Here is a 99709-nt window from a genome sequence, read left to right as displayed (position 1 = left end):
CCCTCCCCCCCCCCCCCCCCCCCCCCCCCCCCCGGCGGGGGGGGGGGGGCCCCCCCCCCCCCCCCCCCCCCCCCCCCCCCCCCCCCCCGCCCCTACGCCCCCAGCCCCCGCACCCCCGCCTCCACCAGGAACGGGCTGGGCTCACCCGACCAGGAGACGTACAGGCTGTCCCGCGCCCTGGTGCAGGCGACGAAGAGCAGGCAGCGCTCCGCCATCAGGTCCGTGTCGTGCTGCTTGGCGTTCACCTCCGGCGGGGTGACCGCCTTGGGGAACGGGAGGACGCCGTCGCCGGCGCCGATCACCGCGACGCAGCGGAACTCCAGGCCCTTGGCAGCTCCGCGGCCTCCGCGCAGGTCCGCAGCCAGGTGCGGACCCCGTCCGCGGCGAGGCCGGCGGTGAACCGCTCGACGGTCTCCCACACCAGGGGCGCTCGGACGCGGCCGGCCGGCTGCCGCGGCCCCGCCGGTCCGGCGGGCATCCGGCCGGGCGGCTCTCCGCGCACGCCGGCGGTGGTGTCGCCGCGGGAGGCCCGGCCCGGCTGATCCCACGGCACGGCGCCCGGGAAGTCCGCGGCGTGGCCTGAGCCGGGGGCCCGCCGGCTGTCACCGGCCGTCACCCGCCCTCGGGCGCGGTCCCGGGGTCACGCCGGTGGTGTGAACTCGGGCAGCGTGAGGGCGGAATGGGCCGGCCGTCCCCCGGCCCGGCCTGCCTCCGGAGGCGCGGCGGCGAGCCGGCGCAGCTGGGCGTCGCGCCGCCGCAGGCCCTGCGCGGTGGCCGGGAAGAGCGTGGCGCCGCCCTCGCCGATCAGGTCCTGGTTCACGGTGACGAACGGCCGGGTGCCGTGTTCGTAGGCGGCGAAGCCGGCCGTGTGGTCCCGGCCGTCCAGAGAGACGGCGAGCATGTACGCGCCGGCGAGTGCGAGGCTGGAGCCCTGCCCGGTGAGGAACGAGGGCGCGTGGGCGGCGTCGCCGGCCAGCGCGACCCTGCCGCGGGACCAGCGGTCCATGCGGATCTGGCCGACTCCGTCGAAGAACAGGTCGTCCGCGTCGCGCAGGGCGGCCAGCAGGCCCGGCACCTCCCACCCCGCGCCGGCGAAGACCTGGGTGACCAGTTCGCGCTGGGCCGCCGGGTCCCGCAGCGCGCGGGGCGGCGGTTCCGGGTGGGCGAAGACCAGCAGGGCGTGCACGTCGTCGCGTTCGTCGCCCACGGCGTAGAGGGCCGCGGCCCTGCCCGGAGCGTTCCACAGCACCGTTTCGCGGAGGAGCCCGAAGGTGTTGGGCAGGGTGAACCCGGCGAAGCAGAGGCCGAGGTGCCGGTGGAACCGTGCTGCGGGGCCGAAGACGAGCCCGCGGGTACGGGAGTGCAGGCCGTCCGCGCCGAACACCAGGTCGAAGGTGCGTGCGGTGCCCCCGCGGAAGGTGACGTCGACCCCGTGGCCGGACTGGTCGAGGGTGTCGATGGAGTCGTCGAACAGGAACTCGACGTCGTCCCGGACCGCCATGTGCAGGGCGCCGGTCAGGTCTCCCCGCCGCACCTCCAGGTCCTGCCCCGCGGCACCGCCGGTGAGGGCCCGCGGGTCGACCGAGGCCACCTCGCCGCCGTCCGTGTCGAGGAACGTCAGCCGGCGCAGGTCGATGTGCGCCTCCCGCAGCCGCGGCAGGATCCCCATGCGCCGGACGACATCGAGTGCGGTGCCGCGCACGTCGACGGGGTAGCCACCGTCCCGGGGCGCGCCCGCCTTCTCGACGACCGTGACCGCGAATCCGCGGCGGTTCAGCCAGAACGCGAGGGCGGGCCCCGCGACGCTCGCCCCGGAGATCAGGGCCGTGCGCCCCGGCCTGGTGCGGCTCGCCCTCTGCTTCAACGGACCGGTGTGGCTCATGCCTTGGCTCCCTTGGCCATGGTGCGGACGACGAGCAGGGACAGCGCCGTCACGGCGGCGGCCGTGACGAAGCCGGTGACGAAGGCCGGTTCGGCCGGGACGTCCGACCCGGCCGGTGTCCCGGCGGTGAGGACGGCGCCACTGACCTGCACCCCCACGGCGAACCCGACCACGCGGGTGACCAGGACCAGGCCGGTGGCGATGCCGGTGTCCCGGCGGTCGACGGAGGTGGCGGTGGCGGCCACCAGGGCCGTGACGCACAGGCCGTTGGCGAGCGAGATCATCACCTTGCCGACGACGAGGTGCCACACCTCGAAGTGCGCGGCCGACAGGGCGAACAGGGCGGTGACCATGAGGGCGATCCCGGTGGCGACCACGGCACGGGAGCCGAGACGCCGTGCCCCGAGCCCGCTGAGCGGCCCGGCCAGCGACGCGGCCACGGCGCCGGGCAGCAGGAAGAAGCCGATCTCGGTGGCGCCGGCGCCGAAGCCGTAACCGTCCCCGGACGCCGCGAGCAGCTGCGGGATGAGATGGACCGCCATCGCGGTGCCGGCGCACACCACGAACGTCAGCACGCACGCCTTCCACACCTCGGGCCGCGCGAGCATCCGCAGATCGACCATCGGTGCCGCCGCGCGCCGTTCCACCGCTGCCCAGCCGGTCACGAAGACCCCCAGCAGCACGAGGAGGGCGCCGAGTGCGAGGGGCTGTGAGCCGAGGCCGGGAGCCATGGCGAGCACGACCATGAGCGTGACCAGCGACCCGCTCAGCAGCAGGAGGCCGGGCCAGTCGGTCCCGGCGCCGTCCGCGGACCGGCCGGGCGGGTCCTGCGGCATCAGCCGGTTCACCAGCAGGGTGGCCCCGGTGACGGCGATCGTCGGCAGCGCGAACATCCAGTGCCGGGACAGCCCTTCGGCCACGGGCCCGGCCGCGACCGTTCCCGCCATCCCGCCCGCCACGAAGAGCCCGCTGACCACCCCGATGGCCACCTTCGCCTCTCCCGCGGGGAGATGCTCGCGCACCAGGATGAAGGACAGGGGCAGCGCGCCCACCATCGCTCCCTGGAGCACCTGGCCGAGCAGCAGCACCGGCAGGCTCGGCGCCACGGCGGACACCAGGCCACCGGCGCAGACCACCGCCATCAGCCGGACCAGGACCTGTTTCCCGCCGTAGCGGTCGCCCAGCTTGCCGGCGACGGGGGTGACGAGCGCGCCGGTGACGAGGAGCGTGACGCTGAGCAGCGCCCCCTCGGCGGGGGTCATGCCCAGTTCGCGCTGGAGGAGCGGGAGCGTCGGCGTCACCACCGACTCCAGGGCGCCGGTGGCGACCGCCAGCGCGCCGAGGGCGCCCACGGCGGCTCCTCCGATGCGTAAGGGCGGAGCGAGGGATGTGGTGGTCATGGAGATCCTCCCGGTCGTCGATGGGTGGGAAGCGGCCCGGCCTCTTCCGTGCGCCGCCGCCTCACGGGTCCCGCGCGCAGGGGTGGCCCGTCCGCGGGGCGCGGTGTGTTCGGTGCTGGGTGTGTGCCGGCCGTCCGGACCCGCGGGCATCCGGCCCGCCCGGCGGAGCGGCGGACGAGGCGAGGGCACGCGCGGTCCCACCGCGCCGGAGCGGAGGCACGGAGCCTGTGCTGTGCGCCGACGCGGAACTAAACTACACCGTGCAGTGTAGAAACGCTACGATGGGCCCATGCCGACCACGAAGCTCCTGCGTGAGGGGTCCGCGCGGAAGCGGGCCGCCATCCTCTCGGCGGCCCGCGAGCTGTTCCTCGCCGACGGTTTCGACCGGACCAGCGTCGACGCGGTCGCCGCGCGGGCCGGGGTGTCCAAGCGGACGGTCTACGACTACTTCGGCGACAAGCAGACGCTGCTGCGAGCCACCCTCGACGCCGTGGGCCAGGCGATGATCACCACGATCCGGCGGACCCTCGACGACACCCTCACCGACCGCGTCGAGGCCGGCGGCCTGGAGGACGCCCTGGTCACGTTCTCGATGCGCATCGCGACCGACATGCTCGGCTCGGCGGAGTACGCGACGCTGCAACGCCTGGTCCGGGCGGACCCCGGTCATCTGCCGCACCGGGGATACAACTCCATGGCCGACACGCCCGACGAGGCGCTCGCCGAGCGGTTCGCCGCGCTCGCCGCGGCCGGGCTGCTCCACGTCCCCGACCCGCGCCTCGCGGCGGACCAGTTCATCGCGCTGACCTTCGGCGTCGCGCTGGACCGGCTCGGGTCCGCGAACGCCGCGGAGGACGCCCGCGTCCGGCCGCTCCTCGTCGAGGGGGTGCGGACCTTCCTCCGGGCATACCGGACCGGGTAGGGGCGGGCGCCGGGCGCCGCCGGTTCGCCGCGAGAGCCACGCGCCGGAGGAACGGATGAACGCATGCGGATGACCTCACCCACCGGTGCCGCGGGCCGTTCGCCGCTAACGGTCAGCGGCGGCACGCGGCCGGCCGGTGGGCGCGGGCCCGCGGCGGACGTCATACGGGGCCGCCTCCCGGTGGCGGCGGGATGACGCCTGCCCTCAGCGGCTTCCGGCAGGGAGCGGGTTCTCCTGCAGCCCGGCGACGGGGAACGTCACCCCGGTGAGCTCTTCGGAGACGGCCCACAGCCGCTGCTGGACGGCGATGTCGTAGGAATCCGGGCTGGAGGTGACCAGCAGGGGGTGGCCCTTGACCCCGCGCCGTCCGCCCGGGCCGTAGTACTGACCGCCGAGCGTGGCGGGGTCGGTGGCGGCGCGCAGGGTCGGCAGCGCGCCCATCGCCGGCGTCTGGGCGATCAGCGGCGCGAGCCGGGTGAGCGGAAGGCGGAGGGCCGCGGGGGTGTTGCGGGCGAGCTCGGTGCTGGACACGCCGGGGTGTGCGGCCACCGCGACGGTCGTGCCGTGCGAGGCGAGCCGGCGCTGCAGCTCGTAGGTGAACATCAGATTGGCCAGCTTGGACTGGCCGTAGGCGCCGACCCGGCTGTACGCGCGCTCCCACTGCAGGTCGTCGAAGTGGATCGCGGCGCGGATGCGGTGACCGGTGCTGCTGACCGTCACCACGCGGGAGCCGGGCACCGGCAGCATCAGGTCCAGCAGCAGCCCGGTGAGCGCGAAGTGGCCGAGGTGGTTGGTGCCGAACTGCAGCTCGAAGCCGTCGGCGGTGGTCTGCTGCGGGGTGTACATCACGCCGGCGTTGTTGATCAGCAGGTCGATCCGGTCGAACCGGGACCGCAGTTCCGCCGCCGCGGTCCGGACGGAGGCGAGCGAGGTCAGGTCCAGTGCCTGCACGGTCGCGTCGCCGGTCATGCGGGCCGCGGCCCGCTCGCCTTTCTCGACGTCGCGCACGGCGAGCACCACGGAGGCCCCGCGCTCGGCGAGTGCGGCGGCGGTCTCGTACCCCAGCCCGGTGTTGGCCCCGGTCACCACGGCCACCCGCCCGCGCTGGTCCGGAATGTCCGCCGTCGTCCACTTCTCGCTCATGCCAGGCTCCCGCCTATGTAACGTACCGCTGGTCTCTTGCGCCTCCGACGTTAAAGTACTCCCGGTACGTTGTCAACGTACCGCCAGTACTTAAGTTAGGCTGGTGGATCATGACGTTCCAGCGGGCGCGAACCGAAGAGCAGCGGGAGATCCGCCGGCGGGCGATCCTCGACGTGGCGTCGGCGATGCTCGACGAGATGCCCGTCGCCGCGGTCACCCTGAACGAGCTCAGCCGCCGGGTGGGCCTGGCGAAGCCGAACGTGCTGCGCTACTTCGAGTCGCGCGAGGCGGTGTTGCTGGAACTGCTGGACCGCTACCTGCGGGAGTGGCTGACGGAACTGGCGGACGAGCTGGCCGCCGGTGTCGACGGGGAACAGCCCATGGCCGAGCGGGCGGCGGCGGTGGCCGAGATCCTCAGCCGCTCACTCTCCGGCCGCGTGGTGTTGTGTGAGCTCTTCGGCGCGCAGGGCGGCGTCCTGGAGCACAACGTCTCCGTCGAGGTCGTCGCCCGCTACAAGCGCGCCTCCCTGGACCGCCTGAACACCATGACCGCTCTGATCCACGAGCACCTGCCGGAACTGGGCGAGAACGCCGTCCTGTTCAGCCTGCAGACCATGGTCATGGCGGGTGCGTTGTCGGCGTACAGCAAACCCCCACCCAGTCTGGAGGCTGCCTACCAGGCCGAACCCGAACTGGCCCGCTTCCACCTGGAGCTGAAGGACTCCTTGGGGCTGGCCCTCACCGCGACCCTCCTGGGCGTGCTGCCCCGCGGTTGACGTGCGTCCTGGGCAGGTGAACACCTTGCCCCTTCTCGGCCTGGACGTGTCCGAGGGCGGCGGCGAGGGCGGCGAGTGAGCCGCCCCAGGCTTACCGCCCGCCCCGAACTCCTCACCCGGCCCGGGTGGGTGGCGCGCTCATCGCAGCCGTCAGGAACGTGATCGCCCAGCGCCGGGCCTCCTCGCCTTCCGTCGCCGTCGGGCAGGCAGGGGAGGGCCCGTTGTAGACATCGACGCGGTCCACGGCCGTCACGGCGAAGATCCCCCGCATCCGGAACAACAGCTCCTGTGGGGCAAGGCCGGGCAGTGCGCGCGCGAAAGCCGTCAGGTAGCGCTCGCCGACCGCGTTCTCGTCCGGGCCGGTCCAGCTGCGCGCCTCCTCGGCCGGGTCGCTGAGGATCGTCACGATCAGCCGGGAGGTCCGGGCGCCGCCCTCATCGCCGGCGGGCATCTTGTCGAAGAGCGGCCCTGCGAAGGCTTCCACCAGTTCGGCGACCGTCGGGTCCGCGGTCCGGGCGAGCAGTTCGTCGAGCCCGGCGCTCTGGGCGGCGATGATGGGCTCGGTCACGCGGCGGGCGACCGCGGCCAGGAGTTCCGCCTTCGAGCCGAAGTGATAGCCGACGGCGGCCAGGTTCGCTCCGGCGAGGTCGGTGATCGCACGCACCGAGGTGCCGCGGTAGCCGTGCTCGGCGAAGAGGCGTTCGGCCGCGTCGAGGATCTTGGTCCGGGTATCGGGTGGCGCCATGTACCGTACTTTACAGACGTTCGATTGAAACGAACGTTTGACTCACGTGGGAGAGGTTGCCATGAAACTGCTCGTGTACGGCGCCGGGGTCTGCGGCAGCCTGTTCGCCGCCCGCTTGTACGAGGCCGGGCTCGACGTCTCGCTCCTCGCCCGGGGTGAGCGGCTGGCCTCCCTGCGCCGGCACGGCGTGCGCCTCGCCGAGGAAGGCAGCCCCGCCGTCAGGCGGGTCCCCGTACCGGTGGTCGAGCACCCGGCCGGCGGGTACGACCTGACCGCCGTCCTCGTCCGCACCCATCACGTCGACGCGGTGCTGGAATCACTCGCCGGCCTCGAAGGCGACGTGCTGTTCCTGCACAACTGGGCGGCCGGCGCGGAGCCGCTGGGCGCGGCGATCGGCCGTGAGCGCGTACTGCTCGGCTTCCCGGTGTGGGGCGGCACGATGGACGGCGACGTGGTCCGTCACCGCGCGGCCAACTTCATGACCAGCCGGGTCCCCATGCCGATCGGCGAACCCGACGGCCGGACCACCCCGCGACTGGAACGGATCGTCGGGGAGTTCCGCACCGCCGGGATCAGAGCCAAGGCCGAGCCGCGGATGGATGCCTGGCTCAAGACGCACGCCGCGGTCGACGTACTTCTCGGGCAGGCGGTGCACGCGGCGGGCGGCCCGGTGGCACTGGCCGGCGACCCCGACGCGGTCCGCGGCATGCTCCACCTCATGCGGCAGCACCTGGCCGCCATGCCGACCCCGCCGGTCCCCCGCGCGCTCGCCGCGCTGCGGACCCTGCCGGAAGGGATGCTCGTGGCCCTGGTGCGGCGCTTCCTGCGCAGCCCGACGGCCGTCTACAGCGGGCTCAGCGACGCCTCCCCCGCGACGGTGGCCGAACTGGAGCGGCTGGCGGAACAGATGCGTGACCACGGGAAGATCCGGTAGCGGTCGGCGGCAGTGGCTTCTTGTCGGCGTGCGTGGGCGGGCCTGCGGCGGATGTCATGCGGGGGTGCCTCCCGGTGGCGGCGGGACGGTCTTGGCTGAGCAACCTTCCGGCGCGGCATGGCGACGGCCCTTCGTCCAGCTGGTCGCTGGGCGAGGGGCCGCGGGGGCGCGTTTCGACGGGGGCAGCGTGCGGGTCAGCCGTCCAGCGTGCCGCGCTTCACGGCGGCTATGAACGACGACCACCCGTCGGCCGGGAACACGATCACCGGGCCGTGCGGATTCTTGCTGTCGCGCACCGGTACCGAAGGGGCGAAGTCGTCGGAGACTTCGATGCATTCGCCTCCGTCCTGGTTGCTGTAACTGCTCTTCCGCCACGTGGCAATGGTCAGGTCGAGGGATCGCACGGTGTCTCCTCCAAGATGCGCCGGACGAACTTCCGCGACTCGGCGGGGGGCAGGGCCAAGTCGCGCACTGCATCGTACGCACGCTGCAAACGGTCAACAGGGCAGTTTTCTTCGATCAGTTCGCCCCGGTAGCCGTTCTCCGTGTATGCCACAGTACGTCCGTCGAGCAAACGCAGGAACATGACCGTGGCGTTCATCAAGCCATGCGGCCCGACACGCAGCGGCAGCACCTGGAGCGCCACGTCCGGCCGATCTCCCATGGCCAGCAGATGCTCAAGCTGGCTGCACCATGCGGCAGCGTCACGCAGTGGGGCGCGGAGTACGGCCTCGGAAAGGATCGACCGGAACGGCGGTGGCTCGTCGCCCTCCAGCAGTTCTCTCCGCGCCATGCGGGCCTCGATCTGCCGCTCCAGCTCGTCTCCCCGGAGCCCGCCCGCCGCCAGGAGCGCCCGTGCGTAGTCCGGCGTCTGCAAGAGTCCCGGCAGCACGCTCACCGCGAAGTGCCACAGGCTCGTGGCCTCCGCCTCCAGTTCCATGTAGCGGCGGTACTGCTCGCGGAACTGCGTGCGGTCGGCCCGTGCCAGCTCCCACAGGACGAGCAGCAGCCCGGGTGTCTCGTAGTACGTGTCCAGGGCCTGGACGACCTCCGGGCCGCCCAGCGTCTCGCCCTTCTCCATCTTCCCGAACAGGGACCAGTCCCAGCCCACGCGTTCGCCGAGCTGCCGCAGGGTCACGCCCTTGGCGGCCCGTAACTGACGCAGCTCCTCCGCGAATCGCTGACGCGGTTCCCGGCTGCGTCCCGTGACCAGACGTCGCTGCGGCAAGGTAACTCCCCTCCAGTGCCCCCGGAGCGGCCGTTCCCGACTGCTCCGGACGCTCCCTCGTTCCCGCACTCGGCCGTGACCGGCACCTGAACCCGTACGTCGCCACCTGCCGAGCCGTGGCGTCGCCGGACATGGCCGACGTGTAGTTGATCGAATGCATACGGTAATGATGGTGGCGGGGGCGTGACGGCCGAATCGCGAAATCCGTTGAGGATCGGGGAGGCGTGGTGGGCGCGGCGGGTGGGTCAGGCGCCCTGTGCTCCGCGCTTCACGGCGACCTTGAACGACGACCACCCGTCGGCCGGGAACACGACGCGCCTCGCGGCGTGGTACGTGAGGAAGCCCCGCCCGAGCGCACGACGCTCAGGCGGGGCAGCCCTCACGTGGCGCCCATTCCATTCAATAACCGGCACCGTGTGGCACAGGGTCCGCGACGCCGCGGTGGCCGGCCCATGTCTCGGCCGCCTCGGCCATGGCCCCGAGCCATTCCGCCTCGGGAAACCGCTCAGCTTGCCGTTTGTTCATGCGCAAGGTGGCCATGGCGAACGCGTCGATCGCCGAGGCGTCCGCGTCCACCCACCCTTTACACCGGGCGGCCCACTCCTCCGCCTGCTCAGCGGAATGCCCGGCTGCGAGGAGCTGCACGACGAGGCAGGCAGGGTCGATGAACCCCGCCCCACGCGTGGGCATGGACCAGTCCACGATCCAGCTCCGGCGCTCACCGATCACGAAGTTGTCGGGGTTCACGTCGGTGAAGAGCAGCGTGTCACCTCTGAAGAACTCGGTAGTTCCTTCGGGTGCGAAACGGTCCCAGCGAGTCTCCTGCCAGTCGCCGGCCTCGATCGGCAGGGGAACTCCTCGAAGGCCATCGAGCAGCCCAACCACTGCCCCGAGGTCACCCGAGTTCGGCCCGAAGTCCGACGAGCGGCCCTCAACCACCTCGAATCCGAGCGCGATCCACTCGTCACTTTCAGCGTGCCACCGTAGTTCCGGAGAGAAGGCGTGCACGGAGGGGTTGATCAGGCGTTCTCTGGCCATGGAGGCTCGACGGCCTCCGGGCCGGTTACGGCAGGCTTTGACGAAGACAGGCCCACGCTCACATTCGACGAGGGCCGTAACGTCAGAACCATGACCGCGGGAGGCGGGCCGTACCGAGACTTGCTCACCGGTGTGCGGGCGCACGAGCGCCCACAGGGACTCAGTGGCGGGTGACATGTTGACCATCAGTTCCTCGGGCTGCACGAGCTGCTGGGGAAGCCAGGGGAGCACTCCCCGTCTCCTACCGGGTCGCAGTCGCCGTTGCCGCTCCCACTGCCGCCATCGTCGTCACCGCCCCCGCGTGCGACGACCACGATCCTTCCCGAGTAAGGGGACGTGGGACCCGTCCCGGCAACCCACCGCGGGTGACATCCATGGGTTCGGCAAGCGACCGGAACGGGGGGATGGAAACCCGCCCGGGCTGCGGCTGTCCGTTCAACGCAGCCCATGAAGCGGTCCGGCTCAAGTGCACCGGAAGGGGCGGTCCGCCTCCGATGCCGTCGTGGGTCCCGTTCCCGCGCGGCGGCCGGGTGGTTCGTGGTCGCCGTGGTGGGCGAGCCAGTGCTGGAGTTCGAGGTGGCGGAACTGGTAGGCGATACCGGACAGCCGGAGGAGGCCCGCGCGGTGGGCCCAGTCGAGGAAGGGCCCGGGGCGGCGGGGAAGCTTTCCCCGCCGGGCCGCGAGCGCCACGGCGATCGCGTACCGGGTCCACGCGGTCGAGCCGAAGGCGAGCCCGAAGACGATCGCCTCGGCGAAGCCGAGGACGACGGAGATGGTGATCGAGAGGAAGCCGTCCCCGCCGTGCAGGTAGAGGAAGTGGGCCGGTGCCCCGCCGGCGAATCCGTGGGTCCATCCGTACACCGCGTACTGCTCGGCCACCCCTCCCACGCCCGGCTGGTGGGCGAAGTCCGTGAAGCCGAAACCGCGGGCCAGGGAGTCCATGAAGGTGTAGACGGGCCAGAAGGCCACGCCGTAGCCGATCCAGTACACGAGCCCCAGCGCCAGGCCGAATTGCAGGTCGGTGCGTAAGGGGTCGCGCGGTGCGAGGGCGTCGGGAAGTCTCCTGCCGGTTCCCAGGGCGAGGCCCAGGGCCGGGGCGAGCAGCAGTCCCAGGGTGAATCCCTGCGCGGCCGTGTAGAGGAGTTCGACCCCGGACTCCCCGGTGGCCAGGAGGCTCGCCAGGGCGAACAGCGTGCCGACGCCTGCCGCGACGGGGAGCCCGAGCAGCAGCCCGAACGCCGCCTCCTTCGCCCCGCTCCGCGTCGCCAACTTCCCGATCTGGAACTTCTTCGGCCTGACCTCGCGCCGGACGCCGGTCCGGAGCAGGACCGCCAGCACGATCCCGGCGTAGATGAGGACCGTCGCGTCCAGGGTGCCGACGGCGAAGTCGGCGAACGCGAGGGCGCCGCACAGGAGGAAGACGGCGTGCAGGCACCGCACCCGGGTGGCTCCCGCGATCGGCCAGAGCCGGTGCAGCACGATGTCCACACCGTGCGCGGATCCCCGCGCGTGGCCGGGGCCCGGTGGCCGCCGCTCCTCCGCCCGCCGGCCGGCGGACTCGTCCCGCTGGAGGTGGCGGGCGAGTGCCGTGAGCCAGGCGCGGACCTGGGCGGCGGGGTAGGTGTCCCCAGGTGGAGCGGACGGTGTCGGGTCCGGGGTCGCGGCGCCGGGCAGGAAGCGGCTCAGCAGGTGGTCCCCGACCGCCTTCGGCGTGTCCAGCTCCGGGGCGAGCAGGGCCCGTGGATCGCGCCGGTGGCGGCCGTCGGGACCGCGTTCCTCGTAGACGGTCACGGCCAGGGTGAGCCGCCACGGGGTGGACAGTCCGGCGGCCAGCGGCCCGTGGGGGTCGCGCGTCAGTGCCTCCAGGACCGGACGCCACCGGGGGGTCGCGCCGAACCGTTCGGTGAGGAACCGCCGGGCCGCGTCCGCCGGGACCGGTTCGATCTTCACGTGCGCGGCGTCCTGTAACCACACCTCCTGTTCCGCCAGGGTCTCGTAGGGCTTGCTGCGGCAGGTGAGCAACAACGCCGCCTTGCTCGTGCCCAGCTGGTACCGGTTGAGGGCACGCAGCGCCTCGCCGGCGGGGGACCTGTAGCCGGGGGAGTCGTCCATCTCGTCCAGGCCGTCGAGCACCGGCAGGATCGTGCGCGACTCGACCAGACGCCGGGCGGACCGGGCGGGCACGTTGTAGGTGTCGGTCAGGTGGCGGGAGATCCACTGGTCCACCGTCTGGTTGCGGGTGTCCCACGAGGCCAGGCTCAGCCGCACCGGCACCGGGTCCCCCTCGGCGGGCTTCTCCAGGAGGCGGACCATCAACTCCACGGCCAGCACCGTCTTGCCCGCCCCCGCCTCCCCGGTGATCACCATCCGCCGTGGCCGCAGGCGCCGGTAGTACTCCACCACGTCTCTCAGATGGCCCTCGGCGCCGGCCCGCCGGGCGTTGCGCGCGTCGACGGGCAGGAAGGTGAAGGAGACGTCGATGGTCTTGTCGTCGCCACCCAGCAGTTGCACTCGGGCGTCGCGTTCGGCGCCCAGCACCTTCGCCGCCAGTTCCCGTGCCGCCTCCGCCGACGCGATCTCCCGCGCGTCGGCCGCCGAGCGTCTGGAGAGCCACACGAGCACCCCGCTGGACGCCAGGGACACCAGGCCCGCCATCGCGCCGGTGGGGTCGACCTCCCCCACGTCCGCCCTGAGCAGCGTCCACACGCCGATCGCCACGGCCGTCACCGTCATCAGCGCGGCCACCGCTCCGTAGGCGAACGCCTCTCCTCGCTTCCCCATCACAGCGGGCCATCCTCGCCGCAGGGGACGCCTCGTGACGAGACCTCTACACTCTGTTTTCGCCATATCCCCCGCGGCGGGTGAGGCTCGATGACACGGATGGGACGAAGGTGCCCTCCTGGGGCCCCATCCGGGGCACTGCGCTCCCGGCCGCCGGCCCCCGGCCCCCGGAAGGCACCTGATCCGCGTCTCTCCCGGCGAAGATGGAGGCCGGCGCCACCACACGGAGGAAGCACCTTGCCCTGGAGTACGCGGGAACTCGCGGAACTGGCGAGTACCACGGTGAACACCGTCCGGCACTACCACCGGCTCGGGCTGCTCGACGAGCCCGAACGCCGGGCCAACGGCTACAAGCAGTACGGGGTACGGCACCTCGTCCGTCTGCTGCGGATACGGCGCCTGACCGAACTGGGCGTCCCGCTGTCGCGGATCGGCGAGGTCGGTACCGGCGACCGTGACACCACCGCGGACGCGCTGCGCGCGCTCGACGCGGAACTCGGCGCGACCATCGAACGTCTCCAGCGCGCCCGGTCCGGCATCGCCGCGATCCTGCGGGACGGCGCACCCGCCGACATCCCCGCGGGTTTCGAGCCGATGGCCTCCCGGCTCAGCGAGGCCGACCGTTCGCTCATCCTCGTGTCCACGCAGCTCTACGACGAGGGGGCGATGGCGGACCTGCGGCAGATGGTGGAGAACGACGACATCGCCGTGAACGACGCGTTCAACGCGCTGCCGCCCGACGCCGACGAGGCGGCACGGCAGAGCCTCGCCGAGCGCATCGCCCCCGACATCGAGCGCAACCTCGCCAGGTACCCGTGGCTGAACGATCCGGCCGGGCGTCTGGCGAAGGGGGAGCGGGTCGCCCGGGAGGCCTTCGTCGAAGCGGTGACCGAGTTGTACACCCCGGCCCAGTGCGACGTCCTCGCCCGGGCGGCCACCCTGGCGCAGGAACGCCTGCGCGACGCGCGCGGAGCGGACGGCGAGCCGGGCTGAGCGCTCTGCTCCGGCCGAGCCGGGCGGGGCGCCGCGGCCCGGGTACGGCGCGCCGCGCCGCGCCACCGGCCGCCCCGCCCACGGCAGGAGCCGCCTCGTGTGCGGGTGCACGGCGCGGCGGGCGCCGCCGACGCGCACGGTCCCGGCAGCGCCCCGTGACGCGCGTCCACGGCCGGGCGCGGATTTGACCTTGTTCCGGGAACACCGTCTGGAGTGGTGGCCGGAGCGGAACAAACGGCGGCCCCCCACGGAGCGCACGACGAGGAGCGGTCCGGTCCCACACCCCCGTACCGAGAACGCGAAAGGCCCGAACCGTGACCCAGCAGTCCGACGCCCCCTCCGCCGCCGGCCGGTCCGGCGCGCCCACCGGGACGCCCGGCCCCGACGCCCCGACGCTGGCGGAAGACCTCCTGCTTCTGCTCTTCCAGCCCGACTCCGGGACCATCGCGGGCGAGACCACCCTCTACTACGCCCTCGGGGGTGCGGTCCTCGCCGATCTCGCCCTCGGCGAGCGCGTCAGGACCACCAAGGGGAGGCTCGGGGGAGTCCGGGTGGAAGCGGTTCCGGAGCGCCGCCCGTCCGACGAGATCCTCGGTTCCGGGTGGGACTACCTCTCGGGCAAGCCCCGGGACGTGCAGACCGCGCTCGCGGCGATCGGTCCCGGGCTGCGCGAGCCGGTGCTGGGGCGGCTCGCCGAGCGCGGCGAGATCCACCGGGAGAAGCGCAAGATGCTCGGCCTGTTTCCCACGACCGCCCTGCGGGACGGCGGGACCGGACGCCGGGCGCGGCTCCTGGCGCAGGTCCGGGACGTCCTCGTGGACGGTGTGGAGCCAGGGGAGCGCGTCGCCGCGCTCACGGCGCTCCTCGCGGCGAGCAAGACGCTCCCGCAGTTCGACCCGGAGATCCCCTGGACCTCCCCCGTGATCAGCCGGGCCGAGGAGATCCGGCGCGGCAACTGGGGAGCGGGAGCCGCCGCGGAAGCCGTGACGCGCACGGTGACGGCGACCGTCGTCAACAGCGTCGTCGTCGCCCTGGTGGCGAGTTCCGAGGGGTCCGGCGCATGACGCGTGACGGGGGAGCGGGGGTGCTGATCGCGGGGGGACCGGCAGGGAACTGACGGACGGGACGGCTGCCCCGCGGCCCGCGGGCCGGCCGGTCTCCGGCGCCGGTGTCCCGGCTGCGGTGGCTGCGGTGACGGTGGTGGCGGCGGTGGCGGTTCGGTGACCCGGCCGGGGCCGTGGGACAGGGGCCGCCCGGTGAGGCGCTGCCCGGTGTCTCCATCCGGCGAAAGCGGCCCCCGAACCGCCGGGGCTGACTACGATGCCGGAGTGACCGGCCCGAGGGGACCGGCCGGGAGGGACGCGTCGTGGTCGAACCGTGGGACACCCGAGCCCCCAAGGTGGTCACCCTCCCCTCGGGGCGCCGGATCCGGGGGCGCGGCCTGAGATATGAGCTTCCCGAAGGCCAGAGGCCCACGTTCGGCGTGCAGTTGACCGAGCACGAGCCCGCCGGGGTGCCCTGGGACTCCGTGTGGATTCCGTGGCGTGATTTCTGGCTTCCCGCGGACCCCGTGGACGCGATGGGCAAGCTCCGCGCCGCGTACGACCGCGCCGTGGAGGAGCGGGTGGAGATCTGCTGCGGAGGCGGCGTGGGGCGGACCGGCACGGCTCTCTCCGCGCTCTGCGTGTTCGAGGGGATGCGGCCCCGGGACGCGGTCCGGTGGGTGCGCCGCACCTACCACCCGCGTGCGGTCGAGGTGCCGTGGCAGCGGCGTTTCATCCGCCAGGTCTTCGACGCCGGAACGGCCGGCTCGCGGCGGCCGTAACCGCCGGACCGGCAGGACCCGCAAGGCCGGCAGGGCCCTCCGGGCCGCCTGGGCCGGGGGTGGCGGCGGTGGCCGACGCCTCCCCGTCGATGCCGTTCCCCCGTGACCGACCGCTTCCCGGACCCCCGGGGCCCCGGGGTGGCCCCGCCGTCCGGACCGGTCCGCCCCGCGCTGTCCGACCGGCGGTCCTTACGGCCGCACGCTTACCGCCACACCGTCCGACCGGCGGCCCCTGCGCCCGTGCCCGAGCATCTCTCCGCACGCCCCGCCGCGCCGCCCGCCCGCGTTTCCTCCTTGCGTCCCCTCCTCGCGCTCTTTCCTCCCGCTCCCTTCCCGGGCCGCCGGATCTGGCTGTTTCTACAGGCGTGTAGAGTCCGCCTGTGCGGACGGGCGACGGGTGCCCGTGTGCGGTGAGCGGCCGGTGTGGTCGATGGGGAGGTGGCGCCGGTGAGCGGGACGGGCAGGCGACGGCGTACTCCGGGCGGCGACAGAGCGGCCGGCGAGGCTACCGGCAGGGCCGCGGCGCGTGAAGCGGCGAGGGGAACGGGCAGGACGCGGCTGACGCGGCGGGGCCGGATCGCGGCCTGGGCCGCGGGGGTGCTCGGGGTGCTGATCCTCGCCGTCGCCGGGGTGGGCGTCTGGGTGTACCAGGAGCTCGACGGCAACATCCAGGCCGCCGACATCGACGGCAGGCTGGGCGGGGACCGTCCCGAGAACCTGAGCCCCGGCTCGAAGAACATCCTGGTCGTCGGCTCGGACAGCCGGGACGGCGACAACGCCTCGTTCGGGGGCGCCGGTCTCACCACGATGCAGTCGGACACGCTGATGGTGCTGCACATCCCGGCGGACCGGAAGTGGGCCACGGTGGTGTCCTTCCCGCGTGACTCATGGGTGGAGATACCCGCCTGCGACAAGGGCGACGGCACGGAGTCCGGCCGCCACCACGCGAAGATCAACGAGGCGTTCGCGCTCGGAGGGCTCGGCGGTGAGGTGGCGGGCGCCGCCGCCTGCACCATCAAGACGGTGGAGGCGAACACCGGCCTGCGCATCGACCACTTCGTCTCTCTCGACTTCCAGGGTTTCACCGGCATGGTCGACGCGCTGGACGGGATAGAGGTCTGCCCCGAGGAGGCCATCGACGACGACAAGGCCCATCTCCAGCTGGACGCCGGCTGCCAGACCGTCAAGGGCAAGCAGGCCCTGGGCTACGTCCGCGCGCGCTACAGCGTCGGCGACGGCTCCGACATCGGGCGCATCGGCCGCCAGCAGGAGTTCATGGAGGCCCTCGCCGACAAGGCGCGGTCGAAGCTGACCAGCCCGAGCGCGCTGTACGGCTTCCTGAAGTCGGCCACCGGGTCCCTCTCCACGGACGAGAAACTCGCCGGCGTCGAACCGCTGTACGGGCTCGCCTCCGAGCTCCAGGGCATCCCGGGTGACCGGCTGACCTTCCTGACCGTCCCGAACTACCCGCGCGAGGCGGACGTGGCCACCGACAAGGCCAATGTCGTCTGGCAGTATCCGCAGGCCGCCGACCTGTTCACCTCCCTGGCCAAGGACCGGGAGGTCGACAAGGGGAAGATCGAGGCCGGCTCCGAGGACCCGCTGTACGCCTCCTCGGTGCGGGTCCGGGTCCTCAACGGCACCGGCGTCGCCGGGCGGGCCGCCGTCGTGGCGGGGAAGCTGGGCGAGGCGGGCTTCACCGTCGTCGACACGGGCAACGCCCCGCAGGACAGCGGCACCACCACGGTCACCCACCCGCCGGATCAGAAGGCGCCGGCCGCCGTGCTCGCCTCCCGGCTGCCCGGCGTCCGGGCCGCCGCGGACCCGGACGCCACCGCCGGCGTGGTCACCCTCCTCGTCGGCAAGGATTTGGACCCCGACGACCTGAGATGACCCCGGCCCGGCCCGAACCGCAGGGGCCCCGGAGGGGACGGGGTACGGGCCGGCCGACCATTCGGTACGCGTGATCACGGCCCGGTAACCCGGGCGGACCTCGGGGGTGTCAAGGGGTGTGGGGCCCCGGTGCTTCGGGTGCACCGGAGGTCACATGGCGTTGATCGCCGCCGGTGCCCGCTCCGCCCGGGACAGCGCCCTCAGCAGGGCGGTCCGGCCGTGGCGCCGGGCGGCGAGCCGGGTCAGCAGCGCCACCACCGGGTCGAACGCGCTCGCCGGGAGCTCCGGGGTGGGCAGGCCCGCGCTGACCGCGAGGTCGTCCTGGTGCACGGCGAGTTCCAGCATCCGCGTGACCAGGAAGTCGTCGAGACGGAGCGCCCAGCCCCGCTCCGGGAGGAACGCCACCTCCTCGCCCGAGTACCCGGCGAGCGTGGTCCGCTGCCCGGCCAGGGTGGTGCGGGCGAGTTCCGTCAGGCGCGGCGCACCCTGGGCCGCGATCTCCTCGCCCTTCGCCCGGATGCCGACGTTGACCTCCGCGTCCGGCGGCGCGCCGATCCAGGTGGCCCGGGTGTAGTGGTCGAGGAGGGGGATCGGCGTCTCCCGGGACTGCCGCGACCCGGGATCGCCGCACGTCCGCAGCGCGGCGTCGACACTGAAGAGCTGGTGCGCCAGGTGGCCGGAGAGAGCGCCGACCGACATCTCGGGCAGGGCGCTGGGCCGTTCCCAGGCCGCGGCGACCTCCGGGCTCTCCAGCAGGGCCACGGCCCGTTCCGCCGCGCTCAGATAACCGTCGACGATGCTCATCAAGCCCTCCCCGGGAGACGGACCAGCGACCCTATCGCCTCGGGGACACGGCGTGGTGGCGTTTTCCGCCCGGTGGCGCGACGCAGCAGGGGGCGCCGCGGGCTCTCGTCAGACGGCGAACACCTTGCCGGGGTTGAGGATCCCGGCCGGGTCCCACACCTGCTTGATGCCGCGGTGGAGGTCCAGCACGGCCGGGCCGAGTTCCCTGGCCAGGCCCCGCATCTTCAGCAGGCCCACCCCGTGTTCGCCGGTCACCGTGCCGCCCAGGGCGAGGGCCTGGTCGACGACCTCCTCGAACACCTCCCGGCCCCGGGCCAGCGCCCGCTCGTCCCCCCGCTCCACGACCAGCATCGGGTGCAGGTTGCCGTCCCCGGCGTGGGCCAGGCCCGCGATCCGCACGCCGTTCCGCCCGGCGATGCGCTCCAGCGCGGCGAGCATGTCGGGGACGAGGACGCGCGGGACGCAGATGTCCTCGCTGAGCACCGCGCCCAGCCGGTCGAGCGCCGGGTGGACCAGGCGGCGGGCGGCGAACAGGGCGTCCGCCTCGGCCGGGTCGCCGGAGCGGGCGCTCCACGACGCGCCCGCGGCCCGGAAGCACTCCAGCACCGTGCCGGCCTCCTCCTCGCCCGCGGTGCCCGGCGCGTCGCACCGCGCGAGCAGCAGGACGTTGCCGCCGTCGGTGAGCCCCATGTTCTTCCACTCGTCGACGGCGCGCAGGCAGGCCCGGTCGACGAGTTCCAGGGCGCTGGGGACGACACCGGAGGCCACCACCCCGGCCACGGCCCGCCCGGCGGCCGGCAGGTCGTCGAAGTAGCCGACGACCGTGTGCTCCCTGGCGCGTTCGCCGCGCAGCCGCAGGGTGACCTCGGTGACCAGGCCGAGCGTGCCCTCGGACCCCACCAGCAGCCCGGCCAGCGCGTAGCCCGCCGAGCTCTTGGCGGTCCGGCGGCCGAGGCGGACCACCTCCCCGCGGCCGGTGACGGCCTCCAGGCCCAGCACGTAGTCGCGGGTCACGCCGTACTTCACGCAGCACACACCGCCCGCGTTGGTGGCGACGTTCCCGCCGATGGTGGACCACGGGGCGCTGGCCGGGTCGGGCGGGTACCACAGGCCCTCGGCCGCGCACGCCGCGCGGAGGTCCTCGTTCACGACCCCGGGCTGCACGACGGCCAGCCGCTCGTCCCGGTCGATGCGCAGGACGCGGTTCATCGCGGCGAAGGAGACGACCACGCAGCCGGCGGTGGCGTTGGCCCCGCCCGAGAGCCCCGTCCCGGCACCGCGCGCCACCACGGGCACGCCGCGTTCGGCGCAGCGCGCCACGACGGCCGCGACCTCCGCCGTGTCGCGGGGCAGCACCACGGCCGCCGGGAGCGCCCAGGGTGCGCCGGCGCCCTCGTCGTGGGCGTGGGACGCCAGCCGGCCGGGGTCGACCGTGATCCGTCCGTCCGGCAGGAGTTCCGCGAGATCCGCAGGTGTCGTGGCCATCGACGTGAGGATGGCAAGCGGGACGGGGGCGGGCAATTGGCCCTTGGTACACGCCCCGTGCCAGGTGTACCAAGGGCCAATTGCCCGCCCGGACGGCCGTCGGCAAGCCTGGTGCCGACGCCGGACCAGGCCGTGACCGACGGCCGCGAGGAGGGGGAGCCGATGGCGGCCGTGCTCAGGGGAATCGGGGGTTTCCTCCCGCCCACGACGGTGACGAACGACGACCTCTCGCGCGGACTGGACACCTCGGACGAGTGGATCCGGACCCGAACGGGGATCCGGGAGCGGCGGGTCGTCTCCCGCGACCTGTCGACCGGGACGCTGGCCGTGGAGGCCGGTGCCCGCGCCCTGCGGTCGGCCGGGATCACCGGTGCGGACGCGGTGATCGTGGCGACCACCTCGCCCGAGCGGCTCTGCCCCGCGGTGGCGCCCGAGGTCGCGACCCGGCTGGGCCTGGGCACGGTGGCCGCCTTCGACCTGACCTCGGCGTGCAGCGGGTTCCTCTACGGACTCGCCACCGCCGAGGGGCTGATCGCCACCGGCACCGCCGACACCGTGCTGTTCATCGGGTCGGAGGCGTTCACCACGCTGGTCAACCCGCGGGACCGCGCCACCGCGCCGATCTTCGGCGACGGCGCGGGCGCGGTGGTCCTGCGCCGCGGCGCGCCGGACGAGCCCGGCGCGCTGGGCCCGTTCGACCTCGGGAGCGACGGCGCCCTCGCCGACCTGCTCGCCGTCCCGGCGGGCGGTTCACGGCAGCGCGCCGCCGACGGCGGACTCGGGCACGCCACCGTGCCCGCGGACGACTGGTACCTGCGGATGGCGGGCCGCCCGCTGTACACCCAGGCCGTCGATCGGATGAGCCAGTCCGCGCGGTCCGCGCTCAAGAAGGCCGACTGGGCGGTGGCGGACGTCGACTGGTTCGCCGGCCACCAGGCCAACCTCCGGATCGTCCGGGCGGTCGCGGAGGAACTGGAGGTCCCCGGGGAGCGGGTCGCGGTGAACATCGACCGGGTGGGCAACACCCTGGCCGCGTCCGTGCCCCTCCTGCTGAACGACCTCGCCGCCCGCGGCGACCTCCGGGCGGGGCAGCGCGTGCTGCTCTCCGCCTTCGGCGCCGGTCTCTCCTGGGGCTCGGCGACGCTGGTCTGGCCCGGGCTCCGCGCCGAACCCGTCGACTGAGCCGCCCGGCCCCGCCCCACCGCTCCGCGCCGGCACCTCTTTCCGCCCCGTTTTCTTCCCCGTCCGCTCTGCCCCGTCCGCTCTTCTCGTTCCCGCTGGAGGTACTCCGATGAGCTCCGCCTACGACTCCGTGCTCGACGTGCTCGTCACCCGCTTCGGTCTCGACCCCGGGACGGTGTCGGCCGACGCCACCTTCGACGACCTCGGCCTGGACTCGCTGTCCCAGATCGAGCTGGCCACGGCCCTGAAGAAGCGCCTGAACATCGTGATCAGCGACGAGGAACTGGCGGAGGTCTCCGTCGTCGCCGATGTCGTCGCCCTGGTCGAGCAGAAGGAGGCCGCGGTCCGATGACCGGATTCGCCGCCGCGATCACCGGCATCGGGCTGGTGACCCCCGCCGGCGCCGGGGCCAAGGAGAGCTGGGAGCGCGTCGTCGAGGGCGGGCCCGCGGCGGCTCACCACACCGACCTGGCGGATCTGCCGGTGTCGATGGCCTGCCGGGTGCCCGGGTTCGACCCGGCCGCCCTCGGCGCGCGCGACGCCTGGCAGTGGGACCGCTACTCCCAGTTCGCCATCGCCGCGGCGCGCGAGGCCCTGGAACAGGCCGGGCTCGCCCCCGGCGGGTGGGCGGACAGCTCGCGGGTCGCCGTGATCCTCGGCTCGGGTGCCGGCGGCACCGCGACGCTGGAGGAGCAGCACCGGGCGCTGATCGAGGAGGGGCCCTCGGAGGTCTCCCCGCTGACGCTGCCGATGGGGCTGCTGAACATGGCGGCCGGCCAGGTGGCCATCGACATCGGCGCCAACGGGCCCTGCCTGGCGCCCTGCACGGCGTGCGCCGCCGGCGCGAGCGCCATCGGCCTGGGACGGGAACTGCTCCGGTCGGGAACGGCCGACATCGTCGTGGCCGGCGGAGCCGAGGCACCGATCACCCCGCTGTACGTCTCCGCCTTCGCCCGGATGCGGGCGCTGTCCCGGCGGCTGGACGATCCACGGACCGCGTCCCGGCCGTTCGACGCGGGCCGGGACGGGTTCGTCCTCGGCGAGGGCGCCGGGGTCATGGTCCTGGAGTCCGAGGAGCACGCGCGGGCGCGGGGGGCGCGGCCCGTCGCCCGGGTGATCGGGTACGGGGCCTCGGCGGACGCGCACCACGTGACATCGCCGCACCCCGAGGGCAAGGGGGCCGAGCTGGCGATCCGGGCCGCGCTGGCGGACGCCGGAATCACCGGCCGGGACATCGGCCACGTCAACGCCCACGGCACCTCGACCCCGCGGGGCGATGTCGTGGAGGCCGGGGTGATCCTCCGGATGGTCGGGACGGACACGCAGGTCAGCTCCACCAAAGGGGTCACCGGGCACCCGCTGGGCGCGGCCGGCTCCATCGAGGCCGCGTTCGCGGCGCTCGCCGTGCACCACGGGATCGTCCCGCCCACGGCGGGCACCACGGAGGTCGATCCGAAGGTCGGGGTGGACGTCGTCACCGGCGCGGCACGCCGCCGCCGCGTGGACGTGGCGCTGAGCAACTCCTTCGGCTTCGGCGGTCAGAACGCCGCCCTGCTGATCGCGTCCGCGTGACCGCGGCGGCCCCGCCCGCCCGTCCCGGTCCGCGCCCGCAGCGCGCTGGCCCTCCCCGCTCCGCGCACCGTCCGCACCGTCCGCACCGCCCCGCAGGAAAGGACGCCCAGATGACCTCCCCGGCCCGCGCCGACCTGTCGCGGCTGCTCTTCGACGGCAGGTACGAGCAGACCCACCAGGACCTCCACGAGCTGCTGCTCGACCCGCTGTTCGACCCCCGCGAGGGGCTGACCCTGAACGAGGCGGGGAAACTGGCCTACGAGCGCTCGCGGGCCGTGCACGGCCGCCTGGAACGCCCGCGGGAGATCCTGGCCGACCCCTGGCGGCTGTTCGCGCTGGCGGAGTGGCCGTCGCTGGTGGACGTCTCCACCTTCTCGCTGCTGATGGTCCACTACAACCTCGCCTTCGGCACGGTGGTGGAGCACGGCGACCGGGACGACCTGAAGGACCTCGCCGACGAACTCGACCGGCTGGACTCCTTCAGCCCGTACATGGCCACCGAACTGGGGTACGGCAACAACGTGGCCGCCCTGCGGACGGAGGCCGTCCACGACCCCGCGACCGGCACGTTCGTCCTGAACACCCCGGACGCCCTGGCGCAGAAGTACATGTCGTACAGCGGTTTCCCGGACATCCCGAAGCTGGCCGTGGTGATGGCCCGGCTGAAGGCGGACGGGAGGGACCACGGCGTCTTCCCCTTCCTGGTCCGGATCAGCGACCGGAACGGGCTGTGCGAGGGCGTCCACGCGGCACCGTGCCCGGAGAAGCCGGTGCAGGGCCTGGACAACGGCCTCACCTGGTTCGACCACGTGCGTGTCCCGGACCGTCAGCTCCTCCACGGCGACCTGGGGCGGTTCGGCGAGGACGGCGTGTTCCGCCCGGCGTCCGGCAACGCGCGGAAGCGGTTCCTGCGCGCGATGAGCCGGATCCTGCCCGGACGGCTGTGCGTCGCGAGCGCGGCGACCGGCGCGGGCCGGGCGAGTGTGTACATCGCCCTGCGGTACGCCGCGCGGCGGCTCACCAACGCGCCCGGCCGCAACGACCTGCCGGTCATCGAGTACCGCAGCCATCAGCTCGCGCTGTTCACCGCGCTGGCCAAGACCTACGCGATGACCCTGCTGCTCAACCACGCCAAGCGGGAGTACACCCGGGCGCCGGGGCAGCCCGCGCCGGCCGGGCTCGGCGACCTCGTGTCGATCACCAAGGCGCTCGCCACCTGGGAGATGACCGAGGTCGTCGCCGTCTGCCGGGAGCGCTGCGGAGCGCAGGGCATCTTCGGCGTCAACCGGATCGCGGACTACGGCTCGCTGTTGCAGGGCCTGGTCACCGCGGAGGGCGACAACCAGGTCCTGCTGGCCACCACGGCGGGGCAGATCGTGGCACGGGGCGAGGATTACGGGGACGCCGAGGGCGCCGAGGGCGGTGAGCCGGCCGGCGCCCCGGCCCCGCCGGAGGACCCACGGGCGCCCGCGTTCCTGGTGGCGGCCGCGCGCCACCGGGAACGCGAACTGCTCCGGGCGGCCCGGGCGGCCATGACCGACGACTCCGCGGACCGGACGTACTTCGAGGCGTGGAACGCCACCCTCAACCCCGCCCTGGAGATGGCCCGGGCCCGTGGGGTACGGATCGCGCTGGAGTGCCTCACGGCCGCGGTCGGCGCCGCGCGGGACGAGACGGCACGGGCGGCACTCACCCTGCTGACCTCCCTCTACGGGCTGACGGAGCTACGGCGGGACAGCGGCTGGTTCCTGGCCCGCGGGCTGCTGACGGCGGCGCAGGTGGAGCGGCTGCCGCTGGAGGCCGACGCCCTCTGCGCCGAACTCCTGCCGTACGCCGACCCACTGATCGGCGGGTTCAACCTCTCCCCGGAGCTCCTGCGCGCCCCGATCGCCGCCGACGACTACGTGGCCGCCTTCCAGCGGCACACCGGGGCCCTCGGCCCGGCAGCCGCCCGGACCGCGGCCCCGGCGCCCGCGGCCGAGGGGAGCTGAGCGGCATGGCGCGCCACAGCTACCTCTGCCCGATCCGCTGGTCCGACATGGACGTCTACGGGATCGTCAACAACGTCGCCTTCCTCCGCTACCTGGAGGAGGCGCGGGTCGACTTCATCTTCCGGATGGCGCCGACCGAGGGCGACGCCTTCTTCCGCGACGGCTCGGTCGTGGTGGAGCACCGGATCCGCTACCGGCGGCAGCTGGTGCACCGGCACGAGCCGGTGGAGATCGAGATGTGGGTCTCCGCCCTGGAGTCGGCGACGGTGGCCATCGACTACGTGGTCCGGGACGGCGCCACCGTGTACGCCACCGCGTCGACCGTCATGGCGCCCTTCGACTACCGGCTCGGCCGCCCCCGGCGGCTGACCGACGCGGAGACCCGCTTCTTCGGGAAGTACCGCGAAGACTCCTCCCCGGCGGCCGGCTGACATGCGGCTGCTGCGGATCGGGCCGCCCGGCGGCGAGCGACCTTGCGCCGTGGGGCCCGGCGGAACCGTCCGGGACCTGTCGGCCTGGGTGCCGGACTGGACCGGCGCGGCCCTGGACCCCGACGCGCTGCGCGAACTGGCGGCACGGCTGGCCCGGGAGGGGGCCGGGCTGCCGGCCGTCGACCCGGCCGCCGAGCGGATCGGGCCGCCCGTCCGGCCGGGCGGGCACCTGCTGTCGATCGGGCTCAACTACCGCGCGCACGCCGCCGAGGCGAACCTGGCGCTGCCCCGGGAGCCGGTGGTCTCCAGCAAGGCGCCGTCCACCCTGGTCGGCCCGTACGACGATCTGCTGCTGCCGCCGGGCGGGGAGAAGACCGACTGGGAGGTCGAGCTGGCCGTGGTGATCGGGCGGCGCGCCCGGTACCTGCCGGACCACGCCGCCGCGCGTACCCGTGTCGCGGGGTTCGCCACCGCCGACGACGTGTCCGAGCGGAGCTGGCTGCTGGAGCGCGGCGGCCAGTGGGTGAAAGGCAAGTCCTTCGAGTCCTTCAGCCCGCTGGGACCCCACCTGGTGACCCCGGACGAGGCCGGCGACCCGCAGCGGCTGCGGCTGACCTGCCGGGTCAACGGCCGGCCGATGCAGGACGCGACGACCGCCGACATGGTGTTCGGCGTCGACCATCTGGTCTGGTACCTCAGCCAGTTCATGGTGCTGCACCCCGGTGACGTGATCCTGACCGGGACGCCCGGCGGGGTGGCCCTGGGCCGCCCGGACCAGCCGTACCTGCGCGCCGGTGACGTGGTGGAGGCGGAGGTGGCCGGGCTGGGCGCGCACCGCCAGCGGTGCCGCCCGGCGGTGCCGGCGGAGGCCGGGCGGTGACCGGGGGCCGGCCCGCCGGGGCCCAGGCACCCCGGCCGCCCGGGGCGCCCCGGGCCCCTGGTCGCGCCGGGCGACCGCCGTGCCGGGTCCCCGGCCGCCGGCCGTCCGCCCGTTCCGCCCCCGCCACCGGCCGGTTGCGTCACCCCGGCCGTCCCCGGTGCCCCGCCCGTCCCCCGCGCCCCTGCCGTCCCCGGCACCCCCGCCGCACCCGGAAGGAGAGCGATCGCCCATGACCGTCCAGCAGGAACGCGCCCCGGCCCCGCGGGTGGCCGCCGACACGGTGGCCCGGGTGGCCGAGCTGCACGTGACCAAGGAACTGGCCCGCGTCGGCCCGAGCGAACGGGCGACCCGGGCCCAGCACGCCAAGGGCAAGCTGACCGCCCGGGAGCGGATCGACCTGCTGCTGGACGAGGGGTCCTTCGCCGAGGTCGAGCAGTTGCGCCGGCACCGGGCGGTCGGCTTCGGGCTGGAGGACCGCAAACCGCACACGGACGGTGTGATCACCGGCTGGGGCACCGTCGAGGGCCGCACCGTATTCGTCTACGCCCACGACTTCCGGATCTTCGGCGGGGCGCTGGGGGAGGCCCACGCCGAGAAGATCCACAAGATCATGGACATGGCCGTCGCGGCGGGCGCGCCGCTGGTCTCGCTCAACGACGGGGCCGGGGCGCGGATCCAGGAAGGGGTCTCCGCCCTCGCCGGTTACGGCGGGATCTTCCGGCGCCATGTGCGGGCCTCCGGGGTGATCCCGCAGATCTCGGTGATCCTGGGGCCGTGCGCGGGCGGCGCGGCCTACTCTCCCGCGCTGACCGACTTCGTGTTCATGGTGCGCGGCACCTCGCAGATGTTCATCACCGGCCCGGAAGTGGTGCGCTCCGTCACCGGTGAGGAGGTCACCCAGGAACGGCTCGGCGGCGCGGACGTGCACGCGGAGCGGTCGGGGGTGGCGCACTTCGTGTACGAGGACGAGCGGACGTGCCTGAGCGAGGTCCGCTACCTGCTGTCCCTGCTGCCCGCCAACAACCGGCAGCCCCCGCCGCCCGCGCCGTGCGCCGACCCGGCCGGCCGGCGCAGCGAGGCACTGACCCACCTGGTCCCGGCCGAGGGCAGGCTGCCGTACGACATGCGCCGGGTGATCGAGGAAGTGGTCGACCACGGCGACTTCCTGGAGGTCCAGGAGCGGTGGGCCCCCAACATCCTGTGCGGGCTGGCCCGGCTGGGCGGCCAGGTGGTCGGTGTCGTCGCCAACCAGCCGATCACCCTCGCCGGGGTGCTGGACATCAAGGCCAGCGAGAAGGCCGCCCGTTTCGTGCGGATGTGCGACGCCTTCAGTATTCCGCTGCTGTCCCTGGTGGACGTGCCCGGCTTCCTGCCGGGGGTGGACCAGGAACACGGCGGCGTGATCCGGCACGGGGCGAAACTGCTCTACGCCTACTGCGAGGCCACGGTGGCACGCGTCCAGCTCATCCTGCGCAAGGCCTACGGCGGGGCGTACATCGTGATGGACTCCCGTTCCGTCGGGGCCGATCTGTCCTACGCCTGGCCGACCAACGAGATCGCCGTGATGGGCGCCGAGGGCGCCTCGAACGTCATCTTCCGCAAACAGATCGCGGAGGCCGACGACCCGGAGACCGTACGGGCCCGGAAGGTCGCGGAGTACCGGGCGGAGCTGATGCACCCCTATCACGCGGCCGAACGCGGCCTCGTCGACGACGTCATCGATCCCGCGGAGACCCGGCCGGTGCTGATCCGCGCCTTCCGGATGCTGCGTACCAAGCACGCGGAGCAGCCGTCCCGCAAACACGCGAACACCCCGCTGTGAGCCGGATGCCGGACTACCTTTCCCGGAGTCCCGCCGGAGTCCTGCCGGAATTCCGCCGGAGCCCCGCCGGAGCTGCCGCCGGGCCCGCCGGAGCCCTCGCGGAAGAGCCCCGGCCGAAGGTCTCCCGTCGCCGAAGTCCCCGAACCCCTGCCCCGGAGAGCGCCCATGACCCTCACCTTCACCACCGAGCCGGCCGTCCCGCGGCCCGCCGCGGAGCGGTCGGCTCTGCTGCGGTCGCCCGCCTTCGGGGAGGTGTTCACCGACCACATGATCAGCATCGACTGGCAGCGGGAGCGGGGCTGGCACGACGCCCGGCTGCACCCGTACGGTCCGCTGGTGCTCGACCCGTCGGCCCAGGTGTTCCACTACGGGCAGGAGGTATTCGAGGGGATGAAGGCGTACCGGCGTCCGGACGGCACGGTGGTGACCTTCCGCCCGTACGCCAACGCGGCCCGGTTCAACCGGTCCGCCGCGCGGATGGCCATGCCGGCGCTGCCGGAGGACACCTTCGTGGCGGCGCTGGAACTGCTGGTCTCGGCCGACCGGGCGTGGGTCCCGGACCGGCCCGGGCACAGTCTGTATCTGCGGCCCTTCATGATCGCCACGCAGTACACGATCGGCTTCTACGGGCCGTCGGCCGCCTACCGGTTCATGGTGATCGCCTCACCGGCCGCCTCCTACTTCACGGCCGGGGCGAAGCCGCTCACGGTGTGGCTCTCCCAGGACTACGCGCGGGCGGCCCCCGGCGGCACCGGTGAGGCCAAGTGCGGCGGCAACTACGCGGGCACCCTGGTGGCGCAGGCGCAGGCCCGGGAGAAGGGGTGCGACCAGGTGGTGTGGCTGGACCCGGTGGAGCGCCGCTTCGTGGACGAGATGGGCACCAGCAACCTGTTCTTCGTCTACGGCCGGACGCTGGTCACCCCGGAGCTGTCGGGCACGCTGCTGGCGGGCGTCACCCGGGACTCGGTGCTGGCGCTGGCGGCCGAACTCGGCTACCGGGCCGAGGAGGGGAAGGTCGGGGTGGAGGAGTGGCGGGCCGACGCCGAGTCGGGCGCGCTGACCGAGGTGTTCTCCTGCGGCACCTCATCGATGATCACGCCGGTCGGCTCGGTCCGGAGCGCGGACGGCGACTGGACGGTTGGCGGCGGGGTGCCCGGCCCGGTCACCTCGCGGCTGCGCGAGGAGCTGACGGGCATCCAGTCCGGAACGCGGCCGGACCCGTTCGGCTGGGTCCACAAGATCGCCTGACCGGGACGGCCGGACCGGGTGCGGACACCCGGCGGAGAAGGGAAGCGTGACAGAGATGAGCCGTTCGGTCCTGGTGACAGGGGGGAACCGGGGCATCGGCCTCGCCGTCGCCCGGGAGTTCGCGGAGGCCGGGGACAGGGTCGCGCTGACGTACCGGACGGGCGAGCCGCCCCCCGCGGCGACGCGGCTCGGTTGCGCCGCCGTGACCTGTGACGTCACCGACGCCGCTCAGGTGGAGCGCGCGTACAAGGAGGTGGAGGCCGCGCACGGCCCGGTGGAGGTCCTGGTGGCCAACGCCGGGATCACCCGGGACCGGCTGCTGCTGCGGATGACCGAGCGGGACTTCGCGGACGTGCTGGACACCAATCTGACCGGGGTCTTCCGGGTGGTCAGGCGGGCCGCCGAGGAGATGGTGCAGGCGCGGCGCGGGCGGATCGTGCTGATCTCCTCCGCGGTCGCCCTGCTCGGCGCGGCGGGGCAGAGCAACTACGCCGCCGCCAAGGCCGGCCTGGTCGGCTTCGCGCGGTCGGTGGCCCGGGAGTTCGGCTCCCGGGGGATCACCTGCAACGTGGTGGCGCCGGGGTTCGTCGAGACCGCCATGACCGGGGCGCTGACCGAGCGGCAGCGGGCCGCGGTGCTGGACAAGGTCCCCGCGGGGCGCGGTGCCCGGCCGGCGGAGGTGGCGGCGGCGGTGCGGTTCCTCGCCTCCGGGGACGCCGCCTACATCACCGGGGCGGTCCTGCCGGTGGACGGCGGCCTGGGCATGGGGCACTGAGCCCGCCCCCGTCCCGGGCGCCGCGGCGGGGCCGGGCCCTCAGCGGTGTTCCGAGACGAGCACCGCGCGGGTGCCGGGCTCCAGCGCCTGGAAGACGTGCGGGATGTCGGCCGGATAGCAGACGTAGTCGCCCGGGCGGACCTCCACCGGCTCGTCGGCGGTGCCCACCCGGGCCCGGCCCGCGCTGATCACGACGTGCTCCACCACTCCGGGCAGGTGCGGGGCGGAGGAGCGCTGCGGGCCCGGCTCGGCGGCGATGCTGTAGACGTCCCGCCGGACCCCGGGGGGCGAGGCGGAGAGGAGGGTCGCCCGGTAGTCGCTCTGGGCGGCGCCGACGGCCGGCCCCTCTCCCGCGCGGATCACCTGGACCTGCGGCCGGGGCGTGGCCAGCAGCCGCGAGAACGGGATCTCCAGGGCCACGCAGAGCGCCCACAGCGTCTCCAGGCTCGGATTCCCGGCACCCGACTCCAGGTGGGACAGGGTGGACTTGGCCAGCCCGGCCCGGCGGGCGACCTCGGTGAGGGAGAGCCCCGCCCGCGCGCGTTCGGCCCGCAGGGAGGCGGCGATCAGGTCGAGGGGCGCCTTGAAAGCGGGGTCGGCGTCGGGCACGGGGTGTTCGCTCCAGCGGTCGGGGCGTTCGGCTTGACGAACGCCGGGCGTCCGTTCAGTATAAACGCCATGCGTTCGTTGTGGAAAACGCTGGGGGGAGACCTGCTGCGCGACATCGCGCTCGTCTGCCTGGCGGTCGGGGTCATCGGTGTCTCGTACGGCGCCATCGCGGTCACCTCAGGGTTTCCGTGGTGGTTCCCCGTGGTGATGGGGGCGCTCGTCCTCGCCGCCTCGTCGGAATTCCTCTTCGTCGGGATCATCGCGGCCGGCGGCAGCCCGATCGCCGCGCTGCTGGCGGGGCTGCTGGTCAACGCCCGTCATCTGCCGTTCGGGCTGGCGGTTCCGGATGTGCTCGGCCGGGGCTGGCGCAGACTCCTCGGCACCCACCTCATGAACGACGAGACGGTCGTCTTCGCGATCGCCCAGGAGGGCGCGGGGCGGAAGCGGGCGGCCTACTGGGCCTGTGGCCTGGGCATCCTGGCCTGCTGGCCCATCGGGGCGGCGCTCGGCGCGCTGCTCGGCGGTGTCGTCGAGGACACCGGGGCCCTCGGCCTGGACGCCATGTTCCCGGCGGTGATCCTGGCGCTGATCCTGCCCGCCCTGAAGGAGCGGGCCGTGCGGCGGACCGTGCTGGCCGGGGCCGCGCTGGCGCTGGCCGTCACCCCGTTCCTCCCGGCGGGGCTGCCGGTGCTGGTCGCCCTGGCCGCGCTGCCGCTGTTCACCGTCAAGACGCCGGAAGGAGCCCGGCGTTGAGCGGGGTGCCGGTGGTGCCGGCGCTGGTGGCGATGGCGGCCCTGGTGGCCGGGACCTTCCTCCTCCGGTTCGCGGGGCCGGCCCTGCGGGCCAGGGTCACGTTCCCGGAACGGGCCGAGAAGCTGCTGGAGGTCTCGGCGGTGGTCCTGCTCGCCGCGCTGACGGTGACGGCGGCGCTCGCGGAGGGGAACGGTTTCGCCGGGCCCGCCCGGCCGGCCGGCGTCCTGGTCGGTGGCGTGCTGGCCTGGCGCAGGGCGCCGTTCCTCGTCGTCGTCCTCGCGGCGGCCGGTACGGCGGCCCTGCTGCGGCTCGCCGGGGTCCCCTGACCGTCCGCCCGCGCGCCGTCCCCCGCGCCTCCCCCGCACCGCCGGCGTCCGGAGATTCCCCTGCCGGGTGTTTCCCCGCCGGGGGGCCGCTTTTCCGGGTTCCCGGGGGTCCGCGAACTCTTTATGTTTCTTCTCCGTATTCCCGGTGTTGCGGGCCGGTGCGGGGGAGCCGCGGTGGCGCGTTTTCGCCGTACGGACCTCTCAGATGCCGGAGCCGGTGTTGCCCGTCACGGAATGGGTCGAGTAGCTTTCGGGTGAAGTGATGGACGGAATTGCAGCTCCGATGCGCGTGTTGCCGTCGGTGGCCGGCTCCGTCTTGCGGGGGCTCGTCACGCAGGTCGCCCTCGCTGCCGCGCCCTGCCTCGTGGGGACGGTGGCGGGAGGGGACAGGCCGGCGGGGACCCGGTCCCGGGAGCGCCGCTCCGGGCGGGGGACGGCCCCGCGCGGGCACCGATGGGGGCCAGGTCGTTCTCCCGGAGCCGGGCCCGGCGTGGATTTCGGATCTCCGTGGAATACCGGCCGGTCTCCGCCCGGCCGCCCGCGCATGGAAGTGCCGCCGGTTTCTGTAAGCGATCTGAACGGATGTGCTCACAGGAAAATGCTGCCAGCCGACCGGAAGAATCTTGACGCGCGCATTCCCCTGATATTCCGGGACGGGCCGTGGAGCGGTCCGTCGCGGCTCCACGCGACCGCCGGTGGCGGTCCACCGGGCCGGTGACGAACGCCGTCCGCCGCCGTACGCCCGGCCGCACGCCGGCCCGCACACCGTGACCGCAGCGGCCCTCCCGCGCCGGGGAGTTCCGCGACGGTGTCCCCTTCCTTCCCACGGCCGGACGCGACGGCCCCGACGGGGACGGCGCGACCGCGCCACCGGAGGACGGGCCGCCTGCGGACGCTCGATCTCCCGTGCCCCGCCACGCCGGAAGGGCTCCCCCGCCGGAGCCGCCGTCGCGGCAGCACCCCGGACCAGCCGAAGGAGCCCAGGAACGGTATGAGCACCGCAGAGACGGAGACCTTGAACCCGCGCGCCGGCCTCGCCACCGAATGGGAGCCGGCCCCCTTCCACGACGAGGGCTGGGAGGTGGCGATGGCGCGCGTGCGGCTGCTGTCCGAACGGGAACTCGACGTCCTCCAGTTACTGGGGAGAGGCGCGTCCAACCGGACCATCGCGACCCAGCTCGGGATCACCGAGCGCACGGCCAAGGCCCATGTGGCCCAGATCCTGACCAAGCTGGACGTGGAGTCACGTCTCCAGGCCGGGATCACCGGCTTCGCCTGGAGGAACTTCGCGCGCGGGACCGCGGCCCGGGGCGCCGGCCGGCTCCCCTGACCCTCCGGATCCCCTGACCCTCTGACCCTCCGGATCCCCTGACCCTCCGGCCCGTCCCGGGGAGGGCGGCGGCGCGCCCCGCCGGGTGCGGCGGTTCTCCCCGGCGGCGGATCCGGGCACCTGGGCGGGGCGCGCCCGGCGAAGTGGCCGGGCGTGTCCCGCCCAAGGCCCGCCGGGTGACGCGGGCCCGGGGCGGCGGCCGCCCTACGCCGTGACGAAGGTGGTCACGCTGCGCGCCGGGAGCTGCGCGGTGAACGTGCGGTTCGACACCGGGATCCTCGCCTGGGAGGCCAGGGTCCGGCCCGCGTCCGTCACCCAGGAGGACATGCCGGACGCGTTGCTGTTCTCCAGGGTGAACGACTGACTCACCGTGGACGCCCGCTTGTTGACGGCGACGATGACCACCTGGGAACCGCCCGTGTACGCCGAGACGTAGAGGTCCGACTGGGGGTTCGCGGGCGTGTCGATCCGTACGTGTCCCGGGCGGACGTACTTCGAGAAGTGCGCCATGCAGGCACCGCGCTTGCTGATGCGCCCGTCCTCCCGCATGGGGCCGTAACCGCGCCGGATGTACCACCACACGTAGGCCTGGAACCCGCCGTCCACCAGGGCGCGGTGCATGTGCTCCCCGACGTCGAGCGCCTGCGGCCACAGGTCCGCCGAGTCGGAGCTGTTGGGGTGGTAGACCTCGGTCATCCACAGCTCCTTGCCGCCGCCCCGCTGCTGGAAGAGGGGGTAGGGGAGGTTCTGCGGCGGTGTGCCGTAGAGGTGGGCCCCGAGGATGTCCACGTTGGCGAGCGCCTGGGAGTCGTTGAGGATCGGGTCCGAGAAGCTCTTCACGTACTGGAAGGACTCCGGGGCGATGACCCGGGTGCTGAGCGAACCGGCGTTCTCCCGGAGGAAGCGGACCATCTCGCCGGAGGTCCACCACGTCCAGTCGTGCGCGTAGTCGGGCTCGTTCTGCACCGAGATCGCGTAGAGGCTGACGCCGTTGTTGCCCAGGTGGCGGGTGAAGTCGTTCAGGTGCTGGGCGTACGCGCCGTAGCTGTCGTACCGCAGACGTTTCGCGTTGGTCTGGCTGCCCCGGACGAAGGTCTCGGTCATGTGCGCGGGCGGGTTCCACGGGGAGGCGATGACGGTCGCCCCGAGCTCGATCGCGCGCCGCGCCGTCGCCACGTCCCGGTTCCAGTCCGCCTGGTTCTCGGGGACGGGGATGCGCAGCACGGAGAATCCCAGTTGCCCCTCGCCGTTGCCGAACGCGGTGTCCCGCTGGGCGGCCGTCAGGTCACCGATCCAGGCCGCGTGGGTCATGCCGCCGAAGCCGCGGATCGTCTGGCGCGCGGCGAGCGGGTTCACGGTCACCGCGGCGGCGGCCTCCGCGGTCCCCGCCGCGGACTCCGCCCGGCCCGCCGCCGCGGCCGGGGGCGCCGCCGCGAGGACGGGTAACGCGCCCATGGCCGCCAGCACGGACCTCCGGCGGGGAGATCCGGGGCCCGGGAGCGGGGAGGTGTTCCGGTGAGAGGTCATGGGTCTTCCTTCGGTGTGGGGGCGTGCGCGGTGGCCGTCCCGGGCCTCCTCGTCCCCCGGCCGGTGGTGGTCGTCGCGTCCGGCGGGGTGACGGCGTGGGAGGGAGGCCCGTGGCGGTGGTGCGGGGCGGTGGTGCCCGCGGCGAGCTGTGCTCCGGGGCTGCGCCCCGGGCGGGGCGGGTGTGGTGCGGGGTGGGGCGGTGCGGGGCATGCGGAAGCGCTCGCGCGGAGGCGTCACCGGAAGGGCGGTTCCGGTGCCGGGCGGCGGGCGCCGTTTCCGCCTCGGCCCCGCGCGGCGCGGGGAGGTCCGTGGACCGCTCGGGGTGGGCGGCGGCCGGGGCGGGAGCGTCGTGGGGAGCTGTACGCCGGTTCGGTACCGCGAGGGTTCGGCACCGCGGTGGTTCGATACTGCGGTGGTTCGATACTGCGAACAGTGCACGAGATGTCGGATCACTGGCACGGTAACGGCGCCCCCCGGCACCGTCAACCCGTCGGCGGAACCGGGCTGTTGTGGGTGCTGACGGGGCATCAGGCGGTACCAGGGTGACGGCGGCCGGCCGGTGCCGTACGCGTGCGTGGGCAGGGGACGGCGGACCGCCACCCCCTGCCCGCCCTTGGGCGCGCGGACGTCTCAGAGGTCCCGCGCCGCCGCCGTGAGCGCCTCGTCGAGGACGGCGACGCCGCGGTCGATCTCCTCGTCGCTCGCGGTCAGCGGCGGCGCGATACGGAAGATCCCTCCCATGCCGGGGAGCTGGACGATGTTCATGTGCAGTCCGCCCTCGAAGCAGCGGCGGGTGACCTCGGCGCCCAGCCGGTCCGCGCCGCCCGCGCCGAGCACCTGGTCCCCGGCCAGCTCCATGCCCAGCAGCAGCCCCCGGCCGCGGACGTCCCCGACCACCTCGTGACGGCCGGCGAGCCGGTCGAGCCCGTCGCGCAGCGCGCCGCCGAGCCGGCGGGAGCGCTCCTCCAGCCGGTCGCGGACCAGGACGTCGAGGACGGTGTTGCCCACCGCCGCGGGCAGTGGGTCGTTGACATGGGTGGTGAAGAACAGGAACCCGCGCTCGTACGCCCGCTGCTCGATCTCGGCGCTGGTCACCACGGCGGCCAGCGGCAGCCCCGCGCCGAGCGTCTTGGACAGCGTGAGGATGTCGGGGACGACGCCGTCGTGCTGGAAGGCGTACCAGTCCCCGGTGCGGCACAGCCCCGTCTGGGCCTCGTCGAGGATCAGCAGCATGCCGCGCTCCCGGCACTTGGCCGCCAGCGCGGCGAGGTAACCCGGCGGGAGTTCGACGACGCCGCCGGAGCTGAGGATCGGCTCGACCAGGCAGGCGGCGAGGCTGCCGACCGACTGGGCGTCGATCAGCTCGAAGCCCAGGTCGAGCTGGGTGCGCCAGTCGAGTTCGCCCTCGGCGTCGACGACGGTGGGCCGGTAGCGGTCCGGCACCGGCAGCGCGAAGTTGCCCGGCGCGGGCGGGCCGTAGCCCTTGCGGCCGGCGATGTAGGTGGCGTTCGCGGCGCCCTGGGTCATGCCGTGCCAGGACCGGGCGAAGGAGACGATCTCGTGGCGGCCGGTGACGAGCTTCGCCATCCGCACCGCGGCCTCGTTCGCCTCCGCCCCGGTGGTCAGGAGCATCGCCTTGTCCAGCGGGTCGGGCAGGGTGCCCGCGAGCCGGCGCGTCAGCTCGACGACCGGCGGGCTGAGCATGCCGCTGTGCAGGTGGTCGAGGTGGGCGATCTGCTCGCGCACCGTCGAGACGATCGCGGGGTGGGAGTGGCCGAGGATGGCGCTCATCTGGCCGGAGGTGAAGTCGAGCAGCTCACGGCCGCTCTCGGTGAACACCGAGGTGCCCTCGGCGCGGACGACGACCTCCGGCGAGAAGGGCGCGTGGCCGGAGTAGCGGATGAGGTGGCGGTCCCGGTCGGCGCCGGAGTTCTCGGAAACCATGCGCTCGACGGTAGGGAGGCACCGCTGTGCGCGTCCATCACGCTCTTCCGCCGCCGCTGTACGGCAGCGCCGTACACTCGTTCCCGTGCTCCACTCGGGACGGCTGCGGCTGCTCAGCCTGCTGGACACGCTCGGCACGGTCCGCGCGGTCGCCGACTCGCTGTATCTGAGCCCGTCGACGGTCTCCCAGCAACTGGCGGTGCTGGAGAAGGAGACCCGGTGCCGGCTGATCGAGCGGACCGGGCGCCGGGTGCGGCTCACCCCGGCCGGGCTGCTGCTGGCCCGCCGGAGCCGGGAGATCCTGGACCGCATCGCCGAGGCCGAGGCCGAACTGCGCGCCCTGCGGGACGAGCCGATCGGCACCGTCCGGCTCGGGGTGTTCCAGAGCGCGATCCACAATCTCGCCGTCCCCGCGGCCACCCGCCTGGCCACCACCCATCCACGGCTCCATCTCGAGATCATCGAGATGGAACCGCACGAGAGCGGGGCGGCCCTGCGCTCGGGGGAGGCCGACGTCGCCGTCACCACCACCGACTACACCGGCCTCTCCTTCGGCCCGGACCTGGACGTCATGTCGCTGGGCAGCGACCCGGTGATGCTGGTGCTGCCGCCGGGCCACCCGCTGGTCTCCCGTACGGCGGTGAACCTCGCGGCCTGCACGGACGAGACCTGGGCCTGCGACCGGCCGCAGTCCTACATGGCGGACCTGACCCTGCGGCTGTGCCGCGAGTCGGGGTTCGAGCCCCGGGTGGCCTGCCGCTTCGGCAACTACCTGCTGTTGCTTCAGCACGTCGAGACCACCGGGTCGATCGCCCTGCTGCCCGCCCTGGCCATCCCCGCCGGCCACGCCGTCGTCACCCGGCGGCTCAGCCCGCCGGTGCACCGCAACATCGCCATCGTGGTGCGCTCCGGCACCCCGCGCCGCGCCGCGGTCAGCGCGGTCGTCGCCGCCCTCCGCGACCACCCGGAGATCCCGCACCTGGCCGCCCCGGCCCCGCGCCGCGACGACGGCCGCCGGGCGTGACCTGACGATGAGGGCTACGCCGACACACAGGTACTCCTGGTGAACACCCAGGTGTGCGGCCTCTGGACCGTCTCGAGCAGCAGCGCGGTGAGTTCGACGGGCATGGTGATCATGCAGTCGTGGCCGGTCGGCAGCTCGCGTACTCGTTCGCCTGCCGGGACGGGACGCGGGGCGATGTCTGCCGGCCGGCCCTCGACGCAGTGGATGTGGGTGCGCGGGATCGTGCGCGCGGCCGGGTCGTCCAGCCGGACCGGCTCCCGCAGGCACCCCACCGGCTGGTCCGACAGCATCGAGCGCAACCAGGCGAGGTCGTCGGGATCGGTGACGCCGAACAAGCCGAGCGGCGGCGGCTGCTCGGGCATCGGCGGAACCCGCCAGCCGTCCAAGGCGAGGTCGATGAGCTGCTGGGTGACAGGGAGGACGTCGACAGCGGTGTCGCCGTCCTCGGGGACCATCGCGTCGAGGAACACCAGATGCGCGATCCGCTTCGGGACCCGGTTGGCGGCTCCCGAGATGACCATCCCGGCGTAGCTGTGCCCGACGAGCACGACGTCGTCGAGGTGCTCGTCTTCGATCAGGCCGGTGACGTCGTCGATGTGGGTTCCGAGCCCGATCGTGGGGCTCAGCAGGTGTGCCTTGTCGCCGTAGCCGGTCAGCGACGGCGCGAGCACCCGGTGCCCGGCCGCCTCCAGCAGCGGGACCACCCGGTCCCAGCTCCGCCCGTTGTGCCAGGCGCCGTGTATCAGGAGAAATGTGGTCATGGTGGCGTGGTTCCTCCTCGTGCCTCGGTACGCTTTGGTAACCGCGAGCATCGTGATCCCCGCGGCACTCCCCGGGCAATACGGCACTTTTCGGTGCCCCGGTTCTCAGGAGGTAACCGTGCAGGACCCGTGCCAGGCCCGCGAAGTCCTCGGGATCGTCGGGGACAAGTGGGCGCTGCTGATCGTGCGCATGCTCAAGGACGGGCCGTTGCGCTTCACCGAGCTCAAGCGGGCCATCGACGGCATCAGCCAGCGCATGCTCACCGTGACGCTGCGCGACCTCGAACGCGACGGGATCCTGACGCGCACCGTCCGAAACGTCATGCCGCCGCACGTCAGCTACGAACTGACCGCGATGGGCCGGAGCCTGCGCGAGGCCACCGCGCCGCTGCTCGAATGGAGCATCACGCACGTGCCCCACATCGACGCCGCTCGCACGGCCTACGACAACCGCTGAACGAGCAGGAGGCCGCGCACATGAGTGGTCATCAGGCGCGGCGTGTGGGTGGGATGTCCCGCCGGTGGAGGGTCCAGGCTTTGCGGATCAGCTGAACATGCCGGCCTCGCTGTCGAAAACGAGGCGCTCGGCAACACCCGGCCAGGCAAACCGCGTCGGACCATCCCGCACGTATCCGTTCGGCTCGTGTCCGTAGGCAGTCCTTGTGGCATCGGCGGCCAGGCCGCCGGCATCCAACGTCAGCGAGCGCTCTCCGTCGACGCCATGACGGTGGATGGGCACGGCGCGATGCTCTCAGGTCAGTTCACCCTGCTCGTCCAATCCCTCACCGCTCTCGAACCCGGTGAACCTTTTCGGTCACGGCGCTACCCGGCCGGGACGCCCGACGGAACCCCGGCGGGGCTTCCGGGGCTCCCGGGGGCCCCGGCCGTTTCGCCGTCCCAGAGCGCGCCGAGGGCCAGTAGTTCGTCGCGGTGCTCGATCCGGCCGGTCCAGGAGGCGGGCCAGGCGTCCGCGCCCAGCCAGGCGCCCGCGAAGGCGCCGGTGAGGCAGGCGATCGAGTCGGAGTCGCCGGAGGAACAGGCGGCCCGGCGCAGCGCGGTGACGGGGTCGCCGGGGAAGAGCAGGAAGCACAGCAGGCCGGTGGCGAGGGCCTCCTCGGCGATCCAGCCCTCCCCGGTGGCCAGGCACGGATCGATCTCCGGGGAGACGGTGCGCGCGGCCTCCTGGAGCCGGCCGAGGATCGCCAGGCAGTCGTCCCAGCCGCGCGCGATGAACTGCTCGGGGCCCGCGTCCCCGGCGCGGGTCCACAGGTCGCCGAGCCAGGCGTGGTGGTAGCGGGTGCGGTTGTCGCAGGCGTAGGAGCGGAGCCTGCCGACGAGGCCGGTGGGGTCCGTCCCCCGGGCGAGCAGGTGGACGGCGTGGGCGGTGAGGTCCGAGGCGGCCAGGGCGGTGGGGTGGCCGTGCGTGAACGCGGCCTGCAACTGGGCGGCGCCCGCCCGCTGTTCGTCCGTGAGCCCGGGGACGAGCGCGACGGGCGCCACGCGCATGTTGGCGCCGCAGCCCTTCGAGCCGATCCGGCTCGCGTCCTGCCAGGGCCGTCCCTCCGCCCGCAGCAGCCGGCAGGCGGCCAGACAGGTGTTCCCCGGGGCCCGGTCGTTCTCCGGAGACTCGTACCAGGCGACGAACTCCTCGCGCAGGGGGCGCCCCAGCCGGTCCGGGGCGAGCGGGCCCGGGGCGGTGCGGAGGGCGCGTCCGACGGCGAGGGTCATCTGCGTGTCGTCGGAGACGAGAGCGGGCTCCGGCAACTCCGTCTCCCGCCAGGGGCCGTGCGCGGCGAGGATCGAGGGGACGTCGTCGAACTCGGCCGGGAAGCCGAGGGCGTCCCCGAGGGCGAGCCCGAGCAGGGTGCCGGTCGCGGCGCGCTTGCTCACCGTCGTCGTGGTCATGTGGGCAGCCCTTCCCCCGAGTTATCGTCAAGGCGACTATAAGTGGCGGGAGGGCTTCCCACAAGCTCCGGGGACGATCCCGCGCCGGCGGTGCGTGCCCGGCGATGTGTGCCGGCGGCGCGTGCCCGGGCGCACCGGTGCGTGTCCCCCCGCACCGGCCCCGGGCCTGCCGGGCCTGGCCGGTGTGCCCCGGTGGTCCCGAGCCCCGCGCCGTCCGCGGGGAGGCCGGTGACTCACCCGCCCGCACCGCGACGGGTTTCCGCGCCGTGCGGATACCGCCCGCGGCCGGGGGCACGCTGAACTCCACGGTTGCCGGGGACGAGCCGTACGCCAGATGTCGCCGACACGACCGCCGGACACCGTACCGGCGTGACAGGAGAGGCGATGCGAGACGGAGACACCCGGGCGAGGTTCGTCATCGGGATCGTGTTGCTGCTTCTCTCCGGGCCCCTGGTGGTACCCGCGGTGGAGTGGGGCGGGCCCAGAACCGTCTGGCTCGTGGTGTGGGTGACGGCGGTCGGCTTCGTCTCGTACCCGCTGGCGTCCCTGTGGCGCGTTTCGACGCGCCGCGGTCGGCGGCGGGAGACCGGACCGGCGTCGCGGGCGTAGGGGCGGGGCCGCAGGGGTACGGCCGAGGCGGTGAACCGTGCGGCGCGGGCCGCCTTCAGGAGGCCGGCGCGACGGCCCGCCCGGCGTTTCCCGTCCACGGCGTTCCCGTCCACGGCGGAGTCGGCGACGGCAGGGGAGTGGACCGGCCCGCCCTTCTCCTTCGCCGCAACGGCTCCCGGGCCCGGAAAGCGACGACGTGGACGAGGCCGCCCGGACCGCCGGACGCCTCCCCCTCAATCCTCCGGCGTGGTGACCAGCACGGAGTTGGACACCGCGGGCACGGGGGAGGGCAGTCGCACGTAGTTCTCGGAGTCCGTGGTCCGCTTCACCTCGCGGTAGGCGGCTTCGTCCAGCAGCACGACGAACAAGCTCCGCTCGGAGCCGGGTTCGGTCGGGCCGAGTTCCGCGTCGTAGACGTACTTTCCGGGGCCCTTCTCTCCCAGGTCGTATCTGAGGGTGTAGCGAAGGGGCCGGTCCGGGTCTCCTGTCTCCTTGCGCACCACCCACGACAAGTGGTCCCCGGCGCGCACCACGCAGGTCACCGTGGCCACCACGCGCGCCCCGCTCCGGGTCGGCTTCCCCTCCAGGCCGACCAGCACGTCGTGCCCCTCCGACCTGCCGCAGCGGGGCGCGGACCCCGACGTGCCGGAGACGCCCGCCGAGGGCGAAGGGGTACCGGTGGCGGCGGGCGGGCCGGCGTCGCTCTTTCCGAAAGGTAAGAACGCGCGGACGTCCTCCCCGAACCCCAGAATCGCGGTCAACGCCCCGATCACGACCGTCACCAGCGTGCACCAGCCGATGATCCTCCTGCTCAACGGGCCGATGCCGCTGCCGCCGTCATCACCCGCCGGACCGGTGCCCGGTGAGGCCGGCGCGTTGGTTTCCTCGTCATCGCTCATACGGGTTTCCTCCCCGACCGTCCCCCGCCACTACGCGGCTGACGGAACGGCGCGGCACGAAACCGGCCACCTCCCGGTCGAACACCGCGCTTCGCATCACCGTCCCCAGCACGCCCACCACCGTGGTCTTCCCGCTGCCGAACGCGCCTTCACCCGGACGAGCAAGACCATCGTCCGGAGCCGCGGCCACCGGCCCGCACGCCGAACTACCCGGGTGTGGGCCCTGGACGCATACGGGGTTCTCGAGGTCGGCACCGCCGTGACGGGCTACCACACCGCCGTGACGGTGCGCCGCACGTGCTACGTGCCCGGTGCCGCGATCCGGGCCAGCACCTGGTCAGCCAGTTCCTGCGGGGACAGCCGGCCGTCCAGGAACACCGTGTCGCCGGGCAGCACGCCGGCCGCGTCGGCGGCTTTCACGCACCGGTCGATCTGCCCCTTGGCCCAGCGCCGGACCTCCGCGTCCCGCGCGGGATCGTCCGGCGTGAAGCTGCGCCCGTCGATCCGCTGTTCCAGGATTTCCCGGGGGACCTTGAGGAAGAAGTGGTGAACGGTGACGCCCCCGTCCTTCAGCGCGCCGAAGATCTCCTCCACGTATCCCGGGTCGACCAGCGTCATCGGGACCAGGACGGGCCGCCGGTACTCCTCGACCAGGCCCGCCGCCAAGCCGGCCACTTGGCGCCGCCACAGCCGCAGATCCTGGAAGTCGCCCGTGGGCACCTCCACGATCTTCCGCAGTACGAAGCCGACCATCTCCGGGTCGAAGACCAGCGTTCCGCGCCATCGTCCGTGCAACTCGTCCACCAGCGTGGTCTTCCCGCTGCCGAACGCGCCGTTCACCCAGACGAGCAAGACGAACCTCCCCAGCCGTGGTCACCGGCCCGTGCGCCGGGCCGGTGTGCCGGACCAGCATGCACGCCGGCTCGGGGGCCAGGCGGGGGTCGGCCGGAAGCCGGCCGGGACCGGATCTCGTCCACCCGGGCGGACCAGATCGGGGAAGGCCCGGGTCCCGGAGCGCGGTGGCGCAGGAGAGTGGTGGTGAACGCGTTGGCCGGTCCGGCACACTGCCCGGTGTGGAACGCCTGGCGGAGATCGCGGAGCGGCTGACGGCGGTCGGCGGAGTGGCCGGGGTGTGCCTGGGCGGAAGCCGCGCCACCGGGACTCACCGTCCCGACTCCGACGTGGACCTCGGCCTGTACTACCGGCCGCCGCTGGACACCCGCGCCCTGCGCCGCCTCGCGTCGGAACTGACCGGCGGGCCGGTCGAGGTGACGGAGCCCGGCGGGTGGGGGCCCTGGGTGGACGGCGGGGCGTGGCTGACCGTCGACGGCCAGCCGGTCGACTGGATCTACCGCGACCTCGACCGCGTCCAGCGGATCTGGGAGGACTGCCGCGCCGGGCGGTTCGAGGTGGGCGTGCAGGCCGGTCACCCCCTGGGGGTGTACTCCCACGCCTACGCCGGCGAACTGGCCGCCGGGCGCGTCCTCACCGACCCTCGCGGCGAACTGCGGGCCCTGCGGCGGGAGACCCGCCGGTATCCGGAACCGCTGCGGGAGGCGCTGATCGCGAACGCGCTGTGGGAGGCCCCGTTCATCCTGGGCTGCGCCCGCAAGGGGGTGGCGCGCGGTGACGTCTTCTACGTCTCCGGCTGCCTCTTCCGCGCGGTCGGGCTCCTCGTGCACGGGCTGCACGCGCACGCCCGGCGCTGGGTGCTGAACGAGAAAGGCGCCGTCCACGCCGCGGGAGAACTCCCGGCCGCTCCGCCGGACTTCGCCACGCGGGCACACGCGCTGTTCACCGCGACGGGTACGGACCCGGCGGCACTCGCCACCGTGCTCGACGCCGCCGACCGGCTGACGACCGAGGTGTGCGCGCGGCTCACGTCCTGAGGGCTGGGCAGGGGGTGAGAATCGCGGCCAGGGCCGAGACCGGGGGCGCCTGACGAAGATCACCACACCCGAGGGCAGGGTCACGGTCTTCACCTACGACGACCGCAACCGCGTCCGCTCCATGCTCCGGGCGACCGAGTTCGACGCCACCGCCGGGCACACCGGGCCGACGTACACCTACGCGTACTCCAACTCCGACCCGTCCGACGCCGGGACGACCACGGTCACCGACCCCGAGGGGCTCGCCACCCGGCACGAGCACAACGCCGACGGTGGCGTCACCAAGGTCACCGACGCGCTCGGCCACTCCAGGAAGCGGACCTTCGACGCCAATCACAACATCGACAGCGCCGAGGACGCGATGGGCGTGGGTGGCGGCGCCGGGAACGTCACCGCCTACGGCTGGGACTCCCGCAACAACCCCACCTCCGCCACGCTGCCGACAGGCGCGACCGCGGCTCTGACCGGGTACCAGACCATCGCGGGCGCGGACCTGCCGAAGTCCTACACCAGCGCCGACGGCGAGAAGACCGACTACACCTACGACAGCGCGGGCAACACCGCGTCGGTCGCGGTCACCGGCACCGGCGGCGGCAAGCAGAGCTTCGACCGCAACCCGGCCACCCCCACCTGCGGTGGCTTCCAGGGCCAGCTCTGCAAGGTGACCACGGCCCTGTCGGCCACCAAGTCGGTCTCGACCACCTTCGGCTACGACGGCAAGGGCAACCTCTCCAGGGCCACCCCGCCCGCCCCGCTGGGCGCTACCGCTTACACCTACGACGACCTGGGCCGCCCCCGCACCGTGACCGACGGGCGAGGCGTCAAGACCCACCTACGAGTACGACGAACGCGACCGCGTCACCAAGGTCGACACCTCCGGCTACGCCACCGTCACCTACCACTACGACGGCGACGGCAACCTCCGCCGGCGCGACGACGGCACCGGCGTCATCCGGTACGCCTTCGACCCGCTGTCCCGCGAGACCGTCCGGACCCTGCAGAACGGGTCACAGACCAGACTCACCTACACCCCCGCCGGCAACATCGACATCTACGAGGACCCGGCCGGCGTCACCGACTACACCTGGAACAAGGTCAACAAGCTCACCGAGCTGAAGGACCCCACCGGCAGGACGACCACGTACACGTACAACGCCAACGACGTCCGGACCAGCACGACTTACCCCGGCGGCACCGTCCGGACGGTCACCCCCGACAAGTCCAGCCGCCCGGGGAAGATCAAGGCCACCTCCTCCCAGGGCACCCTGGTCGACCTCACCTACTCCTACGCCGCCGCGGGCAAGGACGGCGCCAAGATCCGCACCCGCACCGACGCCGTCACCGGCATGAAGACCACGTACTCCTACGACAGCGCGGGCCGCTTCTCCTACGCCAAAGAGGAGAAGGGCAGCACGCTCAACTCTGCCTGGCAGTACTGCTACGACCAGGCCGGCAACCTCACCTCGCAGGGCATCACCCCCGGCTGCCCCCGCGGCACCACCTACACCGTCAACGACGCCCAGCAGATCACCGCGAAGAACGGTTCCAGCGCCAACTGGTCCTACGACAAGGCGGGCAACGAAACCGCCGGCGCCTCCACCCCGGAATCCACCCGCACCGGCGAGACCTGGTCCGACTTCAGCCAGCTCACCTCGATCACCGTCGAGGGCACGACCTACGCGGGGCAGTACGGATCCACGGACCAGAGCGAGCGGATCAGGCTCGGTGACACCTTCTTCCACAACGGTCCGCTCGGCCTGTCCGCCACGACATCGGCGGGTGTGGACCGGGGATTCAACCGGGAGCCCGGGGGCACGCTGAATTCCATGACGACCGGGGGTAAGTCGTACTACTACCTCACCGACGCGATCGGTTCCGTCGTGGCGCTCGCCGACGAGACCGGCGCGAAGGTGAACACCTACGACTACAGCCCCCGTGGCGTCGGCCGGGCCACCACCACGGAGAAGGTCCCGCAGCCCTACCGGTTCGCCGGCGGCTACCAGGACCCCACGGGCCTGTACCACTTCGCGGCCCGCTACTACGACCCGAACATCGGCCGCTTCACCCAGCCCGACCCGTCCGGCCAGGAGGTGAACCCCTACCTCTACGCGGAAGGCGACCCGGTCAACCGCATCGACCCCACCGGGCTGTTCAGTTTCTCCGATCTCGCTATCGAAGCGGGGATAGCGGGAACAACTGGTGCGGTCACTGGCTGTGTCGGTGGAGCGATCACAGCTGGACTGGTCGGTACTGCGGCTGGTCCAGCGGGAACCACGGTGGGGGTATTGGGTGGGTGTGCTATGGGGGCAATTGTCGGAGGGTACAGCGGGTTGGTCGGTGGAGCCGTATCCTCCGCCTTGAGTCAGACGCTTAAGTAGGCCGATGGGAAAGGTGAAGGTGTATCGGTGAGCGTTCTGAATTTCGCAGTCGTAGGCGTCATCATCGGAGCTGTTGTCGGACCTCTGACCGTCCTGGTCGTGCATAGAATTCGAAGTCGTCGCTGAATTTCTTCCCAGAATATGCAGATTCGTGCATTTCTGTAATCTGACGTTGAAGAAATTTCATTGCACATCGGAGGAAAATCCGTCAGGGCTCTGGGAGGGGGCGGTACGAGATATCTCGGAATTTTCTGGAGCGGCGTAGACATCGCAGTCGTCGGTGTGGTCCTGTTCCTCATCGACAGAATCTGACGGAGGGAGTATGGAAGGTGCAGCGCTCTTGAGCTGAACATTCGGGTGGCCCACCGGCAGTTCACAAGCTGGGGGCGTTCCTGGAGAGAACGGGAGCCGCTCTCGCTGGAGTAGCTGGTGCTAGCACTACCGTCTCGACCGCTCCAGCGTGCACTGCCCTCGTCGGGTGCGCGGCCCCTATCTCCGCCGCCGGAGGAATGCCCTACCGCCGCTGGTGCAGCGATCGGAAAATGTCAGGAGGCTTTTGAGTGAGAAGAAGGGAAAAGGCGCCGCCGTTGCTCTCCTCGTGATTCTCTTTGCTGGAGCTCTGGCCGTGGCAGCTGTGGGGGATTTCCCTGTAGCGAACGTATTGATTACGGCAGGCCTCACCATTGTTGCTATAGCCGTGATTATGTGGCTGGTGGGCGGCCGGATATTAGGGGCTAGGTGAGGCTGCGGCCCGCCGCGTAGCGGCGGGCCGCTTCTTTTGAGTGAGGTTCAGCGCGTCCTCAGACGTGAGCAGATCCTTTAGCATTGAGGGTCTTCCGTCGCGGCGGTGCGACTTTCGTCTGGCGGCAAGGGATTTGTGAAAATCGGCCAGGCTCTCGGAGCCGTTCTGGTCGTGTATGGATTCATGTGCAAGGGGAATGCCTTACGGATCCATGGGTGGCGTCCGTGTGACGGTGGAGGTAAAGGGGCGACATATGCTGTGGAGCACCAGAAGAATTGAGCAGTATTTAGCAGAAGGTGAGGACCTGATGCTTTCCTTCCCGGTTCGACTTCCTGTGGGGCGTCTCCCTTACGAGGCGCTCCTGAAAGGAGCTGTTGTAGCGTTGACCGACCGTCGGGTCGTTGGCTTTGCGTATGGCCGATTCAGCAGCAGGCCGAATCGCGTGGCGTGGTCGATTCCACGGGAACACTGCGAGGCTTCCTTCTCCGGGGGGCGGTTGAGAATCCGAGATTATCGGGAGGGGAGGGAAGAGAAGGTTCTGCTTACCCAGAAAACGCGGATCCCCGAGGTGAGACGATTGGTCAGGGAATTGGATTTCTGAGTCCCTCATGGTCCCACTCCTCAAGGTGTAGCGGGGCATTCGCGATCATCGCGCGCCGGCGTTGCTCCGAGGATTCGTATCCAGAGGCTACGAATGGCTCGTGATGGCGGTCCTCCTCGCTGAGCTCGTGATCATTCTGTATGTTGCCTTGCGCAGTGTCGGTGAGAGTGGGCAGTTTCCATGATATTTGACGAGGTGAATTTGAGAAGCTGGCGAGAGAAGGGAAATATCCATGTTGTCAACCACCCAACTGGTTACATTCGGGTACCTTGCCAAGCCGCAAGGGCCCTCGTGGAGCCCGTTTTTGGCGATGGGGATGGTCGTCCTTTTTGGGGCGGTCATTGTCTACCTCCTTCGGAGGGATCGGCGGAAATAACGGTGAACTGGCCGAAGGTCGGGCTGATTGATCGCCCGTTCGATCTTCGGTCAATCAATTCGAACTTCGGGAGCATTTTATGCACATCGTTATTGGGATTTTCATGTCATTGTTCGGGCTATTCTTCTTCTTTGTGGGGCCGCAATTCACTAAGCGTGCGAACAGCAGTAAGACCGGTAAGGCGTTCGACACTTATAACCGGACGATTTTCAGGCTGGCCGGTGGCATGATCGCGATTGGTGGAATTCTTTATGCTGTGGGAGTGCTCGAATGAACAGCTATTCTTGATCGATTCTTGTTTACCCGTAACCTCCGGACAAGGGGCACGGCTGCCTCCTGTGTGTGACGATACCTGCCGACCGGCGCTCAGCAGTTACGGCACTGGATGGAAGGGTAAGGGTGACTCCCGCCTTACGCCCGCTGAGCGATGAGAATTGCCTTTCTGAAGAGATGGTTCGCGCGAAGGGCGCTTCGCGGCGGCCGAATTGGTTGCCGCACCGGGTTGCTCGGATGGGACGCACGTGCATTTGTGGGACATCTTACTGGGGGCGTGAGTGACCGCACGGCCTCGGCTTTTGTGAGGGGACGGTCCATGAGAAGTGGGGAATTCTCACCCCTTGTACTGGTGGTCTTCTTCGTCGCCTGGGTTTCAATACTGGTGTTCATCTGCTACAGGATCTGGCGTACCTACAGGCGGCGTATGGAAGAAGGAAAGTCAAGGTGACCGAATTTGTGGCGCTATCGGGAAGGTTATGGACGTATTTATTGGCTGGGGCATGCTGATGATGGGCCCGATTCTCGCGTTTCTCGCGGAACCTTTGCAGAAGATGAATGCTTCGGGCTCTAAGTTCCTTTACGGGGAGAACCGCTCTGCGAAGGCGTCGAAGGTGCACGTCTGGATATTTCGGATCGCCGGAACCGCGTTCTTCATTTTGGGCTTTCTCATTGTTGTGGGGGTTGTGCAGTTGGCCAGCCAGCGCTGACGGATGGAGCGTGAGGTTCGCGGGAAGGAATGGGCGCCAACAGTCCTGACAACATTTTGTTTGCAGTTTGGAAGAAACTTCTCGCCCACACGGAAGATGTAGCGGTGAGTGTTCGTGATAGCCTACTGATAGGCGTTGGTGTCGGATTCATTACCGGACCTCTGATCGTTCTGGTCATCCACAAGATTCGAAGTCGTCGCTGAATCTATTTTCAGGACGCGTAGACCGGCGCATTCATGAAAAGTTGAGGCCAGGTGAGACCGCGGCCCGCCGTGTAGCGGCGGGCCGCTCCTTTCGAATGGTGACTCGGACCTGTTTCCAGCCTCAGTTCGACCAGGTCAGATGCAGGGTGAGGACGGCCTGAACCAGGATCGACCGCATCGCTGCCGACCGACCCTTCGTCTCCGGTTGGAGACGCTCTCTGACCGCTGGCGCGATGGTCGGCGCTTGTATCTCATCGACCGTGTCCGAGGGGGAAGTAGAGGGCTTGGCGTCCCGAGGGCCGGGCGCGCGCCGAAGTTCTGACAGTAGGTGGTTTCCCATGCAGGGTCGGCTATTTCGTTTTTGTGGGGGTATGGCAGCGATCTCGACCAGGAGCGTTCTGGTCGTGGTGTGGGTGATCGCGATCGCTCTGGGGATTGTGGTGGGAGTCCTTACCGGATTAGGGGCGGGCCGTTCTCCGTGATGGTGGCCGGCAGTTGATGCGGGAAGCCGGCCGCGTCAGCGGTGGGTGGAGTCTCCCGGTGCCGGTCATGGCAGCCGGCGTTCGCGGAGGGCGCGGCGGGTGCGGGTGTTTGCCTCGGCCACCTGGGCGCTGAGGAGTTCGGACGCGTCGAGGGGGTGGACGTCCGCCGGGTCCGCCGCCCACTCCCGGCCGCCGGAGAGGGGACGCAGCCGGAGGTAGGGGCCCTCGTGGCCGGTGACGATCCCGACGCGGGCGCGGACGGTGTCGCGGACGGCCGTGCCGGGTGGGGGAGTGGGCGGCGGCGAGGCGGAGGCCGGGGGAGTGGGGTGCGGGGGAAGGGCCGGATCGGGTGTGGGTGGGGTGGGGCCCGGTGGCGTTTCAGGTGGGGGATCGGCCGGGTGGCCGCCGGGCGGTGTGGGGTGCGGCGGCGGTTCGGCGGGGCTCGCGGTGGGCGCGTGCGCGGGCACCGCGCGGCGCGGCTCCGTCATCGGATCGCGCCGCGGGCGATGACGGCCGCCAGTTCCTGGGCGACGGGGGCCGAGCAGACGCCGAGGTGGACGAGGGCGTAGCGGGCGCTGTCCGGGGTGCGGTGGGCCGCGCCGTCCGGGGTGGCCGTCTCGTTCATCCCGGTCCCCGGGGCCGTGCCCGGCGTGCCGGTCCTGGTGGCCGGCACGGTCGTCGTGGCCGTGCCGCTCGTGCCGGGCCCTTCGGTCTCCCCGGGCGCCCGGGGAGCCGGGGTGTCCGCTTCTTCCGTGCGGGGCTGGTCCGGGGCATCGTCGGGGAGGGCGTCGCCCCAGGGGGTGCGGATGTCCATGGCGGGGAGCTGGATGCCGGCGCTCGTCAGGGCGGCGGCGAGGGCGTCGCGGGCGGCCAGGGCCTCCCGGAGCTTGGGCGCGAGGAAGCGGGGGCCGGCCGGGTGGGGGAGGCCCCGCGTACGGGCGGGTTCCAGGGCGGGGGCGGTTCCGTTGCCGAGGGCGGCGCCCGAGCAGTGCCCGGAGCCGCCGCCCGGTGCAGGCTCCGGTTCGGACGCAGGCGCGAGGCCGGGGCCCTCGCCGGGGAGGGGCTCCGGCTCGGCCGCGGAGACGGAGCCGGGGTGCGGGTTCGGGGTCTGGTTCGGCATCGGGAGGTCCTTCGCGTGGAGTTGGGGTGGGGAGCCGAGGCGCGGCCGGGATGCGAGATCCGGAGTTCGGCCGCCGCGCTCACCTCGGCTGGGTTACGTTGTGTAGTCGAGGCATTACGAGAATGCCGCCGGGGTGTGCCGGGGCGTGCCGCGTACGCGGCGTGATTCGGCGCCCCGCGGAACACGCTCCACAGGTGCCACGCGGACCGCGCCCGGCGCGGCCGAGTGCGTGCGGACCGGGTTCGTGTGCCGGTGGGAGAACGGGTATGTGGGGCCTCCGGAGCGGTCGGTGACGGCGCGGTCCGGGGGCGCCGGAGGGGAGTCACCTTGCCGCAGCGACGACTCGTCACGAGCCGGAGCCGGGAGCCGCGTCAGCGCTTCGCGGAGGAATTACGGCAGTTGCGGGCCCGCAAGGGGGACACCCTGCGGCAGCTCGGAGAACGGCTCGGCTGGGACCACTCCCTCTTCGGGAAGATGGAGAAGGGCGAGACGCTGGGCAGCCCGGAGGTCGTCCAGGCGCTGGAACACCACTACGGGACGCCCGGGTTGCTGCTCGCCATGTGGGAGCTGGCCGCCGAGGACCACACGCAGTTCCGCGAGCGCTACCGGCGCTACATGGCGCTGGAGGCGCACGCGGTGAGCTTGTGGCATTTCGCGGTGAGTGTGTTGCCGGGGCTGCTCCAGACCGCTGAGTACGCGCGCGAAGTCCTGGCGGCGGGCGGGTTGGAGGAGCCCGAACTGACCCAGCAGGTCGAGGCTCGGATGAGTCGCAAGGAACTCCTGGAGGGGCCTGGGGCGTCGCCCTTCCGTGTCATTCTCTCGGAGGCCGTGCTGCGCACGCCGCTGAGAAACGAGCAGGCATGGCGAGACCAGCTCGCGCATCTGATGGATGCCGCCGAGCGCCCGAACGTAACGCTGCACGTGCTCCCGTTCCGGGCGGGGATGCACGGGTTGGACAGCACGGCCGTCAAGTTCCTGCGTCTGCCTGATTCGCGGACGGTGGCCTACGTCGAGACCGCCCACCGGGGTGAACTCATCGAGGAAGCTGCGGCGGTTGAGCACCTGCTCCGTGCGTACGATGCGATGCGCGACCAAGCCTTGCTCCCGGCCGAGTCGCGGAAATTCATCCTGCGCATGTTGGAGGAAGTGCCGTGCGAGCCATCGACCCGAGCACCGCGAACTGGCGCAAGAGCAGCTACAGCAACTCCACCGGAGGTGACTGCGTAGAAGTTTCCTGCGGCGTTGCGGCGACCGTCCCCGTGCGTGACAGCAAGAATCCCCACGGCCCGGTGATCCCGTTCACCACCGTCGGCTGGGGCTCGTTCATAACCGCCCTCAGGCGGGGTGAGTTGGGCGCCTGACTCGCTGCCTGCCCTGGGGCGTCACGCCGTGGCTCCTGTCCCGCCGTGCCGGTGGGGCGGGAGCCACGGCTCGTACGCGCCCTGCTCGCCGGGCGTGGCTGAGGCCGGGGGTCCGTGACCTGAACCGCCTGCGGGAGATCAACCCGGCGCTCAAGAGCTTCGACGACTGGCTCGCCGGGAACGCCACGCACATCCAGGTGGGCTGACGGCTCCACCGGCCGGTCGCGCGCTCACAGGACGCGGCGGAAGCCGGGGAGCCGGCGCAGACCGGCCGCCAGGAGGAAGGCGGAGACCAGGCCGAGCGCGCCGGCCGTGGCCCAGGCGCCGGCCGGGGGGAGACCCCGGCCGGCGAGGTGGTACTGCACGGCGACGACCAGCGGGACGTGCACGATGTACACAGCGTAGGAGTCGGCGGCCAGTTCCCGGGTCCACCGGCCGCCGCGGAATCCGGCCTCGCGGAACGCCGTGAGCAGGCCGACGCAGAGCGCCACGCACAGGGCGCTCTCGTACGCCGCCCAGGCCAGGGCCGGTCCGCCGGAGCCGCCGGGGCCGAAGAGGGCGGAGTCCGCGCCGATCCCGAACAGCAGCGCGACTCCGGCCAGGCCCCCGCCCAGCCAGACCCACCCGACCCGCGCCTCGAACCGGTCCGGCCAGTCGTACCGGTGGGCCAGGACGCCCAGGGTGAAGAAGGTCGCGTACTGCGGCAGGCGGGCGGGCTCGACCTGGAGGAAGTCGAGGACGGGGATCCAGGTGTCCAGCGGGTACTCCAGCCGGATCAGGTAGGTGGCGGCCGTGACCGCCGCCGTCAGCGCCAGCAGCGCGCGGTGCCCCGGAGCCGGGCGCGGGGGGCGTACGCGCGCGGCGCGGCCCGGGCGCCGCCGCAGGAGACGGCCGAGCCGGCTGCACAGGACGTAGAGCACGGTGTAGGCGAGGAGGTTCTGGATGAACCACAGGTGCCCGAACTGGAGGTCCGGCCAGGACGGTCCCGTCCAGCCCGCCGGTTTCTCGCCCAGGCCGAGGTACACGTCGGTGAAGTAGGCCGGGAAGGAGAGGGCCGGGTAGCCGCGGTAGTGGACGTAGTACGCGTACATCAGGCCGGGGACGATCGTCAGCGCGCCGACGGCGACGGGGATGCCGAGCCGTATCAGACGGCTCTTCAGGAAGGCGCCGGTGCCGTGCCGCCGGTGGGAGGCGGGCACGAAGAAGGCGGAGACGAAGAAGAACAGGCTCATGAAGAACGCGCCGTCGACCGCGGAGAGGGTGGCCAGCGCCGGGGTGCGCGGCTGCCCTTCGACGTACCACCAGTCGGCGGGGCCGTAGGGCTGGGCGGCGTGGTGGAGGACGACCAGGATCGTCAGGGCGATCCGCAGATGATCCAGCCAGGCGAGCCGGGAGCGCCGGTCCGGCCCGGGTGGTTCCGGCGGGCCGGGTGGGCCCGGCGGGCGGCGGGTCGCGGTGGTGGGCGGTGGGGTGGCGGGCTGCTGAGTGTCCATGTGTTCAGGATGCTCAACACGTGTACACCTCGCACGGGGGCTAGCCCCCGTTCTCTCCCTCCGGTGAGCCGTAGAACCCCCGGAGCAGCAGGCGCTGGTTGGCCGCGCTGCGCCGGGCCAGCACCCGCGGGGCGAACATGGGTTCGTCGAGGTGGGGCTGCATCACCCGCTCCAGCAGCAGCGGCCCGAGGATGAGGCAGAGCATCTGGAAGGGGGCCCATTCGTCGTCCGGCGGCCCGGCCGTGGCGGAACTCCCGGCCGTGGCGGAACTCCCGGCCGTGGCGGAACTCCCGGCCGTGGCGGAACTCCCGGCCGTGGCGGGGCCGTCCGGCGCCTCGCCGGCCTCGGCCGTTCGCGGGGCCTGCCCGCCCGGGGTCTGCCGGCCGTCCCGGGCGTCCCGGCCTTCGTCCGCGCGCCCGTTCGCCCCCTCGGGCCGGTTCCCGCGCCGGTTTCCGCGTCCGTCGACGCGCCCGTTCCCGGGCCCGTCCTCCCGCTCCTCGTACGCCGCGGAGAGCCGCCCGAGTTCGGCCCGCGCCCCGTCCAGCAGCCGTCCGAACAGGTCGGCGCTCGCGGGGCTGTCCTCCAGCAGGACGTGCCGCAGGTAGCCGCGGAGCACGGGGTCCGCCCCGAACAGCCGGGCCGACACCTCGCCGAGCGACTCCATCAGCCCGGCACCCGGGTCCGCCGCCGCCAAGTCCCGGCCGATCCGGTCGAGCACGTGGGCGTCGACGGCGGCGCGCAGCCCGTCCTTCGAGCCGAAGTGCCGGGTCACCAGGGCCGGCGAGAGTCCGGCCGCCGCCGCCACCGCGCGCGTCGACGTCGCCTCGAACCCCCGCTCGGCGAACAGCTCCAGTGCCGCGTCCCGCAGCCGGGCCCGGCCCGTCAGATCACTCTTCTCCGCCGCCGTCATGCCCCGCAGCGTAACGACCGGCGGGGCGGTACTCGGCGCCGCGCTCCGCCCTGACGGCCCGCGGGCCGCGCCGGTCACCTGGTCCGGCGCGCCGCTGTCCGAGGCCGATGTCGAACTGGCGTGCTGGGGCCGGGATTTCCGGAAAGCCGCTGCCATGAGGACCGCCTCGTCCTCGGTGGTCGCCCCGGGCCCCGGCCGGGTTCGGCGGGCGCCGGCACGGGCGGTGCGTGACGCTCCTGACGGCGGAGGTGGCCGGCGGCCGAGCCCTGGCAGCGGCTCTCGCGCGGATGATCAGCCGCTGCGAACCCCGCCCCGGGAAGGCTCCGGAGCGGGGGCGGCGGTGGGCCGTTCACCGAGGCCCGCGTCCCGTGCTCGCAGGAGGGCCTCGGTCCGGTCACTGACCTCCAGCTTGGTGAAGATGCGCGAGACGTAGTTGCGGACGGTCTTCTCGGCGAGGAAGAGCGCCCGGGCGATCTGCCGGTTGCTGGCCCCCTCCGCGAGCAGACCGAGGATCTCCCTTTCCCGGACCGTCAGCCGGCCGAATTCCGTCGGCTCCTGAAGTCCGCGTACCGAGGAGAAGTACTCGCTGAAGCGGGCCGCGATCGCCGGGCTGAATGCGGCACCCCCGCGAGCCACGATCTGCAGGGACTGCCACAACTCGTCCGGCGATCCGATCCGCGCGAGGTAACCGTTCACACCGAGGCGGAGAGCGGGGATGACCACGTCGTCGTAGTCCCTCTGCGACACCACGACGAACCGCGGTTCCACCGCCGTCCCCTGGCCGGACCGGGAGGCCAGCCGCTGGACGTTTCTGCAGAGGGCCCGTTCGGACTGCGGTTCGCCTATCACCACCACGTCCGGCTGGACCGTGGTGTCCTCGAGACATCGCAGGCCGGCCGAGCCGTCCACGGCCGTGCCGATGAGGTTGATCCTGTCGTCCTGCTGAACAAGCGCGACCAATCCGGCCAGCGCGACCGGGTCCTCGCTGAGGATGAACAGGTTGATGTGCATGGTTTCGCTCCTCCCCCGTGGAACGCGTCCGGGCGTTCGCCCGTCTGCAGGATTGTGCACAGACACCGGCGGCACGGGAGAAGGGCACGATCGGCATGGGCGTCTTCCGGCCGAGGGCCTGCCGGGGTGTTGGACGCCCCGTCGCACCCTGCGTAGATTCGCGGCATGGGAGACCTTTCGCGCCGGCGCCTGATTCTCCTCGACGCGGCGGCCGCGCTCGGCTTCGCCCTGCTCCCGCAGGTATCGGTGCTGCGGCCGGACACCGGCGGCTCGCCCGACGGGCTCGTGTCCTGGCTGCTCCCGACGGCCACCGCGTTGCCGCTCGCCGTCCGGCGGGTGTGGCCCGTCCCGGTCTTCGCGGTCGTCTTCATCGCCTCCGGTGCGGCTCTGTCCGCCGGATTCGGTCCGGTCGTCTTCCTCGCCGCCGCCTACTCCCTGTTCGCGGTCGCGACGGCCACGGGGCGGCGGCCGGGTCCTTCAGCCGTGTGGGTCGGCGGGGCGAGCGCGGTGGGCGCGGCTCTGCTGACCCTGTCGGGCGGGCAGCACTACGAGGGCGGGACGTTCGCGGTGCACCTGCTGTTCGGGCTGCTGGTCCTGGGCGCCACCTGGGCCGCGGGCTCGGCGGTCCGGGAGCGCCGGGACAGCCTTCGGCGGACCATCGAACAGGCGGCCGAGCAGGCCAAGGTGGAGGAGCGCCTCAGGATCGCCCGGGACATCCACGACGTGGTCACCCACAGCGTGGGTCTGATCGCGATCAAGGCAGGGGTCGCCAACCACGTGATCGGCACCCGGCCCGAGGCGGCGCGCGAGGCGCTGACCGTCATCGAGGACATCAGCAGGACGGCGCTCCGCGACATGCGGGCCACTCTCAAGGTGCTGCGCCGGGAACAGCACGACGGGGTGCGGGACCTCCAGCCGGTCCGCGGCTTGGCGGACCTGCCGTTCCTGGTCCGGGCGGCCGAGGCGGCGGGGGTCCGCGTCGATATGCGCTGTGATGACCCGGACGGGCTGCCCGGCGGGGTGGGGCTCGCGGCGTTCCGGATCGTTCAGGAGGCGCTGACCAACGTGGCCAAGCACGCCGCGCCCACCCGGTGCCAGGTGCGGGTGACCGCGCGGGGCGGGACGTTGACGATCGAGGTCACCGACGAGGGCCCGGGAAACGGACGCAGGCCGACCGTGCCCGGTGGCGGGATGGGCCTCGTCGGGATGGAGGAACGGGCCGCGGCCCACGGCGGGACCCTCACCGCCGGGCCCGCTTCCGGCGGCTTCCGCGTCCGGGCGACCCTGCCCTGCTGAGCCCCCGTTCCGAGGTCTGTCCGAAACCGTACTCATACCCAGGTATGGGTTCGGCCGGCGGGGGCGGCACGGCCGGTCCAGACCCCGGTCCGATGCGCCCGGCGCCGGCCGCGGCCAGACTCGGTCCCGTGATTGACGTCCAGAACCTGAGCAAACGCTATGGGCAGGCCACGGCCGTGGACGGCCTGACCTTCACCGTGCGGCCCGGTACCGTCACCGGCTTCCTCGGCCCCAACGGTGCCGGGAAGTCGACGACGATGCGCATGATGCTCGGCCTCACCCGCCCGGACACCGGAACCGCGCGGATCGGCGGGCGCGCCTACCGCGAACTGGCCCGGCCTCTCCGGCAGGTCGGAGCCCTGCTGGAGACCTCGGCCCCGCACCGCGGCCTCACCGCGCGCGATCACCTGCTCTGGCTCGCCCGGAGCAACGGGATCGGGCGGAGCCGGGTCCGCGAGGTCCTGGAGACCGTGGGCCTCGCGGCAGCGGCCCGGCGGCGGATCGGCGGCTTCTCCCTCGGTATGGGCCAGCGCCTCGGTCTGGCTGCCGCCCTGCTGGGCGACCCGGCCGTGCTGGTCCTCGACGAACCCGTCAACGGCCTGGACACGGAGGGCATCCGCTGGCTGCGTGATCTGCTGCGGGCCAGGGCGGCCGAGGGCCGCACCGTGCTCATCTCCAGCCATCTCATGGCCGAGATGTCCATGGTCGCCGGGCATCTGATCGTCATCAACCGTGGTCGCCTCCTCGCGGACACCGGCATGGCGGAGTTCCTCCGGCTCCACGGCCGGTCGTTCGTCCGCGTGCGCACCCCGGAACCCGGGGCCGCGCGGTTCGGCGGCGAACTGGAACGCCACGGTGGATCCGTGACCCGCGCTCCCGGCGGGGTCCTGGAGGTGGCCGGACTGGCTGCGGGGGACATCAGCCGGATCGCGGCGGCGGGTGGTTTCCCGCTGGAGGAACTGAGTAACCGCACGGGCTCTTTGGAGGAGACCTTCCTCCAGGCCATCGGTGAGGGGGACACCGGCGCCGACGGCGGTGGTGACGGTGGCGGTGGCGGAGCCGCCGGCCGTGGGCAGGGCCCCGGCGGGGGCGGAAGCAGCGGCGGCGGAACCGCCGGCACGGGAGGCAGGAACACCCATGTCTGAGACGCCGGCGGCCGTCCGGGCCGAGATCATCAAGCTGCGCGGCATCCGGGGCACGCGGTTCTCGCTGCTGCTGTTCGCCCTGGTCTCCCTCGCCATCGCCGTACTCGGAGGCTGGTCCGCCCGAGGCGCGCTGGACTCCGACAGCCCCGCTCTGCGTTCCGACTTCACCCCGTACCAGGCCGGCCTGGACGGTGTCCTCTACGGCCAGCTCGCACTGATCGTCTTCGGGGTGCTCGTTGTCACCAGCGAGTACGCGTCGGGCATGATGAGCCTGTCGCTGCTCGCCGTGCCCCGCCGTGGCCGGCTCTACGCCGCAAAGATGACCGTGGCGGCGCTGGCTGCGGTGGCCGCGGCCGTGCCCGTCGTCGTCCTCGGCTATCTGGCCACCCAGGCGGCGCTCGGTCCGCACGGCGCGTCGATCGGCGCCGACGGGGTTCCCCGCGCCCTGGCCGGGGCGGTGGTGTACCTGGTCCTGATGTGTCTCTTCGCGGCCGGTCTCGCGGCCGCCGCCCGGAGCGCCGTGGTTCCGCTGGCCGTCCTGCTGCCGATGGTGCTCGCGGGGACACACATCCTGTCCCTCATCGGGGCGACCGAGGAACTCTCGCGGTACTTCCCCGACCAGGCCGGACGGGAACTGCTCACCGTCGGCTCACCGCACACGGGCTTCGGGCTCGCGGTGCTGCTCGCCTGGACCGCCGCGGCCCTCGGCTGGGGCTGGATCCGCCACCACCGATGGGACAACTGACAGGACCGGGGCGGGACAGCGGCCCCACGCCGGTGGGACACCTCCCCCCGTAGCGTCTCGCTCAGGTCACAGGCCGGGCAGGTCGGCCTGGGCGATCCGAAACGGGAGGTCACCCCATGTCCACGAACTACGAGCCCCCCATGCTCCAGGAGGTCGGCGACTTCGAGGAGCTGACCAAGTGCCTCGGCATCGGCAGCTGCAACGACTTCGCCGGCTGCGGCTACGCGGTCGTCTGCTTCTGGTGATCACATCCGGTGCCGGTGCGCGCGAGCGCACCGGCACCGTCCGTTGGGGGGAGACGGCATGGATTTCGTGGTTCTACCGGACAGCCCGGCCGCCGGGGCGGTGGCCGGACGGTTGCGGGCGGCGCGCCGCATCGACCATGTGTCGGGACGGCCCTGGATCGTCGGTGACTGGCCCGGGGACGCGGTCACGGTCGTCACCGCCGGTTCCCGGCGCATGGCACTGCTGGGGCACACCCGGCTCGACGAGGCCGCAGCGGTGGCCCGGCTCGGCCGGCTGCGCTCGCTGCACGACGCCGACGCGATCGCGTCCCGCCTTCCGGGCATCCTCCACATGGCGGTATCCCTGGACGGCCGGACCCGGGTGCAGGGATCGATCACCGGTGTACGACAGGTCTTCACCGCCCGCGCCGACGGCGTGACGGTCGCCGCAAGCGGGGTGGAGCCCCTGCTGCGGCTCACCGGCGCCGCTCTCGACGAGAGCGTGCTCGCCGCCCGTCTGCTGGCGCCCGGCGGAGCGCCCTGGCCCGTGGCCCAGCGTCCCGTTCGCCAGGGCATCGAGGCGCTGACCACCGGCTGCTGGCTGGAGCTGGACGCGGATGGCCGCTCGCGGCAGCACCACTGGTGGGAGCTGCCGAAAGCCTCCCTCACCCTCGCGGAGGGCGCGATCGCCGTCCGCTCGGCGCTGGACGAGGCGATCGCCATCCGGAGCACCCCGCGCCGCACCCTCAGCGCAGACCTCTCCGGGGGCCTGGACTCGACCTCGCTGTGCTTCCTGGCCGGCGCGACGGGGGCGGACCTCGTCACGTACCACGTGTCGCCGCTCGACATCGCCAACGCCGACACCTTCTGGGCGCGGAGGGCGGCGGAACATCTTCCGGCCGCCCGGCACCACCTGCTCCCCGCCGACCGGGGGGAGAACCTCTTCGATGTCGGCTACACGGACGACCTGAGGAACGCGGCCCCTGAGGGGCCGTCGACGTGGGCCTCGGGCCTCGCCCACCTCCAGGATCTGGCCGGGCGGGCGGCGGCGGAGGGCGCGGCGCTGCACCTGACCGGGTTCGGCGGTGATGAGCTGTTCGGCCGGATGCCGGCCTGCGCCTGGTCCCTGGCGCGCGCCACACCGGTCCGCGGCCTGCGGCTGGTCAACCGTTACCGGCTCGCCAACCGCTGGCCCTGGCGGACAACCGTCCGGGCGCTGCTCGACCGGTCGACGTTCCGGCAGAACCTCGCCGGGGCCGCCGCCGCCATCGGCGAACCACCCCCGCCGATCGACGAACCTGACTTCGGCTGGGTGTTCGCGCCCCGCATGCCGGCCTGGGCCACGCCTGACGCCGTGGCCGCGGTCCGTGAACTGCTCACCTCCGCCGCCGCCGACGGTCCCGGACCCCTGGACGCCGACCGGGCCAGGCACCAGGCCCTCGCCTCACTCGTCTTCGAGGGGACCACCGTCCGCCAGGTCAACACGGCTCTCGCGGGCACCGGGGTCACCTGGGACGCCCCCTTCCTCGACGACCGTGTGGTGGAGGCGGCGCTGGCCACCCGGATCGACGAGCGCCTTGCCGCGGGACGTTTCAAGCCGCTGCTCGCCGAAGCCGTTCGGGGCGCCGTACCCGCGGAGATCCTGGCCCGCCGGGACAAGGGCGAGTTCAGCGCCGAGGCATTCCGGGGGCTGGCCAGGAACCGGACCCGGATCCTCGAACTCTGCGAGGACTCCCGTCTCGCCGCGCTCGGCCTCGTCGACCCCCGGGCGTTCCGCGCGGCGGTCCTGAATCCCGGGCCGATGTCCCATCACCTGCAGCCGATCGAGACCACGGTGGCGTGTGAGAGCTGGCTTCGGACACACCACCGATCGCACCCCTCGTACACGGGAGAACTCCTATGAAGCTGACCCTCGCCCGCGACGTCACCCTCACCGATGTCGACTCCGGGGCTGTGCTGCTCGACGGACGCCGGGGCCGTTACTGGCAGCTGAACCGGTCCGGCGCCGGTGTGCTGCGCAAGCTGCTCGACGGTGAGGAGCCCGACGCGGCCGCCGCGAGTCTGTGCGCCACGGCCCCGGTCGGCGATGACCAGGCCCGGCAGGACGTGCGGGCCCTGATCGACGCCCTCAGCGCCGCCGACCTCGTGGAGGTCGCCTCGTGACCACCCCCGCCGTCGCGGAACACGCGCCGCGTCTTCCCCGGCGCCGCCAGATCGCTCCCCGGTGCGCGGCCGGCGTGGCCCGGCTGCTGGTGCGGCTGCCCCCGGCCCGGCTCCACCGTGTGCTGCGGGTGGCCGCCCGCCGAACCCGGCCCGCGGAGTACGCCGAGGCCGCGCGGGCCCGGCGGGCCGTCGTGTCGGTCAGCACCCGCTGCGCGGGCCTCGGCTGCCTGCAGCGGTCCGTGGCCACCGTGCTTCTGTTGCGGGCACGCGGTCGGTGGGCCGACTGGTGCACCGGATTCCGGACCGAGCCCTTCGGCGCCCACGCCTGGGTGGAGGCCGACGGGCGGCCGGTGGACGAACCCGGCGAACTCCGCGCGTTCCGCACCGTCCTGGCCGTGCGCGGAATCCCCCGGAACCGGCCGTGACGGCGATCCGGGCCGCGGGCCTCTACGCGTACTACGGCACCACGGCGGCGGTGAACGGCCTCGACCTGACGGTGCCCACGGGCAGCGTGTTCGGGTTTCTCGGGCCGAACGGCGCCGGTAAGACCACCACCATCGCGATGCTGACCACACTGCTCCCGCCCACCGCGGGCCGGGCGGAGGTGGCGGGTTTCGACGTGGCCGGCCAAGCGGCCGAGGTCCGCCGCCGGATCGGCATCGTCTTCCAGGAGTCGACACTCGACCTGGATCTCACCGCCGCCGAGAACCTCCGCTTCCAGGCCGGCCTGTGCGGGCTCTCCCGCCAGGCGGCCCGCGGCGCCGTCTCCGCGATGCTGGATCTGATGGACCTGTCCGCCCGCGGCGCGACCCCCGTGCGGCACTTCTCCACCGGCATGCGCCGGCGGCTCGAGATCGCCCGGGGCTTGCTCGCCGGGCCGCAGATCCTCTTTCTCGACGAGCCGACGACCGGCCTGGACGCACAGACGCGCGCGGCCGTCTGGGACCACCTGGAACGGCTGCGGCGGGAACGGGGCGTCACCGTCTTCGTCACCACCCACCAGCTGGAGGAGGCCGAGCACTGCGACCGGATCGCGATCGCCGACCGGGGCAAGGTGATCACCGAGGGCACGCCGGCGGAACTCAAGTCCGTCATCGGGGCGGACCTCGTCGCCCTGCGCACCGAGGACGACACGCGTGCCAGGGCCGCCCTCGCCGAACGGTTCTCCCTGGCCGCGGAACCCTCGCCGGACGGGCTCCTGATCCGGGTCGCGGACGCCGCCACTCTCGTGCCCCGGCTGTGCACCGGGCTCGGAGTGACCGTCCGCGAGGTGAACGTGGCCCCGCCGACGCTCGACGACGTCTACCTGCACCACACCGGCCTTGCCATCCGGGAGGGCGAGACCGGTCCGCCCGCACTCGGAGACCTCGGGGAGGGACTGCGATGAACCGGACCGACACCGCGCTCGCCGTGCCGGGCACCGTCAGGGTGCCGGCCGGCCGGACGCGCCACCCCGCCTGGCCGGTGCTGCTGCTGTGGCGGCGGGAGATGATCCGGCTGCGGCACAACCCCGTGCGCCTCGCCATGGGATTGGTGACCCCCCTGCTCTTCCTCGTCGTCCTCGGTACCGGACTCGACGCGGCGTCCTCCAGCCTCGGCAAGGCCCAGCTCAACGACTACCGGGCCTACCTGTTCCCCGGTGTCCTGGTGATGTCCGTGCAGGCCCCGGCGATCGCCGTGGGCATCTCACTGGTGTGGGACCGCCGGGTCGGGGTGCTCCGGCAGATGCTCGTGGCACCCTTCCCCCGCTCCTCGATCGTTCTCGGTCTCGCCGCTGGCGGTGCCACCACGGGGGCGGTCTACGGCCTCATGGTCCTGTCGGTGGGCGGTATCGCGGGGATCCGGTACACCCCGGCCCTTCTCGTCGTCCTGGCGGAAATCCTGCTGATCGCGCTCATGTTCACCTCGTTCGGGCTGCTCGCCGCCGTCACCATCCGGCAGGTGGACACGTTCCAGGTCGTGGTGAACCTGAGCCTGATGCCGCTGATGTTCTTCTCCGGCGCGATGTTCCCGCCGAACGGGTTGCCGGGCTGGCTGGACACCGTCGTCAAGATCAACCCTCTGACATACGGCGTCGACGCGGTCCGCCGGACCTTGCCCGGCCCCGACACGCTCACCTCCGAGCAGACCCGGTTGCTGCTCGGTGACTGGCACCCGCCCGTCGCCGCGGAACTGGGGCTGCTGGCCGTGCTCACCGCGGCAGCGCTCGGGTTCGCCGCCCACCGCTTCTCCCGTACGTCATGAACGGGACCGGGCAGCCGGCCGTGGGCCTCACGGCCGCGGCGGCGACGGACAGCGTGCGCACGGGCACCAGCTGGTGGGGGAGCGGATGGCCGGGCAGCGTGGCCCGGCTCCTCCTGGCCGTGGTCCTGGGCTACGCCGGCCTGGTGAAGATGGGGGATCTGGCGGAGGCGGGCCGGGTGGCCGCCCTCTACCGGATCGTGCCGGAAGACTGGGCCCAGCTCGTCGGCGGCGTGCTTCCGTTCGTCGAGGTGGCTCTCGCGCTGCTGCTGGGGGCCGGGCTCGCCACGAGGACGGCAGCCATGGGGGCCGCGGCTCTGTTCGTCGTCTACGTGGCGGCCATCGCCTCGGTGTGGGCGCGCGGACTCTCCATCGACTGCGGTTGTTTCGGCGGCGGGGGGACCCTCAGCGCCGGCGCCGAACGGGGTTACGCGATCGACATCGCCCGTGACCTGGTACTGCTCGCCGCGGCCGTCCTGCTGATCCGGAATCCGCGAACCCGATACGCGCTGGACCGCTGGGTCCTGGACCCCAAGGAGCGATGAGCATGGACACGGCTACGAACATGCGGGCGGCCGACGCCGAAGTGCGGGAGATGGTGCACCGGCGGCGGCGCCGGCGGCGCGCCCTGGCGGTCTCACTCGGGGCGGTTCTGGCGGTCGCCGGTGCCGCGCTGGTCGGCGCGGGCCTGGTCCGGGCGACCAATACCGCCCCTGACGAGGCACCGAGCCGCGTGCCCACCGGGGCGGCAGCCGGCAAGGCGGGCCTCGCCGCCTCCACCGGTGCGGTGCGTGTCGACCTCTACCTGGACTATCTGTGCCCGGAATGCCGCCGTACCGAGCAGGCCCTGGCGACGGCCGTGCAGGACCTGGTGGCGAACGGTGGGGTGAGCGTCGTGCACCACCCGGTCGCGTTCCTCGACGACCGCAGCAGGCCCGCGGGGTATTCGACCCGGGCGGCTTCCGCGGCGGCCTGTGCCGCGGACGAGGGAAAGTTCGCGGAGTACTCGCGAATCCTGTTCGCGGAGCAACCCCCCGAACAGGGACCGGGGCTCGGCGAGGCGGAACTGGTCGCCGCCGGCCGGGAAGCCGGCATCACCGGCGCCACCTTCGAACGCTGTGTGAAGGAGGCCCGGTACCGGCCCTGGGTACGGTATGTGTCGGACGTGGCCGCGTCGCGCAAGGTCGCGCTGACACCGACGGTCATGGTGGAGGGCCGCCGCATCGACGTGACCGGCCCGGACCCGGCCGCCGCGCTGGCCCGGGCCGTCACGGAGGCCCGGCGGTGACTCGGCTGACCGTGGCGCTCTCCGGTGACTGCATGGCGACCAGAGGAGCTCTGATCACGTCCGACCCGGCCGCCGTCGGTCTCCGGGACGTGCTGCGCGCGGCGGACTTCGCGGTCACCAACCTGGAGGTGGTCCCCGGCGACGGCCGGGGCCACCCGGTGCACAACGTCGCCGGCGGCGGCTGTCTGATCGCGGATCCCGCCGTGCTCGACGACATCACGGAAGCCGGCTTCACGGTGCTGGGCTGTGCCAACAACCATGCGCTCGACCTGGGCACCGAGGGCTTGCTCGGTACCGTGGACCTGCTGCGAGCGCGGCGGATTCCGTTCGCCGGGGTCGGCGCGGACCTCACCGCGGCGCGCCGGCCGGTCTATGTCGACCGGCCTGCCGGAAGCCTCGCGCTGATCTCCTGCAGCGCCACCTTCCTGCCCGGCCAGGAAGGTGCGGACCCCTCGCCGGAGCTGCCCGGCCGGCCGGGTCTCAACCCGCTGCGCCACACGGCGACCCTCCGGGTGACGGCCGAGCAGATGGCCGCGTTGCGGGCGATCGACTCCGGGACCGGGCTCCGTGCCCGCCGGGCCGAGGCCCGAGCCCTGCTCGGGGTCGACCCCGCCCTTCCCGGGAACGACCGGCTCACGCTGTTCGGGGCCCGTTTCCGGACGGCGGACCGACCGGGTTTCACCACCGACTGCGATCCACAGGACGTCGAGGAGATCGCCCGGTGGGTGGGTGAGGCGCGGAACCGCGCGGATCTCGTGATGGTGAGTGTGCACTCCCACGAGCCCGGCCCGACGCCGGAGACCCCCGGCGAGTTCCTGCGCGCGTTCGCCCACCGGATGATCGACGAGGGTGCCGACACCGTCTTCGGGCACGGCCCGCATGTTCTGCGCGGGGCGGAGTTTCACCGGGGCAAACCGATCTTCTACAGCCTCGGCAACATCGTCAGCCAGATCGAACTCACCGAGCGGGTCTCCGCCGAGGACTACGCGAAGGTCACCACGGGCCGCCCGCCCACCCCCGGCCGGTACTTCGACATGCTCGGCGGCCACGGCAGCCGGCTGTTCACCCCCCACCGCCGGTACTGGCAGTCGCTCGTGCCCGTCCTCACCTTCGACGACGGCTCCCTCGTGGAAGCACGGCTCCATCCGGTGGACCTCGGCTTCGGCCGGCCCGTCCACCTGCGGGGCCGCCCCCGCCTGGCCGGCCCCGCCGAGGCCGGGGAGATCCTCGCGGAGGCCGCGCGCCTGGCGGAGCCCTACGGTGCGACGGTGAAGGCCGGGACGGACGGTACCGGACAGCTGCTGGCCCACTCGACGTGACGTGCCGGCCTGCGGTAGCGGGAACGCCTCGCGGGGAGAACGGCGAGGAACGGGTGCACAATGGTCAGCCTCCACGAACGGGAGGGAGGCAGGGAATGGCCGAGACGATCCGGGTGCTGATCGCGGACGATCAGGCGCTGCTGCGGGGGAGTTTCCGTGTTCTGATCGACTCCACACCCGGCATGGCGGTCGTCGGCGAGGCCGGCGACGGGGCCTCGGCGGTCCGCCTCGCCCGGGAACTCTCCCCGGACGTCGTCCTGATGGACCTGCGCATGCCCGTCCTCGACGGCATCGCGGCGACCCGCGAGATCTGTTCCGACGAGACACAGGCGGGCGTCCGGGTGCTGGCCCTCACCATGTTCGACATGGACGAGTACGTCTATCCGGCACTCCAGGCGGGGGCCAGCGGTTTCCTGCTGAAGGACGCCTCGCCGGCCGAATTGGTCGGCGGCATCCGGGTGATCTCCACAGGGGAGGGCGTCCTGGCCCCGACGGTCACCCGGCGCCTCATCCGGAACTTCTCCCGCCGGGGTGAGACGGCGCGCCCGGCACCCCGGCTCGTCGGGCTCACCAAGCGGGAACAGGAGATTCTCGTGCTGATCGCCAACGGCCTCTCCAACACGGAGATCTCACAACGGCTCGTCATCAGCATGCCCACGGTGAAGACCCATGTGGGCAGCCTGCTCGCCAAACTGCACGCCCGGGACCGTGCGCAGCTCGTCATCATCGCCTACGAGAGCGGCCTGGCGGAACGCGGCATGCCGGCCTGAACGGCCCGGAGGCCGGGCCGGCCGCCCTCGTGTGGACCTGTGCCCGGCGGAGGCGGACCGGGTCTCCGGCCTGTCACCGACCGCGTCTTCGCGCCTTCCCCTTGCGTCAGGCGCCCGGAGCCCGGCGTGGCCCTCCTGGTGCACGCCCCTGCCGGTGAGGTACGCGAAGCCGGATCTTTTTGCGTGCCGCGCATCTTTGCGTGGCGCGCAGTTTTTGTTACCGTGAACCCCGTGAGCGGACTGCGAGAGCGGAAGAAGGAAGCCACGCGGACGGCGCTGAGCTGGGCGGCGATCCGGCTGACCGTCGAGCGCGGGCTCGATCAGGTGAAGGTGGAGGACATCGCGGAGGCGGTCGGGGTGTCTCCGCGTACGTTCAACAACTACTTCTCCAGCAAGGCCGAGGCGATCGTGTTCCGTCATCTCGAACGGTCACGGCGGATCGCTGCCGAGGTGCGATCCGGGCCGGCCGGTGAGCCGATGTGGGAGGCCATCGGCCGGGCGGTGCTGCGCCAGTTCGAGCCCGGCCCGGAGGTGCTCCGCATGCCGCCGCAGGAGCCCGGCGAGTGGGTGGCCGGTCTGCGGGTGATGATGGCCGAACCCGCGCTGCGGGCCGAGATGCTGCGGGCCGGCAAGCTCGCGGAGGAGGAACTGGCCGCGGCGGTCGCCGACCGCACGGGCACCGATCCCGACACCGACCTCTATCCCCGTGTGGTGGCGGCGAGCGTGATGGCCGCCGGTGACGCCGCGCTGGACCTGTTCCTGCGAGGCTCCACGGGGGAGCCGATGGAAGTCCTGCTGCCCAGGGCGCTGGAGATGCTGGCGGCCGGTCTCCCCACGCCGTGACGGCCTGAACCCGCGCGCGGCCCGCCGGGGTCGGCGGCTCCACCGGGGCGGGCCCTCACCGGTGCCGGGCCTCTCCGGTCCGTGTCGCGCCCTGCTCCCGGTACCCCGTGCCGGTCCCGCCGCGGGCCCCTCGTCGACGCGGTGGCCCGGCAGCGGCGCACCCGCCGGCGGGACTGGACCCGCGCGGCCGCAGGTTCGCGGCGGCGGGGGCCTTCTCCGCACGCTTTTCCGTTCCGTCCTCGTCCTGCCTCTGTCCTGTTCCTGCCCCGGGCCGGGCCGGCCGCCGTGCCGGTCCCCGCCCTTCGGCTGTCCGAGAAGGAGATTTTTCATGCTTGATGTGGTGATAGCGGGCGCCGGTCCCAACGGGCTGATGCTCGCCTGTGAACTCGCGCTGGCCGGGGTCCGCCCCGTCGTCCTCGAACGGCTCACCGGCCCGAGGACCGATGCCCGGGCCAACGGCCTGGTGGGCCAGGTCGTACGGATGCTCGACCGGCGCGGTCTCCACGCGCCCCTGAGCGGAACGGACGCACCACCCCGGCCCGCGCCGCGTTACATGTTCGGCGCGTTCCCCCTGGACCTCACCGGTCTCGTCGAGGACAACCCGGTGTACCTGCTCCCGGTTCCGCAGGCGCGGATCGAGGAGGTCCTCACCGGGCGCGCGGCCGAACTCGGCGTCGACCTGCGCAAGGGCCAGGAGGTCACCGGCCTGCGTCAGGACGCCGACGCGGTCCGGGTCTCCCTGGCGAACGGGCAGACCCTCACCACGCGCTACCTGGTGGGAGCCGACGGAGGGCACAGCCTGGTGCGGCGCATCACCGGCATCGGCTTCCCCGGTGTGAGCGACGACGCGTTCGTCTTCCGCACCGCCCACGTCTCCGTGGCGGCCGAACACCTCACCGCCGACGCTGAGTTGATCGTCCCCGGGTTCGGGGCGCTGCCCAAGCGGAGCTACGTCCGCACCGAGCGGGGGACCATCGTCTGGTCCCCGCTCCCCGGGCGCCCGGCCCTGCTCCACGTCACCGACACGTGCGCCCCGGAGGACCGGGCGGCCCCGATGACCTTCACGGAGTTCCTCGCCGCCGCCGAACGCGTGCTCGGCGTCCCGCTGCCCGCGCTGCCGCCGGAGGGGGACGGGCCCCACCTGCTGCGCCGGCTGGTCGGGGTCAACACCCGGCTGGCGGAGAGGTACCGGGCCGGGCGGGTGCTGCTGCTGGGCGACGCGGCGCACGTGCACTCGGCGATGGGCGGCCCCGGCCTCAACCTCGGCCTTCAGGACGCGCTGAACCTCGGGTGGAAGCTGGCCGCCACCGTGCTCGGACGGGCCCCCGTGCCGCTGCTCGACACCTATGAGGCCGAGCGCCGCCCCGTCGCGGAGCGGGTCATGACCTCGTCGCTGGCGCAACTCGCGCTGGTGCGGCCCGGGCCGGAGGTCACCGCCCTGCGGGCCGTCTTCGGTGAGCTGCTGGCCGCGCCCGGGGGCACGGAACGGATCGCCCACCTCGTCGCCGGAACCACCGAGGGCTTCGCCCCGGACCTCGTGATCCGTACCGGCACCGGCACCCACCGGCTGGCCGAGCTGACGGCCACCGGCCGTCCACTGCTGCTGGACCTCGGCGGCGGTTTCGCCGAGGCCGCGGGGCCCTGGCGCGACCGGGTGGACGTCGTGACCGGCACGGTCGTGACCGGAACGGCGGACGGGACGGACGCGACCGGACTCCTGCTCCGCCCCGACGGCCACCTCGCGTGGACCGGTTCCGGAGTGGTCCCGGCGGGGGCCGGCGGCGGTGGCGAGGGCTCCGGGGGAGACCGCCGGGGCGGCCACGGGGCGGACGGTCTGCGGACCGCGCTGACCACCTGGTTCGGCGCGCCGCTGCCGGAGACGGAGGCCGAACCGGTGGGGTGAGACGGGGCTGCCGGGGACCGCCGCCGGGGAGGACGGCCCGCCCCGGGGCCGGGACGGTGTCCGCCGGGTCAGGGCCCGCCCGGAGCGCCCTCGCGGCCGATCGCGCCGTTCCCCTCCCGCCGTCGCGGGCCGGGTGCGTTCCCGGGTGTGCGGCCGTCCGCCGGGTGGAGGCGCGCGGGGTGAACCGCCCGCGCCGGGAGGCCGTGTCCGGTCGGGGCCGGGGCGGACGCCGCGCCGCTAGGGTGGCCCGATGGCGCCGATCAAGCAGTTCCAGGTCACGTTCGACTGCGCGGACCCCGACCGCGTGGCCCGCTTCTGGTGCGAGGTCCTGGGGTACGTCGTACCGCCGCCGCCGGAGGGGTACGCCTCGTGGGGTGAGTTCGACTCCTCGCTGCCGCCGGAGCGGCAGGGCTCGGCGTTCGCCTGCGTGGACCCCTCGGGGGTGGGGCCGCGGCTGTTCTTCCAGCGTGTTCCCGAGGGGAAGGTCGTCAAGAACCGGGTCCATCTCGACGTGCGGGTCGGTGCGGGGCTCGTGGGCGAGGAGCGTCTCGCGGCCCTGGAGGCCGAGTGCGAGCGGCTGGTCGCGCTCGGCGCCGTGCGCGTGCGGCTGCTGGCCGCCGACGGTTTCGACGAGTCGTGCATCGTGATGGAGGACATCGAGGGCAACGAGTTCTGCCTCGACTGACCGTCGCCGATGGCCGACGTGCTACAGAGCGCGAGCCCCGCGGATCCTGGCCCCGGGCGCAACAGCTCGGACGGGTGTTCTCCATCCACACACCCCGATCTGGCATCAGCAGCGAGCCGGGCGCTCCTGGACGTTCTGATGCCCCGTCCACGATGCCGACCCGGACCGCGTCACCCACGCACTGAAGTGGTCCGCCTGGAGAAGACGCCGCAAGGCCGTGGCCCGCCGCTGCCACTACCGAGAACGCAGCTCAGGACACGATCACTCCAGCGGTACGGCCGGCTCAGGTGCCGGCCCGCTCACCATGGCGTGTTACGGGTTCCACGGCGCTCGTCGACCACAGCGGCCCTTCCGGCCCCGGTGTCACTCGTCACGTCAGTCGGCAACTGTCGCTTCCAACTTGGGAGTTACACCGCTCCGTGCAGGCCCTCCTTGCCCGCCGGCTCCGTTCTTATCGTCGTATACGGATGGCAAGTATGGAGATGAGTGATGCTGCGGCGATCACCAACGCTATCCACCACACGACCGGCTGATCGAGGGCGCTGGGGGAAAATGCCACCAGGCAGGCAGCTGAGATAACGAGAGTTAGTGTGACCGCCGAATTCGATGTACGCGAAGGCATGAATTATCCCTCCCCTTGGGGACCCGGCTTCACCGGGCCCCAAGAATGTTCGTCAACAAGCGTTGTCGTCATAAACTCCGCACGCGACGGCGGCTGCGAAGCTCGTTTGAGCAAGATCGAGGCTAGTCTGCCGGGTCATTTCCATGAGCGAGTAGGCCGGACAGGTCGCACCAGCTTGCGGACAGTAAAGCCCCTGGTAGGACAGGTCTCACCACAGGATCGTGTCCACAACTCCAGAGGCTTCACGCTGGTCACCTATGGTGCCATGCTCGAAGAAGACTCCCATAGACAGACGCGGCGTCGAGCAGCTCGTCGTGGTTGAGTTCGGGTCTGTAGCCGGGCATCAGGTACAGCTCGGATTTCTCGGCGAGCCAGGCCCGCACCGCCTTGCTGTGGTGAATCGAGTGCTGGTCGATCACGTGAACCTTCCGCCCGCCCGCCCGCCTGGCGGGCGAGGCGGGCGAGAAACGCGCAGAAACCTTCGCGGTGAACTTGCCGGGTAAACCTTCATCTCTATGCTCAAGCCAAATTTCTGATGAGGAGGTAGCCTGAAACGGCGAACATCAGAACTCCGCACAGTCGCACCAGTAGGATCCTGCCCGCAGTTGGGCTCGGAGATTTCCCTTTGCTGAAATGCAGCGACATCGAGAAAAGCGCCGCCGGTAATAGGGCGCACATGACACCCGCCAAAGCAACTGCCAGCAATACGGCTACGCCTGCTGTCGTCATCAGGAAATCCTCCACGAATGCATGGCAGTCCTCAAATTCTGCGGCTGATCTCGGTGTCGAACCGGAGGAACGGCGTGAATTCCTCCCACGCGTTCTCCCAAAGCCTGGCGATCGCCGGATACTCCTTGCCCCACGCGTCGACGAACTCCGCGAACCGCTCGAGTGCGGCTTCCTCGGTCGCAGCGTTGGCGACCAGCGTGCCCGAGGGCTCGCGAAGCCGTGGAGAGCCGGCCCTTAGCCGGCCCCCACGGTTTCTCCTGCCCGCCGTCTTGATCCGTCAGCGAGCCAGCACGAGTACGATCAAACTAGCCGCTGCTAGAACCATTACAAAGTAGACGGCCATCAGGAGCTGCTTGTGTTTCCTGTCAGCCGGTGCAGCGGTTCCCGCTCCTCGCAGTCCCAGAACAAGGCCACCAACAAGCAGCAGTACGCAGCAGGCGATCAGCGCAGCGGTCATGAGCAACTTCCTGTCTCGGTGGCATAGCAGAGCAGACCTGCGCCGGAAACGACCCCAGCGAAGAACCCGCCGACCGTTGCCGTCGTGGTGAGGGCTGTTGGGAGAGCAACCCCTCCCAGCGCAAGCAGCCCCACGCCACCTGCGGCAAGACCCACAACACCAGCTGCGACCATAAGCCCATCAAAGAAGCTGAACAGTCCGGTCGGGTCGACCCGATTCACAGGGTCGCCCGCCGCATACAGGTAGGCGTTGCTTTCCTTGCCGCTGGGGTCGGGTTGGGTGAAGCGGCCGAGGTTGGGGTCGTAGTAGCGGGCGCCCATCTTGTACAGGCCCGAGGTGTCGAGGTAGGCGCTGGTGTAGCGGAACGGCTGGTTGGTGCCCGTGTCTGTGCGCGTCTCGCCGTAGGGGCCGTAGGAGTAGGTGGCGGTGCGCTTGCCGCTCGCGTCGACCAGGCCGATGGCGGAGTTCTGGCGTCGGTCAGGTAGTACTGGCCGGCGCCCCCGCTCTTCATGGCGACCAGCGTTCCCGAGGGCTCGCGGACGAAACCGGTGGCCGTGCCGGAGACGCTCTGCCCGGTGATGCCGACTGCGGCGTTGGTGAAGGTCGTCGAACCGGCCTTCAAACGCTGGGTGTTGTCGACGCCGGCGTAGGTCTGACTCGTGGTGGTGCCGGACTGGGTGTAGGCACCGAGCTGGGTGAACGGTGTCCACGTTTCGGCGGTGCGGGTGCCTGTGGCCTGGCGGTGTGCGGGGAGCGGTTCCCCGGGGCCGGCTCCGGGGCCGGCGTGGCTACGATCGGGGTCATGAGTGACCGGCGGCGGGACGGCGGCGGTGCGGTGAGCCGCGCCGGTCCGTGGGGTGCGCTGCACTGGGTCCTTCTCCTCGTGGCGCTGGTGTGGACGGTGCCGGTCTGCGGCGGTCACGCCGTGGGTGAGGTGCTCTCCGCCCCCGGGCCCGCCCTGTCGGTGAGCGCGCCGGGCGGCGAGACGCCGGGCCGGGTGGTCTCCGCTCACCTCTGCCCCGGCCCCGGTACCGGGCACCAGCCGGGTGACGCGCACTGCCGGCCCGTGGCCGGCCCGGTCGCCGTGACGGGCGGCCCGGTGAGCTCGCCCGCGCCCCCGCCGGAGGACGGGACCGCCGGTGCCTGGACGGTGGAGGTGTGGCCGGTGCGCGAGGCACCGGCGGCTCCGCCCGGGCGCGCCCCTGACCTCCACCGGCTCCAGGTGCAGCGGGTATAGGGGGAGGCGCGGGGCGCGCCGGGGGAGGCCCGCGCGTGACGTGACGGGTGAACCAACTCCGTGGCGTGGCCGTTCTTCCGTGGAGTCCGCCGTGCGCGTGGCGGGGCCGGTCCCGTCCGGCAGGGGTGCAGAGCCGTGGCCTGATCCCGGACCGTTCCGGTCCGCCCGGCTTCCCGGGGATGTCCCGGCCACCGGTGAGGCGTTCCCCGCTCCCTTCCGTACGCGGGTACGGCGTCTCCTCCGCGTGGCGGAAGCGCGGCAACGGCGGCGGCAACGGCGGCGGTGGCAGCGGACGCCGTGGTGCCATCGCCTCCGTCCCTCACACACGGACGCCCCTCGCCCCCGCCCCCGTCTCACCCTCACCCCAACAGCCCCGGACCACACCGCCCCACCCGTGCCCGACCCCGCCCCGAACCACAGAGGACCCATGAAGAAGTCGACCAAGCATCTGACCATCGCCGCGGTGATCGCCCTGGCCTTCGCCGCCGCCCTCGGCAGCTTTCTCCTGTTCTCACCCGGCGACCGCTCCGGTGGCGGTGCTCGTGACACCGTCGTCCCCGAGGCCAGCCCCATAGGCCAGGCCGAACCCCTGCGTGACTCCAGTCACCGGCTCACCGATCCGGAGCGGAGCGAACTGACGGTCGTCGAGTTCCTCGACTTCGAGTGCGAGGCGTGCGGCGCGGTGTACCCGGCGGTGGAGAAGCTCCGCGAGAAGTACGGCGACCGGGTCACCTTCGTCGCCCGGTACTTCCCCATGCCCGGCCACCGCAACGGGGAACTCGCCGCCCTCGCCGCCGAGGCCGCCGCCCGGCAGGACAAGTTCGAGGCCATGTACGCCAAGCTCTTCGACACACAGCAGGAGTGGGGCGAGGCGCAGGAGAGCAAGAAGGACGTCTTCCGCGGCTACGCCCGCGACATCGGCCTCGACATGGACGAGTTCGACGCCGCGCTGGACGACCCGGAGGTCATCGCCCGCGTGCGGTACGACCAGCGCGACGGCCACGGCCTGGACGTCCAGGGGACCCCGACCTTCTTCGTCGACGGCGAGCGGATCGCCAACCCCCGCTCCTACGAGGAGTTCGAGGCGCTGATCGAGGACCGGCTGTCCGGCTGACGCGGCCCCTCGCGTGCGCGAGCCCTGCCACCCGTCACGGGCGGCAGGGCTCCTGCATGCGGAGGTTCGTCAGGCGTCGGCCGGTCGTAGGTCAGGCGTAGGTCAGACGCCGGTCCTCGGCGCGGACGCCATCGCGACGAACCCCGCCCACGCCGCCCGTGACACGCGTATGCCCGGGCGGGTGAGGTCCTTGGAGTCGCGGACGTGAACGACTCCCTCACCGGTGGCGGCCTCCAGGCACTGGCCCCCCTCGGTTCCGCTGTAACTGCTCTTGAACCAGTCGAGTCCGGTTGCGGCGGCCGAGCACTCGGCATCGTTCATGGTGATCCCAACAACCCTTCGATGAAGTCGAGCGACTCCCGCGGACTGAGAGCCTGGGATCGGATAATCCCATAGCGAGCGGCGGCAAGAGCCGTTTGTGCCGGGTCGGTCTCCAGGGTGCTGCTGGCGTGCGTCTCGCAGTACACGAACTTCTTGCCGTCCTTCCGCGTGACCACCGTAAATGGCCCGTTGACACCCGCGTTGTCCTCGCAGTCGAGCGGCATGACCTGGATCTCGACGTTGGGCTTCCTGCCGACCAACAGAAGGTGTTCAAGCTGCCGGTGCAGCACACCGCTGCCGCCGTAGCGGTGGCGCAGTACCGCCTCGTCCATCACGAAACTCAGAAGAGGTGCCGGTCTGCGGTCGAAGATGATCCTCCGGTTGAGCCGTGCGGAGACTCGTTGGTCCACCGTTTCCGGGTCCAGGTTCGGGCGCCTCATGGCCAGCAGAGCTCTCATGTACTCCTCGGTCTGGAGCAGACCGTTGACGACGTGTGTGTCATACATGAGCAATTCGATGCACTCTTTCTCGAGCTCTGCCATCCCCTGGAAGAACACCGGGTACTGCGCCCGCTCCACCTGCTCCTTCCACACGGTCAGCAGGCCGTCGGCGCCCAGCAGCTCGTCCGCGCGGTCGATGGTCCGGGGAGAGGGGATTCTCCGGCCCTGCTCGAACGAGGCGATGGTGGACGGCGCGTATCCCAGGCGGCGCCCGAACTCCTCACGTTCCATGCCGGTCCGGCGGCGCAGCGCCTTCATGCTCTGGCCGAAGGCGGTGACCACGCCCCGGCCCGAGGCGTCCGCGGATCGCGCCGTCACCCCGTCACCGTGTTCCCCGTCGTCTTCGTGACCCACCGTCGTCTCATCGATCGCCACCGCTGTTCCCCGCCCTTCGGCTCCGTGCGCCAGGTGCCCGTACTGCCTCCCTGGGGCAACGGGCTCCGGGCAGCGCCGTCACGCCACGCGGCGCGTACACGGAGGGGTGCCGCGCGTACAGCCGAGCCGGGGCGGACCGGGCCGGGGCGGGGAACGGGGGACGGCCGTCAGGCGCGCGGGGTGAAACGGCCCTCGGTGGGCGGCTTGCCGGTGAGGTTGGTGATCAGATCGGCGCACAGGTCGCGCAGCTTGACGTTCTTGTGCTGGGACGCGGACCGCAGGATCGAGAAGGCCTCCTCGGCGGTGCAGCGCCGCTGCCCCATGATCACGCCGAGGGCCTGGTCGATGACGCTGCGGGAAGCCATCGCGGTCCGCATCTGGTCGGCGAACTCCTGGGCCTCGGTGATGCGCCGGGCCAGGGCGATGCCGCCGGTGGCCTCCGCGGCGAGGGAACGCAGCGGGGCCAGGTCCTGTCCGGCGAACGAGGCGGGCGGTGCCGCGTAGAGGTTGAGGGCCGCGGCGGTGTGGCTGTGCGGGGCGATCGGGAGGGAGAGGGAGGAGCGGATGCCGCAGGCCACGGCGTAGCCGGGGTAGTCGCCCCACCGGGTCTCGGTGAGGAGGTCGTCGACGAGGATCTCCTCGCCCGAACGCAGGGAGCGCAGGCAGGGCCCGTCGTCCAGGCCGTACTGCTTCTCGTCCAGCTTCGGCGCCACCGTGCCGGAGCTGACCACGGTCATCGGCCGGCCGTCACCCTCCAGCGTGAGGCCGACGCCCTCCGCGCCGGAGCGCTCCCGGGCCGCGTCGACCAGGGTGGTGAGGAAGTCCTCGAAGGTCTCCGTCTCCAGCAGCCACTGGATGAGGAGGTTGCTCTTCTGTGCGTCGTCGGAACTCATCGGGGTCCTTTGCGGGGCCGTGGCCCCGCGCTCGGGTGCGGTCGTGCCACCGGGGCGGGCACCTCGGTGTCCGAAGGGACATCCCCGGCCGGGTCGCCGTCCGGCGCCCGCGTCGCGGACGGAGTCGCGGGACGGCCTGTGGTCACGGCTACCCGCCGGAGAGCCGTCAAACGGGACGCGGTCGCCGTGCTCCCTCCGGGCCGGGATGCCGTACCGGCGGCGGCAAGCGGCCGGGCAGGTGACGTCGCCGGGCGCGATCCCGCGGGGAGACGGCGGCGCGGGTACTCGACGCCGGCCGCGCGAGTCCCCGGTGACCGTGCCGGGCCACGTCCGGGGATCTCGTCACCCCTCGCTTCGGCGCGCCCCGGGGATGCCTCCTCGACCCCGGAATCCTCCGGTCACCGGTAGCGTGACGCCGGTGCGCCGACGGGGCCGCCGGATGGAGTCGCCCCGGGGACGAGGAGAGACGAGGGGGAGAGACCCATGGCCCGATCGGCCCCCCGCAGGCCCCTGTTCGCCCGGTACTACGCGCACGTCGCGGGGCCCGCGCTGGAGAAGGCCGGCGCCGCCCGGCACCGCCGGAGCCTGCTGGAAGGGCTGACCGGGCGGGTCGTCGAGATCGGCGCGGGCCACGGCCTGAACTTTCCGCACTACCCGCCCGGGGTGGCGCACCTCCTCGCGGTGGAGCCGGAGCCGAGGCTGCGCGCCCTCGCGGCGGACGCCGCCCGCGCCGCCCCCGTCCCGGTCGAGGTGGCCGGCGCCCGGGGCGAGCGACTGCCCGCCGACGGCGCCTCGTTCGACGCGGCGGTGGTCTCCCTGACCCTGTGCTCCGTCGGTGACCAGGCCGCGGTCCTCGCCGAGATCCGGCGCGTGCTGCGCCCCGGCGGGCACCTCCGCTTCTTCGAGCACGTCCGGGCCGTCACCTCCGGTACGCGCCGTGTCCAGCGCGTACTGGACGCCACCGTCTGGCCGCTCCTGTGCGGCGGCTGCCACCTGGGGCGCGACACCGTGGCCGCGATCCGGGACGCGGGATTCACGGTCACGGCCCTGCGGACCTTCACCTTCCCCGCACCCGGGCCCGCCGGGACGTGCGTCCTCGGCACCGCCGAGAAGCCGCCGGCACCCGCACCGCCGCCGGAGCGATCGGGGCCGCCGAGGCCGTCCGGGCGGGGGGCGGGCTGAGGCGGTCCCGGCCTCCACGGCGGTTTCGGCAGAGGCCGCGCACGACTTACCGTGGGGCCGTCGGCCCCGGCCTCCCGGATCCTGCCATCAGACGGGGAGGCGCCAGCCAGGCCCCTCCGGCGAGCCGATCCACACGGTCTGCTCCCAGGGAGTTGCCGTCATCCCGAAGCCGGTGAGGTCCGGCGCCCCGGCCTCCTGCCAGGTGCGCAGTGCGTCCTCCACCTGGTCCCACAGCCGCAGCGGCCCGTTCTGGTGCACCGTCCACCCCCGGCCCTCGGGCTCCGTCCACGCCTGCGACCCCGTCGCCACGTCACGCAGTACGAAGCCGGTATCACTGGCCATCAACTCGGCCGAAGGGGCAGCAAGCTGCGCGACGAAACGCCCGGCCCACCGCTCCAGGAGGCCGGGGTCCAACCGTGTGGAACGGGCGTGCCCGTCCTGCCGGAAGAACACCGGGGCCGGGGGGCGCTCGTGTGGGCGGGCGAGCATGTAGGTGATGGTGTCGGCGGTGAAACGACCGTGCGCGGTGCCCTCGCCGTCGAGGGTGAGGCGGATCAGCCCGGCGGCAAGCATCCAGCCACTGATCGTGGTCGTGATCGACCCCGCGTCCCTGAGCTGCCAGAACCACGACGGAGGGATGAAACGGGTGGAGCAGGTGGCGACGATCGCGTCGTAGTCGGCGTGCTCTGCGCATCCCTGAAGGCCGTCCCCGGTCACCAGGACGGGTGCGTACCCGGCGCGGCCGAGGCGGGTGGCCGCGCTCGCGGCCAGCCCGGGGTCGTACTCGACGCTGACCACCTGCTCCGCGCCGAGCCGGTGGCAGAGGATCGCCGTGGAATAGCCGGTACCGGTTCCCACTTCGAGCACTTTCCGGCCCCGTTCGACCTCCGACACCTGGGCGGTGCGCACGACGAGGGAAGGGAGGGTCGCCGAGGACGTGGGCGTCCCCGAGACGGGGCCCTCGGCGACGGCTGCGTCCACGCCGTCGACCTGGGTCACCCAGGTGCGGTCGGCGTGGGCCATCCGCAGCCACTCCTCCTCACCCGCCGCCGCCCGGGACACCGGCTCCCAGGCGGCGCCGGCGGGGCGGAAGACGGCCTGACCGAGAAAGATCTCGCGCGGTACGGCCGCGACAGCCTCACACCATTCCGGGTCGAGCGCGGGATCCGCACGGGTGATCTCCTCCGCGAGGGCGCGGCGCAGCGAGGCGGTATCAGTGGGCACGGGGCTCTCCTCCGTGGTGGAGCTGGTCGGCGACGGCGGAGACGATCCGTGCGGTGACCCGTTCGGGAAACCAGGCGAACTGCCCGTTCGGGTTGCACTCGTACCACCAGATCCGGCCGTCGCGGTCCACACCGAAGTCGAAGGCGCCGAAGACGAGGCCGAAGGCGTCCAGATAGCGGCGAACACCACCGGCGAGCCCTGGCGGAGTGCCGATGAGGGTGTACGACAGCCTCTCGTAATGCCGTCGCCAGTCCAATCCCGGCGAGCCGTCGATCCGGACGGTGAACACCTCTTGGCCCACGGCGGTCACGCGCAGATCGGCCACGGAGGGGACGAGTTTCTGAAACAGGTGCATGGTCTGGGCGACACCGGCGTCGAGTTCGGTGGGATCGATCTCATCGACCCACACGGTCAGCGCCCGGCCCTCGGCATCCTGGTAGCACGTGTTCCGGAGGGGTTTGTAGACCACCGGACCGTGTTCACGAGCGAAGTCCCGCGCCGCGTCCTCGCTGTTCGTCAGGATCGTCGGCGGGACGTCGAAACCGCACCGTGCCGCTGTGGACAGCTGCGTCGGCTTGTGCTCGGCGTTCCTGTTGTGCCATGGATGGTTCACATAATGGGTGTCAGGCAGGGACGCCAGGATCCCGCCGAGACCGTAACGGGCCTCTTCCCGGCTCCACCGGGCGGCCGGTCCGCCCAGCCCTGGCCGGAGGGCGTAGGGGCGTGGCCGCCGCCAGTAAACCGATCGCACCCCCTCGAGGTCGGCGAGGCGGGTCGGCGTCCGCAGGCCGCCCCGCAGGCCGCCGTTGTCAAGGCGAGCGGTGACGGTGATCTCGGTGGGAAAGTCCCCGGGATCGAGCCGTACCACCGGTACCCGCCGCCGGTTCAGCTCCTCGATGACCGTGTCCGCGGTCCCGTCATCGAGCCGGGAGATGACCAGGACCGGCGAGGACGCACTCAATCGGTGTCACCTTCCTGGTCGGAGCCCTCGTCGGGCGTGCCGTCCATGCTGGTCTTGGCGCGGGTTTCCTTATTGGTCTCAGACCGCTTGTGCCGTTCCGCCACCGGTACGGCGAGCCCGTTCGGATTGATCCATCGCGCTGTCTGGGTGGTCGGATCCAGCACGATCTCGGCTTCCGGCAGGTTGACCGTGTCCGGGTAGGGCTTCATGCGCGTCACGCCCCAAGGGCGCATGGCCTCGCTCACTTCTCGCCTCCAACGCACAGGGAATCCGGGGGGAACAGTGTGGTGTCCTCCGGACCGGAACGATAGGGCACATTCGGTCGATGTCGGGTGATCTGTGCATTGCTGACCGGGAGGGGTGTATAAGGCAGTGTCCGAGTGTGAGGCGGCATCGCTTGTGGGTCCCGCCATGCCGCCGGAGGGGGCGGCGCGCCGCCGCCGCTGTTCGACGACGGTTTCTGGAACGGTCCGCCCCGGCACGGCCTGGTCCTGCGCGGCGAACTCGCCGAGTGGTCCTGTGACGCCGTCGGATGGCTCGCCGAGACGGTGGCCGACTCCGCCGCCCGGCTCGGCGTTCGGTCACCGCTCCTGCTCACGGTCACCCGCGCCTCGCGGTGACCCGGGGATCCCCGCCGGGGCGCCGTGTCCGCGCGCCCGCCCGGGCGGGGCGGAATCCGGGGCCCGGCCGGAATTGTGAAGGCAATGCTGCCGGCCTGTGACAGGGAAACCGGAATGTGAGATGAACCCCGCCGTGTTGTTGACGGTGAAGATCTCCGCTGTCACACTTTCGGGTGTGAGGAATTCGGAGAGGTTCGCCGCGCGCCAGTATGTCCCTCCACGATGCGTGGCGGGCGCTCTCCGCACCCGCCACAGTTGAGCCGCTCAGCCGGGTGAGTCGCTGTCCCCGCCGGTCACAGGCGTGAGGGAGACGCCGGATCGGGACGGCGGCCGGGCCGAGGAGGGGATTCCCCGCTCTCCGGCGATGAACTCCGGCGTTGCGCCGGGCCTTTCCGGGGTTTCGCCATGAGGTGATTTCCTCTCTTCCGGTGAATGCCGGGCGCGAAACGTTGGAATGGTGCCCGTATTTCGGTTCACGGCTTCTGTTTGCTGCCTTCTTTTCCGGTCGTTGGGCTTATTCGGTCGGACTGGTCTGCCGGTCGCTCCGGTTCCGCCCGTCGGCCCGTCGGCCCGTCGACCCCCGTCGCCCCGACGCCCGGTCGGCCCGTTGGTCCGGTCCGGGCCGCCGGCCCGCCCCGGACCGGATGTCCTGCCGGGGCGGCGCCTCCCGGGGTCTGTGTCCCCGGCCCGCCCGCCCGCTCTCCCACCACTCCGAAAGGGCCCTGTCATGACGTCCTCCGTGCCGCCAGGTACCACCACGCCCGCCGTCCCCGTCCCCGCCGCAGCCGCAGCCGCAGCCGCCGGCCCGGCCACGGCGCCGTCCCCCGCGCTCACCGTCGACAAGATCGGCGGACGCATCGGCGCCACCGTCTCCGGGGTCCGTCTCGGCGGCGATCTGGACGCGGGGACCGTGGCGGTGATCCGCGCCGCCATCCTCGAACACAAGGTCGTGTTCTTCCGCGATCAGCACCACCTGGACGCCGACGGGCACGAGGCGTTCGCCCGGCTCCTCGGCACGCCCGTCGCCCACCCGACCGTGCCCTCCGTCGACGGCCGGTACGCCCTGGGCATCGACAACGACCACGGCGGCCGGGCCAACCAGTGGCACACGGACGTCACCTTCGTCCCCGCGTACCCGGCCTTCTCCGTCCTGCGGGCCGAGGTGATCCCGCCCTACGGCGGCGACACCCTGTGGGCCAACACGGCCGCGGCCTACGCCAGGCTCCCCGAACCGCTGCGGGTGCTCGCCGACGGACTGCGCGGCGAACACACCAACGCCTACGACTACGCGGCCGTGCGCCCCGGCGCCCCCTCGGACGAACTGCGCCAGCACCGCGAGGTGTTCACCGCGACGGAGTTCCGCACCGAGCACCCGGTGGTGCGCGTCCACCCCGAGACCGGCGAACGGACCCTGGTCCTCGGCACCTTCCTGCAACGCCTCTCCGGCCTCTCCGGCGCAGACTCCCGCGCCCTGACCGCCGTCCTCCAGTCCCACATCGAGCGCCCCGAGAACACCGTGCGCTGGCGGTGGCGCGCCGGCGACGTCGCCATCTGGGACAACCGCGCCACCCAGCACTACGGGGTGGACGACTCCGACGACCACGTGCGCACCCTGCGCCGCGTCACCATCGACGGGGACGTGCCCGTCGGCGTGGACGGCCGCCGCTCGGTGCTGCTCGCCCCCGAGTCCGTGCCGGAGCCCCGGCACGGCATCGCCTCCGGAGCCTCCACCGACGGAGTCGCCGCCCTGGTCTGATACCCCGGGCCCGGCGGGGGCGCGCCCCCGCCGGGCCGGACCGGTGCTCCCTGCCCGGTACGGACCCGAGCCGTGTCCGTACCGGGCGGACGTGTGCCCGGGGTGCGCCCGGCGCGCAACCCCCCTTGACGGGGCGGCCGTCCCGGCCGACACTCCGGAGGAGAATTTCCTAGCGAAAAGGTAGGGAAGCTCATGGGCTGTACGGCGACGGACCCCGGCCGAGGCACCGTCCTCGCGCTCCGGTCGCTGCCCCTGCTCACCTCCCGTCGCCACATCGACCTGCTGCGCGTCTGCGGCGCGGCGGGTTCCCGCTCCCGGGCCGCGCGCTCCGCGGCGGCCGGCGGCGTCTGAACCGTCACCGCCGTCCCGGCGGCCTCCGCTCCTCCACCAGGCCGGCCGCTCCCCGTCCGGGGCACGGCCCTCTCCGGCGCGCCCGCGCCGACGCAGCCGCGGGACGCCCTCGCAGTCGCCGTCACGTCAGAGACCGAGCACTCCCTGGGGGCCGTATGTCCGTCACCACGCCTGCCCTGCCCTTCCCCGCCGCCGACGCCGAACCGCTCTTCCGCGGCCGGATCGGCGGCGACGCCCGCAGCGGCCACTACGCCGTGCCGCACCGCTACCGTCTCCATCTCGCCGCGGACTGTCCGGACTCCCTCCGTCTCGCCGTCACGCACGGCCTGCTCGGCCTCGGTGACACGCTGCCCGTGACGCACCTGCCCGCCGTGCCCGCCGGGGGCGGCGCCGGGGACGGCGGGCATCCGGCGCTGCGCCCGCTGTACGCGGCGAGCGCGCACGGCCACCACGGCCCGGCGACGGCCCCGGTGCTCGCCGACGAGTGGACGGGGCGGATCGTCAGCAACCACGCCCCGCACATCCTCGCCGACCTGGCCCGCCGCTTCGGCGGCGGACACGGGCCCGAACTCCACCCGGACGGCGCCGGGAACGCGCTCGCGGAGGTCCGCCGCCTCTGCGACCAGGACATCGAGACCGCCGCGCGGCTCGCCGCCGGGGCGGGAGGCGGCGGTGACACCGGGACGACGGGTACCGCCGGGACGACCGGTGCTGCCGGTACGACCGGCACCATCGGCGACGGCACCACCGGCGACGGCGGTGACCGCGCCGGGGCCGACTCGGCGCGGGAGACCCTGCTCCGCGCCCTGCACACCGCCGACCACCGGCTCTCCCGCCGCCGTTACCTCCTCGGCGACCACCTCACGCTGGCGGACGTGACCCTCTGGGTCACCCTGCTGCGGCTGGACGGCACGCACCGCCCCCGGCTGGACCCCGCCACGGCGCGCCGCGTCACCGGCCACCCGCACCTGTGGGCCTACGCGCGCGGGCTGGCGGAGCACCCGGCGTTCGGCGTCCATCTCGGGCCTGATGATGCTCCCGCGCTGCGCCGTCCCGCTGTCCACCGGGGGCGGGAGGCCGCCGGAACGGGGACGTGGCCCGTGGCACGGGCGGGGGAACGGCCGGCGGAGCGGAGGGAGCCGGAGGAGCGGCGGGAGCGGCGGGAGCGGGCGGTCCGTCACACGCGGAGAGCCGTGCGGCGCAGCGGTTGAGGCAGGGCGGACGAACGGTCCTGGCGGGCAGGGGCGTTCGGCCCCGGTGGCGGGCCGGTCCCGGCCTCCGGTCCCCGGCCCGGTCCTCCGTTCTGGTGGTCGTCGCAACACCCCAGCTCACGGGGTGCGATGGACCTCACGATGATTCGGGAGAACCGGCAGGAGACCATGGCCCGATGGGCCCGATGGGGCCGAGGGGCCCTGCCGTCCGCCGCCGGGCCGGACGGCCGAGCCCCCGCCCCGCCGGGCAGGGCCTCACCGGCCGCGGGGCGGTGAGGACGGAGGGGACGGCGGGGGACGGCAGGGACGACGGGCCCGCCGCGCCCGCCCCCGTTCCCGGCGGGAGGCTCGCGGTGGGCGGGCGGGTCGATGACGCGCCGGTCACCTCACCCCTGTGCCGGCGCCCGGCCCGCGCCGTACGCGGCGCCGTCGGCTCCGTCCAAACCGGCCGGTGGCGTGGCGCGGGACGCGGGGCCGGGCGGCACCGGGCTGAGCTCGTCCGCGCCGAGGTGGCGGCGGAGGTAGGGCAGCATGGCGCGGTCGAGCAGGTCCCGCTGCCAGATCAGCCGGGCCTGCGCGACATCGTCGGCGGACGGCGTGCCGCCGCGGTGGCGCACCGCCGTGACCACGAGGGCGCCCAGGGCGAGCAGGGTGGCGGCCGCGGCCACCAGCGCCAGGGTCCACCCTGCCGTCACGAGCGTCCCCGGCAGCGGGTCCTGCGGGCCGGTCAGGCCCAGTCCGTATCCGAGCAGGAGCAGGACGGTGGCCGCCATCGCGGCGATCAGCGGGGTCAGCACCGTGAGCGCGGCGAGCCAGGAACCCTCGGCGGCGGTGTGCCGCCGGGGATGCCGGGCGGCCTCCCGTACGGCGAGGTACGCGGCGTAGGTGCCACCCGACTCGGCCGTGATCGCGTCGGCGGACCGCAGCGCGCGGGCGCGGAGGCGCTCGGCGGCCCGCCCGGAGGGGTCGGCGGACAGGGCGCCACGGAACTCCGCCGCGCAGAGCGCGGTGCGCAGGACGGCTTCGAAGTCCGCTCGGTCTTCCTGCTGGAGGCGGGGCGGGCCGGCCACATGGTCTCCCGGGGTGGTCGATGCGGTGGCCGCCGAGGGGCCGCGGCGTGGGACCGCCTCGGCGGGCGTGGTCGCAGGTCCGCGGTGCGGATCCGGAAGGTAAATCTACAGCACTGTAGAGATTGGGGGAGGGGTATCGCCGGACGCCGGTGACGGCGGGGCCCCGCGGCCGGCGCGGCGCCGGCGAGGGCCCCGGCCCCCGCCGGTCACGACCGGGACAGGTGGCGGGACAAAGGGCGGGACAGGGGACGGGACAGGGGACGGGACGCGGCACCGGACGGCGCCGGGCGCGGGACGTGCCGGTGGGTACCCGGACGTCTATACGATGTCTGCCCGGGGGCGGCCCGGAGCCGGCCCGGAAGCGGGCGGCGGAAGGGAGACCGGGCGTGACGGACCACCGGCAGCGTCCCCGGCGGGGGCAGGGCGAACTGGAGGCGCTGGTCCTCTCGGCGTTGCGGGAGGCGGACGGACCGGCGGCGGCCGGCTGGGTGCAGCGCCGGCTCGGCGACGACCTCGCCTACACCACCGTGATCACCATTCTGACCAGGCTGCTGGCCAAGGGCGCGGTCACCCGCGAGCGCGCCGGCCGTTCGTTCCTCTGGACGCCCGCCGCCGACGAGGCGGGGCTGGCCGCCCACAAGATGCGCCGGGTGCTGGACGCCGAGAGCGACCGGCAGGCGGTGCTGGCCAGCTTTGTCACCGGCCTCGACCCGGACGACGAGCGGGTGCTGCGGACCCTGCTGGACCGGCCCCGGAGCGAAGGGGAAGACTGAGCCTCATGGGGTGGTTCGTCTTCCTGCCGCTGATCCTGCCGCTGACGGCGGTGCCGATCGCGCGCCTGGCCGAGCAGCATCTCCATCCGCGCACCGCGACACGGCTGCTGACCGTCGTCGCCGCCGTGATGGCGGTGTGCAGCACGGTCTGCCTGGTGCTGCTGATGGTGGTCGGCACCGCGCAGCTTCCCGGCAACCCGCTGCCCGACGGCTGGTCGGACCCCGAGGTGCGCGACGCGGTGCCCTACGACGGGGTGGTCGGCCGGGCGTCGATCCCGGCGCTCCTGGCGGTGGTCGTCGCCTGCGGCCGGACGCTCCGGCACCACGTCCGGGTACGGCGCCGGGCGCACGGGGCGCTGGCGGGGCTGCCGGGCACCTCGGTCGCCGTCCTGCCCGACGACCTCCCCTACGCGTACGCGCTGCCGGGCGGCCGGCGGGGCGGGCGGGGCCGGGTGGTGGTCACCACGGCGCTGCTGGACCACCTCGAACCGGCCGAGCGCCGGGCGCTCTTCGCCCACGAGCGGGCCCATCTGACGGGGCTCCACCACCGCTACCTGCTCACCGTCCACCTGGCGGCCCGCGCCAACCCCTTCCTGCGCCCCCTGCGGACGGCCGTGGTCTACACCGCCGAGCGGTGGGCGGACGAGGGCGCGGCCCGGGTGGTGGGCAGCCGGCGGGTGGTGGCGCGCGCGATCGGCAAGGCCGCGCTCGTCTCGCGCCGGGCCCCGACGGCCGACCTGGCGCGGGCACCCGGGCTGGCGGGGGTCGGCGGGCTCGCGGGCTTCGCCGCGCCGGGGCCGGTGCCGCGCCGGGTGGCCGCGCTGCTCGATCCCGCGCCCGTGGCGCGGAGCTGGCCGCCGGTGTACACGTCCGTGGGGCTCGCCGCCTGGGGTGCCGCCGCCGGGGCCGCCGTCTCGGCGATGTCCTCGGCCAACTCGGCCGTGACCATGTTCTTCATCCTCGCCGCCGCCACACCGCTCTGAGGCGCGGCGGGTGCCGCTCCGGGCCGCGGGCCGGTGACCCCTGGCCACTGGTGACCGGTGACGGTGGCCGTGCGGGGGCGCCCCGCCGCCCGGCGGGCCGTACCGCTGTACGGCCCGCGCGGGCCGGAGGCCGGAAGGGAACCCCGCGCCCCGGGGGACGGCGGGCCGGGCGGCCGGGGGCCGGCGTGGTCCGGCGCGGCGCCCCGGGGCGTTCACGCCCGGGAGGAGGCGCTTCTCCGCGCCGCCGGCCTCAGAGGTCGAACTCGTGCGGCGGCAGGCCGAGGGTGTAGCAGGCCTCGCGGACCACGGCCTGCTCGTCCTTGTCGAAGTCGCCGTCGGCGCCACCGATGACGATGCCGATCTGGATCACCGCGCGGGCCTCGGCGGGCTTCTTCTTCGCCTTGGCGATCTCCTGCATCACGCTCACCTTGCCGAAGTCGAAGTCGGTGGTGAGCTTGTGGAGGTTCTCCTCGAAGCGCCGGCGCAGATCGTCGGCGGGGAAGTTCTGAAGGACCTCGTTGGTGCCGATGAGCTGCGCCACGCGCTGCCGCTCGGACGGGTCGACGGTGCCGTCCGCCGCGGCGACGAGCGCGCACATCGCCATGCTCGCGTCGCGGAAGGCGCCGCTCTTGAGGTCGTTCTTCTTCGCCGTGAGCTGGGTCTGCATCTGCGACGCGGATTCCTTGAGGCGGTCCCACAGGGCCATGGGGTGAGTGCTCCCTCGAAGTCGGAGGTCTGTTCGGCTGCGGCGGCGCGCCCGGACCGGAACGGCCCGGGCGCGCCACTGATTTCTACAACTCTGTAGGAACTACCGGGCGGTGGCCGGAGTTCCGCCCCGGCGGACGTTGTTCGCCGGGGCTGCCGGGGCTGCCGGGGCCGTCAGCGGCGTCCGGGCCGACCGGGGCCGGCGTTCGGGCCGCCGGCCCCGGACGGGCGTCCGGTCAGCCCTCGTCGCCCTCGTCTTCCTCGCCCTCGAAGAAGTCCCCGACCTCGTCGACCACCTCGGCCGCCACCATGCCGCCGACGACGCCCACCGCGAGGCCCGCCGCGCCCGCCGCGACGGCCGTGCCCACGCCGGGGCCGGAGCGCCCGCCGCCGTGGTGGCCGTCGTGGCCGTGGCCGTGACCCCCGTAAGGAGCGTGGCCGGCGTGGTACGGGTCGCCGTGCCCGTAGCCCGGCGCGGCGCCGTACGGGGAGCCGTACGCGGCGCGGTTCTCGACCAGCCGGCGGATCCAGCCGTCCACCTCGGCCGGCCAGTCGCGGTTGTCGTCGTGGCCGACGGTGAAGCGGGTCAGCGCGTCCTGGCCGGGGGAGAGGAAACCGCCCCGCTTGTCCGCCTCCAGGACCACCTCCATCCCGGCCGGGCCGGCGAGGAAGGTCACCTCGATCTCGTTGACCTGGTGCGCGTACTGCGGCGCCGGGGTGAGCTCGATCTCCTGGTAGAAGGGGAGCTGCTGGCCGGTGCCGCCGATGTGCCCGTACTCCAGGTCGGCGGACTTGAAGCCGAAGCCCAGCCCGCCCAGGGCCTCCAGGATCGCCTCCTGCGCGGGCAGCGGGGCGACGGTGAGCTGGTCCAGGTCGCCCTTGTCCTTCGCGCCGGCCACCGCCAGTTCGGTGCGCACCCCGAGCACGATGCCCAGGGGCTGGCCGTGCAGCTCGGTGACCGGGGTCTCCCAGGGCAGGGCAGCGCCGAACGGCACCGCGCGCTCCTCGCCCGCGCCGAGCCGGAAGCCGCCGCCGACGGTGAACCGGTCGAAGACGACCGTGCCCTCGCTCTCGCCCCCGTCGTGTTCGGCCTCGACCCGGGCGACCAGTTCCAGCGTGATGTGCTCGATCTCGAAGTCGGCGTTGCCGCCTTTCAGATGGACCTGGCCGGTGAGCCGGCCGCCGGGCCGGACGGGGCCCGGGTCGAGGACCGTGTCGACGGTGGGGCCGCCCACGCCGAGCGAGCCGAGCAGTCGTTTGAACACCATCGTGGCGTTCACTCCTTTGGCATGCGTGTGGTTCCTGAGGGGGGCGCCTGCCCGCGCCGGGAGATGCCGTGGGCCGCGCGGTTTCTCTACAGGCGCGTAGAATCCTAGGCCGGTCAGGGCGGGGAGACGGTACGGTCCGGGCCGCCGCGGCGGGAAAGGCCGAAAACGGTTGCCGTGCCTGCTGGAGTGCTCGTTTCCCGCGCTCGGGTGGGCCGGCATGACGGACCGTTCCTGATCGTTCCCGGCCCCCGGCTGCCCGTTCGCGTCCCCCTCTGCCCGTCCCCCTGTGGCCGCCGCCCCGGGCGGCCACCGCGGGCCGCCGGGGAGGCGGGGGCGCGCCGTCGCGGCTTGCGGCCGGCGGCCCGGTGCGGAGAGCGCGCACCGGTGCGCGGTGGGAGGCCCGGGCCGGAACCCTCCGCCGCTCAGTCGCCTTGAGTGTGGAATGTCCCATTCCGCTCATATGCTTTCGGCCAGTCCCGCGCCCGCGCCACCCGGGTCCCGCACGGCACCGACCGCTTCGAAGGGGGAACTCCCATGAGCCCGATCCCGCACACCGAGTTCGGCGCCCTCCTCGCCGCGTACGGCCCGTTCCAGGACGGCGGGGCGCTCCCTCTCGCCCGCGGGTCCACCCTGCCCGGCGGGCTGACGGCGGCGCTCGTCCTGCTGCTCGTGGCCGCCGCCTGCCTGGGCGGCGCGTACGCCGTCAAACGGCGCAACCGGCGGTAGGCGCCCACCGGGGGAGCCGGACACGGGGTGCGCCGGACAGGCGCCGGGACCCCGGCGGGCGGGGTCCCGGCGCGCGAAGGCCCGCGCGTCCGCGGACGGAGAAGCCGGACGCGCCGTTCAGCCGCCCGGTTCCGCCGCCCGGCCGCCGGGTCCGGGGCCGGGGCCGGGGACGTTGCGGAAGCGGAACGGTTCCGGCTCGCGCCCCGGCTGGATGAACCAGCACTCCCCGGAGCCGCCCCCGGTGGCGATGCGCAGCACCGTCTCCGCCACGGTCTCCGCCGGGATGATCTCCACCCCCTGCCCGGCGAGCAGGCCGCGGATCGGCTCGATGATCCGCGACTCGGCGAACCCCGGGCAGACGGCGTTGAACCGGATGCCCTCCGGGGCCAGCGCCGGGCCCAGGGAGCGGGCGAGCCCCACCACGGCGTGCTTGTTCGCCGCGTAGAGCGGGTCGAACGGCACCGCCGTCAGCCCGGCCAGCGAGGCCGTCGCGACGATCGCGCCGCCGCCGCGGGCACGCAGCGCGGGCAGGACCGCGTGGGTGCCGAAGACGACTCCGTCGAGGTTGACCCCCATGGCCCGGCGGTACCGGGCCAGGTCGAAGTCCTCGCCGATGCCGCAGCCCGTCGCCACCCCGGCGTTGAGGACCGCGAGGTCCACGCCTCCGCAGCGCTCCACGGCGAACTCCACCAGGGCCCGGTTGGCGTCCGGGTCGGAGACGTCGCAGGCGAGGAAGTGGCCGCCCGCGCCGGCCCGCTCGGCCGTCTCGGCGCCGCCCGCCGTGTCCACGTCGGCGACGACCACCTGGGCGCCGGCCGCCGCCAGCGTCAGCGCGGTGGCCCTTCCCAGCCCGGACGCGCCACCGGTGACGACGGCGACCCGCCCGGTCAGCGGCGGTGCGGCGCCCTCCGGGGGCTCCCCGGCGGCGCTCACGCGATCTCCAGCACGAGCTTGCCGGTGTTCTCGCCCCGGAAGAGCATCCCCAGGGTCTCCGGGAAGTCGTCCACCCCGCCCTTCACCACGTGCTCCCGGACGGTGATCCGGCCGTCCCCGATCCAGCCCGCCAGCTCCGACGCGGCCTCGGGGAACCGGCGGGCGTAGTCCAGCACGACGAAGCCCTCCATCCGCGCCCGGCGCACGAGCAGCGCCAGGTAGTTGGCCGGCCCGGCGACCGCCTCGGTGGTGTTGTACTGGCTGATGGCCCCGCAGATCACCACGCGGGCGCGGAGCGCGAGACGGGTGAGCGCCGCGTCGAGGATCGCGCCGCCGACGTTGTCGAAGTAGACGTCGATGCCGTCCGGGACGTGCTTGCGCAGGGCGCCGCGCACGTTCCCGGAGCGGTGGTCGATCGCGGCGTCGAAGCCCAGCTCGCCGGTGAGCAGGGCGCACTTCTCGGGTCCGCCGGCGATGCCGACCACCCGGCACCCCTTGGCCTTGGCGATCTGGCCCGCGACGGAACCGACCGCGCCGGCCGCGCCGGAGACGACGACGGTCTCGCCGTCCTTCAGGGCGCCCACGTCGAGCAGCCCGAAGTAGGCCGTCATGCCGGACATCCCGAGGGCGCCGAGGTGGGTGGGCGCGGGGGCGAGGCCGAGGTCGGCCCTGTGGACGCCCCTGCCGTCCGAGACGACCCGCTCCTGCACGCCGAAGGGGCCCACGACGTGGTCACCGGGCGCGTAACCGGGGTGCCGGGACGCGGTGACCTCGACCACCGAGACCGCCCGCATGACCTCGCCGAGCCCGACGGGCGGCAGATACGAGGGCCGGTCGTCGAGCCAGCCGCGCATGGCGGGTTCCAGGGAGATGAAGCGGGTGCGGCCCGCGAACTGCCCGTCACCCGGCTCCTCCGCGGCCACGGTGACGTGCTCCCAGTCCTCCGGGCGTATCTCCCCCACGGGGCGGGCGGCCAGGCGGATCTGGCGGTTGGTCTGTGACATGAAGCCTCCTGAGCGTGGGCCGTCGCGTGCACCATACCGACTGGTAAGTATGGCGCCGGGGTGAGGCGTGGCACACCCCGCGGCGGCGGATTCCGCGCGGGCCGTTCGGCGGCGCTCAGGATCGTCGCGGCCCGGGGGAGGCGGCGGTTCGTGCGCCGCGGCAGGGCCCGCCCGTCGTGGCGGTCCTTCCTGTTCGCGGGCGGTGGCGTGGACCCGTCCCCGGGGTCACCCATGACCGGACCCGGGCTCGTGGACCGCGTGCTCCGGGGCCTGGCGGGACGGGGGTGCCGTGGGTCGGTGCGGCGGCTCTCGCCGTACCGACCGGGGAAAGCCTTTTCCTACTGAAATACAGGGAAAACCCGGCTGGGCGGACGGGCGGGCCCGCGGGCGGCGCGGAAGGGGTCATTCGGGGTGCGGGCGCTCCTGGCCGCGGTGGCCGTTGCGCGGCGCGGCGTGTGTGACCGGGCGCGCCGGGCCGGGGCGGCGGCGAGGGGCCGCCGCGCTCCGGTGACACGGCGTCAGGCCGGGCTCGCGGGCGGCCGGTGGCCCAGGGGCCGGTGGCTCAGGGGTTGGTCCAGGCCGCGGGGTGCGTGGTCAGGGTGGAGACCTCGGCGGGCAGCCGGCCGGAGACGATGTCGGCGAGCGACACGCCCTCCAGGATCTCGCGGACGTTGACCCGCAGCGCGACCCAGAGCGGCAGCAGGGACGCGGCAGGCCCGGTGTACGACAGCTCCGGCGGCCGCACCCCGCGCACCGACACCAGCGGGCCCTCCACCGCCCGGATGACGTCGGCGACGGTGATGTCGCAGGCCGGGCGGGCCAGGCGGTAACCGCCGCCCGCGCCGCGCCGGCTCTGCACCAGGCCGCCCCGGCGCATGTCGCCGAGGATGCCCTCCAGGAACTTGTGCGGGATCTCCTGCGCCTCGGCCACGGCCTCCGCCTTGAGCGGCTGGGAGGGGCCCGCCGAGGCGAGTTGCAGGGCGGCCCGCACGGCGTAGTCCGCCTTGGCTGAGATCCGCATGGGCGCATTATCGCCCAGCGGGCGCCCGCGGCCGGGGGCGGGGCGGTCGCGGCGCGCCCGAACGGCCGGGGAGGCGCGACGGGCGGCCACCGGGCGCGGGCGGACCCGGGCCCCCGGCCGCCCCCGGCGCGTGGTCCGCCGCTGCCCGGTGGTGAATCCGGTCACAAACCCTACTGAAAATGTAGGGAAAGCGGTTGACCTCCGTGGAGGGTGCCCGCAGCATGGTGACCATGCCTCGTCCGCAGGAGCCTCTCGTCCGGCGCCGGTACGTCGACCTTCGTCGCGTCGCCAGCGCCGTCTGCCGGCGCGCCTGAAGCGATGGCGCCCCGGGGTCCCTGCCGGCCCCGGCCGCGCCGCTCGCCCTTCCGGCGGGCCCGCCCGCGGCTCCCGTGGCGTCCCCCGTACGCGGTCCTCCGCGGCCGGGGTTCCGCCGCCGGCCCGTGTCACCGGCCCCGCGCGGCTCACCGCCGCTCCCCGCCGATCACCGCGGTGACGCACGGCCGCACCGCTTCCCGGCCCCTTGTGAACCCCTGTCCGCCCGCCCTTCCAGGGAAAGGACCGCCGCCATGACCGTGGCACCGACGCTCCGGGCCCCGCTGCCCGAGACCCTCGCCCCCCTCACCGTCCTCCCGCACCGCCACCACCAGCCGGGACTTCCGGCCGGGCTCGCTCTCGTCCCCGAGGAGGGGAACGGCCCGGCCACCGCCGGTGACGGTTCCCCGCTGGTCGGCTATCTCGTCCTGCTGCCGGAGAGCGTCGACCCCGTCTCGCTCTTCGCCGCCACCGGTCTCCGCCCCCGTTTCCAGCGGGCCGTCACCGGGGACGCCGAGGTCACCGCGGCGCCCGCCGGGGGCGAGGACGCCGGGCCGCTGGAACCGGAGCCCCCGGCCGGTGATCCGTACGAGCCGGTCCGGGTGGACACCGAACGCCACATCGCCGAAATCGACGGCCGTGAACTCGATCTGACGTACCTGGAGTTCGCGTTGCTGGCGCAGCTCGTGCGTCATCCGCACCGGGTGTGGTCCCGGGAGCAGCTCGTCCGGATGGTCTGGGGGCACAGCCATATCGGGGACGGGCGCACCGTGGACGTCCATGTGGCGCGGCTCCGCCGCAAACTGGGCGCCGCGCACCGGCAGCGGATCGTCACCGTCCGCAGGGTGGGCTACAAGTACGTGCCCGCCGCCGAGCCCCGGGCTCCCCGCGCGCGACGGCGGTGAACCGGTCCGGGCGCCCCCGGCCCCCCGCGCGGGGCGCGGGGCGGCGGGACGCGGGCGGGCAACGGGCCTGCCGGGGCGGGTCGTTCCCCGCCTCCGGCCGCCACGGCGCCGGTCACGGGACCGGCACCGCGGCGGGGGCCCCGGCGGGGGCGGGGCGGCGGGGCCGCTACGGGCGCAGGGCGGCCAGTTGCTGGGCGAAGGGGACGACGGACGCCTCGTCGTACGGATCGGACGGGCCGGCGTCCGCGGCGCGCACCGTCCCTCCGGTCTCCCCGGTCTCGCCGGGCGCCCCGCCGGCCGCGACGGGGCCGGCGGCGGACGGCCCGCCCGTGGCCGGGCGGCCGGCCAGCAGCGCGGCCAGCTCGCCCGCCGCCCGGTCGACGCGCCCGGGCAGCGAACCGGTGAAGGCGTCGCCCGTGCCGCCCCAGTCCTCCGGGGCGGCGAACACGGCGGTCGGCACGGTCAGCGCCCGCAGGTAGCCGAAGAGCGGGCGCAGGGCGTGGTCGAGCACGAGGGAGTGCCGGGCGGTGCCGCCGGTCGCGGCCGCCAGCACCGGCTTCCCGGCCAGCGCCTCCGGCTCCAGGATGTCGAAGAAGGACTTGAACAGCCCGCTGTAGGAGGCGGCGAAGACCGGTGTGACGGCGATCAGTGCGTCCGCCCCGGTGACCGTCTCCACGGCCGCGCGCAGCTCCGCGCCGGGGAACCCGGTGACGAGGTTGTGCGCGATGTCCGTTGCCAGGTCGCGCAGTTCGACCACGCGGACCTCGACCGGCCCCTGCCCGCCGTCCGCCAGCCGCTGCCGGGTGGCCTCCGCGAGCCGGTCGGCGAGCAGCCGGGTGGACGAGGGGGTGGACAGCCCGGCGGAGACGACGGCCAGCGTCAGCGGCCGGGCCGCCTCCTGGGTCACGGCCTGGGTCCTGTCCCGGGTCACGAGGTCACCTCCTGGGGTGTGGCGGCGGCTGCCGTCCCGTCCGCCGCCGGGGCGGCGTCCCGCGCGGCGACGCGTGCGGCGTGGGTGGGCCCCTCGGGCACGGAGGCCGGACGGTTCTTCGCGAACTCCTCCCGCAGCACCGGGAGGACCTCCTCGCCGAGCAGGTCGAGCTGTTCCAGCACGGTCTTCAGCGGCAGGCCCGCGTGGTCCAGCAGGAAGAGCTGGCGCTGGTAGTCGCCGAAGGAGTCGCGGAAGGTCAGCGTCTTCTCGATGACCTCCTGCGGGCTGCCCACCGTCAGCGGCGTCTCCCGGGTGAACTCCTCCAGCGACGGACCGTGCCCGTAGACCGGCGCGTTGTCGAAGTACGGCCGGAACTCGCGTACCGCGTCCTGGGAGTTGCGCCGCATGAAGACCTGGCCGCCCAGGCCGACGACCGCCTGCTCCGGCGTGCCGTGACCGTAGTGCGCGTACCGCTGCCGGTAGAGCCGGATGAGCTTCTGGAAGTGCTCCTTGGGCCAGAAGATGTTGTTGGCGAAGAAGCCGTCGCCGTAGTAGGCGGCCTGCTCGGCGATCTCCGGGCTGCGGATGGAGCCGTGCCAGACGAACGGCGGCACGCCGTCCAGCGGGCGCGGGGTGGAGGTGAAGCCCTGCAACGGGGTGCGGAACCGTCCCTCCCAGTCCACCACGTCCTCGCGCCACAGCCGGTGCAGCAGCGCGTAGTTCTCGATGGCCAGCGGGATGCCCTGGCGGATGTCCTGCCCGAACCAGGGGTAGACCGGACCGGTGTTGCCGCGGCCCATCATCAGGTCCACCCGGCCGTCGGCCAGGTGCTGGAGCATCGCGTAGTCCTCGGCGATCTTCACCGGGTCGTTGGTGGTGATCAGCGTCGTGGACGTGGAGAGGATCAGCCGCTCGGTGCGGGCGGCGATCCAGCCCAGCATGGTGGTGGGGGAGGAGGGCACGAACGGCGGGTTGTGGTGCTCTCCGGTCGCGAAGACGTCCAGGCCGACCTCTTCCGCCTTGAGCGCGATGGTGACCATCGCCTTGATGCGCTCGTGCTCGGTCGGCTCCCGGCCCGTGGTCGGGTCGGGGGTGACGTCGCCGACGGTGAAGATCCCGAACTGCATGGTGTCCCTCCGGGGGTCGGGAGGCTGATCGTGTGGGTCGCCTTGATTGTTTATGATTCAACTAGCCTAACAGGCGGGTCCCCGGCGATGTTCCCGGAGCCGGCGCCCCGCCCGTCGTCCCCGCCGCTCTCCCTCGCGGGCTCCGCTCCGTCACGGCGCGCGGACCGGCGTGCACGCCAGGGCGCGGATACGCGCATGCGCCCGGGACGGCGCGGCCCGGCCCCGTCGCACCACCACCGGCCGCTCGGGCCCGTTGCCCGGGTAGCCGCGATCCGGGCGTTCAGTACCGGTTCGCGGCCTCTTCTCGTCCTCCGGGGGCCGCCCGGGGTGTCCGGGGGCCGGCGGGGGCCTCCCGGGACGCGGCCCGGGAGGCGCCGCGGCCGTCAGCCGGTGCCGGCGGTGCTGCGGCGGCGGCCGCCGTCCCCACCGTCGTCACCGCCGTCCCCGGCGCCGTCACCGTGCGTGTTCCCACCCCGCCTGCGCCGCCGGACGCGCAGGACCACGTAGGCCACCAGCGCCACCACCGAGCCGGCCAGCACCACCTTGGAGGCGACGCCGACATAGCGCTCCACCAGGTGCCACTGGTCACCGAGGACGTACCCGGACATGATCAGCGCCACGTTCCACAGCAGACTGCCCACCGTGGTCAGCAGCAGGAAGAGGGGCAGCGGCATCCGCTCGACACCCGCCGGGACGGAGATCAGGCTCCGGAAGACCGGCACCATGCGGCCGAAGAAGACGGCCTTCGTGCCGTGCTTGGCGAACCACGCCTCCGTCCGGTCCAGGTCGGAGACCTTCACCAGCGGCAGCCTGGCCCAGAACCGGCGCAGCCGGTCCCGTCCGTACAGCGCGCCGATCCCGTAGAGCGCCACCGCGCCCACCACCGAGCCCAGCGTCGTCCAGAAGATGGCGGAGAAGAGGCTGAGCACCCCCTGGCCGGCCGCGAAGCCGGTCAGCGGCAGCACCACCTCGCTGGGGATCGGGGGGAAGAGGTTCTCCAGCGCGATGGCCAGACCGGCGCCCGGCCCGCCCATCGCCTCGACGAGGCCGGTCACCCACCCCGCGATACCTCCCGCGTCCCCCGATGCCGCGAGGATCGTCCCGTCCATAGGTGCTGGCCTCCAGTCCGCAGGCGGTCGGCTTCCCGGGGCGGGCCACCGCCCCGGTGTCCCCGCTGCGCCGGCGGTCCCGTCCGCCGGAGGAGGGGGCGCCCGGCAGGGGCGCACCCCGCGAGGGGCCCTGCCGGGCGGCACCCGGCCGCCGGTCACGGGCCACGGGGGCCCCGGGGGTGGTGAGTGACGGCCTCATGGCGCCGTCTTGCCGCGCGCGGCGGTACGAAACCAGAGCGTACGGGGGACGCCCGGCCGGCGCGGCCCCGGGGTCCGCCGGACGGGGCAGGGAGGGGGTGCGGGGCGGTGGCCCGGGGCCGCGCCGGCCGGGAGGCGGGGTGGTGGGGGAGACGGGAGGAGAGGACCGGAACGGGTTCCGGCCGGCCGGCGGACCGGTGGAAGCCGGGGTGTCACGCGTCTTCCGTGACGGGGTGTCCGTCCCTACTATGGGAGCGCTCCCACACCGGCGCGTCGCCGGGCGTGCCTCACCCCCGCCTGCCCCCTGACGTGGCCGTTCTTCACCGCCCCCCGCGGTTGGCGTCTCCCTCTCCGGGACGGACCGTCCCGGAGTACTCCCGCGGGCCGGCGGACTCGCGCGCAGCGGCCACGGGAGTGCCGCGCGCCGAGAACCGGAACCGAGTCGGCCGAGAGCCCGGATCGCCGTGGCCCGGCACGCAGATCTCACCGGGGCGGCGCCGGGATGGCGCGCCGGACCCGCACGACCCGATTGGAGAACCATGTCTGGTGTTGTTGCCGCGGGCGGAGTGGCCGCGGCGTTGTTCGGCTCCCTGCTGGCCGGCCAGGGCGCGGCGGACGAGGTGCCCGCCGAGGCCGCGGTACCCGCGGAGGCGGCGCGCGTCAGCATCGTGACGGTCAACGGCTCCGGCTGCCCGGCGGGCACCGCCTCGGCCACCGTGTCCCCCGGGAACTCGTCCGTGACCGTCAGCTACAGCTCCTACCTCGCGCAGGTGGGCGTCGGCGCCGAGCCGACCGACTTCCGTAAGAACTGCCAGCTCAGCCTGGACGTGAAGGTTCCCTCCGGGTGGACGTACGCCGTCACGGGCGCGGAGCACCGCGGCTTCGGGCACCTGGAGAAGGGGGCCGGCGCCCTCCAGCAGTCGCAGTACTACTTCCAGGGCTCCTCGGACGTGGCGGTCAAGTCCCGTACGTTCACCGGCCCGTACGACTCCGAGTGGCGCATCAGGGAGACCGCGGGCGAGGTCGTCTGGGCCCCGTGCGGGCAGCAGCGGAACCTGAACATCAACACGGAGCTGCGGGTGGACGCGGGGACGTCGGCCGACAAGTCGACCAGCTTCATGGCGATGGAGTCGAGCAAGGTTCCCGGCGCGACGTACGACCTCGTCTGGAAGCGCTGCTAGAAACGCCGCGGGCGTTCGCGGGAACCGCGAGCGCTGTGACGCCGTGGAACCACGGGGGATGCAGGAGGGGCGCGGAGGGCGGCGGAGCCGCACCGCGCACACGCACCCGGGGCTCGCGCCCGCGGGGAACAGGGGCCGTCCGCCGGCCAGGGCTCCGGCCGGCGGGCGGCCCCGTCGTCATGTCCGGCCGGTCGCAGCCAAGACGGTCCGCGCGTTTTCGGGGGCGCGGCCCGGGGCGGGCCGGGCCGGGGTGGGCCGGGCTGAGGAGGACACGCCCGGCGCGCCACGGGCTCCGCCGCGGCGGGGTGGCGCGGCACAATCGGGGCGGATCCGTGGCGAACGGCTGCTCGTCCGGGGTGGCTTGTGCGGCTTCGCCCCGGCTGTCAGTGGTTCGGACTAGGGTCGGTGAATGTGTATTTCCCCGCTCCCGGGCAAGAACGATGCCTACGAGCCCACCCGCGAGGAGGTCAGGTGAACGGCCGTCACGACGTCACTGATCAGCAGTGGGAGGGGCTTGCCGAGGTGGTCCCGCTGCGCGGGGACACCGACTGGCCCACGTGGCCCGGCGGCCGCCCCGCGATGCCGGAGCCGGAGCCCGAACCGGCCGCCGACACGCGGCGGTTCGTCGTGCTGCGCGTGCAGATCTTCGCGGACGCGCGGGATGTCGCCGAGCATCTGATGTCCCAGGTCCCGGTATTGCTGGATCTCACCGGCGCGGACCAGGACGTCGCCAAGCGCATCCTGGACTTCTCCAGCGGCGTCGTCTTCGGCCTCGCGGCCGGGATGCACCGGGTCGACCGGGACGTCTTCCTGCTCACCCCGGCGGGTACGGAGGTCGCCGAGGCGGCCTCCGCGGTCGCCGCCCAGGGCTGACGTCCAGGGCTGACGTCCAGGGACGGCCCGCCGGGTGGCCGGAGTGCCCCGGCCCGCCCCTCCGCCGGGCGCCGGCGGGGGCAGGGGCAGGGGCAGGTGAAGTGGGGAGGCGGGGGCGGTGGCCCCGGGCCGGGGCGGCATGAGTGGTACAACCTGGAGGGTGACCGAGATCCCGGGGACCGGCCCTGACCTCACCGCGCTGCGGCAGCGGCTCGCCGGCTTCGCCGCCGCCCGCGGCTGGGAGCCGTACCACACGCCGAAGAACCTGGCGGCGGCGCTGAGTGTCGAGGCGTCCGAACTCCTGGAGATCTTCCAGTGGCTGACGCCGGAGGAGTCCGCGGCCGTGATGGCGGACCCGGAGCGCGCGCACCGCGTGGCGGACGAGGTCGCCGATGTCCTCGCGTATCTGGTGCAGTTCTGTGCCGTGCTGGGGGTGGACCCGGCCGCGGCCCTCGCCGCCAAGATCGAGCGGAACGAGTTGCGGTTCCCCGTGCCCGAGCGGCCGGAGTCGGGGAGCCGGCCGGAGGGGGCGCGGCGGCCGGAGCGGGCCGCGCGGGCCGCCGGGCCGGAAGGGGCGACCCGGGACGAAACGGAGCGCTGATTCCGCGGCCGCTACGCTGTGTAGCAATTTCCCCATCAAAAGGGGAGCTATTGTCCAGAGATTCAGGAAAACCCTGGTCTTCTGGGTAAGTGAACATCACTCTAGGTGATGGCAGCGGAACCGCGCCAGGGAAGGAGGTGGCCCCATGGACGCAGCTCGGCTGATCGAGGACACCCGGCACGGCCTCGCTCGGGCCCGAGCCCCGCAGGAGATCGTGGCCGAGGCATGGCAGGCCCAGGCGCTGGCGGAGGCGGTGGGGACCCACCTCCTGCTCTACGGTCCGCAGGAGTTCGAGACGGAGGCCCGCGGCCTCAGCGAGGCGGGCGCCCGGCTGCGCGGCTCGCTCCCCGAGGCGGCGCGCCGGGCGGGCGCGACACGGGCCGCCCGCCTCTCCGACGTCCACGACCGGCGGCGGGTGCTCATCGGACTGGGGGCGCTCCTCGGCGAGGTGGGGATCGCCCTGGTCGGGATCGCGTGCAGCGCCGAGGTGGAGAGCTTCTACTGGTACTGCATGGAGGTGATCGACGCGGTGGACGAGTCGGGGGACCAGGTCGGCGGACTGCTGCGCCGGCTGGAGGAGCTGGAGCAGCCGCGCTCCGACCCGGCGGCCTGGCCGTCCTGAGGCCGTCCTGAGGCCGGTCACCCGGGGTGGTTTCCCGGGCCCGTTCCCGGGGCGCCCTCCCGGGAGACCACCCCGGGGGCGCCGCCGTCCTGCCGCGCGGAACCCCCGGGACCGTCCTCAGCCGAGCTGCGGCTTCACCTCGGTGGCGACCAGCTCCAGGTGGTCGAGGTCGGAGAGGTCCAGGAACTGCAGGTAGATCCGCTCAC

The 99709-nt window shown here is 73.0% G+C and carries 102 protein-coding genes and 3 pseudogenes (1 of these 105 cut by a window edge); 60 read left to right on the top strand and 45 right to left on the bottom strand.

The window, feature by feature from the left end:
* Positions 1-92 precede the first annotated feature (92 nt).
* The 3 genes and pseudogenes from HCK00_RS26935 to HCK00_RS12365 all read right to left on the bottom strand — a co-directional run.
* Positions 93-347, bottom strand: a pseudogene (locus HCK00_RS26935) (3'-5' exonuclease); the annotation flags it as partial.
* Positions 348-640: 293 nt separating this feature from the next.
* Positions 641-1882 carry an FAD-dependent monooxygenase gene (locus tag HCK00_RS12370; RefSeq protein WP_168101887.1) on the bottom strand — a complete coding sequence of 414 codons (1242 nt, stop codon included), beginning with the start codon at positions 1880-1882 and terminating at the stop codon, positions 641-643.
* Positions 1879-3282 (bottom strand): MFS transporter, encoded by a 1404-nt coding sequence (locus tag HCK00_RS12365; protein ID WP_168101886.1) that lies wholly within the window; start codon positions 3280-3282, stop codon positions 1879-1881. The genes HCK00_RS12370 and HCK00_RS12365 overlap by 4 nt, the downstream gene beginning before the upstream one ends.
* Positions 3283-3571: 289 nt before the next feature.
* On the opposite strand from HCK00_RS12365, the gene HCK00_RS12360 reads away from it, so the two are divergent.
* The gene (locus HCK00_RS12360) at positions 3572-4204 is read left to right on the top strand and encodes a TetR/AcrR family transcriptional regulator (protein ID WP_168101885.1); all 633 of its coding nucleotides are present in this window, start codon (positions 3572-3574) and stop codon (positions 4202-4204) included.
* Between the two features lie 204 nt (positions 4205-4408).
* Here HCK00_RS12360 and HCK00_RS12355 read toward each other — a convergent pair whose 3' ends face one another.
* On the bottom strand, positions 4409-5347 hold the full coding sequence (locus HCK00_RS12355) for an SDR family NAD(P)-dependent oxidoreductase (protein ID WP_168101884.1): 939 nt from the start codon (positions 5345-5347) through the stop codon (positions 4409-4411).
* Between the two features lie 110 nt (positions 5348-5457).
* Between HCK00_RS12355 and HCK00_RS12350 the strand changes: the two genes are divergently transcribed.
* A complete protein-coding gene (locus tag HCK00_RS12350) occupies positions 5458-6123 on the top strand; it encodes a TetR/AcrR family transcriptional regulator (protein ID WP_168101883.1) in 666 nt (221 codons plus the stop codon).
* Between the two features lie 112 nt (positions 6124-6235).
* On the opposite strand, the gene HCK00_RS12345 is transcribed toward HCK00_RS12350, so the two are convergent.
* A complete protein-coding gene (locus HCK00_RS12345; protein ID WP_168101882.1) occupies positions 6236-6868 on the bottom strand; it encodes a TetR/AcrR family transcriptional regulator in 633 nt (210 codons plus the stop codon).
* Positions 6869-6929: 61 nt separating this feature from the next.
* Between HCK00_RS12345 and HCK00_RS12340 the strand changes: the two genes are divergently transcribed.
* Positions 6930-7802, top strand: coding sequence for a ketopantoate reductase family protein (locus HCK00_RS12340; RefSeq protein ID WP_168101881.1), 873 nt, complete (start codon positions 6930-6932; stop codon positions 7800-7802).
* A gap of 194 nt (positions 7803-7996) precedes the next feature.
* On the opposite strand, the gene HCK00_RS12335 is transcribed toward HCK00_RS12340, so the two are convergent.
* The 4 genes from HCK00_RS12335 to HCK00_RS12320 form a co-directional block, all read right to left on the bottom strand.
* Positions 7997-8206: a DUF397 domain-containing protein gene (locus HCK00_RS12335; protein ID WP_168101880.1), complete on the bottom strand. Its 210-nt coding sequence runs from the start codon at positions 8204-8206 to the stop codon at positions 7997-7999.
* Positions 8188-9030 carry a helix-turn-helix domain-containing protein gene (locus HCK00_RS12330; protein ID WP_168101879.1) on the bottom strand — a complete coding sequence of 281 codons (843 nt, stop codon included), beginning with the start codon at positions 9028-9030 and terminating at the stop codon, positions 8188-8190. Before HCK00_RS12330 ends, HCK00_RS12335 begins: the two co-directional genes overlap by 19 nt.
* A gap of 399 nt (positions 9031-9429) precedes the next feature.
* The gene (locus HCK00_RS12325; protein WP_240965483.1) at positions 9430-10068 is read right to left on the bottom strand and encodes a protein kinase; all 639 of its coding nucleotides are present in this window, start codon (positions 10066-10068) and stop codon (positions 9430-9432) included.
* Positions 10069-10530: 462 nt separating this feature from the next.
* The gene (locus tag HCK00_RS12320) at positions 10531-12849 is read right to left on the bottom strand and encodes an NACHT domain-containing protein (RefSeq protein ID WP_168101877.1); all 2319 of its coding nucleotides are present in this window, start codon (positions 12847-12849) and stop codon (positions 10531-10533) included.
* 237 nt (positions 12850-13086) lie between these two features.
* Between HCK00_RS12320 and HCK00_RS12315 the strand changes: the two genes are divergently transcribed.
* The 4 genes from HCK00_RS12315 (at position 13087) to HCK00_RS12300 (ending at position 17560) form a co-directional block, all read left to right on the top strand.
* The gene (locus HCK00_RS12315; protein ID WP_168101876.1) at positions 13087-13842 is read left to right on the top strand and encodes a MerR family transcriptional regulator; all 756 of its coding nucleotides are present in this window, start codon (positions 13087-13089) and stop codon (positions 13840-13842) included.
* A 314-nt stretch (positions 13843-14156) separates the two neighbouring features.
* On the top strand, positions 14157-14906 hold the full coding sequence (locus HCK00_RS12310) for a GOLPH3/VPS74 family protein (protein ID WP_311765280.1): 750 nt from the start codon (positions 14157-14159) through the stop codon (positions 14904-14906).
* A gap of 302 nt (positions 14907-15208) precedes the next feature.
* Positions 15209-15667, top strand: a complete 459-nt coding sequence (locus HCK00_RS12305; RefSeq protein ID WP_168101875.1) for a protein-tyrosine phosphatase family protein — start codon at positions 15209-15211, stop codon at positions 15665-15667.
* 558 nt (positions 15668-16225) lie between these two features.
* Positions 16226-17560: an LCP family protein gene (locus HCK00_RS12300; protein ID WP_206320267.1), complete on the top strand. Its 1335-nt coding sequence runs from the start codon at positions 16226-16228 to the stop codon at positions 17558-17560.
* 150 nt (positions 17561-17710) lie between these two features.
* On the opposite strand, the gene HCK00_RS12295 is transcribed toward HCK00_RS12300, so the two are convergent.
* Together HCK00_RS12295 and HCK00_RS12290 are read right to left on the bottom strand one after the other, a co-directional pair.
* Positions 17711-18364 (bottom strand): maleylpyruvate isomerase N-terminal domain-containing protein, encoded by a 654-nt coding sequence (locus HCK00_RS12295; RefSeq protein ID WP_168101873.1) that lies wholly within the window; start codon positions 18362-18364, stop codon positions 17711-17713.
* A gap of 108 nt (positions 18365-18472) precedes the next feature.
* A complete protein-coding gene (locus HCK00_RS12290) occupies positions 18473-19849 on the bottom strand; it encodes an FAD-binding oxidoreductase (RefSeq protein ID WP_168101872.1) in 1377 nt (458 codons plus the stop codon).
* Positions 19850-20011: 162 nt separating this feature from the next.
* On the opposite strand from HCK00_RS12290, the gene HCK00_RS12285 reads away from it, so the two are divergent.
* From HCK00_RS12285 to fabG, 9 genes are all read left to right on the top strand, one after another.
* The gene (locus HCK00_RS12285) at positions 20012-21031 is read left to right on the top strand and encodes a beta-ketoacyl-ACP synthase III (RefSeq protein ID WP_206320266.1); all 1020 of its coding nucleotides are present in this window, start codon (positions 20012-20014) and stop codon (positions 21029-21031) included.
* A gap of 109 nt (positions 21032-21140) precedes the next feature.
* Positions 21141-21383 carry an acyl carrier protein gene (locus tag HCK00_RS12280; protein ID WP_168101871.1) on the top strand — a complete coding sequence of 81 codons (243 nt, stop codon included), beginning with the start codon at positions 21141-21143 and terminating at the stop codon, positions 21381-21383.
* Positions 21380-22603, top strand: coding sequence for a beta-ketoacyl-[acyl-carrier-protein] synthase family protein (locus HCK00_RS12275; protein ID WP_168101870.1), 1224 nt, complete (start codon positions 21380-21382; stop codon positions 22601-22603). The genes HCK00_RS12280 and HCK00_RS12275 overlap by 4 nt, the downstream gene beginning before the upstream one ends.
* Before the next feature lie 110 nt (positions 22604-22713).
* Positions 22714-24594 (top strand): acyl-CoA dehydrogenase family protein, encoded by a 1881-nt coding sequence (locus tag HCK00_RS12270; RefSeq protein ID WP_168101869.1) that lies wholly within the window; start codon positions 22714-22716, stop codon positions 24592-24594.
* A gap of 5 nt (positions 24595-24599) precedes the next feature.
* Complete coding sequence (locus tag HCK00_RS12265; protein WP_206320228.1) at positions 24600-25025, top strand: acyl-CoA thioesterase; 426 nt, start codon at positions 24600-24602, stop codon at positions 25023-25025.
* A gap of 1 nt (position 25026) precedes the next feature.
* The gene (locus HCK00_RS12260; protein WP_168101868.1) at positions 25027-25905 is read left to right on the top strand and encodes a fumarylacetoacetate hydrolase family protein; all 879 of its coding nucleotides are present in this window, start codon (positions 25027-25029) and stop codon (positions 25903-25905) included.
* 229 nt (positions 25906-26134) lie between these two features.
* Positions 26135-27727, top strand: a complete 1593-nt coding sequence (locus HCK00_RS12255; RefSeq protein WP_168101867.1) for an acyl-CoA carboxylase subunit beta — start codon at positions 26135-26137, stop codon at positions 27725-27727.
* A gap of 165 nt (positions 27728-27892) precedes the next feature.
* On the top strand, positions 27893-28975 hold the full coding sequence (locus HCK00_RS12250; RefSeq protein WP_168101866.1) for a branched-chain amino acid aminotransferase: 1083 nt from the start codon (positions 27893-27895) through the stop codon (positions 28973-28975).
* A gap of 55 nt (positions 28976-29030) precedes the next feature.
* Complete coding sequence (gene fabG, locus HCK00_RS12245) at positions 29031-29750, top strand: 3-oxoacyl-ACP reductase FabG (protein WP_168101865.1); 720 nt, start codon at positions 29031-29033, stop codon at positions 29748-29750.
* A gap of 39 nt (positions 29751-29789) precedes the next feature.
* On the opposite strand, the gene HCK00_RS12240 is transcribed toward fabG, so the two are convergent.
* On the bottom strand, positions 29790-30359 hold the full coding sequence (locus HCK00_RS12240; protein ID WP_168101864.1) for a helix-turn-helix domain-containing protein: 570 nt from the start codon (positions 30357-30359) through the stop codon (positions 29790-29792).
* Between the two features lie 69 nt (positions 30360-30428).
* Between HCK00_RS12240 and HCK00_RS12235 the strand changes: the two genes are divergently transcribed.
* The 3 genes from HCK00_RS12235 (at position 30429) to HCK00_RS12225 (ending at position 32768) form a co-directional block, all read left to right on the top strand.
* On the top strand, positions 30429-31112 hold the full coding sequence (locus tag HCK00_RS12235; RefSeq protein ID WP_168101863.1) for an AzlC family ABC transporter permease: 684 nt from the start codon (positions 30429-30431) through the stop codon (positions 31110-31112).
* A 32-nt stretch (positions 31113-31144) separates the two neighbouring features.
* Entirely contained in the window at positions 31145-31438 is a 294-nt protein-coding gene (locus HCK00_RS12230; protein WP_168101924.1) for an AzlD domain-containing protein, read from the top strand.
* Positions 31439-32429: 991 nt separating this feature from the next.
* Positions 32430-32768, top strand: coding sequence for a response regulator transcription factor (locus HCK00_RS12225; protein WP_168101862.1), 339 nt, complete (start codon positions 32430-32432; stop codon positions 32766-32768).
* Between the two features lie 204 nt (positions 32769-32972).
* Here the strand turns inward: HCK00_RS12225 and xynC are convergent, their stop codons facing one another.
* Positions 32973-34295 (bottom strand): glucuronoarabinoxylan endo-1,4-beta-xylanase XynC, encoded by a 1323-nt coding sequence (xynC, locus tag HCK00_RS12220; protein ID WP_168101861.1) that lies wholly within the window; start codon positions 34293-34295, stop codon positions 32973-32975.
* 630 nt (positions 34296-34925) lie between these two features.
* Complete coding sequence (locus HCK00_RS12215) at positions 34926-36239, bottom strand: aspartate aminotransferase family protein (protein WP_168101860.1); 1314 nt, start codon at positions 36237-36239, stop codon at positions 34926-34928.
* An 85-nt stretch (positions 36240-36324) separates the two neighbouring features.
* Between HCK00_RS12215 and HCK00_RS12210 the strand changes: the two genes are divergently transcribed.
* The gene (locus tag HCK00_RS12210) at positions 36325-37263 is read left to right on the top strand and encodes a LysR family transcriptional regulator (RefSeq protein ID WP_168101859.1); all 939 of its coding nucleotides are present in this window, start codon (positions 36325-36327) and stop codon (positions 37261-37263) included.
* 14 nt (positions 37264-37277) lie between these two features.
* Here the strand turns inward: HCK00_RS12210 and HCK00_RS12205 are convergent, their stop codons facing one another.
* Positions 37278-38024 (bottom strand): alpha/beta fold hydrolase, encoded by a 747-nt coding sequence (locus HCK00_RS12205; RefSeq protein ID WP_168101858.1) that lies wholly within the window; start codon positions 38022-38024, stop codon positions 37278-37280.
* 118 nt (positions 38025-38142) lie between these two features.
* Between HCK00_RS12205 and HCK00_RS27590 the strand changes: the two genes are divergently transcribed.
* Positions 38143-38481: a winged helix-turn-helix transcriptional regulator gene (locus tag HCK00_RS27590; RefSeq protein WP_168101857.1), complete on the top strand. Its 339-nt coding sequence runs from the start codon at positions 38143-38145 to the stop codon at positions 38479-38481.
* 87 nt (positions 38482-38568) lie between these two features.
* On the opposite strand, the gene HCK00_RS12195 is transcribed toward HCK00_RS27590, so the two are convergent.
* The gene (locus HCK00_RS12195; RefSeq protein ID WP_168101649.1) at positions 38569-38763 is read right to left on the bottom strand and encodes a hypothetical protein; all 195 of its coding nucleotides are present in this window, start codon (positions 38761-38763) and stop codon (positions 38569-38571) included.
* Between the two features lie 83 nt (positions 38764-38846).
* Positions 38847-39929: an ADP-ribosylglycohydrolase family protein gene (locus HCK00_RS12190; RefSeq protein ID WP_168101856.1), complete on the bottom strand. Its 1083-nt coding sequence runs from the start codon at positions 39927-39929 to the stop codon at positions 38847-38849.
* A 384-nt stretch (positions 39930-40313) separates the two neighbouring features.
* Here HCK00_RS12190 and HCK00_RS12185 point away from each other — a divergent pair, with 384 nt between their 5' ends.
* The gene (locus tag HCK00_RS12185) at positions 40314-40538 is read left to right on the top strand and encodes a hypothetical protein (RefSeq protein ID WP_168101855.1); all 225 of its coding nucleotides are present in this window, start codon (positions 40314-40316) and stop codon (positions 40536-40538) included.
* A gap of 233 nt (positions 40539-40771) precedes the next feature.
* On the opposite strand, the gene HCK00_RS12180 is transcribed toward HCK00_RS12185, so the two are convergent.
* Both HCK00_RS12180 and HCK00_RS12175 read right to left on the bottom strand, forming a co-directional pair.
* Positions 40772-41437, bottom strand: coding sequence for a hypothetical protein (locus HCK00_RS12180; protein WP_168101854.1), 666 nt, complete (start codon positions 41435-41437; stop codon positions 40772-40774).
* A gap of 300 nt (positions 41438-41737) precedes the next feature.
* Positions 41738-42289, bottom strand: coding sequence for an AAA family ATPase (locus tag HCK00_RS12175; protein WP_168101853.1), 552 nt, complete (start codon positions 42287-42289; stop codon positions 41738-41740).
* Positions 42290-42510: 221 nt separating this feature from the next.
* On the opposite strand from HCK00_RS12175, the gene HCK00_RS12170 reads away from it, so the two are divergent.
* The 5 genes and pseudogenes from HCK00_RS12170 to HCK00_RS12150 all read left to right on the top strand — a co-directional run bounded on the left by HCK00_RS12170 (position 42511) and on the right by HCK00_RS12150 (position 48406).
* Positions 42511-43326, top strand: a complete 816-nt coding sequence (locus HCK00_RS12170) for a nucleotidyltransferase domain-containing protein (RefSeq protein WP_311765279.1) — start codon at positions 42511-42513, stop codon at positions 43324-43326.
* Between the two features lie 46 nt (positions 43327-43372).
* Positions 43373-45704, top strand: a pseudogene (locus HCK00_RS12165) (RHS repeat-associated core domain-containing protein); the annotation flags it as partial.
* A 556-nt stretch (positions 45705-46260) separates the two neighbouring features.
* On the top strand, positions 46261-46446 hold the full coding sequence (locus tag HCK00_RS12160; protein WP_168101851.1) for a hypothetical protein: 186 nt from the start codon (positions 46261-46263) through the stop codon (positions 46444-46446).
* A gap of 1056 nt (positions 46447-47502) precedes the next feature.
* Positions 47503-47697: a hypothetical protein gene (locus HCK00_RS12155; RefSeq protein ID WP_168101850.1), complete on the top strand. Its 195-nt coding sequence runs from the start codon at positions 47503-47505 to the stop codon at positions 47695-47697.
* Positions 47698-48175: 478 nt separating this feature from the next.
* On the top strand, positions 48176-48406 hold the full coding sequence (locus tag HCK00_RS12150; protein WP_168101849.1) for a hypothetical protein: 231 nt from the start codon (positions 48176-48178) through the stop codon (positions 48404-48406).
* 750 nt (positions 48407-49156) lie between these two features.
* Here HCK00_RS12150 and HCK00_RS28465 read toward each other — a convergent pair.
* Entirely contained in the window at positions 49157-49579 is a 423-nt protein-coding gene (locus tag HCK00_RS28465) for a hypothetical protein (protein WP_168101848.1), read from the bottom strand.
* Entirely contained in the window at positions 49576-50211 is a 636-nt protein-coding gene (locus HCK00_RS12140) for a hypothetical protein (protein ID WP_168101648.1), read from the bottom strand. Before HCK00_RS12140 ends, HCK00_RS28465 begins: the two co-directional genes overlap by 4 nt.
* 327 nt (positions 50212-50538) lie before the next feature.
* Here HCK00_RS12140 and HCK00_RS12135 point away from each other — a divergent pair, with 327 nt between their 5' ends.
* Both HCK00_RS12135 and HCK00_RS12130 read left to right on the top strand, forming a co-directional pair.
* The gene (locus HCK00_RS12135; protein WP_168101847.1) at positions 50539-51438 is read left to right on the top strand and encodes a helix-turn-helix domain-containing protein; all 900 of its coding nucleotides are present in this window, start codon (positions 50539-50541) and stop codon (positions 51436-51438) included.
* Positions 51363-51572: a DUF397 domain-containing protein gene (locus HCK00_RS12130; protein WP_168101846.1), complete on the top strand. Its 210-nt coding sequence runs from the start codon at positions 51363-51365 to the stop codon at positions 51570-51572. The genes HCK00_RS12135 and HCK00_RS12130 overlap by 76 nt, the downstream gene beginning before the upstream one ends.
* A 230-nt stretch (positions 51573-51802) precedes the next feature.
* On the opposite strand, the gene HCK00_RS12120 is transcribed toward HCK00_RS12130, so the two are convergent.
* From HCK00_RS12120 to HCK00_RS12100, 3 genes are all read right to left on the bottom strand, one after another.
* Positions 51803-53065, bottom strand: coding sequence for an acyltransferase family protein (locus HCK00_RS12120; protein WP_168101845.1), 1263 nt, complete (start codon positions 53063-53065; stop codon positions 51803-51805).
* Between the two features lie 40 nt (positions 53066-53105).
* A complete protein-coding gene (locus HCK00_RS28180; RefSeq protein ID WP_277348221.1) occupies positions 53106-53975 on the bottom strand; it encodes a TetR/AcrR family transcriptional regulator in 870 nt (289 codons plus the stop codon).
* A gap of 291 nt (positions 53976-54266) precedes the next feature.
* Positions 54267-54986 (bottom strand): LuxR C-terminal-related transcriptional regulator, encoded by a 720-nt coding sequence (locus HCK00_RS12100; RefSeq protein WP_168101844.1) that lies wholly within the window; start codon positions 54984-54986, stop codon positions 54267-54269.
* Between the two features lie 165 nt (positions 54987-55151).
* Between HCK00_RS12100 and HCK00_RS12095 the strand changes: the two genes are divergently transcribed.
* From HCK00_RS12095 to HCK00_RS12020, 16 genes are all read left to right on the top strand, one after another.
* Positions 55152-56282 carry a sensor histidine kinase gene (locus tag HCK00_RS12095; protein WP_240965482.1) on the top strand — a complete coding sequence of 377 codons (1131 nt, stop codon included), beginning with the start codon at positions 55152-55154 and terminating at the stop codon, positions 56280-56282.
* Between the two features lie 128 nt (positions 56283-56410).
* The gene (locus tag HCK00_RS12090) at positions 56411-57427 is read left to right on the top strand and encodes an ABC transporter ATP-binding protein (protein WP_168101843.1); all 1017 of its coding nucleotides are present in this window, start codon (positions 56411-56413) and stop codon (positions 57425-57427) included.
* The gene (locus HCK00_RS12085) at positions 57420-58172 is read left to right on the top strand and encodes an ABC transporter permease (protein WP_168101842.1); all 753 of its coding nucleotides are present in this window, start codon (positions 57420-57422) and stop codon (positions 58170-58172) included. Before HCK00_RS12090 ends, HCK00_RS12085 begins: the two co-directional genes overlap by 8 nt.
* A gap of 116 nt (positions 58173-58288) precedes the next feature.
* Entirely contained in the window at positions 58289-58417 is a 129-nt protein-coding gene (locus HCK00_RS12080) for an aborycin family tricyclic lasso peptide (protein WP_168101841.1), read from the top strand.
* A 58-nt stretch (positions 58418-58475) separates the two neighbouring features.
* Positions 58476-60299, top strand: a complete 1824-nt coding sequence (locus HCK00_RS12075) for a lasso peptide isopeptide bond-forming cyclase (RefSeq protein WP_168101840.1) — start codon at positions 58476-58478, stop codon at positions 60297-60299.
* The gene (locus tag HCK00_RS12070; RefSeq protein WP_168101839.1) at positions 60296-60559 is read left to right on the top strand and encodes a lasso peptide biosynthesis PqqD family chaperone; all 264 of its coding nucleotides are present in this window, start codon (positions 60296-60298) and stop codon (positions 60557-60559) included. Before HCK00_RS12075 ends, HCK00_RS12070 begins: the two co-directional genes overlap by 4 nt.
* Positions 60556-60984, top strand: a complete 429-nt coding sequence (locus tag HCK00_RS12065) for a lasso peptide biosynthesis B2 protein (RefSeq protein ID WP_168101838.1) — start codon at positions 60556-60558, stop codon at positions 60982-60984. Before HCK00_RS12070 ends, HCK00_RS12065 begins: the two co-directional genes overlap by 4 nt.
* A complete protein-coding gene (locus HCK00_RS12060) occupies positions 60981-61946 on the top strand; it encodes an ATP-binding cassette domain-containing protein (protein WP_168101837.1) in 966 nt (321 codons plus the stop codon). The genes HCK00_RS12065 and HCK00_RS12060 overlap by 4 nt, the downstream gene beginning before the upstream one ends.
* Positions 61943-62803 carry an ABC transporter permease gene (locus tag HCK00_RS12055; RefSeq protein WP_168101836.1) on the top strand — a complete coding sequence of 287 codons (861 nt, stop codon included), beginning with the start codon at positions 61943-61945 and terminating at the stop codon, positions 62801-62803. The genes HCK00_RS12060 and HCK00_RS12055 overlap by 4 nt, the downstream gene beginning before the upstream one ends.
* Positions 62800-63345 carry a MauE/DoxX family redox-associated membrane protein gene (locus HCK00_RS12050; RefSeq protein WP_168101835.1) on the top strand — a complete coding sequence of 182 codons (546 nt, stop codon included), beginning with the start codon at positions 62800-62802 and terminating at the stop codon, positions 63343-63345. The genes HCK00_RS12055 and HCK00_RS12050 overlap by 4 nt, the downstream gene beginning before the upstream one ends.
* Before the next feature lie 2 nt (positions 63346-63347).
* The gene (locus HCK00_RS12045; RefSeq protein WP_168101834.1) at positions 63348-64088 is read left to right on the top strand and encodes a DsbA family protein; all 741 of its coding nucleotides are present in this window, start codon (positions 63348-63350) and stop codon (positions 64086-64088) included.
* Positions 64085-65407: a lasso peptide C-terminal Trp epimerase gene (gene mslH, locus HCK00_RS12040; RefSeq protein WP_168101833.1), complete on the top strand. Its 1323-nt coding sequence runs from the start codon at positions 64085-64087 to the stop codon at positions 65405-65407. Before HCK00_RS12045 ends, mslH begins: the two co-directional genes overlap by 4 nt.
* Positions 65408-65502: 95 nt before the next feature.
* A complete protein-coding gene (locus HCK00_RS12035) occupies positions 65503-66177 on the top strand; it encodes a response regulator (RefSeq protein WP_168101832.1) in 675 nt (224 codons plus the stop codon).
* Positions 66178-66408: 231 nt separating this feature from the next.
* Positions 66409-67020: a TetR/AcrR family transcriptional regulator gene (locus HCK00_RS12030; protein WP_311765278.1), complete on the top strand. Its 612-nt coding sequence runs from the start codon at positions 66409-66411 to the stop codon at positions 67018-67020.
* A 328-nt stretch (positions 67021-67348) separates the two neighbouring features.
* Complete coding sequence (locus tag HCK00_RS12025; RefSeq protein ID WP_168101831.1) at positions 67349-68923, top strand: FAD-dependent monooxygenase; 1575 nt, start codon at positions 67349-67351, stop codon at positions 68921-68923.
* A gap of 250 nt (positions 68924-69173) precedes the next feature.
* A complete protein-coding gene (locus tag HCK00_RS12020) occupies positions 69174-69608 on the top strand; it encodes a VOC family protein (RefSeq protein WP_168101830.1) in 435 nt (144 codons plus the stop codon).
* Between the two features lie 873 nt (positions 69609-70481).
* Here the strand turns inward: HCK00_RS12020 and HCK00_RS12015 are convergent.
* From HCK00_RS12015 to HCK00_RS28460, 5 genes and pseudogenes are all read right to left on the bottom strand, one after another.
* The gene (locus HCK00_RS12015; protein ID WP_168101829.1) at positions 70482-70649 is read right to left on the bottom strand and encodes a transposase; all 168 of its coding nucleotides are present in this window, start codon (positions 70647-70649) and stop codon (positions 70482-70484) included.
* A 100-nt stretch (positions 70650-70749) separates the two neighbouring features.
* A complete protein-coding gene (locus tag HCK00_RS12010; protein ID WP_168101828.1) occupies positions 70750-70974 on the bottom strand; it encodes a hypothetical protein in 225 nt (74 codons plus the stop codon).
* A gap of 25 nt (positions 70975-70999) precedes the next feature.
* Positions 71000-71152, bottom strand: a pseudogene (locus HCK00_RS27580) (transposase); the annotation flags it as partial.
* A gap of 84 nt (positions 71153-71236) precedes the next feature.
* Positions 71237-71416, bottom strand: coding sequence for a hypothetical protein (locus HCK00_RS12000; protein WP_168101827.1), 180 nt, complete (start codon positions 71414-71416; stop codon positions 71237-71239).
* Positions 71413-72126 carry an RHS repeat-associated core domain-containing protein gene (locus tag HCK00_RS28460; protein ID WP_311765277.1) on the bottom strand — a complete coding sequence of 238 codons (714 nt, stop codon included), beginning with the start codon at positions 72124-72126 and terminating at the stop codon, positions 71413-71415. Before HCK00_RS28460 ends, HCK00_RS12000 begins: the two co-directional genes overlap by 4 nt.
* Positions 72127-72218: 92 nt before the next feature.
* Between HCK00_RS28460 and HCK00_RS11990 the strand changes: the two genes are divergently transcribed.
* Positions 72219-72653, top strand: coding sequence for a hypothetical protein (locus HCK00_RS11990; RefSeq protein WP_168101647.1), 435 nt, complete (start codon positions 72219-72221; stop codon positions 72651-72653).
* 427 nt (positions 72654-73080) lie between these two features.
* The gene (locus HCK00_RS11985; RefSeq protein WP_168101826.1) at positions 73081-73767 is read left to right on the top strand and encodes a DsbA family protein; all 687 of its coding nucleotides are present in this window, start codon (positions 73081-73083) and stop codon (positions 73765-73767) included.
* A gap of 102 nt (positions 73768-73869) precedes the next feature.
* Here HCK00_RS11985 and HCK00_RS11980 read toward each other — a convergent pair whose 3' ends face one another.
* The 3 genes from HCK00_RS11980 to HCK00_RS11970 form a co-directional block, all read right to left on the bottom strand.
* Positions 73870-74088 carry a DUF397 domain-containing protein gene (locus HCK00_RS11980; RefSeq protein ID WP_168101825.1) on the bottom strand — a complete coding sequence of 73 codons (219 nt, stop codon included), beginning with the start codon at positions 74086-74088 and terminating at the stop codon, positions 73870-73872.
* The gene (locus HCK00_RS11975) at positions 74085-74963 is read right to left on the bottom strand and encodes a helix-turn-helix domain-containing protein (protein ID WP_168101824.1); all 879 of its coding nucleotides are present in this window, start codon (positions 74961-74963) and stop codon (positions 74085-74087) included. The genes HCK00_RS11980 and HCK00_RS11975 overlap by 4 nt, the downstream gene beginning before the upstream one ends.
* Positions 74964-75130: 167 nt before the next feature.
* Positions 75131-75856: a GAF and ANTAR domain-containing protein gene (locus HCK00_RS11970; protein WP_168101823.1), complete on the bottom strand. Its 726-nt coding sequence runs from the start codon at positions 75854-75856 to the stop codon at positions 75131-75133.
* Positions 75857-76339: 483 nt separating this feature from the next.
* Between HCK00_RS11970 and HCK00_RS11965 the strand changes: the two genes are divergently transcribed.
* Positions 76340-77038, top strand: coding sequence for a class I SAM-dependent methyltransferase (locus HCK00_RS11965; protein WP_168101822.1), 699 nt, complete (start codon positions 76340-76342; stop codon positions 77036-77038).
* Positions 77039-77125: 87 nt separating this feature from the next.
* On the opposite strand, the gene tgmC is transcribed toward HCK00_RS11965, so the two are convergent.
* From tgmC to HCK00_RS11950, 3 genes are read right to left on the bottom strand one after another with little or no spacing between them, the layout of a single operon-like run.
* Positions 77126-78262, bottom strand: a complete 1137-nt coding sequence (gene tgmC, locus HCK00_RS11960) for an ATP-grasp peptide maturase system methyltransferase (RefSeq protein WP_168101821.1) — start codon at positions 78260-78262, stop codon at positions 77126-77128.
* A complete protein-coding gene (gene tgmB / locus HCK00_RS11955; RefSeq protein ID WP_168101820.1) occupies positions 78252-79223 on the bottom strand; it encodes an ATP-grasp ribosomal peptide maturase in 972 nt (323 codons plus the stop codon). The genes tgmC and tgmB overlap by 11 nt, the downstream gene beginning before the upstream one ends.
* The gene (locus HCK00_RS11950) at positions 79220-79468 is read right to left on the bottom strand and encodes a putative ATP-grasp-modified RiPP (protein WP_311765276.1); all 249 of its coding nucleotides are present in this window, start codon (positions 79466-79468) and stop codon (positions 79220-79222) included. The genes tgmB and HCK00_RS11950 overlap by 4 nt, the downstream gene beginning before the upstream one ends.
* Before the next feature lie 1102 nt (positions 79469-80570).
* Between HCK00_RS11950 and HCK00_RS11945 the strand changes: the two genes are divergently transcribed.
* From HCK00_RS11945 to HCK00_RS11935, 3 genes are all read left to right on the top strand, one after another.
* Positions 80571-81599, top strand: a complete 1029-nt coding sequence (locus HCK00_RS11945; RefSeq protein WP_168101819.1) for a TauD/TfdA dioxygenase family protein — start codon at positions 80571-80573, stop codon at positions 81597-81599.
* Between the two features lie 192 nt (positions 81600-81791).
* Complete coding sequence (locus HCK00_RS11940; protein ID WP_168101818.1) at positions 81792-81950, top strand: hypothetical protein; 159 nt, start codon at positions 81792-81794, stop codon at positions 81948-81950.
* Positions 81951-82105: 155 nt separating this feature from the next.
* A complete protein-coding gene (locus HCK00_RS11935; protein ID WP_168101817.1) occupies positions 82106-83161 on the top strand; it encodes a glutathione S-transferase C-terminal domain-containing protein in 1056 nt (351 codons plus the stop codon).
* 386 nt (positions 83162-83547) lie between these two features.
* On the opposite strand, the gene HCK00_RS11930 is transcribed toward HCK00_RS11935, so the two are convergent.
* Positions 83548-84231, bottom strand: a complete 684-nt coding sequence (locus HCK00_RS11930) for a hypothetical protein (protein WP_206320224.1) — start codon at positions 84229-84231, stop codon at positions 83548-83550.
* 386 nt (positions 84232-84617) lie between these two features.
* Here HCK00_RS11930 and HCK00_RS11925 point away from each other — a divergent pair, with 386 nt between their 5' ends.
* Both HCK00_RS11925 and HCK00_RS11920 read left to right on the top strand, forming a co-directional pair.
* Positions 84618-85004, top strand: a complete 387-nt coding sequence (locus tag HCK00_RS11925) for a BlaI/MecI/CopY family transcriptional regulator (protein WP_168101816.1) — start codon at positions 84618-84620, stop codon at positions 85002-85004.
* Between the two features lie 5 nt (positions 85005-85009).
* The gene (locus HCK00_RS11920; protein ID WP_168101815.1) at positions 85010-85987 is read left to right on the top strand and encodes a M56 family metallopeptidase; all 978 of its coding nucleotides are present in this window, start codon (positions 85010-85012) and stop codon (positions 85985-85987) included.
* A gap of 250 nt (positions 85988-86237) precedes the next feature.
* On the opposite strand, the gene HCK00_RS11915 is transcribed toward HCK00_RS11920, so the two are convergent.
* Together HCK00_RS11915 and HCK00_RS11910 are read right to left on the bottom strand one after the other, a co-directional pair.
* Entirely contained in the window at positions 86238-86693 is a 456-nt protein-coding gene (locus tag HCK00_RS11915) for a tellurite resistance TerB family protein (RefSeq protein ID WP_168101814.1), read from the bottom strand.
* A 235-nt stretch (positions 86694-86928) separates the two neighbouring features.
* Positions 86929-87960: a sporulation protein gene (locus HCK00_RS11910; protein ID WP_168101813.1), complete on the bottom strand. Its 1032-nt coding sequence runs from the start codon at positions 87958-87960 to the stop codon at positions 86929-86931.
* Positions 87961-88494: 534 nt separating this feature from the next.
* Between HCK00_RS11910 and HCK00_RS11905 the strand changes: the two genes are divergently transcribed.
* The gene (locus HCK00_RS11905; protein WP_168101812.1) at positions 88495-88686 is read left to right on the top strand and encodes a hypothetical protein; all 192 of its coding nucleotides are present in this window, start codon (positions 88495-88497) and stop codon (positions 88684-88686) included.
* Positions 88687-88803: 117 nt separating this feature from the next.
* Here the strand turns inward: HCK00_RS11905 and HCK00_RS11900 are convergent, their stop codons facing one another.
* The 3 genes from HCK00_RS11900 to HCK00_RS11890 form a co-directional block, all read right to left on the bottom strand.
* On the bottom strand, positions 88804-89619 hold the full coding sequence (locus tag HCK00_RS11900) for an SDR family oxidoreductase (protein ID WP_168101811.1): 816 nt from the start codon (positions 89617-89619) through the stop codon (positions 88804-88806).
* On the bottom strand, positions 89616-90623 hold the full coding sequence (locus HCK00_RS11895; protein WP_206320223.1) for an NADP-dependent oxidoreductase: 1008 nt from the start codon (positions 90621-90623) through the stop codon (positions 89616-89618). Before HCK00_RS11895 ends, HCK00_RS11900 begins: the two co-directional genes overlap by 4 nt.
* Before the next feature lie 562 nt (positions 90624-91185).
* Positions 91186-91644: an RrF2 family transcriptional regulator gene (locus tag HCK00_RS11890; RefSeq protein WP_168101810.1), complete on the bottom strand. Its 459-nt coding sequence runs from the start codon at positions 91642-91644 to the stop codon at positions 91186-91188.
* 221 nt (positions 91645-91865) lie between these two features.
* Between HCK00_RS11890 and HCK00_RS28710 the strand changes: the two genes are divergently transcribed.
* On the top strand, positions 91866-91958 hold the full coding sequence (locus HCK00_RS28710) for a putative leader peptide (protein WP_375781950.1): 93 nt from the start codon (positions 91866-91868) through the stop codon (positions 91956-91958).
* Between the two features lie 252 nt (positions 91959-92210).
* Positions 92211-92861 carry a winged helix-turn-helix domain-containing protein gene (locus HCK00_RS11885; protein WP_168101809.1) on the top strand — a complete coding sequence of 217 codons (651 nt, stop codon included), beginning with the start codon at positions 92211-92213 and terminating at the stop codon, positions 92859-92861.
* A gap of 166 nt (positions 92862-93027) precedes the next feature.
* On the opposite strand, the gene HCK00_RS11880 is transcribed toward HCK00_RS11885, so the two are convergent.
* From HCK00_RS11880 to HCK00_RS11870, 3 genes are all read right to left on the bottom strand, one after another.
* Positions 93028-93792, bottom strand: a complete 765-nt coding sequence (locus HCK00_RS11880; RefSeq protein ID WP_311765275.1) for a CE1759 family FMN reductase — start codon at positions 93790-93792, stop codon at positions 93028-93030.
* Positions 93789-94919 carry an LLM class flavin-dependent oxidoreductase gene (locus HCK00_RS11875; RefSeq protein WP_168101808.1) on the bottom strand — a complete coding sequence of 377 codons (1131 nt, stop codon included), beginning with the start codon at positions 94917-94919 and terminating at the stop codon, positions 93789-93791. The genes HCK00_RS11880 and HCK00_RS11875 overlap by 4 nt, the downstream gene beginning before the upstream one ends.
* A 383-nt stretch (positions 94920-95302) precedes the next feature.
* On the bottom strand, positions 95303-96028 hold the full coding sequence (locus tag HCK00_RS11870) for a DedA family protein (RefSeq protein ID WP_168101807.1): 726 nt from the start codon (positions 96026-96028) through the stop codon (positions 95303-95305).
* 737 nt (positions 96029-96765) lie between these two features.
* Here HCK00_RS11870 and HCK00_RS11865 point away from each other — a divergent pair.
* From HCK00_RS11865 to HCK00_RS11850, 4 genes are all read left to right on the top strand, one after another.
* Positions 96766-97407 carry a DUF4360 domain-containing protein gene (locus HCK00_RS11865; protein ID WP_168101806.1) on the top strand — a complete coding sequence of 214 codons (642 nt, stop codon included), beginning with the start codon at positions 96766-96768 and terminating at the stop codon, positions 97405-97407.
* Between the two features lie 471 nt (positions 97408-97878).
* Positions 97879-98280 carry a cell division protein SepF gene (locus HCK00_RS11860; protein WP_168101805.1) on the top strand — a complete coding sequence of 134 codons (402 nt, stop codon included), beginning with the start codon at positions 97879-97881 and terminating at the stop codon, positions 98278-98280.
* A 139-nt stretch (positions 98281-98419) separates the two neighbouring features.
* Positions 98420-98881, top strand: coding sequence for a nucleotide pyrophosphohydrolase (locus HCK00_RS11855; protein WP_168101804.1), 462 nt, complete (start codon positions 98420-98422; stop codon positions 98879-98881).
* A 145-nt stretch (positions 98882-99026) separates the two neighbouring features.
* A complete protein-coding gene (locus HCK00_RS11850; RefSeq protein WP_168101803.1) occupies positions 99027-99503 on the top strand; it encodes a DUF6099 family protein in 477 nt (158 codons plus the stop codon).
* 117 nt (positions 99504-99620) lie between these two features.
* Here the strand turns inward: HCK00_RS11850 and HCK00_RS11845 are convergent, their stop codons facing one another.
* On the bottom strand, positions 99621-99709 hold the final stretch of the coding sequence (locus HCK00_RS11845) for an LLM class F420-dependent oxidoreductase (protein ID WP_168101802.1). 835 nt of this gene lie beyond the right edge of the window; only the last 89 of its 924 coding nucleotides appear in the window; its start codon lies off the right edge, out of view — the gene reads right to left on this strand; its stop codon occupies positions 99621-99623.

Origin of the sequence: Streptomyces zingiberis (genome assembly GCF_012034935.1) — a bacterium.
Lineage (GTDB): Bacteria > Actinomycetota > Actinomycetes > Streptomycetales > Streptomycetaceae > Streptomyces > Streptomyces zingiberis.
The sequence above is the reverse complement of the archived record's forward strand: the minus strand, read 5'-3'. Positions and strand labels throughout refer to the sequence as shown.

Coding starts and splice junctions, on each gene's coding strand:
- HCK00_RS12320 (WP_168101877.1), bottom strand. CDS start 12,849: ATGGGGAAGCGAGGAGAGGCGTTCGCCTACGGAGCGGTGGCCGCGCTG.
- HCK00_RS11875 (WP_168101808.1), bottom strand. CDS start 94,919: ATGCAGTTCGGGATCTTCACCGTCGGCGACGTCACCCCCGACCCGACC.
- HCK00_RS11905 (WP_168101812.1), top strand. CDS start 88,495: ATGAGCCCGATCCCGCACACCGAGTTCGGCGCCCTCCTCGCCGCGTAC.
- HCK00_RS11850 (WP_168101803.1), top strand. CDS start 99,027: ATGGACGCAGCTCGGCTGATCGAGGACACCCGGCACGGCCTCGCTCGG.
- HCK00_RS12155 (WP_168101850.1), top strand. CDS start 47,503: ATGCACATCGTTATTGGGATTTTCATGTCATTGTTCGGGCTATTCTTC.
- HCK00_RS12095 (WP_240965482.1), top strand. CDS start 55,152: ATGGGAGACCTTTCGCGCCGGCGCCTGATTCTCCTCGACGCGGCGGCC.
- HCK00_RS12270 (WP_168101869.1), top strand. CDS start 22,714: ATGACCTCCCCGGCCCGCGCCGACCTGTCGCGGCTGCTCTTCGACGGC.
- HCK00_RS12045 (WP_168101834.1), top strand. CDS start 63,348: ATGGACACGGCTACGAACATGCGGGCGGCCGACGCCGAAGTGCGGGAG.
- HCK00_RS11915 (WP_168101814.1), bottom strand. CDS start 86,693: ATGGCCCTGTGGGACCGCCTCAAGGAATCCGCGTCGCAGATGCAGACC.
- HCK00_RS12035 (WP_168101832.1), top strand. CDS start 65,503: ATGGCCGAGACGATCCGGGTGCTGATCGCGGACGATCAGGCGCTGCTG.
- HCK00_RS12080 (WP_168101841.1), top strand. CDS start 58,289: ATGTCCACGAACTACGAGCCCCCCATGCTCCAGGAGGTCGGCGACTTC.
- HCK00_RS12075 (WP_168101840.1), top strand. CDS start 58,476: ATGGATTTCGTGGTTCTACCGGACAGCCCGGCCGCCGGGGCGGTGGCC.
- HCK00_RS12070 (WP_168101839.1), top strand. CDS start 60,296: ATGAAGCTGACCCTCGCCCGCGACGTCACCCTCACCGATGTCGACTCC.
- HCK00_RS11870 (WP_168101807.1), bottom strand. CDS start 96,028: ATGGACGGGACGATCCTCGCGGCATCGGGGGACGCGGGAGGTATCGCG.
- HCK00_RS11890 (WP_168101810.1), bottom strand. CDS start 91,644: ATGCGGATCTCAGCCAAGGCGGACTACGCCGTGCGGGCCGCCCTGCAA.
- HCK00_RS28710 (WP_375781950.1), top strand. CDS start 91,866: ATGGTGACCATGCCTCGTCCGCAGGAGCCTCTCGTCCGGCGCCGGTAC.
- HCK00_RS12140 (WP_168101648.1), bottom strand. CDS start 50,211: ATGCCGAACCAGACCCCGAACCCGCACCCCGGCTCCGTCTCCGCGGCC.
- HCK00_RS12280 (WP_168101871.1), top strand. CDS start 21,141: ATGAGCTCCGCCTACGACTCCGTGCTCGACGTGCTCGTCACCCGCTTC.
- HCK00_RS12340 (WP_168101881.1), top strand. CDS start 6,930: ATGAAACTGCTCGTGTACGGCGCCGGGGTCTGCGGCAGCCTGTTCGCC.
- HCK00_RS12355 (WP_168101884.1), bottom strand. CDS start 5,347: ATGAGCGAGAAGTGGACGACGGCGGACATTCCGGACCAGCGCGGGCGG.
- HCK00_RS12325 (WP_240965483.1), bottom strand. CDS start 10,068: ATGGCCAGAGAACGCCTGATCAACCCCTCCGTGCACGCCTTCTCTCCG.
- HCK00_RS11965 (WP_168101822.1), top strand. CDS start 76,340: ATGGCCCGATCGGCCCCCCGCAGGCCCCTGTTCGCCCGGTACTACGCG.
- HCK00_RS12025 (WP_168101831.1), top strand. CDS start 67,349: ATGCTTGATGTGGTGATAGCGGGCGCCGGTCCCAACGGGCTGATGCTC.
- HCK00_RS11985 (WP_168101826.1), top strand. CDS start 73,081: ATGAAGAAGTCGACCAAGCATCTGACCATCGCCGCGGTGATCGCCCTG.
- HCK00_RS12100 (WP_168101844.1), bottom strand. CDS start 54,986: ATGCACATCAACCTGTTCATCCTCAGCGAGGACCCGGTCGCGCTGGCC.
- HCK00_RS12150 (WP_168101849.1), top strand. CDS start 48,176: ATGGACGTATTTATTGGCTGGGGCATGCTGATGATGGGCCCGATTCTC.
- HCK00_RS11940 (WP_168101818.1), top strand. CDS start 81,792: ATGGGCTGTACGGCGACGGACCCCGGCCGAGGCACCGTCCTCGCGCTC.
- HCK00_RS12285 (WP_206320266.1), top strand. CDS start 20,012: ATGGCGGCCGTGCTCAGGGGAATCGGGGGTTTCCTCCCGCCCACGACG.
- HCK00_RS11970 (WP_168101823.1), bottom strand. CDS start 75,856: ATGAGTTCCGACGACGCACAGAAGAGCAACCTCCTCATCCAGTGGCTG.
- HCK00_RS12190 (WP_168101856.1), bottom strand. CDS start 39,929: ATGACCACGACGACGGTGAGCAAGCGCGCCGCGACCGGCACCCTGCTC.
- HCK00_RS12205 (WP_168101858.1), bottom strand. CDS start 38,024: ATGACCACATTTCTCCTGATACACGGCGCCTGGCACAACGGGCGGAGC.
- HCK00_RS12020 (WP_168101830.1), top strand. CDS start 69,174: ATGGCGCCGATCAAGCAGTTCCAGGTCACGTTCGACTGCGCGGACCCC.
- HCK00_RS12180 (WP_168101854.1), bottom strand. CDS start 41,437: ATGAGCGATGACGAGGAAACCAACGCGCCGGCCTCACCGGGCACCGGT.
- HCK00_RS11980 (WP_168101825.1), bottom strand. CDS start 74,088: ATGAACGATGCCGAGTGCTCGGCCGCCGCAACCGGACTCGACTGGTTC.
- HCK00_RS12085 (WP_168101842.1), top strand. CDS start 57,420: ATGTCTGAGACGCCGGCGGCCGTCCGGGCCGAGATCATCAAGCTGCGC.
- HCK00_RS12230 (WP_168101924.1), top strand. CDS start 31,145: ATGGCGGCCCTGGTGGCCGGGACCTTCCTCCTCCGGTTCGCGGGGCCG.
- HCK00_RS28465 (WP_168101848.1), bottom strand. CDS start 49,579: ATGACGGAGCCGCGCCGCGCGGTGCCCGCGCACGCGCCCACCGCGAGC.
- HCK00_RS11895 (WP_206320223.1), bottom strand. CDS start 90,623: ATGTCACAGACCAACCGCCAGATCCGCCTGGCCGCCCGCCCCGTGGGG.
- HCK00_RS11920 (WP_168101815.1), top strand. CDS start 85,010: ATGGGGTGGTTCGTCTTCCTGCCGCTGATCCTGCCGCTGACGGCGGTG.
- HCK00_RS11945 (WP_168101819.1), top strand. CDS start 80,571: ATGACGTCCTCCGTGCCGCCAGGTACCACCACGCCCGCCGTCCCCGTC.
- HCK00_RS12225 (WP_168101862.1), top strand. CDS start 32,430: ATGAGCACCGCAGAGACGGAGACCTTGAACCCGCGCGCCGGCCTCGCC.
- HCK00_RS12255 (WP_168101867.1), top strand. CDS start 26,135: ATGACCGTCCAGCAGGAACGCGCCCCGGCCCCGCGGGTGGCCGCCGAC.
- HCK00_RS11935 (WP_168101817.1), top strand. CDS start 82,106: ATGTCCGTCACCACGCCTGCCCTGCCCTTCCCCGCCGCCGACGCCGAA.
- HCK00_RS12185 (WP_168101855.1), top strand. CDS start 40,314: ATGCGAGACGGAGACACCCGGGCGAGGTTCGTCATCGGGATCGTGTTG.
- HCK00_RS12055 (WP_168101836.1), top strand. CDS start 61,943: ATGAACCGGACCGACACCGCGCTCGCCGTGCCGGGCACCGTCAGGGTG.
- HCK00_RS12290 (WP_168101872.1), bottom strand. CDS start 19,849: ATGGCCACGACACCTGCGGATCTCGCGGAACTCCTGCCGGACGGACGG.
- HCK00_RS11990 (WP_168101647.1), top strand. CDS start 72,219: ATGAGTGACCGGCGGCGGGACGGCGGCGGTGCGGTGAGCCGCGCCGGT.
- HCK00_RS12000 (WP_168101827.1), bottom strand. CDS start 71,416: ATGACCGCTGCGCTGATCGCCTGCTGCGTACTGCTGCTTGTTGGTGGC.
- HCK00_RS11865 (WP_168101806.1), top strand. CDS start 96,766: ATGTCTGGTGTTGTTGCCGCGGGCGGAGTGGCCGCGGCGTTGTTCGGC.
- HCK00_RS11885 (WP_168101809.1), top strand. CDS start 92,211: ATGACCGTGGCACCGACGCTCCGGGCCCCGCTGCCCGAGACCCTCGCC.
- HCK00_RS12360 (WP_168101885.1), top strand. CDS start 3,572: ATGCCGACCACGAAGCTCCTGCGTGAGGGGTCCGCGCGGAAGCGGGCC.
- HCK00_RS12365 (WP_168101886.1), bottom strand. CDS start 3,282: ATGACCACCACATCCCTCGCTCCGCCCTTACGCATCGGAGGAGCCGCC.
- fabG (WP_168101865.1), top strand. CDS start 29,031: ATGAGCCGTTCGGTCCTGGTGACAGGGGGGAACCGGGGCATCGGCCTC.
- HCK00_RS11910 (WP_168101813.1), bottom strand. CDS start 87,960: ATGGTGTTCAAACGACTGCTCGGCTCGCTCGGCGTGGGCGGCCCCACC.
- HCK00_RS12235 (WP_168101863.1), top strand. CDS start 30,429: ATGCGTTCGTTGTGGAAAACGCTGGGGGGAGACCTGCTGCGCGACATC.
- HCK00_RS12260 (WP_168101868.1), top strand. CDS start 25,027: ATGCGGCTGCTGCGGATCGGGCCGCCCGGCGGCGAGCGACCTTGCGCC.
- HCK00_RS12295 (WP_168101873.1), bottom strand. CDS start 18,364: ATGAGCATCGTCGACGGTTATCTGAGCGCGGCGGAACGGGCCGTGGCC.
- HCK00_RS12250 (WP_168101866.1), top strand. CDS start 27,893: ATGACCCTCACCTTCACCACCGAGCCGGCCGTCCCGCGGCCCGCCGCG.
- HCK00_RS12050 (WP_168101835.1), top strand. CDS start 62,800: ATGAACGGGACCGGGCAGCCGGCCGTGGGCCTCACGGCCGCGGCGGCG.
- HCK00_RS12370 (WP_168101887.1), bottom strand. CDS start 1,882: ATGAGCCACACCGGTCCGTTGAAGCAGAGGGCGAGCCGCACCAGGCCG.
- HCK00_RS12275 (WP_168101870.1), top strand. CDS start 21,380: ATGACCGGATTCGCCGCCGCGATCACCGGCATCGGGCTGGTGACCCCC.
- HCK00_RS11855 (WP_168101804.1), top strand. CDS start 98,420: ATGAGTGGTACAACCTGGAGGGTGACCGAGATCCCGGGGACCGGCCCT.
- HCK00_RS28180 (WP_277348221.1), bottom strand. CDS start 53,975: ATGACGGCGGCGGAGAAGAGTGATCTGACGGGCCGGGCCCGGCTGCGG.
- xynC (WP_168101861.1), bottom strand. CDS start 34,295: ATGACCTCTCACCGGAACACCTCCCCGCTCCCGGGCCCCGGATCTCCC.
- HCK00_RS12265 (WP_206320228.1), top strand. CDS start 24,600: ATGGCGCGCCACAGCTACCTCTGCCCGATCCGCTGGTCCGACATGGAC.
- HCK00_RS12350 (WP_168101883.1), top strand. CDS start 5,458: ATGACGTTCCAGCGGGCGCGAACCGAAGAGCAGCGGGAGATCCGCCGG.
- HCK00_RS12345 (WP_168101882.1), bottom strand. CDS start 6,868: ATGGCGCCACCCGATACCCGGACCAAGATCCTCGACGCGGCCGAACGC.
- HCK00_RS12120 (WP_168101845.1), bottom strand. CDS start 53,065: ATGGACACTCAGCAGCCCGCCACCCCACCGCCCACCACCGCGACCCGC.
- HCK00_RS12215 (WP_168101860.1), bottom strand. CDS start 36,239: ATGGTTTCCGAGAACTCCGGCGCCGACCGGGACCGCCACCTCATCCGC.